Origin of the sequence: Pseudoduganella rivuli (genome assembly GCF_009674485.1) — a bacterium.
Classification (GTDB): Bacteria; Pseudomonadota; Gammaproteobacteria; order Burkholderiales; family Burkholderiaceae_D; genus Rugamonas; species Rugamonas rivuli_B.
The window spans coordinates 282264-364847 of sequence record NZ_WKJJ01000006.1 but is presented as its reverse complement, the minus strand read 5'-3'; the positions used below and the strand labels follow the sequence as shown (position 1 = coordinate 364847).

General features: G+C 63.3%; 64 protein-coding genes, 2 rRNA genes and 1 pseudogene (1 of these 67 cut by a window edge). 23 read left to right on the top strand and 44 right to left on the bottom strand.

Features of this window, described 5'->3' with window-relative positions; translation table 11 throughout:
* The 6 genes from GJ700_RS12225 to GJ700_RS12200 all read left to right on the top strand — a co-directional run.
* Positions 1-81: ribosomal RNA gene (locus GJ700_RS12225) — 23S ribosomal RNA — on the top strand; the annotation flags it as partial.
* 103 nt (positions 82-184) lie between these two features.
* Positions 185-297 (top strand): 5S ribosomal RNA (gene rrf, locus GJ700_RS12220).
* A 63-nt stretch (positions 298-360) separates the two neighbouring features.
* Entirely contained in the window at positions 361-921 is a 561-nt protein-coding gene (locus tag GJ700_RS12215) for a GNAT family N-acetyltransferase (RefSeq protein WP_154374043.1), read from the top strand.
* A gap of 91 nt (positions 922-1012) precedes the next feature.
* On the top strand, positions 1013-1723 hold the full coding sequence (locus GJ700_RS12210) for an autoinducer binding domain-containing protein (RefSeq protein ID WP_229506943.1): 711 nt from the start codon (positions 1013-1015) through the stop codon (positions 1721-1723).
* Between the two features lie 70 nt (positions 1724-1793).
* A complete protein-coding gene (locus GJ700_RS12205; protein WP_229506942.1) occupies positions 1794-2744 on the top strand; it encodes an ABC transporter ATP-binding protein in 951 nt (316 codons plus the stop codon).
* Positions 2741-4270 (top strand): ABC transporter permease, encoded by a 1530-nt coding sequence (locus tag GJ700_RS12200; protein WP_154374041.1) that lies wholly within the window; start codon positions 2741-2743, stop codon positions 4268-4270. The genes GJ700_RS12205 and GJ700_RS12200 overlap by 4 nt, the downstream gene beginning before the upstream one ends.
* Before the next feature lie 32 nt (positions 4271-4302).
* On the opposite strand, the gene GJ700_RS12195 is transcribed toward GJ700_RS12200, so the two are convergent.
* Positions 4303-6609, bottom strand: coding sequence for a glycogen debranching protein (locus GJ700_RS12195; RefSeq protein WP_154374038.1), 2307 nt, complete (start codon positions 6607-6609; stop codon positions 4303-4305).
* Positions 6610-6745: 136 nt separating this feature from the next.
* Here GJ700_RS12195 and GJ700_RS12190 point away from each other — a divergent pair, with 136 nt between their 5' ends.
* From GJ700_RS12190 to GJ700_RS12170, 5 genes are all read left to right on the top strand, one after another.
* Entirely contained in the window at positions 6746-7444 is a 699-nt protein-coding gene (locus tag GJ700_RS12190) for a response regulator transcription factor (RefSeq protein WP_154374036.1), read from the top strand.
* Between the two features lie 8 nt (positions 7445-7452).
* A complete protein-coding gene (locus GJ700_RS12185; RefSeq protein ID WP_229506941.1) occupies positions 7453-8682 on the top strand; it encodes a sensor histidine kinase in 1230 nt (409 codons plus the stop codon).
* A gap of 84 nt (positions 8683-8766) precedes the next feature.
* Entirely contained in the window at positions 8767-10401 is a 1635-nt protein-coding gene (locus GJ700_RS12180) for a phosphoethanolamine transferase (protein ID WP_371867926.1), read from the top strand.
* Positions 10382-11137, top strand: a complete 756-nt coding sequence (locus GJ700_RS12175) for a phosphatase PAP2 family protein (RefSeq protein WP_154374031.1) — start codon at positions 10382-10384, stop codon at positions 11135-11137. The genes GJ700_RS12180 and GJ700_RS12175 overlap by 20 nt, the downstream gene beginning before the upstream one ends.
* Before the next feature lie 107 nt (positions 11138-11244).
* A complete protein-coding gene (locus GJ700_RS12170) occupies positions 11245-12177 on the top strand; it encodes an exopolyphosphatase (protein ID WP_154374029.1) in 933 nt (310 codons plus the stop codon).
* Positions 12178-12271: 94 nt separating this feature from the next.
* On the opposite strand, the gene GJ700_RS12165 is transcribed toward GJ700_RS12170, so the two are convergent.
* Complete coding sequence (locus tag GJ700_RS12165) at positions 12272-13531, bottom strand: nitronate monooxygenase (RefSeq protein WP_154374027.1); 1260 nt, start codon at positions 13529-13531, stop codon at positions 12272-12274.
* A gap of 72 nt (positions 13532-13603) precedes the next feature.
* Positions 13604-14089, bottom strand: a complete 486-nt coding sequence (locus tag GJ700_RS12160; RefSeq protein WP_154374025.1) for a YajQ family cyclic di-GMP-binding protein — start codon at positions 14087-14089, stop codon at positions 13604-13606.
* A gap of 133 nt (positions 14090-14222) precedes the next feature.
* Between GJ700_RS12160 and murB the strand changes: the two genes are divergently transcribed.
* Positions 14223-15251 (top strand): UDP-N-acetylmuramate dehydrogenase, encoded by a 1029-nt coding sequence (gene murB, locus GJ700_RS12155; protein ID WP_154374022.1) that lies wholly within the window; start codon positions 14223-14225, stop codon positions 15249-15251.
* A gap of 91 nt (positions 15252-15342) precedes the next feature.
* Here murB and GJ700_RS12150 read toward each other — a convergent pair whose 3' ends face one another.
* The 18 genes from GJ700_RS12150 to GJ700_RS12065 form a co-directional block, all read right to left on the bottom strand.
* On the bottom strand, positions 15343-16404 hold the full coding sequence (locus tag GJ700_RS12150; RefSeq protein ID WP_154374020.1) for a diguanylate cyclase: 1062 nt from the start codon (positions 16402-16404) through the stop codon (positions 15343-15345).
* Between the two features lie 53 nt (positions 16405-16457).
* Positions 16458-17483 carry a chemotaxis-specific protein-glutamate methyltransferase CheB gene (gene cheB, locus GJ700_RS12145; protein ID WP_154374018.1) on the bottom strand — a complete coding sequence of 342 codons (1026 nt, stop codon included), beginning with the start codon at positions 17481-17483 and terminating at the stop codon, positions 16458-16460.
* Complete coding sequence (locus GJ700_RS12140) at positions 17480-19810, bottom strand: hybrid sensor histidine kinase/response regulator (RefSeq protein ID WP_154374102.1); 2331 nt, start codon at positions 19808-19810, stop codon at positions 17480-17482. Before GJ700_RS12140 ends, cheB begins: the two co-directional genes overlap by 4 nt.
* A gap of 20 nt (positions 19811-19830) precedes the next feature.
* Positions 19831-20499: a chemotaxis protein CheW gene (locus GJ700_RS12135; RefSeq protein ID WP_154374016.1), complete on the bottom strand. Its 669-nt coding sequence runs from the start codon at positions 20497-20499 to the stop codon at positions 19831-19833.
* Complete coding sequence (locus GJ700_RS12130; protein ID WP_154374014.1) at positions 20496-21797, bottom strand: CheR family methyltransferase; 1302 nt, start codon at positions 21795-21797, stop codon at positions 20496-20498. Before GJ700_RS12130 ends, GJ700_RS12135 begins: the two co-directional genes overlap by 4 nt.
* Positions 21794-22261 (bottom strand): chemotaxis protein CheW, encoded by a 468-nt coding sequence (locus tag GJ700_RS12125; RefSeq protein WP_154374012.1) that lies wholly within the window; start codon positions 22259-22261, stop codon positions 21794-21796. Before GJ700_RS12125 ends, GJ700_RS12130 begins: the two co-directional genes overlap by 4 nt.
* Positions 22258-24072 carry a methyl-accepting chemotaxis protein gene (locus tag GJ700_RS12120; RefSeq protein ID WP_154374010.1) on the bottom strand — a complete coding sequence of 605 codons (1815 nt, stop codon included), beginning with the start codon at positions 24070-24072 and terminating at the stop codon, positions 22258-22260. The genes GJ700_RS12125 and GJ700_RS12120 overlap by 4 nt, the downstream gene beginning before the upstream one ends.
* Positions 24073-24140: 68 nt before the next feature.
* Complete coding sequence (locus tag GJ700_RS12115; protein ID WP_154374008.1) at positions 24141-25952, bottom strand: methyl-accepting chemotaxis protein; 1812 nt, start codon at positions 25950-25952, stop codon at positions 24141-24143.
* 196 nt (positions 25953-26148) lie between these two features.
* Positions 26149-26619 (bottom strand): VOC family protein, encoded by a 471-nt coding sequence (locus GJ700_RS12110; RefSeq protein ID WP_154374006.1) that lies wholly within the window; start codon positions 26617-26619, stop codon positions 26149-26151.
* A 21-nt stretch (positions 26620-26640) separates the two neighbouring features.
* Positions 26641-26982, bottom strand: coding sequence for a hypothetical protein (locus tag GJ700_RS12105; protein ID WP_154374004.1), 342 nt, complete (start codon positions 26980-26982; stop codon positions 26641-26643).
* Between the two features lie 110 nt (positions 26983-27092).
* A complete protein-coding gene (locus GJ700_RS12100) occupies positions 27093-27434 on the bottom strand; it encodes a YciI family protein (RefSeq protein WP_154374002.1) in 342 nt (113 codons plus the stop codon).
* A gap of 60 nt (positions 27435-27494) precedes the next feature.
* Positions 27495-27890, bottom strand: a complete 396-nt coding sequence (locus GJ700_RS12095) for a hypothetical protein (RefSeq protein ID WP_154374000.1) — start codon at positions 27888-27890, stop codon at positions 27495-27497.
* Between the two features lie 347 nt (positions 27891-28237).
* Positions 28238-29470, bottom strand: coding sequence for an argininosuccinate synthase (locus GJ700_RS12090; protein WP_154373998.1), 1233 nt, complete (start codon positions 29468-29470; stop codon positions 28238-28240).
* Between the two features lie 19 nt (positions 29471-29489).
* The gene (gene argF, locus GJ700_RS12085) at positions 29490-30413 is read right to left on the bottom strand and encodes an ornithine carbamoyltransferase (protein ID WP_154373996.1); all 924 of its coding nucleotides are present in this window, start codon (positions 30411-30413) and stop codon (positions 29490-29492) included.
* Between the two features lie 120 nt (positions 30414-30533).
* Positions 30534-33362 carry an ATP-binding protein gene (locus GJ700_RS12080; protein WP_154373994.1) on the bottom strand — a complete coding sequence of 943 codons (2829 nt, stop codon included), beginning with the start codon at positions 33360-33362 and terminating at the stop codon, positions 30534-30536.
* Positions 33363-33500: 138 nt separating this feature from the next.
* Positions 33501-34424, bottom strand: a complete 924-nt coding sequence (gene rsgA / locus GJ700_RS12075) for a ribosome small subunit-dependent GTPase A (protein ID WP_154373993.1) — start codon at positions 34422-34424, stop codon at positions 33501-33503.
* Positions 34421-34774 (bottom strand): 4a-hydroxytetrahydrobiopterin dehydratase, encoded by a 354-nt coding sequence (locus tag GJ700_RS12070; RefSeq protein WP_154373990.1) that lies wholly within the window; start codon positions 34772-34774, stop codon positions 34421-34423. Before GJ700_RS12070 ends, rsgA begins: the two co-directional genes overlap by 4 nt.
* A gap of 2 nt (positions 34775-34776) precedes the next feature.
* A complete protein-coding gene (locus GJ700_RS12065; protein ID WP_154373988.1) occupies positions 34777-36042 on the bottom strand; it encodes a M48 family metallopeptidase in 1266 nt (421 codons plus the stop codon).
* 47 nt (positions 36043-36089) lie between these two features.
* On the opposite strand from GJ700_RS12065, the gene orn reads away from it, so the two are divergent.
* Together orn and GJ700_RS12055 are read left to right on the top strand one after the other, a co-directional pair.
* Positions 36090-36677, top strand: a complete 588-nt coding sequence (orn, locus tag GJ700_RS12060) for an oligoribonuclease (RefSeq protein WP_195763868.1) — start codon at positions 36090-36092, stop codon at positions 36675-36677.
* Between the two features lie 220 nt (positions 36678-36897).
* Entirely contained in the window at positions 36898-39225 is a 2328-nt protein-coding gene (locus GJ700_RS12055) for a BACON domain-containing protein (RefSeq protein WP_154373986.1), read from the top strand.
* Positions 39226-39258: 33 nt separating this feature from the next.
* Here the strand turns inward: GJ700_RS12055 and GJ700_RS12050 are convergent, their stop codons facing one another.
* The 3 genes from GJ700_RS12050 to GJ700_RS12040 form a co-directional block, all read right to left on the bottom strand.
* Positions 39259-40629, bottom strand: a complete 1371-nt coding sequence (locus GJ700_RS12050; RefSeq protein ID WP_154373984.1) for a DUF1501 domain-containing protein — start codon at positions 40627-40629, stop codon at positions 39259-39261.
* 11 nt (positions 40630-40640) lie between these two features.
* Positions 40641-42527 (bottom strand): DUF1800 domain-containing protein, encoded by a 1887-nt coding sequence (locus tag GJ700_RS12045; protein ID WP_154373982.1) that lies wholly within the window; start codon positions 42525-42527, stop codon positions 40641-40643.
* Between the two features lie 163 nt (positions 42528-42690).
* The gene (locus GJ700_RS12040; RefSeq protein WP_154373980.1) at positions 42691-43380 is read right to left on the bottom strand and encodes a UPF0149 family protein; all 690 of its coding nucleotides are present in this window, start codon (positions 43378-43380) and stop codon (positions 42691-42693) included.
* 56 nt (positions 43381-43436) lie between these two features.
* Between GJ700_RS12040 and GJ700_RS12035 the strand changes: the two genes are divergently transcribed.
* Together GJ700_RS12035 and GJ700_RS12030 are read left to right on the top strand one after the other, a co-directional pair.
* Positions 43437-44432: a serine/threonine protein kinase gene (locus GJ700_RS12035; RefSeq protein WP_154373978.1), complete on the top strand. Its 996-nt coding sequence runs from the start codon at positions 43437-43439 to the stop codon at positions 44430-44432.
* Between the two features lie 133 nt (positions 44433-44565).
* A complete protein-coding gene (locus GJ700_RS12030) occupies positions 44566-46899 on the top strand; it encodes a coiled-coil domain-containing protein (protein WP_154373976.1) in 2334 nt (777 codons plus the stop codon).
* Between the two features lie 80 nt (positions 46900-46979).
* On the opposite strand, the gene lysA is transcribed toward GJ700_RS12030, so the two are convergent.
* Positions 46980-48287, bottom strand: a complete 1308-nt coding sequence (lysA, locus tag GJ700_RS12025; protein ID WP_154373974.1) for a diaminopimelate decarboxylase — start codon at positions 48285-48287, stop codon at positions 46980-46982.
* A 120-nt stretch (positions 48288-48407) separates the two neighbouring features.
* Between lysA and GJ700_RS12020 the strand changes: the two genes are divergently transcribed.
* The gene (locus GJ700_RS12020) at positions 48408-49331 is read left to right on the top strand and encodes a LysR family transcriptional regulator (RefSeq protein ID WP_154373972.1); all 924 of its coding nucleotides are present in this window, start codon (positions 48408-48410) and stop codon (positions 49329-49331) included.
* Here the strand turns inward: GJ700_RS12020 and GJ700_RS12015 are convergent.
* Together GJ700_RS12015 and GJ700_RS12010 are read right to left on the bottom strand one after the other, a co-directional pair.
* Positions 49328-49690 carry a DUF8785 domain-containing protein gene (locus GJ700_RS12015; protein WP_154373969.1) on the bottom strand — a complete coding sequence of 121 codons (363 nt, stop codon included), beginning with the start codon at positions 49688-49690 and terminating at the stop codon, positions 49328-49330. The two genes, GJ700_RS12020 and GJ700_RS12015, sit on opposite strands and share 4 nt — an antisense overlap.
* A 47-nt stretch (positions 49691-49737) precedes the next feature.
* The gene (locus GJ700_RS12010) at positions 49738-50766 is read right to left on the bottom strand and encodes a DUF475 domain-containing protein (protein WP_154373967.1); all 1029 of its coding nucleotides are present in this window, start codon (positions 50764-50766) and stop codon (positions 49738-49740) included.
* A gap of 118 nt (positions 50767-50884) precedes the next feature.
* On the opposite strand from GJ700_RS12010, the gene GJ700_RS12005 reads away from it, so the two are divergent.
* From GJ700_RS12005 to GJ700_RS11995, 3 genes are all read left to right on the top strand, one after another.
* Positions 50885-51301, top strand: coding sequence for a divergent PAP2 family protein (locus GJ700_RS12005; RefSeq protein WP_154373964.1), 417 nt, complete (start codon positions 50885-50887; stop codon positions 51299-51301).
* Positions 51302-51494: 193 nt separating this feature from the next.
* Positions 51495-52688, top strand: a complete 1194-nt coding sequence (locus GJ700_RS12000; RefSeq protein ID WP_154373962.1) for an efflux RND transporter periplasmic adaptor subunit — start codon at positions 51495-51497, stop codon at positions 52686-52688.
* Positions 52689-52705: 17 nt separating this feature from the next.
* Positions 52706-55927, top strand: coding sequence for an efflux RND transporter permease subunit (locus GJ700_RS11995; RefSeq protein WP_154373960.1), 3222 nt, complete (start codon positions 52706-52708; stop codon positions 55925-55927).
* Between the two features lie 188 nt (positions 55928-56115).
* On the opposite strand, the gene GJ700_RS11990 is transcribed toward GJ700_RS11995, so the two are convergent.
* From GJ700_RS11990 to GJ700_RS11955, 8 genes are all read right to left on the bottom strand, one after another.
* Positions 56116-56496 (bottom strand): hypothetical protein, encoded by a 381-nt coding sequence (locus GJ700_RS11990; protein ID WP_154373958.1) that lies wholly within the window; start codon positions 56494-56496, stop codon positions 56116-56118.
* 30 nt (positions 56497-56526) lie between these two features.
* On the bottom strand, positions 56527-57444 hold the full coding sequence (locus GJ700_RS11985) for an NAD(P)H-hydrate dehydratase (protein ID WP_154373956.1): 918 nt from the start codon (positions 57442-57444) through the stop codon (positions 56527-56529).
* Positions 57445-57452: 8 nt separating this feature from the next.
* A complete protein-coding gene (locus GJ700_RS11980; protein ID WP_154373954.1) occupies positions 57453-58217 on the bottom strand; it encodes a histidine phosphatase family protein in 765 nt (254 codons plus the stop codon).
* A gap of 68 nt (positions 58218-58285) precedes the next feature.
* Entirely contained in the window at positions 58286-59686 is a 1401-nt protein-coding gene (locus GJ700_RS11975; protein WP_154373952.1) for an L-cystine transporter, read from the bottom strand.
* A gap of 114 nt (positions 59687-59800) precedes the next feature.
* Positions 59801-60724, bottom strand: a complete 924-nt coding sequence (locus tag GJ700_RS11970; RefSeq protein WP_154373950.1) for a hypothetical protein — start codon at positions 60722-60724, stop codon at positions 59801-59803.
* Positions 60725-60839: 115 nt separating this feature from the next.
* Positions 60840-62360 (bottom strand): ATP-binding response regulator, encoded by a 1521-nt coding sequence (locus GJ700_RS11965; protein ID WP_154373948.1) that lies wholly within the window; start codon positions 62358-62360, stop codon positions 60840-60842.
* 11 nt (positions 62361-62371) lie between these two features.
* Positions 62372-63508 carry a response regulator gene (locus tag GJ700_RS11960; RefSeq protein WP_154373946.1) on the bottom strand — a complete coding sequence of 379 codons (1137 nt, stop codon included), beginning with the start codon at positions 63506-63508 and terminating at the stop codon, positions 62372-62374.
* On the bottom strand, positions 63505-67242 hold the full coding sequence (locus GJ700_RS11955) for a response regulator (protein WP_154373944.1): 3738 nt from the start codon (positions 67240-67242) through the stop codon (positions 63505-63507). Before GJ700_RS11955 ends, GJ700_RS11960 begins: the two co-directional genes overlap by 4 nt.
* Before the next feature lie 141 nt (positions 67243-67383).
* Here GJ700_RS11955 and GJ700_RS11950 point away from each other — a divergent pair, with 141 nt between their 5' ends.
* Entirely contained in the window at positions 67384-70470 is a 3087-nt protein-coding gene (locus GJ700_RS11950; protein WP_154373942.1) for a ligand-binding sensor domain-containing diguanylate cyclase, read from the top strand.
* Positions 70471-70476: 6 nt separating this feature from the next.
* Here GJ700_RS11950 and GJ700_RS11945 read toward each other — a convergent pair whose 3' ends face one another.
* The 7 genes from GJ700_RS11945 to GJ700_RS11915 form a co-directional block, all read right to left on the bottom strand.
* A complete protein-coding gene (locus tag GJ700_RS11945; protein ID WP_154373940.1) occupies positions 70477-70668 on the bottom strand; it encodes a DUF2970 domain-containing protein in 192 nt (63 codons plus the stop codon).
* A gap of 93 nt (positions 70669-70761) precedes the next feature.
* The gene (locus GJ700_RS11940; protein ID WP_154373938.1) at positions 70762-71241 is read right to left on the bottom strand and encodes a cache domain-containing protein; all 480 of its coding nucleotides are present in this window, start codon (positions 71239-71241) and stop codon (positions 70762-70764) included.
* Between the two features lie 230 nt (positions 71242-71471).
* Complete coding sequence (locus GJ700_RS11935; protein WP_154373936.1) at positions 71472-72812, bottom strand: DUF4214 domain-containing protein; 1341 nt, start codon at positions 72810-72812, stop codon at positions 71472-71474.
* Between the two features lie 89 nt (positions 72813-72901).
* The gene (locus tag GJ700_RS11930) at positions 72902-74299 is read right to left on the bottom strand and encodes a glycoside hydrolase family 19 protein (RefSeq protein ID WP_154373934.1); all 1398 of its coding nucleotides are present in this window, start codon (positions 74297-74299) and stop codon (positions 72902-72904) included.
* Positions 74300-74363: 64 nt separating this feature from the next.
* On the bottom strand, positions 74364-76730 hold the full coding sequence (locus tag GJ700_RS11925; protein WP_154373931.1) for a chitinase C-terminal domain-containing protein: 2367 nt from the start codon (positions 76728-76730) through the stop codon (positions 74364-74366).
* A gap of 14 nt (positions 76731-76744) precedes the next feature.
* Positions 76745-77758, bottom strand: coding sequence for a cupin-like domain-containing protein (locus tag GJ700_RS11920; protein WP_154373929.1), 1014 nt, complete (start codon positions 77756-77758; stop codon positions 76745-76747).
* Positions 77759-77890: 132 nt separating this feature from the next.
* A complete protein-coding gene (locus GJ700_RS11915) occupies positions 77891-79582 on the bottom strand; it encodes a glycosyl hydrolase family 18 protein (protein WP_154373927.1) in 1692 nt (563 codons plus the stop codon).
* 498 nt (positions 79583-80080) lie between these two features.
* Between GJ700_RS11915 and GJ700_RS11910 the strand changes: the two genes are divergently transcribed.
* Both GJ700_RS11910 and GJ700_RS11905 read left to right on the top strand, forming a co-directional pair.
* The gene (locus tag GJ700_RS11910; protein WP_154373925.1) at positions 80081-81220 is read left to right on the top strand and encodes a helix-turn-helix transcriptional regulator; all 1140 of its coding nucleotides are present in this window, start codon (positions 80081-80083) and stop codon (positions 81218-81220) included.
* Positions 81221-81284: 64 nt separating this feature from the next.
* Positions 81285-81722 carry a hypothetical protein gene (locus GJ700_RS11905; RefSeq protein WP_154373923.1) on the top strand — a complete coding sequence of 146 codons (438 nt, stop codon included), beginning with the start codon at positions 81285-81287 and terminating at the stop codon, positions 81720-81722.
* A 17-nt stretch (positions 81723-81739) separates the two neighbouring features.
* On the opposite strand, the pseudogene GJ700_RS35395 reads toward GJ700_RS11905, so the two are convergent.
* Together GJ700_RS35395 and ypfJ are read right to left on the bottom strand one after the other, a co-directional pair.
* Positions 81740-81871 (bottom strand): annotated as a pseudogene (locus tag GJ700_RS35395) (RNA polymerase subunit sigma-24); the annotation flags it as partial.
* Between the two features lie 48 nt (positions 81872-81919).
* On the bottom strand, positions 81920-82584 hold the 3' portion of the coding sequence (ypfJ, locus tag GJ700_RS11900; RefSeq protein WP_154373921.1) for a KPN_02809 family neutral zinc metallopeptidase. It continues 208 nt past the right edge of the window; the window shows 665 of its 873 coding nt (coding positions 209-873); the start codon falls outside the window, past its right edge; its stop codon occupies positions 81920-81922.

Sequence of the window (82584 nt, the reverse complement as noted above, 5' to 3'; positions counted from 1 at the left end):
CCAGGACGTTGATAGGCTGGGTGTGGAAGTGCAGTAATGCATTAAGCTAACCAGTACTAATTGCCCGTACGGCTTGTCCCTATAACCTTGCCGGTTATACGCATTTACTCGATGATGAGTTACCCAAATTTACTTCTTCCGGATTGCAGTTGCTGGCCATAGCCAGTGACGCGACAAGTCAAAGCCTGATGACCATAGCAAGTCGGTCCCACCCCTTCCCATCCCGAACAGGACCGTGAAACGACTCTGCGCCGATGATAGTGCTGCAACCAGTGTGAAAGTAGGTTATCGTCAGGCTAGTTATATAGAAAAACCCCGCTGAGTTAGCTCTTGGCGGGGTTTTTTGCATTGGGACTCTTCATGGAACATCTGCAATTGCGCCAGGCCGTCGCCAGCGACCTGGCTGACATCATGCGTCTCGAGCGCGCCGGCTTTGCCCCCGCCATCCAGGAAACGGAAGCCACCTTTGCCGAACGGTTGGCCGCAGGCGGCGATGGCTGCTGGGTATTAGCCGATGGCGAGCGTGTATTCGGTTACCTGTGCGCTGAATTCTGGCGCTTTGAAGAGCCGGCGCCGCTGGCGCGTTTTGCACGCGACCATCGTGCGCAGGATACGCACCGCGCGGATGGCGAAGAAATCTACGTGTCGTCGATGGTGGTCGATCCCGTGCTGCGCGGCACGGGCTGGGGCCGGCGCCTGTTCAACGGCGCGCTGGCCGCGATGCGCGAACGCCATCACCAGTTGCGCAGCGCGATACTCATCGTGCACCCGGAATGGCACGGCGCCCGCCACATCTATCGCAGCGCCGGCTTCACGGAAATCGGCGAAGTGCCCGCGTATTTTGCCGCGCCGGACGGCATCCCCCGTGCCGCCATCATCATGCGCCGCGCATGCAGCGCCATTGCAACATCGCCTACTTGAATTTTTGACATTATTGATCCGGACTGCTACTGTCGCTCCACCTGTCAATGTTGACAGTTGACAGCTTCACCACCGCACGACAGATCCCGGATTGGACATACACGACATCACTGCGGCGCTCGATGCCGCCGACGGCGAGACCGCCATGCTGGCGGTGCTGGACCAAGCCGCCCGGGCATTGGGATTCGACTACTGCGCCTATGGCATGCGCTCGCCGCTGCCCCTGTCCAATCCCCGCGTCATCATGGGCAGCACCTATCCGTCCGCCTGGCAGCAACGCTATGCGGAACAGCATTACATGGCCGTCGACCCCACCGTAGCCCACGCCTTGCGTTCCACCATGCCGCTGATCTGGTCGGAACCCCTGTTCGAACAGGCGCGCCCCTTCTGGGAAGAGGCGCGCAGCCACGGCCTGCAAGTAGGCTGGGCGCAATCGTCCTACGATGCGCAAGGCAATGTCGGCATGATGACCCTGGCCCGCGGCGGCGAAGCGCTGACGGAACAGGAGTTGCGCGCCAAGACGCTGCAACTGTCATGGCTGACGCATGCCACGCATACCGCCATGGCGCGCATCGCTGCCAGCCGTCCCCGTCCCTACAGCGTCAATCCGGTTGAACTGACAGCGCGCGAAGCGGAAATGCTGCGCTGGACAGCCGACGGGAAAACATCCGGCGAAATCGCGCAAATCACGGCGATTTCCGAGCGCACCGTGAACTTTCACCTCAATAACGCGGTGGAAAAACTGGGCGCCGCCAACAAGACGGCGGCCGCTGTCAAAGCCGCCATGCTGCGCCTCCTGTAAAGGTTGACAGTTACTTGCAAAGCGCCGCTCGCGTTTAATGCCGTCATGGCATTAAACGAGGACAGACGCTATGAATCACGCAACGATGGAACGGTGGCAGGCCGCGCAGGAAACCGTTCTTCCCTATGAAGCGGTGTCGCCGCTGCTGCAATTGCAGGACGTCGGTTATACCTATGGCAATGGACAGCGCGCCGTCAGCGGCGTCACGCTGAACCTGGCGCCCGGCATCCTTGGCTTGCTGGGGCCGAACGGTGCCGGCAAGTCGACACTGATGCGCATGCTGGCGACCCTGGCAAAGCCAACGTCGGGCGCCATCCTGTGGAATGGTGAAGACATTGCCCGCCATCCCGATCCGCTGCGCCGCACGCTGGGCTACCTGCCGCAGGATTTCGGCGCCTATCCCTCGCTGACGGCGCGCGAATTCCTGCGTTACATGGGCGCCGTGAAAAGCTTGCCGCAAACGGGGCTGGGCCGCCGTGTCGATGATTGCCTGGAACTGGTGGGCTTGCAGGACGCGGCCAACCGCCAGATCGGTTCTTATTCGGGCGGCATGCGCCAGCGCGTCGGCATTGCCCAGGCGTTGCTGAACGACCCGGCCTTGCTGATCGTCGACGAACCGACGGTCGGCCTGGACCCGGAGGAGCGGTTGCGCTTCCGTAACCTGTTGACGGATTTGGCGGGCCGGCGGTTGGTGATCCTGTCGACCCACATCGTGCCGGACATCGAAGCCTCCGCCACCACGCTGGCAGTCATGGTGAAAGGCCGCCTGTGCTTTAACGGCATGCCGGAAGCCTTGCTGCATATGGCGCACGGCAAAGTGTGGGAGTGGACGGTGCCTGCCACCGAATTGCCTGCGTTGCGGGCCGCATTCCACGTCAGCGCATCGTTGCGCCAGCCGCACGGCGTGCGGGTGCGCATCGTAGCGGACCAGGCGCCATGCGGCGACGCGCACGCCGCCACGCCGGGTCTGGAAGACGCCTACCTGTACCTGCTGTCGCGCCATGAAGGAGGGCGGCCATGACCGAATCGCTGCACCGCTTCGGCGCGCTGCTGGTGGCGGACTTGCGCCAGCGGCTGCGCAGCCAGGTTTTCTGGGTCGTGCTGGCATTGTCGATCGGCCTGACGTGGCTGTGCTTCCCGCCCGCCACGGCGAAATACATCATCGTCGGCGTCAACGGCAATCACCGTGGCGCCTATTCCAGCGCGTGGATCGGCATGGTGCTGGCCATGCTGTCGATCTGGACGTCGCTGGCCGGCTTCCAGCTGTTGCGGGGGACCGTGCGGCGCGATTTCGACACGCGCGTGTGGGAATTGCTGGAAGCGACGCCGCTGAGCCGCGCCGCCTACCTGCTGTCCAAGTGGTGCAGCCACATGGTGGTGCTGGCCATGGTGCTGGCGCCGCAAGTGCTGGTGGGGCTGGCGGCGCAAATCTGGCGCGGCGAAGACAGCCATGTTGTCATGGGCCAGATGCTGGCGCCCGTGCTGCTGTTCGCCGTGCCGTCGCTGGGTATCACCGCCATGTTCGCGATCTGGTTCGACCTGATCCCGCGCCTGCGGGGCAATGCCGGCAACCTCCTGTATATCTTCATCTCGGCCGCGTCGATTGCGGCGGCAGCGGCATTCTCCGGCAGCCATCACTGGTTCAGCGACCCGCGCGGCATCACGCTGTTCCACGAAGCGCTGCGGGTCAACCTGGATGGCGTGCTGCCTGGGCCGCTGCAAGCGTGCATCGGCTGCGGCTTCCCCCGGCGCGACGCCATGCTGTTCGACTGGCCGGGTTGGAGCATGGCGCCGGCGCAGGTATGGGGCAGAGTATTGTGGCTGGCCATTTCGGTCGGGGTAGTGTTGCTGGCGGCGCCACTGCTGGACCGCATTGCCGCCGGCGGCCGGCGGATGGCGCAGCGCGGCCATGGCGTGCGGCGTGCGGACCGCTGGCTGGCAATCGTGCTGCAGCCGCTGCGCCGCACGCACGGCGGCGCCATGCTGGCGGCGGAATTGCAGCTGGCGTTGCAGGCCAGGCCGCCCATGTGGTGGCTGGGATCGGTGGCGGCGTGGGTGTTCCAATGTTCGCCCGCCGGCCCGTGGGCGCCCTATGGCGTGATCGGCGCGTGGCTGTTGCTGGCGCCGGTCTATGGCAAGGCGCCGCTGCGCGAAGTGCGGCATGGCGCGGACGCCATCATGTTTTCAGCATCGCAGGGCGCGCGCCGGATTTTCTTTGCCCGCTGGACCATGCTGCTGATACTGGGATGGCTGTGGACCTTGCCGGCCATGGTGCAGTATGGCGCGCATGCGCCGCTGGCCGCCCTGGCCGTGCTGGTGGCGGGTGGATCGCTGGCCAGCTGGAGCATGGCGCTGGCCGCGCTGGCGCGCAGTTCCCGTCCGATGGAAATCCTGTTGTGCGGGTTCGCGTATTTCGGCTTGCAGGGCATGGCGGTGCTCCATGTGACGGCGGATGCCGCATGGACGGTCATGTTGCACATGGCCCTGCTTCCCGGCGCGGGGATGGCCTATCTGCTGAGCTGGCCGCGCCTGACCTTCGCGGCCTGACCGCGGCCCGCCTCAGGCTTTGATAGCGCCGGTCACTTGGCGATCAGCACCAGCGTGCCCCTTCCGCACAGGCCGTACGACGTGTTTTCACCGCCGATCACGTCTTCACTGCCTGGCGCACGCACCTGGTTGCCGCCTTCCGCCCAGTTGCAGGTGTCGGTGACGCGGTACCAGATCTTGCCGTTGCCCGGCCATGGCAGCACGAAATTGACGGTGCCGCTCCACGCGTTATAGGCCGTGTAAATGGCCGATGCGGTATCGCCGAATTCCGAGCCATCGATGCGCCAGGCGATCGCATGGTTGGCGGCATCGTTGAAATACGAGGCATCGGCCACCTGTCCATTCGGCTTGAACCAGCGCAGCTGTTCCATGACGTTGCCGTTATTGTCGACCGACGAATAATGGTTGGCCGGACGCAGTGCCGGATGGGCCTTGCGGAAGGCGATCATGCCGCGTGCAAACGACTGGAAGTTGCTTTGATCCGTAGTCCAGCTCCAGCTTTGCCAGTTGGCGTTGGAATCGAGGTTATAGGGGTTGTTGTTGCAGTTAAGCGAGCGCAGCGACTCGTCGCCACCCACCATCATCGGCACGCCTGCCGACACCATCATCAGCGCCATGCCATTGCGGGCCGCCTTGCGCTGGTCGGCCGCGATACTGCCCTGGTCCCAGCTGTTGTTATTGTCTTCGCCGCCGTCGCTGGCGCCGTACGGCCAGGCCTGGCTATTGTTCTTGCCGTTGCAGCTGTACAGGTCTTTCAGCGTGAACCCATCATGCGCGGTCAGGAAATTCACCGAATGCCAGGGTTTGCGGCCGTCGTCGGCATACAGGTCGGATGAACCGGCGAAGCGGGTCGCCATGGCGCCGGTGCTGACGTCTTCCAGGCCCAGCTTGTTCTGGCTTTTGCGCACCGTGTCGCGGTAGGCGCCGTTCCATTCGGCCCAGCCGGCCGGGAAGCCGCCCACCTGGTAAGAGTTGCCGCCAATGGCCCAGGGTTCGGCAATCAGGTCGACCCCGGCGCCGCCGGTGGCGGGACGGGGCGGCAATTCCTGCACGATGCGGTTGAGCGCATTCGTGCTGTCCATCTTGTCGAAGTTGTAGCAGCCATGTTCGCAGGTATTGCCCAGCACCGAGGCCAGGTCGAAGCGGTAGCCATCCACCCCCAGCGTGTCGCGCCAGTACGCCAGCGAATCGACGATCAGGTTTTGTGCAACCGGGTTGTGCGTATTGTAGTTGCCGCCCACGCCGGTGTTGTCCCACGACGATTGCATGTCGCTGGTCAGCGAGTAATAGGCCGGGTTGTCCAGGCCGCGCATGCTCATCACGTTGTAGGTGGACGTATCCTGCGCCGACCATGCGCCGCCTTCGCCCGTATGGTTGTAGACCACATCGATCAGCACCTTGATGCCGGCGTCGTGGAATGCCTTCACCATGGCCTTGAATTCGCGGGTCGGACCGCCCGGCGACTTGTCGTAAGCGTAGCGGCGGTCGGGCGCAAAGTAATTGAGGGTCATGTAGCCCCAGTAGTTATCACCCGTGGTGGAGGTGGGATCGACATCGTTGGTGTCGTTCTGGGTTTCCTGCACCGGCAGGAATTCCACCGCCGTCACGCCCAGCGAAGCCAGCCACACCGCTTTCATGCCGGCGCCCTTGTAGGTGCCGCGATAGCCGGCAGGCAGCAACGGGTCGTTCATCGTCAGGCCGCGCACATGGGTTTCATAGACGACGTCATCCTTGAACGCCCGCGTCGGCCTGGTCCCGATCGATTGCGTGTCCGCCGCCAGCACCATGCCTTTGGGCGCCTGCGCGCCATTGTCGATGTTGCGGTACAGCGGGCCGCTGGCGTAAATGGTGCCGTCCTGCATGGCCGGCGTGACCGGGTCGTGACTGAGCTCGCGCGCATACGGGTCGCTCAGCAGCTTGTTCGGGTTGAAGCGGTTGCCGGCTGCGTCGACATCACTGATAAACCCGGTGGACGATCCCTTGGCCCAACTGGCCTGGTAGGGCCAGTTCGGCCCCCACGCGCGGTAGCCATAATAGACCGTACCGGTGATGCCATAGCCGGCCAGGGATGAGACCGGTACGCTGGCGCTCCAGACATCGTTGGCGCCCCTGGTGAGCACCACGCGGGCTTTTTCCTGGGTGCCGGAAGCGGAGCTGTACAGGTACAGCTCGATACGGGTGGCCCGGCTGGAATACAGGCGGAAGGTGATGTTCGATTGCGTGGCGTCGTAGGCGGCGCCCAACTGGCTGGCGTTGATGGCGGCGGTGGCCGGTGCGGGCGCGGCCGCGCCCAGCACGCAGGCGGCTGCCGCCGCCAGCGCGAATTGGCGTAATTTCATGATGTCCCCCGTATTTTGACTACTGTTTTATATTGGTGTGGCAAGAAAATGTAATGTTCTTATGAGGTTGATGTCAATGAATATTGTTAGTTGGTTGTAGTTTCATTACAAAGCTGCGACCCGCTAGAATACGCCCATGCGCCTCCTGATCATTGAAGACAACCCGGATATCGTTGCCAACCTGTACGAATTCTTTGAGCCCCGGGGGTATGTGCTCGACTCGGCCCCGAACGGTTATGCGGGACTGGGACTGGCCACCCAGCATCAATACGATGCGGTGGTGCTCGATGTCATGCTGCCCGGCCTGAACGGCGTGGAACTGTGCCAGAAGCTGCGCAATGAATTGCACGTGTCGACGCCCGTGATCATGCTGACGGCGCGCGATACGCTGTCCGACAAGGCAGCCGGTTTCGATGCCGGCGCCGACGATTACCTGGTCAAACCCTTTTCACTGCTGGAGCTGGAAATGCGCCTGAAGGCGCTGGTGCGCCGCGCCCGCGGCATGGGGCAGGGCGCAACCGTGCTGCGCGTGGGCGACCTGGTATTCGACACCAGCACCTATACCGCCACGCGGGCCGGCAAGCCGCTGGCGCTGACCCGTACCGGCTACGTGCTGCTGCGCTGCCTGATGCGGGAAGCACCCCGGCTGGTATCGCGCGATACGCTGGAACATGAAGTGTGGGGGGAAGACCGTCCCGACAGCGATGCGCTGCGCACCCATTTGCACGCGCTGCGGCAGACGCTGGACAAACCGTTCCCGTTCGCCATGCTGCGCACCGTCCCGGGGATTGGTTACAAGTTGCTGGCGCCGGGCGATGAGGCCGCCGCGCCATGAGGCGCGCGATGGAAAGCCTGAAGCGCCGCGTGGCCATCGGCTACACGCTGTACGCGCTGGGCTTTGTCCTGTTCTTTACCTTTATCGCGGCACTGGCCGTGGAAGGCATCGAGGAACACCTGGTCAACAACCGCTTGCGCGACGTGGAAGTGTGGGCCGCGCCGCGCAGCATTGCCGGCTTGCCGGTGGAAATGCCGGCGGGGCTGAGTTTTCACCGTGGCGCCGATATTCCCCGTTCCCTGCGCGGACTGCCCGGCGGCTTGCAGGAAAAGCACGTGGATGGCGTGGGGCTGCACATCCTTGCCGGCAGCGATACCCATGGCGATTACGTGGTGGTCGACCATACCAGCGATTATGAAAAAGTCGAGCTGGTGGTGTATTCGATGTTCGCCGCCAGTTTCATCGGTTTCCTGGCGTTCTCTTGGTTCCTCGGCGGTTATGTGGCGCGCCGGCTGGTGACGCCAGTGGAGGAACTGGCGGCAGCCGTGGCCGGCGGCGCCAGGGAATTGCCGCTGCAGCAGCGCGACGATGAACTGGGCTGCCTGGCCCGCGCGTTTGCGGCCCATACGGATGAATTGCGCGCAGTGCTGGAACGGGAACGATTTTTCACGGGGGATGTCAGCCATGAATTACGCAGCCCGCTGACGGTGATCATGGGCGCGGCGGAAGTGTTGATGGCGAACAGCAGCAACCCGGCAACCCAGACAGCGGCGGAACGCATCTACCGTGCGGCGCAGGACGCTGCGGGCTGCGTCCATGTGTTGCTGTTGCTGGCTCGTGCACCGGACCTGACGCACATGGATGAGGTCGACATGGCCAGTGTGGCGCAACGTGAAGTGGATGCTTACCGCCCACTGCTGGCGAACCGGCCGGTTCGGCTGTCCTATGAAGGCGGTGCGCCATTCGGTGTCCGTGCGCCGCGCGAACTCTGTGCAGCGGCGGTCGGCAACCTGGTGCGCAATGCCTGCCAATACACGGAGCAGGGCGAGATCATGGTACGGCTCGATGGCCGCCGCGTCATCGTCGAGGACAGCGGGCCCGGCTTGCCGCCAGCCGTGCGGGCGGCGCTGGCGGGACAGGCCGCCGCGCCGCCATCGGGCGCCTCGGCCGGCACCGGTCTCGGGCTGGCGTTGGTGCGACGGATTTGTTCCTATGTCGGCGCCACGCTGGAACTGAAAGACCGCCCCGGTGGCGGCAGTATTTTTACCCTCGATTTCCACAATTTAACGATTCCTTAACGCAACGCTGACGGGGATTTGCGCGCTCGTCCGCTATCTTGCACACTCGCGCCAATGGCGGCGCACGTCTGCATAGGATAGCTTGTGAGATTTTCACCCCGTATCAGCGCCCCCCTGTTTTCCGTTGTCGCATCGTCCTTCCTCGTGCTGGCATATAACCAGGCATTCTGGCAACGCTTCCTGATGGCGACGGGTGGTTTCAGTTTCGGTAACTTGCCATTGCTGGTTGCCACGTTCGCGCTGCTGGTACTGGTATTCAACGCCTGTCTCAGTCTCATCAATTTCAAGCCTGTCATCAAGCCGGTCGTGATGCTGTTGCTGGTGGTGACGTCTGCTGCCGCGTATTTCATGAACCAGTACGGCGTACAGATCGACAAGGCCATGGTGCAAAACGTGGTGGAAACGGATACGCGCGAGGCGGCCGAACTGCTGAGTGCAAAAATGATCGCTACCATCGTCCTGCTCGGCATCTTGCCGGCGCTGCTGGTGTCGCGCCTAGAGTTGACTTATCACAGCAGCAAGGGCCGCCGTCTGCTGATCAACGCGGGCATGGTCGCGGGTTCGCTGGCGCTGGCGGCCGGTATCCTCATGCTGTTCTTTAAAAGCTATGCGCCGACCTTGCGCGAACACCGCGAATTGCGATTCCTGCTGACGCCCACCAATTACATCCAGGCGGTCAACGGCTTCGTCAAACAAAAGCTGGCGCGCCCCACCGTGGTGGCGCCACTGGGCCGGGACGCGGCGCGGGGCGTGACGTGGGCAGGCCAGCAGCGCCGCACCGTCACGGTGCTGGTGGTGGGCGAAACCGCGCGCGCCATGAATTTTTCGCTGAACCAGTACCCGCGCACCACCAATCCGCAACTGGCGCAGCGCGCGGGCCTGATCAATTTCAGCAACGTGTCGTCGTGCGGTACCGCCACGGCGGTGTCCGTGCCCTGCGTGTTTTCCGCGCTGGGTCGGGAAAATTATTCGGACGGCAAGGCGCAAAGCCAGGAAGGCGTGCTGGACGTACTGAAGCATGCCGGTCTGGACGTGGTGTGGATCGACAATAATTCCGGCTGCAAGGGGGTGTGCGCGCGGGTCGGCTATGAAGATATTTCGCAGCCGGTGGCGGGCGACCCGCTGTGCAATACCGAGGAATGCTTCGATGAAAAGCTGCTGCAGACGTTGCCGGAACGGATACGCAACGCGAAAAACGACCTGGTGATCGTGCTGCATCAGAAGGGCAGCCATGGTCCCGCCTACTGGAAGCGCTACCCGGCCGCGTTCGCCAAATTCGGCCCGGTGTGCGAGACCAACGACCTGGAAAAATGCAGCCGCGAACAAATCACGGCAGCCTACGACAACACCATCCTGTACACGGACTATGTGCTGGATAAGGCCATCGGCTTGCTGGCGCATGCCAGCGCCGAGGCGGGTGTCGATACGGCACTGATGTATTTCTCCGACCACGGCGAATCGCTGGGCGAAAAGAATATGTACCTGCATGGCGCGCCTTACATCATTTCGCCGCCGGAACAGCGCCGCGTGCCATTCATGCTGTGGATGTCCGACCATTATGCTGACCGCTTCAAGATCAACCGCAGCTGCGTGACGGCGCGCGCGGGCCAGCCGTTCTCGCACGATAACGTGTTCCACTCGGTGCTGGGCATGCTGGATATCAGCACCGCCGTCTACAACCCCGCGCTGGATATCTTCAATGCCTGCACCCATGGCTGAACCGCTGCTGTCCGGCCGCTCGCTGCGCCTGTGGGCGGGCGCGCTGGTCGTGGCTGCATTGCTGATCCTGGTCGAAGGGAACAGCGGGCTGGATGTGTGGATGGCCGATGCCATGTTCGATTTCCACACGCATGAATTCCCCTGGCAGCACGCGTGGCTGACGGAGCATTTCGGCCACGGCACGTTGAAGGTGCTGTTGACGGGGCTGGGCGCACTGCCCATCGCTGCGGTGGTGTGGGATGCACTGCGGCGCGGCCGCGCGCTGACGCCGTGGTGGCGCCTGCGGGTCAGGCTGCTGGCGCTGTGCACGGCGCTGATTCCGCTGGTGGTTTCGCTGCTGAAGCGCGCCAGCCATTCGCACTGCCCGTGGGACCTGGAACGCTATGGCGGCTACCAGCCGTATTACCGTTTGCTGGAACATATTCCGCGCTGGGTCGAAGCGGGCCATTGCCTGCCGGGCGGCCACGCGTCCAGCGCCTTATGGCTGGTGGGCCTGGCTGTCTTCTGGCTGCCGCACGATGCGCGCAAGGCCGCCACGGTGGCGGGCTGGGCGCTGCTGTTTGGCGGCCTCGTAGGCTGGATGCAACAATTGCGGGGGGCGCATTTCCTCAGCCACACGCTGTGGTCGATGTGGATCGCCGCCGCCATGTTGCTGGCGCTGCTGGCCGCGCACCGTGCGTGGCTGCGGACAGCCCATGCACGCGAGGCGGCGGCACTGCAACGCATTGCAAATTGATGTTGCTGACACTGGGCAAGCCAGGGAGTTGAGTTGTATTATTCATTATTGCATCTTCATTATGAGATGCGGGATGTTAGCTACTTCTCAACTAAAAGGTGTTTTCCATGTCAGCAAATAAATATCGCCTGGTTACCCGCAGCGACTTCGATGGACTGGTCTGCGCGGTGCTCTTGAAGCACCTGGACATGATCGACGATATCCTGTTCGTGCACCCGAAGGATATGCAGGATGGCAAAATCGCCGTCAGCGACCGGGACATCACGACCAACCTGCCGTATGCCGCAGGCGTACACCTGGCATTCGACCACCACCTGTCGGAAACCATCCGCAATACGGGTGAGCGCAACAACCACATCATTCATCCGAGCGCCCCATCGGCGGCGCGCGTGGTGTACGACTATTACGGCGGCCGCGCCGCGTTCCCGGCATCGTGGGACGACATGATGGCGGCGGTCGACAAAGGCGACTCGGCCCGCTTCAACCGCGAAGAAGTGCTGAATCCGCAAGGCTGGGATTTGCTGAACTTCCTGATGGATGCCCGTACCGGCCTGGGCCGCTTCCGCGACTTCCGCATCTCGAACTACAACCTGATGATGGACTTGATCGATTACTGCCGTAATCACACCATCGCGGAAATCATGGACTTGCCGGACGTGAAAGAGCGCAAGGACCTGTATTTCGACCACAGCGAAAAATGCAAGGAACAGATCCTGCGCTGCGCCACCGTGCATAAAAACCTGGTGGTGCTGGATTTGCGCAACGAGGAAACGATTTTCGCCGGTAACCGTTTCATCATTTATGCGCTGTTCCCGGATACGAACATTTCCATCCACGTGCTGTGGGGCCTGAAAAACCAGAACACCGTGTTCGCCACCGGCAAATCCATCCTGAACCGCACGTCGAAAACCAACATCGGCGCGCTGATGCTGGAATATGGCGGCGGCGGCCATGAAAATGCGGGTACGTGCCAGGTCGATAATGAAATGGCGGAAGACGTGCTGGGCGCGCTGATCCAGCGCATTACCAGCGAAGGCTGATCCCTCCCGCATCCCAATAAAAAAGGCGCTTCAACCGAAGCGCCTTTTTTGTTGCGTGCCGCATTAATTCATTTCACGTTCAACCGCAAACGAATTAGAGTTCTTTCTCAGGCAAGGCAATAGTATTGTCCGTGCTGAACTGGTAGTCCTTGAACACGTGCTCCGCGCTCAGCAACTGGTAGTCGCCGTTTGGCAGCTTGTGCGACGTATCCTTGAGGCGGTAGGTGTAGTGGCCGCACGTCCAGCAATTGAAATTGCGCATGTGCGTGCACAGACAGGTCTTGTCCATCACGGAAATGCCCTTGTCGCTGCCGTTATTGGCCAGCACTTCGCGGTTGTACGAATTGATGTACGCGCAGTTGCCGGACGCATCGAGCAGGTAGCCATACGATTCGCAGCCCGGGCGGATGCCGGCGCCAATGGCGGGGGTGTTCTTCAGCATGCGCATCGGGTAACCGGTCGGCGACACGCCGTTGACGATGATGTCTTCTTCGCTGGCCTTGAAATATTCCTGCTTGACCTTGTCCGGCAAGCCGCATTCCTTGGTGACGGTGAAGCGGGTGGCCACCTGCACGCCGGCCGCGCCCATTTCCAGGAACGATACGGCGTCGCTGCCCGTGAAGACGCCGCCCGCGGCGATCACGGGAATGCTCAGCCCTTCTTTTTTCAGGTAGTCGAGGACTTCCTGCGTGATCACGTGCAAGTCGAATTCTTTCCAGTCATCCAGGCCGAAGCCCAGGTGGCCGCCGGCCAGCGGGCCTTCGACGATCACGTAGTCCGGCAGGCGGTCCAGTTTGGCATTTTTGCGCAGGAAGATTTGCAGCGCGCGCACGGACGACACGATGATGCCCAGTTTGGCTTCGCGGAAGCGCGGGTGGTCCGCCATCAGCGCGAACGAGCCGAAGTGCAGGCCGGCCGACAGCGTGATGCCGTCGATGCCCGCGTCCAGCGCCGCGTTCAGGCGCGTGCGCAGGGTTTCTTTCGGGCCGTTCATGGTCAGCTTTTCCATGCAGTTCACGAAGATCAGGCCGGGACCTTTTTTCGCTTCCATGGTGCGGCCGATGTGCAGGCGCTGCGCTTCAGCCAGGCGTTCCAGGTCGAACTGCACGCTGGACTTGTCCATGTTCAGGATGTTGTGCTTGTACAGCTTGGTCTTATCCTTGACGAAGGTGGTGTCGAAGCGGCGGTCCGACACGTCTTCCACCATGGCGTCCGAGATATGCCCGATGCCGCCCAGGCGGGCAGCTTCCAGCGCCAGTCCGGCCGTGGAGATATCCACGCCCATGCCGCCGATCATGATGGGCACATATTCCTTGTCGCCAAAACGCAGGCGGAAGTCGTCAACTCGTTTCATTACTGTCCTTAAACTACGTGAAGCAGCAGGGCCGCATTTGGCCCTGCTTAACGGTGCATGGAGGTGGAAAGGTTAGTCGCGGAAATTATTGAATTCCAGCGGGGTGTCCGGTACATCCTTGCGCAGCAATTGCATCGCCGCTTGCAGGTCGTCGCGCTTGGCGCCGGAAACGCGCACGGTTTCGCCCTGGATGCTGGCTTGCACCTTCATCTTGCTTTCCTTGATGACCTTGGTGATCTTTTTCGCCGTGTCGGTGTCCAGGCCGTTCTTGACCTTGATGACTTGCTTGACCTTGTCGCCGCCGATTTTCTCGACCTTGCCTTCATCCAGGAAGCGCACATCGACCTTGCGCTTGGCCAGCTTGTTGGTCAGGACGTCGCGTACCTGGCTCAGCTGGAAGTCGGAATCGGCAAACGCGGTCAAATCGTTTTCCTTTTGTTCGACGCGGGCATCGCTGCCTTTGAAGTCAAAACGGGTAGAGATTTCCTTGTTGGACTGATCGACGGCATTACGCACTTCGATCATGTCGGCTTCGGAGACAACATCAAACGACGGCATGATAAATCCTTTAATATTAATGCTGCGGCAAGAGGGCAGCCGCAAAGATGTGCCATTTTAACGGACAACGGCCCGAACGCTCGGTCGTTTTTGTTGGGATGGCACTATAATTGACCAAATTACTCGGTCAGCCATGCAAGAAAATCTCCCCATCGTTCACGCTTTTCCCCTTACGTCACTCAATACTTTCGGCATTGCCGCCCATGCTTCCGCGTATTTGCGGGTGGAGTCCGGCGCGCAATTGCAGGCGGCGCTGGCCGATCCGGAACTGGCCGCCATGCCGCGCCTGGTGCTGGGCGGCGGCAGCAATTTGCTGCTGACGGGGGATTTCAACGGCCTGGTGCTGCACATTGCGCTGCAAGGCAAGGATGTGCTGGCAGGGACGGACACCCATCACCACGTGCGCGCCGCCGCCGGCGAAAACTGGCATGGCTTCGTCCAGTGGACGATCGAACAGGGCATGCCTGGCCTGGAAAACCTGTCGCTGATCCCCGGCACCGTGGGCGCCGCGCCGATCCAGAATATCGGCGCCTATGGCGCGGAAACCAAGGATTATTTCCACAGCCTGACGGCATTCGACCCCGCCACAGGGCAATTCGTCACGATGGACCGCGAAGCGTGCCGTTTCGCCTATCGCGACAGCATTTTCAAGCAGCAAGCAGGTAAACAACTGATCATTGTCGATGTGACGTTTGCACTGCCCAAGGCCTGGACGCCGAATTTGCGCTATGCGGAACTGGCGCAGGCGGTTGCGGCGCAGGGGCTGACGGCGCCGACGGCGCGCGACGTGGCCGATACCGTGATTGCCGTGCGCCGCCGCAAGTTGCCGGATCCGGCCGACATCGGCAATGCGGGCAGTTTCTTCAAGAATCCGGTGGTGACAGCCGATGCCTGCGAGCGCCTGCTGACGCAATTCCCGGCGCTGGTGCATCACCGGCAGGCCGATGGCACGGAAAAGCTGGCGGCCGGATGGCTGATCGACCAGTGCGGGTGGAAAGGGCGCGCGCTGGGCAATGCCGGCGTGTATGAAAAGCAGGCGCTGGTGCTGGTCAACCGGGGCGGCGCCACGGGGGCGGAAGTGCAGGCGCTGGCGCGGGCGATCCAGGCGGATGTGCAGGCGCGTTATGGCGTGTTGCTGGAGCCTGAGCCGGTGTTTGTTTGACGTTGGCGGGGGCTTGGCGGCTTTGCTTGCGCAAAACCGCCCTACGGATTTTTGGGCGCGTTTTTCTGGACGGCGGTTGCCCGGCATGGGGTCAGGCTGTTGCTTCTCCTGCTGCCGCCACCTGATTACGGCCGCCGCGCTTGGCCGCGTACAGCGCGCTGTCTGCGCTGGCCACCAGGTCTTCCACACTCGATTCCGGCGTCGGCACCACGCTGGCCACGCCGACCGACATCGTCACCACGCCATGCGGCGAGCCGCTGTGCGCGATGCGCAGCTGTTCCAGGTGGCGCACGCATTCCTGCGCCACGATCCGGGCGCCCTCCAGCGGCGTATCCGGCAGCACGATCGCAAATTCTTCACCGCCATAGCGGGCTGCCAGGTCGGCGGGGCGTTTCAAGTGCTCGGTCAGCACGGCCGCGGCTTTTTTCAGGCACAGGTCGCCGCTGAGGTGGCCATACGCGTCGTTGTATTGCTTGAAGAAGTCGATGTCGCACATCAGGAGCGACAGCGGCTGGCGGTCGCGTTGCCCGCGTTGCCATTCCACCCGCATGGAATCGTCGAAACGGCGGCGGTTGGCGATCCCCGTCAAGCCGTCGAGCGCGGCAAGTTTTTGCAATTCAATATTGGCGTCCGCCAGCTGCTTCTGGCTTTCGCGCAGGAAGCGGAACGCCTGGTCGCGCTGCAGGCGGCTGATGTGCGCATTCGAGTGGTAGCGCACGCGCGCCAGCAATTCCAGCTTGTCGGGCAGCTTGACGATGTAATCGTTGGCGCCCACGGCAAAGCTGTGCGCCTTGAGTTTCGGATCTTCCTTGGCCGACAGCACGATCACTGGCACATGGCGCAACATTTCATCGTCACGGTATTGCTTGATCAGGCCAAAACCATCGATGTTCGGCATCACCAGGTCTTGCAGGATGACGGTCGGATGCAACTGGGCCGCCGCCTGGGCCGCCAGGCTGGAATCGGTCACGTAGTGGAATTCGATGTCCGCCTGTTCGCTCAGCATGCGGCGCACGGCTTCGACAATAATCAGCTGGTCGTCCACCAGCAGGACGCGGACTTTGAAAACAGTCAGGCCGGGATCCGGATCCGGCTGCAACTGTGGCGGAGGCAGCGGCTGCGGCGCGTTGCCGGGCAACGTAATGTCAGACATGTAATTCTCTTTGGTTATGCGCCGGACGCTCTTGAGCAGGTATCGGATACCCGTTAGCTGCGGCTGCCGGTCGTACTGCGTAACATCGGCCCAATCTTGTCCAGCGGCAGAACCATCTGCGCGGCATCCAGTTCGACGGCGGCGCGCGGCATCCCATATACCGCGCTGGTGGCCTGGTCTTGCGCGATGGTGGTATGACCTGCCTGGCGCATCGCCAGCAACCCTTCCGCACCATCGCGGCCCATGCCGGTAAGTAAAACCCCTACGGCATCCCCGCGAAAATGGCGCGCCACACACCGGAAAAACACGTCGACGGATGGACGATAGGCGTAATCCCTTGGTGCTGCATCGTAACCCAAGCGATAGTCTTTATCCAGTACCAGGTGGTCGTTGCTCTTGGCCACCAGCACCACGCCATGACACAGGCCGTCGCCGTCGTCGATCACGCGTACCGGGATGGTCAGCTGCTCGCCCAGCCAGCGGGCGAAATGGTCGGCAAAGTTTTCATCGATATGCTGCACGACCACGATGGCGCAGCCGGGCGGCGGCGCCCATCCCGCCAGGATTTTCGACACGGCCACCGGGCCGCCGGTCGAGGCGCCGATCGCCACCAGCCGCGTGATGCCCGGATCGCGCGGTTCCGGCGCGGCAGTGGGGCTGCGCGGCTGCATGGATTGATTGCCGCCGCTGTGGCGAATCAGCTTGTCCATGGTGCGGATCTTGGCCAGCAATTCCGTGGCGCCATCCGCCTTGCCCTGCAACATCGGCGTGGCGGTGACGTCCAGCGCCCCGGCGCCCAGTGCACGGAACACCTGGTTGACGCTGTCCTGCGGCCGTCCCGTGACCACCAGGATCGCGCACGGGCTCTGTTCCATGATGCGGCGCGTGGCTTCCACGCCGTCGAGCTCCGGCATGTTCAAATCCATCAACACCAGGTCGGGACGGTTTTCCGCGCACAGGCGCACCGCTTCCACGCCGGTGCGGGCGATCCACACCACCTGGTGTTCGGCCGTGCTGGCCACCACGCGACGCAGCGCTTCGGCGGCCATGGCGACATCGTTGGCGATTCCGATCTTCATTTGTGGGCCTCTCCGATCAAGTCCGCAACGGCGTCGAGCAGGGTCTCGTCATGGAAACTGCCCTTGGTCAGGTAATAGTCGGCGCCGGCCGTCATGCCGCGCGCGCGGTCTTCCGGCCGGTCCTTGTACGACACGATCATCACGGGCACCTTGTGCAAGTGGATGTCTTTCTTGATCAGCGATACCAGTTCGATGCCGTCCATGCGCGGCATGTCGACGTCCGTGATAACGAGGTCGTATTCGCCGCTGCGCACCACGTTCCAGCCATCGATGCCGTCGATGGCGATGTCGACTTCAAAGCCGCGCCCTGTCAGCAGCTTGCGCTCCATTTCACGCACCGTCAACGAGTCGTCCACCACCAGGATGCGTTTCATGCGGCGCCGCTCCGCGTGGCCCGCGCGCGCCAGCTGGTGCAGGGCGCCTTCGTGCAGCAGCTTGTCGATCGACAGCAGCAAATCCGGCACGTCGAGGATCAGCACCGGTTCGCCGTTGTCGAGCAGGGCGGCGGCGGAGATGTCGCGCATCTTGCCGAAAATCGGGTCGATCGCCTGCACCGCCAGGCTCTCTTCGCCCCGGATCGCGTCGACCACCATGGCAAAGCGGCGCGCACCCGTGCCGATCACCACCACCGGCAACTCCTCTTCGGCGGCGCTGCTGTCCCCCAGTTCCAGCACTTGCGACGCCGACACCAGCCCCAGGTGTTCGCCGCCGTGATCGAAGAACTGTTTATTTTCCAGCGTATGGATGGCGCCCTGCGGCACCTTGATGACGCGTTCGACCTTGACGATGGGGATGGCATAGGCTTCGCCCTTGATGTCGACCACCAGCGCGCGCACGATCGATTGCGTCAGCGGCAATGTGATGTGAGTGGTAAAGCCTTTGCCCAGCTCGGACTCGATGCGTACCGTGCCATTCTGGTCGCGGATCGTATCGTGCACGATGTCGAGACCGACGCCACGGCCGGAAATTTCTGTGGTGTTTTCCTTCAGGCTGAAGGCGGGCAGGAATAGGAACTCCATCAATTCCGCCGGCGACATCGCCTGGGCCATTGCCTGGCTGGCCAATTTGCGTTCCACCACGGTGCGGCGGATTTTTTCCAGGTCGACGCCCCGCCCATCGTCGCTGATTTCAATCGACAGCATGCCGGCACGGTGGCGCGCCTCCATCACCACGGTGCCGCACGGCGGTTTGCCGGCGGCGGCGCGGTCGATCGGCGCTTCCATGCCATGGTCGACGGCATTGCGCAGGATATGGTTCAGCGGACTTTCGATGCGGGCCAGGATGTCGCGGTCGACCAGCGTATCTTCCCCCACGATGCGCAACTGCACATCCTTGCTCAGGCTGCGCGCCAGGTCGCGCACCATGCGGGGAAAGTGCATGACGCCATCGCGGAACGGGCGCATGCGCATGGCCAGCACTTCGTCGACCATGTTTTGCGACACGTTGAGCAGCTTGCGTTCCCAGTTTTCAAATTCGGCAATGTGTTCCAACACGAATTGCTTCAGCGGCTGCGCTTTTTGCAGCGCCATCAGCGATTTTTCCTTCAGCGCCGGATCCTGGCTGACGGAGATCGCTTCATGCAATTGCTCGATCACGGAAAACAGGCTGGACTGGCTGCGCTTGAAGCGCTGCATGGCGTGCAGCAGCGGATGCATCTGGTGCGCATGGATACGCGCTTCGCTGGCCAGCGACAGCAGGCGGTCGAACGATTGCGCGGATTTCAGCGGGGCAGGGCGGCCGCCCGGCGCCTGCGTCGGTTCGTCGCTGTCGGCAGTGGGCGCCGGCGCTTCCGTGTTGCCGGACGCCGCTTCCGGCGCCACCTCGGCAGGCGCCGGCGCCGGTACAGGTGCAGGGGCAGCGACAGGCGGCGCAGCGATGCCGGACGGCGCGGCAAATACAGGCGGCAAGTCCAGCGGCTCCGGCAGGAACGCGATACCCTGGATCGCACCGAGCGTCTTCTGGAACAGCGCGCTGTTGGCGGCCAGCCAGGGCGCGACGCCGGCATCGTCGAGGCGCGACACTTGCAGCACCAGGTCGACCCCGGCCAGCAGCACGTCGACGCGGTTCGGCGTCAGCTTCAGTTTGCCATGCTGGGCGGAGACGAAGGCGTCTTCCATTGCATGCGCCAGCTGCACCACGGCATCGAGTCCCACGATGGCCGCCGCGCCCTTGATCGAGTGCGCCGCGCGCATCATCGGTTCGACCGCGGAGGCATCGGCGCCCGTGCGTTCGACCGCCAGCAAGCCGTCTGTGAGGATCATGGTTTGCGCGTCCGCTTCCATGCGGAACAGCTCCTGCATGGAAAACTGGCTCAGGTCGCCATTCATGTCCCCATGTCGTTCGTCGCTCAACGCAGGCTCCTCGCAAATTGGTGGCCCAGCAAGCCCGCATCCAGGCAGCCGATCATCATGCCATCGTGGCTGATCACGCCGGTGAGAAAACGCTGCAAACCTTTGTTGATGGTGGCGGCAGGCGCCTGCACCGTGGCCGATGCATAGCGCACGATCCCGTGCAGGTCGGACACCGGCAGCGCATACGACTGTTGTTCCCATTGCACCAGCAGCAGGCGGGCGAACGTATGGCGGCCCGTGCGCGGCGTGGTCTGTACGGCGGCAATGCCCAGCAGGTCGGCCAGTGCAATGCACGGATACAGCTTGCCGCCCACGTTGACGACGCCCGCCAGTCCCCGCGCATTCCGGTGCGGCAAGCGGTGCGGCAACGCCTGCGGCGCCACCAGTACGAACATCGAAGTGGGCAGGGCCAGCCATTCGTCGCCGATGCGAAATACCATGCCGGAACTGTCATGCAGGACGTCGCCGCCGGCCGGCTGGCTGAAATGCTCCGCCCAGGAACGCTGGTAATCATCGCCCACCGCGCGCTGCAAATTCAGTTGCGCAGCATGGGCATACACGCCGCAATTGCGGCAGTGGATATGCTGCTGCAGCAGTTCGCAACTGTGGTCGCCCCGAACACCGATGCGGTTCCAGCAATCGGTAATTGTTTCTTGCACCGTCATAGATCGGCTTTCGTTGCATTGTTGCGCTGGTAAATACGGCGCGCCCGCGCTTTCAGCGTGGCTGCGGCGTCAGGCTCGCCTTGCTGTTCGGCCAGCAGCGCCAGGTGGCATAACGCTTCATAGTGGTCCGGCTGCAAGTAGATGCAGCGGCGCCAGAATTGCTCCGCTTCCCTGGCATCCTGCGCCTGCTCGCGCAGCATGCCAAGGATGAAATACGCTTCGGCGGCGGCCGGCGATTGGGGATCGGCAGCCAGCACGGACTGGCACGCGGCGGCGGCCTGCTGGTGCTGGCCACGGTCGGCCAGCGCCCGCGCGTTCGAGATGGCCCCCGCCTGTGCCGGTGGCGGCACAGGCGGCACGGCTGCTTTTGCGCTCCGGGCCGGCGGCGGGGGCGGCACCACGGCAGGACGGCCCGGGAGCGGGATGGCCGGGGCGGCGTGTGCGGGCCGCGGCACGGCGCGCCGTTCCGGCAGCGTACGCGCCGGCAAGGCGTCGCCCGGCCGGGGCATCGTCGCATAGCGGGGCGCCGGCGCGGTGTCTTTTTTCAGTGCAAACGCAAAGCGGTGCGGCAACGGTGTAAAGCCATGCTGGGTGAAGGTAGGCACTTCCGCATAGCCGGCAAACAGCACGCCGTCATCGTCCAGCATGGCGGACAGGCGCGCGATGGCATTGGCTGTCGTGGGCTTGTCGAAATAAATCAGCAGGTTGCGGCAGAAAATCACGTCGTAATAGCCGGCGAAGGCGGCGGTGTCCATGGCCAGCAGGTTGCCCTGGTTGAAGCGCACCTGCGCCCGGACGGTATCGGCGACACGGTAGAGGTCATTGCCGAGGGCTTCGAAGTAGCGGTCGCGGAACGACAGGTCCTTGTTGCGGAACGCATTGCGGCCATAGACGCCGGCCCGCGCGCGCTCCACGCAGGCGGAACTGAGATCAAGCGCATCGATTGCGAAATTGGTGGGAGCCACGCCGGTATCGAACAGCGCCATCGCGATCGAATAGGGTTCTTCGCCGCCGGCGCATGGCACCGACAGGATGCGTACGGTACGCTGGCCATCGGCCAGCCGCGCCTGCACGTAATCGACTGCGGCTTCAAATGCTTGCGGATCGCGGAACATCCACGATTCCGGGACCACCAGCAATTCCACCAGTTCGGCCAGTTCACCGGGCGACAGCGCAGTCAGGTAATGTTCGCGGTTGACCTCGCCGGTGCGCTCCATGCGCTGGCGAATGGCGCGCTCGGCCTGTGCGCGCGAGACGTTCAATCCTGTCGCATGGCGGATCATGGCCTGTACGCTCATGCCGCCTCTCCGGGAAACAGCGCATTGCGCACGTCGGCCGGCAGCAGCCTGTCCAGCACCACCAGCTGAACCATGCCCGCGCCGCCGCCGGCCTGCGCATGCCCGTTGACCTGGCCCAGGAAAGGCGCGGCGCGCACGCCGGGATCGGTCCAATCCTTGTCACTGATTTCCTGCACGCCCTGGACCCGTTCCGCCAGCAAGCCCAGCGCGTGTATTGCCCCACCGGGCGCGCTGTAATCGGCCAGTACGATGCGGGTGTCGAAATTTTCCGCGCTCGATTCATAGCCCGCCAGGCGCGCCAGGTCGATCACGGGCACCGGCTGTCCATGTAAATTCATCAGGCCCGCCACCGCATGCGGCGCCAGCGGTACGCGCTTCAATTCCATCAGCGGCAGCACGCGCAGGATTTGCCGCAATGGTAATCCGTAGCGGTCGGGGCCGATATGGAACACAAGCAGCTTCATGCGCTCACCGCGAAGGTCGTGACGCTCGATTGCAAATCGCCGGCCGCAAATTGCAGCTGGCGTACCGCTTCGCTGGTGGATTTCAGCGAATCCACGGTTTGCTGTGTCGCGTCGTTCAACTGCATCATGGTTTCCGAGATTTGCTGGGCGCCCACGGCTTGCGACTGCATGCCTTGCAGCACGGCGTCGAATTGCGGCGCCAGCTTTTGCACCTGGCCCATCACGCCGGATAACTGTTCCACCACTTGCCGCACTTCCGTCACGCTGCGGCGGATTTCCTCGGAAAACTTGTCCATGCCCATGACACTGGCCGACACGGCCGATTGCATTTCCTTCAGCATTTGCTCGATGTCCCAGGTGGACACGGAAGTCTGGTCGGCCAGGCGGCGGATTTCCGTCGCCACCACGGAAAAGCCGCGGCCCGCTTCGCCGGCTTTTTCCGCCTCGATGGCGGCATTCAAGGACAGGATGTTGGTCTGGTCGGCCACCTTGGTGATGGTGGCCAGCACGCTGTTGATATTGCTGGCCTTCTCGGACAGGGCGGCCAGCTTGGCGTTGATGGAATCCGTGGCGGACACCATGTGCTGCATGGTCTGGTCCATGCGCTGCAGGTTGTCCTGTGCTTCGGCGGTGGCGCTGGTGGTGTAGTCGGCCACGGCGGTGGCATCTTCCATGGTCTTCAGCAATTGCTGGGTGTTCGACGAGATTTCCTTGGTGGTCGACAGCACTTCGACGCTGGTCTGTGCCTGTTCCACGCCGGTCGCTTCCTGCTGCTTGGCGGAGGCGGCGATTTCCGTGGCCGATGTGGTGACCTGGATGCCGGCTTTTTGCACGTTGTTGATCAGGGCGCGCAAGTTGTCGAACATGGTGGCCAGGCCGTTGCCCAGGCGCCCGATGGCGTCGTCGCCCGTGACGGCGACCTTACCCGTCAGGTCGCCCGAGGCCGCCTTCGATACCGTGCCGAGCAGCGCATCGACTTTGCTGCGCAAGTCATTGGCGGCAGTGATTTCGCGCTGCAAATTGTCCTGGATCGCTTGCGCCATGCGGTTGAATTCATGGCCGACCCGGCCCAGCTCATCGCTGGAAATCACATTGACGCGCACCGACTGGTCGCCGGACGCGATACGGCCGACAGCCTGGAGCAGGTTGCCCAGCGGTTCCGTCAGCGCCTTGACCAGCAGGTAAGCGATCGTGGCCGCCAGTACGACACACAGGGCGCCGCCGCCGGCCAGCACCATCAGCATGGTGTCGCGCAATTGCTCAGTATTTTTAGCACGGATATCCGCCAACCGTTCTTCTTCCTCCGATGCCTGCTGTATTGCCTTGTCCATGCCGCCGATGGCGGCCAGTGCATTTTTCATCAATTCTGAACGGCCCACCTGGTCGGACGCATCGGCCGCATTGCCCAGTGCGCGGCGCATGGCAATCTGGTTGCGTACAAAACTGTTGAACCAGCCATGCACCATGGTTTCAATCTGGCGGAAGCGGCCGTTTTGCAGTGGATTGTCGGCGGTCAGTTGGACGGCCAGGGAAGTATGGGTATGCAGTGCCTGTTCCATGCTTGGCATGGACGCCAGCAAGGCTTCGTTGCCGGTCAGGATATAGGCGCGAACAGCCCCCTGGATTTGCAAGGCGGTGGTTTCCACGCGGTCCGCGGTCTGGATCACTTCCATCGTGTGCTTGTCCAGCCGGTTGGCCTCGGACAGCCGAATGAAATTGACATAGGCAGAAGCCAGCAGCACCAGCAGGATCGCCAGGATGGCGCCGAACCCGGCATACAGTTTTTTCTTGATACTCAGGTCTCTCAGCATGATTTCTCCACCCACGTAACATGGCGATGATGTGAACCCATTGTGCCATGTGTGGCAAACGGGGCTGGTTACGTATTGATTGCAAACGTGGCCACGCTTGATTGCAAATCGCCAGCCGCAAATTGCAGCTGGCGTACCGCTTCGCTGGTGGATTTCAGCGAATCCACGGTTTGCTGTGTCGCGTCGTTCAACTGCATCATGGTCTCGGAGATCTGTTGCGCGCCGACCGACTGCGATTGCATGCCTTGCAGCACGGCGTCGAATTGCGGCGCCAGCTTTTGCACCTGGCCCATCACGCCGGATAACTGTTCCACCACTTGCCGCACTTCCGTCACGCTGCGGCGGATTTCCTCGGAAAACTTATCCATGCCCATGACACTGGCCGACACGGCCGATTGCATTTCCTTCAGCATTTGCTCGATGTCCCAGGTAGACACGGAAGTCTGGTCGGCCAGGCGGCGGATTTCCGTCGCCACCACGGAAAAGCCGCGGCCCGCTTCGCCGGCTTTTTCCGCCTCGATGGCGGCATTCAAGGACAGGATGTTGGTCTGGTCGGCCACCTTGGTGATGGTGGCCAGCACGCTGTTGATGTTGCTGGCTTTCTCGGACAGGGCTGCCAGCTTGGCGTTGATGGAATCGGTGGCGGACACCATGTGCTGCATGGTCTGGTCCATGCGCTGCAGGTTGTCCTGCGCTTCGGCCGTGGCGCTGGTGGTGTAGTCGGCCACGGCGGTGGCGTCTTCCATGGTCTTTAGCAATTGCTGGGTGTTCGCTGAAATTTCCTTGGTGGTCGACAGCACTTCGATACTGGTCTGTGCCTGTTCCACGCCGGTTGCTTCCTGCTGCTTGGCGGAGGCGGCGATTTCCGTGGCCGACGTGGTCACCTGGATGCCGGCTTTTTGCACATTGTTGATCAGGGCGCGCAGGTTGGTGAACATGGTGGCCAGGCCATTGCCCAGGCGCCCGATGGCGTCGTCGCCGGACACTGTGATTTTGCCGGTCAGGTCGCCGGCGGTGGCTTTCGATACCGTGCCGAGCAGGGCGTCGACCTTGGTGCGCAATTCGTTGGACGCCGCCACTTCGCGCTGCAAATTGTCCTGGATCGCTTGCGCCATGTGGTTAAAGGCGTTGCCGACCTGGCCCAGTTCATCGTTGGACGTGACCTGGACGCGGGCCGACTGCTCGCCGGCCGCAATGCGGCTGACTGCCTGCAGCAGCGTATTGAGCGGCTCCAGCAGCGCACGCCCCAATTGCCAGCCAATAATGGCGGCCAGTACCGCCACCAGTACGCCGCCACCGCCCAGCAGCCATTTTTGTGTCTGGTGCAATTCCTGCGTTGCCGCCGCGCGGAGCACCAGCAAGCGGTTTTCCTCCGCATTCATTTCAGTGATCAGCTTGCGCACTTCCGCAATGATTTGCGCGCCATTCAGCACATCGGCGGCCGTGGCCACCTGTTGCGACACGCCGACTTTTTTATTGAGTTCCCGCCGCTTTTCCAGCAGCGGCTTGATAATGTTTTGCACCCAATCCACCATCAGCGGCCCCATTTTTTGCAGGCGCTTTTGTTGCTCGGCATTGTCGGATGTCAGGCGCACCAGGTTGGCGTGGTGGGTGCGCATGGCCTCTTCCTCACGGGGAATATTTTCCACCAGCGATTCATTCCCGGTCAGCATGAAGCCGCGCGTGGAATTCTGGATTTGCAGCACCGCGACGGCAATCAGGTTGGTTTCCTGTAAGACTTCGCGCGTATGCCGGTCCCATTCGTTGGCTTCGGACAGGCGGTTGAAATTGTTGTATGCGATGGCAAGCAGGACCAGCAGCAAAGCAACAATTGCCCCCAGTCCAGCGGTAAGCTTGGTTTTGATTCGCAAGTCTTTCATCGTCTCTCCTTGATAGAAATCAAAGTGTAGCGCTGACGGCAACAAAATGGGGGAGAAACGATGTGGGCGGGCGCACCCGGTGAGGCGTTGCCAGTCCGGATTTTAGTAAGGGATAGTGCGAAACCGTGCGGTTTCGCGCGGTGTAGCGGTCGTTAGCGACATCGGCCCTGCGAGCCATATGACGGCAATTCAACGGTTACGTCTTGATGGGATCCTCGCGGGATCCCTGCTGGCCGAGCTGCTGGGCGAGGCCGATAAGAATGCCCTCCGGTCCCCGGATATAGCACAGCCGGTACACGTTTTCATACTGGACCACTTCGCCGACGAGCGTTGCCCCCCGCTTGATAAGCCGAGTGACCGTGTCATCGATGTCTTCCACGGTGAACATGACGCGCAGGTAGCCCAGCGCGTTCACCGGCGCGGCACGGTGGTCGGCAGCAATGGCCGGCGCCAGGAAGCGCGACAACTCGAGCCGGCTGTGACCGTCGGGCGTACGCATCATGGCAATCTCGACGCGCATGCCGCGCAATCCGGTGACGCCATCGGCCCAGTCGCCTTCAATCGGCGCACGGCCTTCGAGGTCGAGCCCGAGTTCGGTGAAGAATGCGATCGCGGCGTCGATGTCTTCCACGACGATGCCGACGTTGTCCATGCGTTTAACGGTCATGATGGTTCCTTGGGTGACAATTCATGAGCGCGCCGGCTGCGGCGCGCTCCCTGCGGTATGGGTGAGAGCTACCACCTGAAAGCATTGTTTCCTGATGTCATCGGCAGCATGGAGATATCGTTCTCGTAGAGCACCAGATAACTTCTCAGGAATGTACCCGATATCGGAAACTGCCATCAATGCAATCAACATCTCGTCGATCGCTGCCACTTTTGCAAGACCGGGACGCGGCATAACTGGCCAGAACAGTCCGAGAATCTTTGTTTTAGCAAAATACGTCGCATACACCATATCTTCGCGAGTCTGGTACAGAACCAGCGAATCAACCGCTCGCTTCCAGGCTGAAGGGAAGAAGGCAGTCATCGCCTCGACTTCTTGTCGAGTAAGTGCATGACGGACGCCATTTTGCCTCACCACTTTCATAATCGGGATGCCAAACCTGCTTGTGTTAACTTGTTCGAATTGTGTTGCACTCAGGATTGAGGATCGAACCCGAAGACGCGTAGTTCTTGCGCGCACAGGCAAGCCTTCGCTAGGCGCGCGGCCCACGCGACAGCCTCTTCGCGCGAGGGCAGGTCAAGCACGGTCAAGCCGCCGTCAAGCGGGCGCGCCCACGGGTAGCCACCTTCGGTGACCATGCGGTCGGCTGAGACGAGCACGGGCGGCACGTTTTCGTCGATGCCGCCGGCGAAGACGTAGACGCCGGCGGCCTTCGCCTGTTCGATCACGGCGTGCGCGTCGCGGCCCACCGCTTCCATCTCACCGTCGGGTACCGCCATCGCCGCGCTCGGAAAGGAGATCAGGTACTTGGCCATGGTGCGCTTTCCTTGGAGAGTGATGGCGGTTGCAAAGTGTGCGCAGTCCAACGTGCAGAATCAGCCGCGCCGCAAGGCGTCGGCTGGATTGATTTGTTGGGCTCTCTCTTCGGCTTCCCTGGCAAGCTCGCGCACTTTAGCTGCCTCGACCCCATGATTTTTCTCCGCCAAAGCATCAGCAAGGACGCAGAGATAAATATGTTCTGGTACGAGTAACTCATATCCGCCATCTAGCATTTGATCAGTGAAAACGAAGACGAGAACATAGCCAACGGGAATATGAATTCCCTCCACCTCAATCTGATATGGGTCGAGGTCTTCGGGATAGTTCACGCCGGTGCCGTTATTGCTATTGCAGTAGCCTTTCCGAAGCGTGGCAAAACCAGCTAATTGCCGAAGGCTCGACCATTCCGAAATAGCTTCACGGCACGCATTTTTTTGTTCGGATGAGGTCATCAAGTTCCGCTCGCAGCCCAACGTGAAATAGCCGCCCCAACAGGTGCGTCGTCTCCCGACAAAGCCCCGGGAATCCGCAACAGAGGCGCAGCATCTTTCTTTTATTATCAAATAGTTACTTCACTTTATCACAGCCTAATGCTAATTCCAAACGCACCACCCACCGAGCATCGCAGGAAAAAGCCGTCTTAAGGCAGCCCCCGCAGGTGGAAAGCGGTAGAGGCATCCCCGGCATGACTTCTGACCGTCAGGCCCAGTTGGGCAAACGCGGCACGCGCCAGTGCGACTTGAACCTGCCATGAAAAAAGGCCGCATCGCTGCGGCCTTTGCATGAGGCGGGGAAAGCCTTACTGGCCGCGCTTCTGGCGTGCGTTGGCGGCGATGCGCATACGCAGTGCGTTGAGCTTGATGAAGCCGCCTGCGTCAGCCTGGTTGTAGGCGCCGCCGTCTTCGTCGAAGGTGGCGATGGTCTGGTCGAACAGCGAATCGGTCTTCGAATCGCGCGACACGACGATGACGTTGCCCTTGTACAGCTTGATGCGGACCCAGCCGTTCACGGTTTGCTGCGTGTGGTCGATCAGCGTTTGCAGTGCAACGCGCTCCGGCGCCCACCAGTAGCCGTTGTAGATCAGCGAAGCGTAGCGTGGCATCAGGTCGTCTTTCAGGTGGGCCACTTCGCGGTCCAGCGTGATCGATTCGATGGCGCGGTGCGCGCGCAGCATGATGGTGCCGCCCGGCGTTTCATAGCAGCCGCGCGATTTCATGCCGACGTAGCGATTTTCCACCAGGTCCAGGCGGCCGATGCCGTGCTTGCCGCCCAGGCGGTTCAGCTCGGTCAGCACGGTGGCAGGCGACATGCGCACGCCGTTCAGGGCAACGATGTCGCCTTTTTCAAATTCGACGTCCAGGTATTCAGCCTGGTCCGGCGCCGCTTCCGGCGACACGGTCCAGCGCCACATCGATTCTTCGGCTTCCGCACTTGGGTTTTCCAGGTGGCGGCCTTCGAACGAGATGTGCAGCAGGTTGGCGTCCATCGAGTATGGCGCGCCGCCGTTCTTGTGCTTCATGTCGATGTCGATGCCGGCGTCTTCCGCGTACTTCAGCAGTTTTTCACGCGACAGCAAATCCCATTCGCGCCACGGTGCAATCACGCGCACGCCTGGTTTCAGCGCGTAGGCGCCCAGTTCGAAACGCACCTGGTCATTGCCTTTGCCGGTCGCGCCGTGCGAGATGGCGTCGGCGCCGGTCTCGTTGGCGATTTCGATCAGGCGCTTGGCGATCAGCGGACGGGCAATCGACGTGCCCAGCAGGTATTCGCCTTCGTACACGGTGTTGGCGCGGAACATCGGGAACACGAAGTCGCGCACGAATTCTTCGCGCACGTCGTCGATGTAGATGTTTTCAGGCTTGATGCCGAACTTCAGCGCCTTGGCGCGGGCCGGTTCCAGTTCTTCGCCCTGGCCCAGGTCAGCCGTGAAGGTGACGATTTCGCATTTGTAGTTATCCTGCAGCCATTTCAGGATCACGGAGGTGTCCAGGCCGCCCGAGTAGGCGAGGACGACTTTTTTTACATCGCTCATTGCTTTTCCTCTTAAAAGATTATTTGTCCAAACGGCCCAAGAGCAGGAACTCGATCAGTGCTTTCTGAATATGCAGGCGGTTCTCCGCCTCATCCCACACCACCGATTGCGGGCCGTCGATGACGTCGGCCGACACTTCTTCGCCGCGGTGGGCGGGCAGGCAGTGCATGAACAGCGCATCGGGCTTGGCGCGCGCCATTTTCGCGCTGTCGACGATCCAGCCGTCGAACGCTTTCAGGCGCGCCGCGTTTTCCGCTTCGTAGCCCATGCTGGTCCACACGTCCGTGTTGACCAGGTCGGCGCCCTGGCAGGCGTCGGACGGGTTTTCAAAGAACGTGTAGCGCTGCGTGTTGACCAGTTTCATGTCCAGGTCGTAGCCCTTCGGCGTCGACACGTTCACGTGGAAACCAAAGATTTCCGCCGCTTGCAGCCACGAATACAGCATGTTGTTGGCGTCGCCCACCCACGCCACCGTCTTGCCCTTGATCGAGCCGCGGTGTTCGTAATACGTGAAGATGTCGGCAAACACCTGGCATGGATGGTGTTCGTTGGTCAGGCCGTTAATCACTGGCACGCGGGAAAACGCCGCGAAGCGCTCGATGATTTCCTGGCCAAACGTCCGCACCATGATGATGTCGCACATGCGGGACATCACCTGGCCCGCGTCTTCCACGGGTTCGCCGCGGCCCAACTGGCTGTCGCGCGTGTTCAGGTAAATCGCCGCGCCGCCCAACTGGTGCATGCCGGCTTCGAACGACAGGCGGGTTCGGGTCGAGTTTTTATCGAACACCATCACCAGCGTGCGGTCCACCAGCGGGTGGTACGGCTCATAGTTCTTGAACTTGCGCTTGATGACGGTAGCGCGCTCGATTACGTATTCATATTCTTCCAACGACAGGTCGGAAAACTGGAGGTAATGCCGGATCGGTTTTGCGGTAGACATAATGACAACGTAGTAGGCGCCGACAGAGGCGGGGGTGCCTGTATCGCCAGCTTAGCAAAACATTATACGGCGAAATTGTAACGGTGGTGAAAATGGTGGCATATCGGTTATGTAGGGCGGTCAATGGTAAATCGCGGCCGGCCCCGCGTCTTCGTGCTGCGGTGCAGTCAACGGTAAATCCAGCGTAAACATGGTGCCATCCGTCCCGCTGACGACGCTGATCTGCCCACCCAGCAGCGACGTGACGATGTTGTAACTGATCGACAAGCCCAGCCCGCTGCCACCCTGGCCCAGCTTGGTGGTGAAGAATGGATCGAAAATGCGCGACAAGTGGTTCGGCGCGATGCCGCCGCCATTGTCGCTGAACTTGATCAGCACGCGGGCGTCGCCGTGCGCCGCGGCGCTCAGCACCATGCGCCCGTGTGGTTTGTTTTCAAACGCGTGCAGTAATGCATTATTGATAAAGTTGGCAATCACCTGGCCAAACGGGCCGGGATAGCTGTCCATCGCCAGGCCGTCCGGCACGTCGTATTCGATCGCATGGTTGGCATTGCGGATGCGGTTCATCATGGTGGCCACGATTTCATGCGTGACTTGCTGCAAATTGAACATGCGGCGCTGTTCCGTGGTGCGGTCCACCGCCACCTGTTTGAAGCTGTTGACCAGGTCGGCCGCGCTGGTCAGGCCCCGCATCACCAGTTCCGATGCTTTCCTGGCGTCGGCAATGTAATTGGACAGGTCCGAGCGGCGCAGGCCGGCGCCATTCATCCGGGTTTCGAGCTCGGCTGTCTTTTGCTGCAAGGTGCTGGCGATCAGCAAGCTGTTGCCGATCGGCGTATTCAATTCATGCGCGACACCGGCCATCAGCGAACCCAGCGCGGCCAGCTTTTCCTGCGATACCAGCTGGGTCTGCGCATTTTGCAGCTGGCGGTACGCTTCCGCATTGTCCAGCGCGATGGCGCCATAGGCGCACAAGGTGCGGAAGATCAGCCGTTCCCGTTCGCCATAGGCGCACGCCAGCAGCGATTGCACCGTCATCACGCCCAGCGTCCGCTCGCCCGCCAGCAGCGGCACGTACAGGCCGGACAGGTTGGGGCAGGTGCCGGGCGTGACCGCATAATGCTCGCCCCTGGACAAGTCTTCCACGTACACTTCGCGCCGTTCCAGCAGCGCCCGCACCGAGTACGACGTCCGGGAATCCAGCGGGATCGTGTTGGTCGGCAGCGGGATGCCGCCTTCCAGGCCGAAGGCGCGCACCAGGGCGGCCGCGGCGGGGTCGTGCAGGTAAATCGCAAACGTATGGGCTGGCAGCAGCGCCTGCACGTGGCTGTTCAGCACGTTGAACACGGCGGACGCGTCCAGGTGCGCGGTAATTTCCTGGCCGATGCCGGACAGGTGTTCCAGGGTGGCGCTGGTTTGCAGCAGCAATTCGGCGCGGCGCGCTTCGGCGGCGGCCAATTCCAGGTGGTGCTGGCCTTCGGCGCGCGCATGTTCGGTTTTGTGGTGTACCTGCATGGCGACCGCGCGGTTGGTGGCTTCTTCGCTGTGCGTCTTGTCCCACGCGGCGCGCGCCGCCAGCGACGTTGCATACGCTTGCTGGTAACTGCCGGCCTGCGCATATTCGTGCGCCACCGCGTCGAGCAAGTCGCCCGGCAACGTATAGCCTTCGATAGTGTTGCCCACCGCCATGGCCTGGTGCAGGTAGTGCAGGCTGGCGTTCAGTTCCGTCATACCTTCCGGGGCCGGCAGCGCGTGGCGGCGGTGGATGATGGCCAGCACGCGCAGCGCCAGGATCTGGTGGTACACATTGTTTTGTTCGGCCGCCAGCCGCACCGCTTCGTGGGCGGTGTCCAGCGCTTCCTGCGGCCGGTCCAGGCATGACAGCGCATGTGCCTGGCCGCGCTTGGCCACGGTGAAAAAGTCGGCCTGCTGCAGGGCGGCGGCGCGCGCGCCCAGCCGGGTAAATGCATCGAGCGCGCCGGCGTAATCGTCCTTGTCGAGCGACAGGTCGCCCAGGTATTGCAGCGCAATGGCATAGCTGCGCGCACCGGACACGGGCGCCAGGATCTCGAGCGCTTCGCGCAGCAATTCCTCGGCGGCGTCGATGCGGCCCAGACGGCGCATGGTATCGGCCGTGTGCATCAGGCTGGCGCCCACGCTGCGGGGCCAGCCAGTGGGCCGCGCCAGGTCCAATGCGCACTGCATCCATTCCAGCGATGCCTGGTGGTTGTTCAGGTTGGTATAGTCTTCGCCGATATTGGTGGCGGCGGTAATCGCGATGCGCAACTGGCCCGTTTCCAGCGCCATTTCGTAGCACTGGATATAGTGGCCGGCCGCCGTGCCGAAATTGCTGGACTGGCTGCAGGCAATGCCAAAGTAATCGTTGACCCAGGTGGCGATATCGGCCGGCAGCGTCCGGAAGTCGGCGCCGTTGCTGCGGATCAGGCGATCAGTCCAGTATGCCGCGCAAGTGGGGTTGCGCAGGATTTCCCAGCGCCCCGTGACGGCTTCGATGATGCGTTGGCGTTTCCGGTCGCCGGCCGCTTCGGCGGCAGCCAGCGCCAGCGCCAGTTCCGTGTCGCGCCGGCCATGGTCGCCCCGGTCGATGGCGATCCACGCTTGCAGCCAGTGCGCGTCGGCGCAGCCGGCCTGGTCGCCGTACTCGCACAGCGCGGAAAACGCTTGCTGGGCCTGCGCGTCGGCGGCATCGAGCGCGCCATTGAGCCATTGCACTTCGGCCCGCGCCAGTTGCATGCGGGCGCGGCCGCTGACGTCATTGGGACCGAGCAGGGATTGGGCTTCCGTCGCCAGTTTGTCGGCACGGGCGCTGTCGCGCTGGCGCATATGCCAGGCCAGCGGCAGCAGGATCGGCAGGCGCGCGGCGCCACGCAGGGGAAGCAAGGCAACTTCCCACTGTGCGACTTCGTCGTCGACCGCGAACATGTCCATTGCAAGCCCCTGTATGCGGATGCTCTTTGTTATTAAAAGCTTCTTGTCACAATAATGCTCTAGAGCATTGAAAGGTGCAATTGGCTTTTTAAATGGCTGACAAGATAGTTGCTAAATATTTAAGTCAACCGGAAATGCTTAATAGAGCGTCTGCGATGACTCGTGCAACAGTTGTCCATACAGTTCGTGTCGCATTTTCGCGATGTCGCCTTTGGCGACCGCATCCAGTACAGCGCACTGGGGCTCGCTCAGGTGGCGGCAATTGTAGAATTTGCAACCACCCAGATACGGGCTGAAATCGCGGAACGCCCGCTCCAGCATGCCTTCCGTCAGGTGGTACAGGCCGAATTCCTGGAAACCCGGCGAGTCGATGATCGCCGTGTCGTCTCCCAGACCGGGTATCGAATACAGGCGGGTAAACGTCGTCGTGTGCTTGCCCGTGTCCAGCGCTTCGGAAATTTCGCGGGTGGCGATGTCGGCATCCGGCACGATCAGGTTGATCAGCGACGACTTGCCCATGCCGGACTGGCCGATCAGGATCGAATGGTGGCCGGCCAGCAGCGGGCGCAGGGTCTCCACCGTTTGCTCCGGGTGCGCCTTGGCGGACACTTCATGCACCGGGTAGCCCAGCTTCGCATACACCTGCAAGCGTTCGCGCGCGCGGGGCAGGGCGGCTTCCACGTCGGTCTTGTTGAGGATCAGCCGCACTTCGATGCCGGCCGCTTCCGCCGCCACCAGTGAGCGCGACACCAGGTCGTCGGAAAAGCCGGGTTCCGTCGCCACCACGATGAACAGTTGCGTGACGTTGGCGGCCAGCAGCTTGGATTTGTACTGGTCCGAGCGGTACAGCAGGGTCTTGCGTTCTTCAATCGCATCGATGACGGCCTGGTCGGCCGACGTCAGCGTCAGCTTGACCAGGTCGCCCACGGCCACATTGGTTTTCTTGCCGCGCGTGACGCATTGCAGGCGGTGCAGTTCGCCATCGATGGTGGCGGTGGCCAGGTAATGGCGGCCATGCGCCGCGATCACGGTACCGATCAGTGCTTGCTTGGTCTTGCTCATTGAGGCTCCGCTACCAGTGCGTCAGCTTTGGCAGCGCAGATGAAATCGTTGATGGACAAGCCGCCTTTGCCGTTATTCACGGAATGCGTGTCGTACCGCACCACGCAGCGGTTGTAGGCGACGGTCAGTTCCGGGTGGTGGTCCTGTGCGTGCGTGACATAGGCCAGCGCATTCACGAAAGCCAGCGTTTTGTAATAGTCGGCAAAGGCGAAGGTGCGCGCCAGTTTGCCATTTTCCAGCGTCCAGGCCGGCAGCAGGGCGGCCAGGCGCGCCGCCTCCGTGTCGGACAGCGCATCCTTGGCGGGCGCGCAGTGCAGCGCCAGCAGGTTTTTTGCAGAATCGATTTTCATGATCAAACTCCCAGGTTCAAGTGCCGGATACGGATGCTGGCCGGCGGGTGTGAATCATAAAAGGCCGAATGCAGCGGGTCGGGCGTCAGGGTCGACGCATTGTCTTCATACATTTTCACCAGCGCCGAGACCAGGTCGCGCGCATCCGTATGTTGCGCGGCAAAGGCATCGGCTTCGAATTCGTGCTTGCGCGACGACAGCGACGTCAGCGGGCCGAACAGGAACGTAAACACGGGCAGCACCAGCATGAACAGCAGCAGCGCCATGGCATCGTTACTGGCGCCGGGCAGCGCCAGCGGGTTGACGCCCAAGCCCGCGTAAAACCACGGTTGCGTTTTCAGCCAGCCCAGCAGCGCGAGGAAGCCCAGCGACAGGGCGAACATCACGCCGATGCGCTTGATGATGTGCTTGAGCTTGAAGTGGCCCAGTTCATGCGCCAGCACCGCTTCGATTTCCTGCGGCGCCAGGCGCTCGATCAGCGTATCGAAAAACACGATGCGCTTGGCCGCGCCAAAGCCGGAAAAATACGCATTGCCGTGCGCGCTGCGCTTGGAGCCGTCCATCACGAACAAGCCCTTGGAGGCAAAACCCACGCGGTCCATCAAGCCCTCGATACGGGCTTTCAGCGATTCATCGGCCAGCGGCGTGAATTTATTGAACAGGGGGGCAATCACGGTCGGGTACAGCAGCATCAGCAAGACCTGGAAGCCGCTCCACACCGCCCACGCATACAGCCACCACAGGGCGCCGCTCTTGTCCATCAGCGTCAGCACCACCCACACCAGCGGCAGGCCGATCAGGGTACCCACGCCGATGCCTTTGACGATGTCCATGAAGAACAGGCCGGGCGTCATCTTGTTGAACCCGAAGCTTTCCTCCAGGCTGAACTGGCGGTAATAGTCGAACGGCAAATCGACGAGGCCGGAAATCGCGGCATAGGCCACCAGCAAGCCGATCTGGTACGCCATGCCGGGCCCGGTCAGTTGATACACTTCGACCGACAGCCATTGCAGGCCGCCCAGCAGGGTAAAGCCGACCAGCACGGCGGCATGGGCCAGCATGGACAGCATGCCGAACTTGGTGCGGGCAATGGTGTAGTCCGCCGCCTTTTGATGGGCATGTAACGCAATCTTTTCCGCGAATTCCGCGGGCACGGCGCTGCGGTGCGACAGCACGTGGCGGATATGGCGCGACGCCAGCCAGAAGCGGACGGCCAGTGTCAAGATGAGGAAAGATACGAACAAAATCGAAAACGCGTGGATATACATTCTGTGCCTGTGAGAAAATGGCGGATTGTTTTGGCCAAGAGAGAATTATGTCACAAGCGACCGGAATCCCAACCACCGCCCCTGCCCAACAGCGTCCCAATGAGATGAATCTGGTATGGGTCGACATGGAAATGACCGGACTGGAGCCGGAAACGGACCGTATTATCGAGGTGGCGATGATCGTCACCGATATGCACCTGAACATCCTGGCGGAAGGTCCCGTATTTGCAATTCATCAATCCGATGAAACCCTGGACAAGATGGATGCGTGGAACAAAGGCACGCACGGCCGTTCCGGCCTGACCGACCGCGTCAAGGCGTCCACCGTGACGGAAGCGCAGGCGGAAGCGGAATTGATCGCCTTCATGAAGCAATGGGTGCCAAAAGGCAAAGCCCCGATGTGCGGCAACACCATCGGCCAGGACCGCCGCTTCATGGTGAAGTACATGCCGAAGCTGGAAGAGTTCTTCCACTACCGGAATATCGACGTGTCGACCTTGAAAGAGCTGTGCAAGCGCTGGAAACCGGACATCGTCGCCGGCTTCAAGAAACACCAGAAGCATACGGCGCTGGCCGATATCACGGAGTCGATTGAAGAGCTGCGTTACTACCGCGAGCACTTCATCAAGTTGTAAGCTTTTGCACAAAAAACGGGCCAGCATGAACTGGCCCGTTTTTTTTCGTCCCTTCACCAGTGCGGCAGCCGCACCACAAACCATCGCCCCGTTTCGCATTTGCTGGCCTCAGGCGCCAGCCTGATGGCATAGTAAGAGGCCATCAGAGCATGTTCCTCAGGAAATGTTGCTCATGGTACACTTGTCTGATATTTAACGGCGCTGTACAGGCACATTACACATGAAGAAAATCATCACGGCTTGCATGCTGGCGGCTTTGGCCGCCTGCGGTGGCGGCGGCAGCGGCAGCTCCAGTACCGGCACCAATACCGGCACGCCCACGGAAACGTTCCGCATCTCCTTCAGCACAGCCACGCTGAACTTCGACCTGGTGGAAGGCAAAACCACCCCTGTCACCCGTACGGTGACGGCCACGGCCAATACCACCACGACGAAACCCGTGGTCTTCACGGCGGACGTGACCGGCCCCGGCATCCTGACGCCCGTCGCCGTGGAAAACGCGGGCGCGCTGGCCAGCAATATCGTGATTTCCGCCGATCCGACGCTGAAAGCGGGCACCTATACCGGCACCATCAAGCTGCAGGCGTGCACCACCTCGGCTTGCACGGAAGCGCATCCCGGTTCGCCGCAGAGCGTCAGCTACACGATCACCGTGCGCGCGGCCATCAAGCCGTCGCAGGCCGAGGTGGCGCTGTCCTCGTTTGAAGGCGGCACCAGCACCACGCTGGCGCTGGGCGTGACGCAGCCGGCCGGCTCGGGCGACGTCAGCTATAAAGTCACGTACCCGACGGGGCAGAGCGTGCAGTGGCTGAAAGTCACGCGCAACACCACCACCGGCGGGCTGGACCTGCAAGGCGTCGCCACGGGACTGGCCGCCGGCACGTACACGGCGGACCTGGAACTGGTGTCGCCACAGCCTGAACTGTCGAGCAAGGTGCCAGTGACGTTTACCGTCAGTTCCGGCGTTGCGGTTGCCGAGACCGTCAATATCGACCTGGCCAGCGCTACCGTGCCGGACGCCATGAAGGGTGAACTGACCGTGACGGCGACCACGGCCGGCACGTGGACGGCGGCCAGCAACCAGACGTGGCTGAAGGTCGATACGGCAACCGGTTCGGTCGGCGGCAAGATGGCATGGCACGTGGACCCGACGCTGGCGGCCGCGCTGGCCAACAATACGGTGCACACGGCCAATGTGACGCTGACCATCACGGGCATTCCCGCGAAAACCATTGCGTTCAAGCTCAACAAGCACCTGGCCCAGTTGCGCATGGCCGATACCTATGCGCTGCGTCCCGGCACCGCCGGCACCGTGCTGGTGTATGGCACCGGCTTGTCGGCTGTCGACGGCCAGAATGTCGCCATCCGTGTCGGCACGTTCGCGCCGACGGCGTTCTCGACCCGGGACAATGTGCTGACCATGTTCATGCCGGCGCTGGACGCGGGCACCTATGACGTCACGCTGAGCAATTCGTCCGGCATGCTGGTGTCGAAAACCACGCTGAAAGTGGCGGCCCCGCAAACCTACACGTACCATGCCGTGCCCACCACGGGCGACAAGGCATCGCTGCTGTGGGATGCCGACAACAAGGCGCTGTTTGTCATCAATGCGCAAAAAACCATTGAGCGCTATGCGGCGGGATCGACGGGCACCTTCACGCGCACGGCCACCAATGCCTTCCCCAATGGCGTGGAAGCGATCGGCCTGACGCGCGACCACAGCGCCTTGATCGCGTCGTCCGGCGCGAATACCTTCCTCAAGCTGGCCGTGGCGGACCTGGCGCTGCAGCAAACCTGGCCGGTGGGCACGTGGACCGCGCAACCGGACTACATGCGCAATCCGCTGCCGGTGCTGGGCGATAACCGTGCAATGATTTCCAACTATGGCATGCTGGATCTGGACACCGGTGCGGTGACCGCCTATAGCGGGCCGCTGCTGAGCGGCCTGGCGCCGTATGGCATTGTGGCGCCGAATGGCGCCAGCATGCTGGTGCCCGGTACCGGTGCGTCGCCGGGGCCGTTGACCTTGTATTCGGTGGAAACCGGCAAGTTTGCACCGCTTCCGCAGGCCACGGTGAGCAACGCGTTCAGCACCGCTTCGGCCAGCCGCGACGGTTCGTGGTGGTTGCAAGGCCGGTCGGTGGGCGGCGCGCTGACATTCAATGTGTATAACATCCTGGGACAGTTGCAGGGCGCGGTCAAACCACCGGCGGGCTGGACGCCGGTTGCCGGCGTCATCAGCAGCGACGGCAATACCGTGTACCTGTATGCGACCAACGGCACAGGCGCGCCCCGCGTGTACGTGTTCAATACGATCAGCGCGGTTGGCCCCGGCAACTATCCAATCCTGGGACAGATCCCGGTGACGGACCGCGCGGATTGCACCGGGACGTTCTCGCTGCCAAGCTGCATCAACAACGTCGCGCAAATGGTGATTGCGCATGACGACAAGACGCTGTTCATCATGGGCGACCGCAATTTGCTGGTGGTGCCGGTGCCGGGCACGCTGTCGCCGGCGCTGCGGATGGGCGGGCGCGGCGGCAAGTAAGCAGTAAAAAGGGGCCTGGCCCCTTTTTTACTGTCAATTCATGAAACCCAGGTCCTTGACGGTGAACTTCGCCAATTCGTTCTTGAACACTTGGGTCTCCAGCATGTCCGCGTCGGCGCCGAACCAGCGGCCCAGCGTGGCGCCGTATTGCTGGTTGGAGATTTGCGGAATCCACACGCCGCGCCCGGTGGCGTCATCCTTGCCGCCCAGCGTGAAATCGGGGAACTCGCCATACAGGCCGCCTTTGACGGCGCCGCCGATGATCAACTGGTGATTGCCCCACGCATGGTCGGTGCCACCCGTATTCGGTTGCAGCGTGCGGCCGAAGTCCGACATGGTGAAGGTCGTCACGTGCTGCTGCGCGCCGATTTCCGCCAGCGCCTGCTGGAATGCCGCCACCGATTGCGACACCTGGCGCAGCATATCGAACTGTTGATAGGCCTGGCCGCCGTGCGTATCGAAGCCGCCCTGCGACACGAAATACACTTGCCGTCCCGGTCCCTGCTGCGCGCGCAGCCGGATCAGTTGCGCCACGGTCTTCAATTGCTGCGCCAGGCCATAGCCGGGGAAGGGCGTCGACAACGCGGCGCCGCCGGCCGCGGCCTTTAAATCGTCGACCAGGTCGATGCCGTTCAACAGCGCGCGGTGGGCGGCGGACATCATCACGTTCGGCTGGTTTGCCTGCAATATCTGCACCAGCGCGGCGCGCCGCTTGTCCGCTTCGGCCTGCGGCCAGAAATTCATGCCGGCCAGGCTCAGTTGGCCGTTGCCGGGGATCAGGTTGCCGTGGGTTTTTGCGCCTTCGATGAACAGGCCGCCCGAACTGAGCGCCACCGCATCGAGGTCGCCGCCCGTGCCCAGCAAGTCGACCAGGCGGCCGCCCCAGCCGGTGCCGGCCACGGACGGCGTCCCGGCCTGCGCCTGCAATTGCTGGTCCGGATGGGAAAACAGTTGCGGCGGCAAGGCGGTGCCGGCCTGGTATTGCGCCTTGGTCAACGGCTGGCGCAGGCTGCCCACGTTCAGCAGCGCGGCGACCTGGCCCTGGCCGAACAGCGTATCGATTTCCGGCATGCCGTAGTGGAAGGCGAATGGCTGGTCGACCGGATTGGCCACGCCTTGCGGCAATGCGCTGCGCTGGCCCAGCAGCGTCTTCGCATTGACGGACAGCGCCAGGCCGTGGCTGCCGCGGATGGCCGTGTATTTGCCATAGCGGGCCGTGTCGAGCGGCACGATCATGTTGTTGCCGTCATTGCCGCCGAACATATACAGGCAGACCAGCGCTTTGTAATCGGACACGGCGGCTTGCGCGGGTTTGGCTGTCAGCAAGCCCAGCGACGACAGTGCGCCCAGCATGCCGGCGTGGACGCCCATGCCTAAGAAGCGGCGGCGGGTAGTTGGTGCCATGTTCAGTCTCCTTATTGTTGTACGGCGAATTCCGTGATGGCGGTCAGGTACAGCGCGGTGAGGGCGCGCTGCTTGCGGTCCGTGGTGGCACTGACGGACGCGGCGATCGCGCTGCGCGCGGCCGGCGTCATGCGGCCCTGCAGCAGGGTGGCGTCGACCATGTTCATCAGCGCCGTCACGTCCGTGGCCACGTTCACGTATGGCGTGATATCGATGCTGACCATGCCGCTGTAATTGCCGTTGATGAACTGGTACAGGAAGTTGGCGCGCGCCACGGCCAGGGCCGGCGCATAGACCTGGAATTCCGGGCCGAAGCGCACCGGGTCCGTGGCGCCGGGCAGTTTCGTCAGCGGTGAATAGAAATTGAAGACGCTGGGGGCGTTCAGCAAGCGCTGGCCCAGCAGGAAATAGTCCCAGAACAGGTTATTCGGATCGTTGACTTTCGCACCGAGCGCGCGGAACAGGGACAGCGAATGCAGCATCGGGTCTTTCAGCTTGCCCGGCGCCGCATCGGCCGTGGTGGCCGGCTGGCGCGCTTCCGGATCGAGCAGGACGGCCGCCAGTGTGGCTTGCAGGTCGCCGCGGCCGGCCGGGCCATGGGCAAACACGTCGGCCACGCGGGTGATGTAGGCGGGGCTGGGGTTGCTGGTGGTGAAGGCGCGGATCAGCCGGGTGGCGATGAACGGCGGCAGGTTCGGGTGGTTGAACAGGTTGTCCATCACCGCGTCGAAATCCTGCTGCGTGCTTTGGCCTGCAGGTACGCTGATCCCCATGAGCAGCGTCTTGGCGTTTTTATCGTGGTAGCGGTCGCGCGGCTGCAGCGGACCCGTGAAATTTTCCCAGTTGATGCCGGTGGCGCTGGCGCCGGTATAGGTCCAGCCGGACAGCGCGCGCGACATGTCCGTGATGCGGGCCTGGTCATAGCTGGGGATGGGATCGCCGTTGCGGTCGGTTTGCACGCTGCCATCCTGGTTCAGCATCACGGGACCGATGGTGAACAATTGCATGACTTCGCGCGCATAGTTTTCATTCGGCGCCGGGATGATGCTGTTGCCCAGGTCGAGGTATTTCGCCATCGAGGGATTGAGCGACATCTCACGCAACAGGTTCTTGAAATTGCCGAAGGCGTGCGTGTTCAGCGTGGCCAGCCACGGCTGCATTTCATTCGCGTACGGATTCTTGTCGGCGGAGACCACGAACAATTGCGACAGCGCGAAGATCATGCGCTGTCGCAACTGGTCCTGGCCGCCGGCCATGTTCTTGTACCAGGTCGAGCGCAGCGTGTTCATGTCCGTGGTGACGGGCAGCGGGCTGGGCGCCATGGCGAATTGCTGGTTCAGCCATGCCGCCGCGCCCAGGGACTTGACTTGCGCGATGTCGGCGGTGGTGGGACCGAACGTCGCTTGTTCCAGCAGGCGCGCGGCGGCCACGGTGGCGGGATCGATGGCCGGTTGCGGTCCCAGCGGGGGCGGCGTGGTCGGCGTCGTTGGCGTGGTGGTGCCGGTGGAGCTGGTCGTGCCAGTGGCGGGAGGCTGCGTGGTGGTGGCCATTTTCAAGGTCAGCGTGGTGCTGCCGCTGAGCTTGTCCACGGTGGCCGTGGTGCCGGTGACGGTGATGATGCGGTTGGCTGGCATGGTGGCGGGCGCCACGTATTCGCCGTTTTGCGAATTCAGTGTGCCGACCGTGGCATTGCCGCCGGGGATGCCGTTGACGGCAAAGTTCATGAACACGCCTTTGCCGTCGACCTTGCCGACAAACCAGACTTTACTGCCGAGGGCGACTTCGCCTTTGGCCGTGTGTTCGATGGTGACCGTGGCCGCGCCCGCGGCCGAGGCCAAGCTCAGCAGGCAAGCCGCGGCCCAGCCCTGTAGTGCCGTGCGTTGTAGGGTACGTTGCATGGAATTCTCCTTGTTATCAGCAAGCGAGTTTCCATGTGGCAAGTTCTATGCCATGGTAAAAGTGACAGGAATTTGCACTGTCGGTGGGGGAGGGGGGGCGGGAGGGTGACTGAAATTGTCAGCTGATGTGACAGTTTTTGTCACATCAGCCGTGTAGGGAGACTTACGCGTCGGCGCCGTGGCACTTCTTGTATTTCTTGCCGCTGCCGCATGGGCAATCGTCATTGCGGCCGACTTTCGGTTCTTCACGCACTTGCGTGGTGACGGGCGCTTTGCGGCGCGGCACCCAGAATTTCGCGATGGCGGGCAGGTTGGCTTCCAGTTCCTGCGCCAGCTTATGGGCTTTCAGCGGGTCTTCCACCAGCGGCAATTCATCTTCTTCGATTTCGTCGGCGCCCAGCAGGTAAATCGGACGCATCAGCGGGCCCGCTTCGGACTCCCAGATTTCATCCCACGAACCTTCGCGCAATTCCATGCCTTCCCAGAAGCCCCAGCACCAGGCTTCCGCGTCGATCAGCGTCTGGCCGTTCACTTCATGCTCGACGAACAGGGGTTCGAATTCTTTCGGCGCCACTTCGAACGTGACCAGCACTTCGTTCATGAAGCGCATGATCAGGTTGAGGATGCGTTCCTCTTCCTTGCTGTTCTTGAACTTGGGCGCATCCTTGCCGTCCGGGCCCCATACCTTCGGCAGCCATTCGGCCGGCATGATGGGTTCCGGGCCGATGGCGATCGCCGTCAGGTAGCCGTGCAAGTGGTCCATCGTCATCGAATCTTCCGGGCTGCGCTCGCCCAGCAGGAAGGTGTCGAGTTCGTCGAATTCTTTTTCAGTCAATGGCTGTTCGAGGTTCATGTTCTTGCCCTGCGTTGGAAATGTAATCCACCAGTATACTACGCTGCGCACGTACAATGGCGGCCATGACCACCGACAACCCACACCCTTACGCCACCCTCGGCCCCGATTGCGTGCTCGACGCGCTGGACAGCGTGGGCTTGCGCGGCGATGGCCGCCTGCTGGCGCTGAACAGCTATGAAAACCGCGTCTACCAGGTCGGCATGGAAGACGGCCCGCCGCTGGTGGCGAAGTTTTACCGGCCGGGGCGCTGGAGCGATGCCGCCATCCTGGAAGAGCATGCGTTCGTCGCGGAACTGGCGGAGCGCGAAATTCCCGTGGTGCCGGCGCTGGCGCTGGATGGGCAGACACTTCACACGTACCAGGATTACCGCTTTGCCGTGTTTCCCCGCAAGGGTGGACGGGCGCCGGAACTGGACGATCCGGCCGTGCTGGAATGGACGGGGCGTTTTATCGGCCGCATCCACGCGGCGGGACGGACGCGGGCTTACGCTGAACGCCCCGCGTTGACGATCGAGACCTTTGGCCGCGAACCGCGCGAATACCTGCTGGCGAACGGCTTTATTCCACAGGATGTGAAGGCGGCGTGGACCACCACGGTCGATTGCGCGCTCGATGGCGTGGCGCGCTGCTACGAACGGGCGGGCGACGTGGCGCTGCTGCGGCTGCACGGGGATTGCCATGGCGGCAACGTGCTGTGGACCGATACCGGCCCCCATTTCGTGGACTTCGACGACAGCCGCATGGGACCGGCGGTGCAGGACTTGTGGATGATGCTGTCCGGCGAGCGGGGCGACATGGTGCGGCAAATGGCTGACATCCTGGCCGGCTACGAGGATTTCTGCGACTTCGACAGCCGCGAAATGCACCTGGTGGAAGCGCTGCGCACGTTGCGCCTGTTGCATTACTCCGCGTGGCTGGCGCGGCGCTGGGACGACCCGGCTTTCCCCGTCGCCTTCCCCTGGTTCAACACCCAGCGCTACTGGCAAGACCGCATCCTCGAACTGCGCGAACAAATCGCGCTGATGGACGAAGCCCCGCTGCCCGTCTAACTCCCTGTCTTTTTGGAAACCCGCGAATTGGCGGGGTTTTCCGTGCCTGCTCGGGGATTGGCGCTGGCGGGCGGGCGTTGATAATGGTTGTACGGTAATTCCGCCGTGCTTTCACTTACAACGCGAGTCCTCCATGCCAGCGCAACCGTTTCACGATCTGACCTTGCCAGACGATGCAGTGGTATCCGCACCTGCCGACACGGCCGCGCCGGCGCCGCGCCAGCACATGGACATGAAGTCGATCTCGGAAGCGATTGCCCGCGTGGAAGCGGAAGCGCGCGCCGCCTGCTCGGCCGAGAGCCGCGCCCATGCGGAAGCCCGCGCCCGCTCGCTGGCCGAAGACCGCGCCGCCATGGATGCGGAAGCCGCCGCCGTGGCGCTGAAAAATGCCCAGGCTGCGGAAGCGGCGATCCACGCCGACCGCGAGCGCCTGGAAAGCTTGCGCGCCGCGGCCGAAGCCAGCGTGGCGCGCCTGGAAGCCGTCAAGCAGGAAACCGCCGAATTGCGCGCCCGCGCCCAGGCCGATAACGACGTGCGCCAGGCCGCCGAACAGCGCGCCCGCGCCGAGGAAGAAAGCCGCCGCCGCGCGGCCGAACAGATTGCCGCCGAAGCGGAACTGGCCGAACAGGCTTCCCGCGCCGCCGACGACCTGGCCGTGCAAACCGGACAAGCCCGCTTGCACGCCGCCGAACGCCTGGCCGCCGTGCAGGCGGCGCGCGAAGAAGTGGTGGGCATTGCGTCGGCGGACGCCCGCCTGGCCACGCTGGCGCGCGAACACGAGCGCCAGGCCGCCGCCGCCCGCCAGACCGCGCAAACGCTGGCCAGGACGGAAGCCGAGGCGCTGGAATTGACGGTGCAGCGCGAGCGCGCCGACCAGATCGCGCTGGAAGCGGCCTTCAACCGCGCCGCTGCCGAAGCCCGCGCGCTGGAAGAAGCCCGCGCCCGCGCCCACCTGGAACAGGAACACGAACAAATCGCGCTGGCCAAGGCCGAATCCGAGCGCAGCGCCGCCCAATCGCTGCGCCTGCGCCTGCAAACGGAAAAGGAAGTGCGCGACGCCGCCATCCACCGTGAGCGCCTGGAAGCCATGGCGGTCGCCACCGCCGAAGCGCGCCGCGAAGCGGATGCCCGCATCATCGCCGCCACCGAAGCCCGTATCGAAGCGGACCGCCAGCTGCGCACGGCCGCGCTGGCCCGCGTGGAAGCGGAACAGCAGGCCGAAATCGATACGCTGGCCAAGATCGAAGCGGAAGCGCTGGCCGTCGAACAAATCCAGCAGCGCCAGGCCGCCGAGCAGGCCGCCGCCGAAGCAGCCCGCGTGGAAATGATGGAGCAGCAGCGCGCCACGCAACTGGCCGGCGAACGTGCCGCCATGGCGCGCGCCGCCGCCAGCCTGGCCGCCGCCCACAACGATGCGGAGCAGGCCGAACTGGCCGCACTGGCGATGCAGGCCGAGGCGGAACAGCAAGCCGCCGCACTGGCCGAGGAAAAAGCGCAACTGACATCGCAACTGGCGCAAGCGGAATACGCTCGCGTGCAGGCGGAACAGCAAGCCATCGCCGCGCTGAAGGAACGCCTGGCCGCCGAACAACTGGCGCAGGAAGCCGCGGAGCAGCGCGCCGCCGTCGAGCAGGAACAAGCCGAAGCGCTGCGCCGCCAGCGCGCGGAAGAACAGCGCCTGGCCGATGCCGCCGCGCAGGAAGCGCAAGCACTGCGCCAGATGACGGAACAGGTCGCGCTGGAAGCGGACGCCAAGGCCGCCGCCGCGCAAGCCGCATCGGCCCAGGCCCGCCTGGCGGTCGAACTGGGTGACGTCACCCAGCAAAAAGCCCGCGTGGAAGAAGAAAAACTGGCGCGCACCGCCGCGCTGCTGGAAGCCGAGCAAGCGTTTGTCGCGGCCGAACGCGCGACCTTGGCCGCCATCGATGAAAAACTGGCTGAACAGCGCCAGGCCGAAGCGTCCGAAGTGCGCGCCGCCAAAGCCGTCGAAGCGCGCCTGGCGTCCGAGCAAGCCGCTGCCGCTGCCGCCCGCATGCGCGCCGAAGCGGAACAACAGCAACTGGAACTGGCGCGCCAGCGCGAACTGGCCGAACAGGCCGCGGCGCAAGCCGCGCTGGATAAAACCGCGGAACAGAAAAAACTGCTGGAAACCGCGCAAGCCCACGCTGCCATGCAGCGCAAGGTGGCCGACACCACGCAAGCGATGACGGTGGCCAAGCAGGAATTGCTGGACCTGGAAACCCGCCGCCAGCACGCCGCGCAAAACGCCTTGTCGGCGATTGAAGAAAAGCTGGCGCAGGCGCGCGAGCAAAACCGCCTGGCCGTGGAAGAGGGCAATTTCGCCGGCGCGCTGGCCGCGGCCCGTGCGCGCGCCGAGCAGGAGCAATCGGAATCGCTGGCGCGCGACGTGATCGTGCGGCTGAAGGAGACGGCGGAATCGGTGGGCGCCGTGTGGCGTGGCCGGTGATTGCCGCGCCTCCGGGCTTTAGTCCGTAGGGCGGTTTCCGCCGTGCGGAAGCCGCCATGCATGCGCAACGATAGCCCTTGCTATAAGCCCCTCAACCCCGCGATTTCGTGTGAAAGTAAATCCGCGACAGTCTCCCGCGCGCGGATTTCCCGCACCTGTAAGCCATCGACCATGACTTCCGCCGGCCGCCCCCGCGAGTTGTACTGGCTGGCCATGCTCATGCCATAAGCGCCGCACGAAAACACCGCCAGCACGTCGCCCTCGGTTAACGGCGGCAGCGGACGCGCCAGGGCAAACACATCGCCGGTTTCGCAAATCGGCCCGGCCACGTCGACCACCTGCAAAGCGGCATCGCGCCGTTCCGCCACGGTACGCCAGGCGCCCCTCGCCCCCGCATCGGCAACCGGCCAGATGACATGCCGCGCGCCATACATGGCGGGCCGCAGCAACGTGTTCATGCCCGCGTCCAGGATGGCAATGCCACGGTCCCATCCTTGCTTCACGTATTCCACGCTGGCCAGCAAAAGGCCCGCGTTCGCGCTGATGGCCCGCCCCGGTTCGATCACGATGCGCTTGCCGCGCGCATGCAGGCCCGCCAGCTGCGCGCAAATCACGCGTCCCGTGTCCGCCAGCGGCAGCGGCGCATCGTCCGTTGCATACGATGCGGGAAAGCCGCCGCCGATGTTCACGGTATCGATGCGCCCGCCTTCCGCCTCGACCTGGCCGACCAGCTGTTCGACGCGGCGGATGCCCGCCACGTACGTGGCAGCATCGGGAATCGGCGAGCCCAGGTGGATATGCACGCCGCACACATCGGCATGGGAATAGCGCCCCGGGCGGTACAGCGGCAGGGCGCGCGGCAGCGGGATGCCGAACTTGGTGTGGCGGCCGCCGGTGGCCGTCTTGTCCGGCGTGGCGGCGTCGGCCACGTCCGGGTTGATGCGCAGCGCCACCCGCGCCCGTTTGCCCAGCTGTCCCGCGATGGCGTCGATGCGCGCCAGTTCCGCTTCGGATTCCGCATTGAACATCAGGATGCCGTGTTCCAGCGCCATGCGGATGTCATGCGCCGACTTGCCGACACCGGCAAACACGATCGTATCCGGCGCCGCGCCGGCGGCCAGCGCCCGCTGCAATTCGCCGCCGCTGACGACATCCATGCCGCAGCCTTGCCGCACGAGTAGTTGCAGCACGCTGAGGTTGCCGCAGCTTTTCACCGAATAGCAGATGAGCGGCGCCACCGGAGCGAAAGCCTGGCGCAAGGCGGCCACGTGATCGCGCAAGGTTTGTGCCGAATACACGTACAGCGGCGTGCCGAAACGCTGCGCCAGGCTGTGTGCGCTGACGGCTTCCACGTGCAACGCCCCATCGATATAGCTGAAATGATCCATGACTTTTCCTGTTGATTAGACCGGAAAAATTATGGCGTGCACCCGAACATTGGAAAAATATCCATTTGTTCATGGCTCATGCATTGCTGATATGCTGATGAAAAATCCATACAACAGTGAATGATGAATTTCAGCTTCCGCCACGTGGAAATCTTCAGCGCCGTGATGTCGACCGGCAGCGCCACGGCCGCCGCCGCATTGCTGCACACGTCGCAACCGACCATCAGCCGCGAACTGAGCCGCTTTGAAAAATTGACGGGCCTGGTCTTGTTCGAGCGCAGCGGCGGCAAGCTGGCGCCGACCGAGCAGGCGCTGATGCTGTACGACGAAGTGCAGCGCAGCTACGTGGGCTTGCAGCGCATCGCCAGCACGGCCGATGCGATCCGCAACCACCGGCAGTGGCAATTGTCGGTCGCCTGCCTGCCGGCGTTTTCCCACAACCTGTTGCCGCAGGCGTGTCGCCAGCTGCAACTGCGCCATCCCGGCATGCAGGTCAGCATCACGCCGCTCGAAGCGCCGGGATTGCAGGAAGCGTTATCGGCGCAGCGCTATCACCTGGGGCTGACGGAAGACAGCGAGGCGCCGCCCGGCGCCAGCGGGGAAATCCTGCTGCAGGCCGACTTGGTGGCGGTCATGCCGGAAGGGCATGTGCTGTGCCGCCATACCGTGCTGGAACTGGCCGACTTCGACGGCGTGGATTTTGTCTGCCTGGCGCCGGAAGATCCGTACCGCCTGAAAACCGACAGCCTGTTGCGGGATGCCGGCGTCACGCGCCGCCTGGCGGTGGAAACGCACAGCGCCGGGGCCGTGTGCGCGACGGTGGCGCTGGGGGCGGGGATTGCCATCGTCAATCCGCTGACGGCGCTGGAGTATGCGGCGCGCGGCGTGCAAATCCGGCCGCTGGCGTTTTCAGTTCCGTACACGGTATGCCTGGTGACGCCGAGCCACCGTCCGGCGTCGGCCGGCGTGCTGCGCTGTGCGGAAATCTTGCGGGAAACGTGCCGGGCCATGCAGGCCCGGCTGTCGATGGGGGAGGGCGGTTAAGGCTGCACTTGCACTTTTTCAGCGTAGTACTCGGTCTCGCCAAAGCACGACGTCGGCACGCCCTTGTGCTGCGCATAGGTGATGCGGACCCGCTTGCCCGTGGCGGCCATCATTTGATCCGCCACTTGCGGGTCGCGCACGCTGAATTCGAATTTCTCGGGAATCGCACCCGGCATTGACGTCAGCAACAGTTCACCTTCCCACGTTTTACAGATCCAGCCCCGTTTCGAGAATTTTTGCAGGTAGCCGGCCCGTTCCCCTTCCGAATACGAAACAGACAAGGTCAGCCAGGCGTAGCCGGCAAAGACCAGGACGGCGGCCAGCAAGACGCCGGGAATAATGAACTTGAGTCGGGACATAGCGTAATTTCAGAGTGGCAAAGTTGTCATCGTATCATCCGGCGCCGTCATGCGGCCGATGCATTGCGGTGCCGCACCGACGACCACAGCGATACCAGGATGAACGCCACCCCCGACAGGCCGGTAAACCATTCGGGAATATGGTATTTCACGCTGGCCAGCATGATGACGGCCAAAATGCCGATCGCATAGTGCGCGCCGTGTTCCAGGAACACGAATTCATCCAGCGTGCCCTTGTGCACCAGGTACACCGTCAGCGACCGCACGAACATGGCGCCGATGGCCAGGCCCAGCATGATGATGACCACGTCGGTGGTGATGGCGAACGCGCCGATCACGCCGTCAAAGCTGAACGACGCGTCCAGCACTTCCAGGTACATGAAGCCGCCGATGCCGCCCTTGGCCAGCGCCACGCCGGTGGACGGGTCGTGTTCCTCGTCTTCCAGCAAGCCGCTGATCCAGTCCACCGCCACGTACACGGCCACGCCGATCACACCGGACATCAGCACGCTGAGCTTCTTGAATTCCGGCACCAGCCCCATGCACGCCAGCACCGCCAGCAAGGTCAGCAGGATCGACAAGCCTTCGCTGCCCAGTTCGCCCACTTTTTCTTCGAGCCAGCCCAGCCAGTGCAATTCCTTCTCGTCGTCGAACAGGAAGTTCAGGAACACCAGCATCAGGAACGCGCCGCCGAACGCCGCCACTTCCGCGTGCACGCCGGTCAAATAGCGCGAGTACTCGTCGGGTGTCGTCATTGCCATGGTCCATACGTCGGCCAGGCCCAGCCCGGTGGCGAACGACACGATCAGCAGGGGGAACAGCAGGCGCATGCCGAACACGGCCACGATGATACCGACAGTCAGGAACAGCTTTTGCCAATAGTCGTTCCAGTTCTTCAGCACGGCCGCATTCACCACGGCGTTATCGAAGGACAGCGACACTTCCATCACGCCCAGAACCGCCGTGATCCACAGCGCCGTCAGCATGCCGCCCATGCCGCCGCGGTCGAAGCCCCACCAGCCGGCCAGCGCCATCAGTACGGCGGTGACAATAAAAGAAATTCGGAAATGCTTCATCGACGTTGTCCTTTTTATGAGTATGGGGCGGATTTTAGCCCACTTGTTATCACTGCCCCCATTCAGGATGCGATAATGGCCGATTGCATAGAAGTAATCAATTCAGAAGGAAAACTCGATGGACCTTGCATATCTTGTTACGCCACTCATTACCTGGACCTCGGTCGGCCCGATCAAATTCCTGATCAACAGCGCCAAGGCGCGCCGCTGGGCGTTCAACCTGGTCGGCAATGGCGGCTTCCCCAGCAATCACAGCGCCGTGGTGTCCAGCATGGCGACCCTGATTGCGCTGCGCGAAGGCATCGGCCATCCCGCCTTCGGCGTGGCCGTGACGCTGTGCTTTATCGTCATCATTGACGCCAACAGCCTGCGCCAGCACGTCGGCCGCCAGGCCGCCGCCATCAACCGGCTGGCCGACGGCGACAAGGCGCATACGTGGCTGCGCGAACGCATGGGCCACACCCTGGTGGAAATCGCCGGCGGCCTGGCCACCGGCATCGGCATCGGGCACCTGGTGCACGCTGTCTTCGGCTGAAGTTTGGTGAATTCGGTGAAGAAATGGGGCGTTGGCCCCATTTTTTTGCAGTTCATCCCTCCAATCCGCATTTCGGTCGTGCATTTGAGCAGTCCGTCCTCACCGCATTGACACACCGCAAGCCGAAGCTGGATACTCGACCGCTTATAGTATTTGTAAAACCAGCACCATTCCCATATCTCGGAGATACCTTATGTTGCGCAAAACCCTTCTAGCCCTCGCCATCGCTTCCGCCCTGGTCGCCTGTGGCAAGCAGCCGGACAAGGAGACGGACAAAGCTGCCGACAAGGCGGCCAGCGCGTCGGCCAAGGTCGCGGACGACAAAAAGGCGCCGGCCCTGCTGACCGTGGCGCCGGAAGACCTGGTGACGGTGACCAGCAACGCGCTGGCATCGGGCCCTGTCGTGACCGGCTCGATCCAGCCGGAACGCAAGGCTGATTTGCGCGCCGAAGTGAGCGCTATCGTCATGCAAGTCTTGAAGGAAAACGGCGAAACCGTGAAGAAGGGCGACTTGCTGGTTCGCCTGGATGACACGTCGCTGCGCGATGCGGTGAATTCCGCCAACGAAGCCGTACGGGCGTCGACCCAGTCGCTGGAACAGTCGACCCGCATGCTGGAGCGCCAGAAAACCCTGCGCGCGTCCGGCATGACGTCGGCCCAGGCGCTGGAAGATGCGGAAATCCGCCGCAACAATGCCCAGAGCGACCTGGCCGCCGCCAAGGCGCGCGCCGTCAGCGCAGGCCAGCAATTGCACCGCACCGAAGTGCGCGCTCCGTTCGATGGCATCGTCTCCGAGCGCAAGGTATCGAATGGCGACACGGCGCAGATCGGCAAGGAGTTGATCAAGGTGATCGATCCGTCCAGCATGCGTTTCGAAGGCCTGGTTTCGGCCGACAAGATCGGCGTCGTGAAAGTCGGCCAGCCGGTTTCGTTCCGCATCAATGGCTATCCGGGCCAGAGTTTCGCCGGCAAGGTCAAGCGCGTGGACCCGGCCGCCAACGCGATTACCCGCCAGGTGGTGGTGCTGGTCGATTTCAACGACCGCACGCAATCGCGCGTGGCCGGCCTGTATGCGGAAGGCCGCATCGAAGCGGAATCCACGTCGTCGCTGATGGTGCCGGATTCGGCCGTCGTGCGTAACGGCGACGCCAGCTTCGCGTGGAAGATCAAGGACAAGACGCTGACCAAGGCGCCGGTGACCGTCGGCATGCGCGACGACCGCACTGGCAACTGGCAAGTGCTGACCGGCCTGTCCAGCGGCGACACGCTGATGCGCACGCCGGGTTCGAACTTCAAGGACGGACAGCGGGTGGAAATGAGCACGGCCGCCAAGGCCGTGGCGTCCGCGTCGGTGGAGCCGGCACAAGCCGTCAACAAGGGCAATTGAGCTAAGGAATTAAAACCATGTTCTTGTCAGATTTTAGTATCAAGCGGCCTATCGCGACGGTGGTGATCATCATCGCGCTGATGGCCCTGGGCTTGATGGCCCTGTCCAAGCTGCGCGTGAACCAGCGGCCGGACGTCGAAGTGCCGATGATTTTCGTGACCGTTCCCTATCCGGGCGCGTCGCCGGAAACCGTGGAGCGGGAAATCATCAACCGCCTGGAAAAATCGCTGCAGAGCATCACCGGCGTGACGGAAACGCAGAGCACCGCGTCCGAAGGTCAGGCGCGCATCCAGATGAAGTTCACGTTCAGCAAGAACCTGATCGAAGCCACGGATGAAATCCGCAATTCGATCGCGTCGGTGCGCTACAAGCTGCCGATTGAAATGCGTGAACCGATCGTCCAGCGCCTCGACATTTCCGCTGAACCGATCATGCAGATGTCGCTGTCGTCCAAGTCGCAAAGCCACGCGCAGATTTCGCGCCTGGCGGAAGACCAGCTGGCCGACCGCTTCCGCGGCATCGATGGCGTGGCCAGCGTGTCCGTCAACGGTTCGCTGCGCCGCGAATTGTCGGTGCTGCTGCGCGCGGAAAAACTGCGCGAATATAACGTGTCGATCAGCGACGTCACCAATGCGCTACGCAACCAGAACACCAATGCGCCGGTAGGCAAGGTGCGCGGTGCGCTCGATGAAAAGAGCATCCGCCTGGTGGGCCGCATCGAGCGTCCGGAAGACTTCCAGTCGGTGGTGGTGAAGCGCCGCGGCGATGAAATCATCCGCCTGGGCCAGCTGGCCACGATCGAAGACGGCTTTGCCGACATCAACAACGTGTCGATCCGCAGCGGCAAGCCGAACGTCGGTATCGCCGTGACCCGTTCGCGCGACGCGTCCACCGTGAAAGTGGCGAACGCGATCCGCGACATGGTGAAAACCATGAACAAGGAATTCCCGGATGGCACCACGATTGAAGTGGTGCAGGACGGCGGCGAGGAATCCGAGAACAATCTCGACAACGTGATTGAATCGCTGGCGTTCGGCGCCTGCCTGACCATCTTCGTGGTCTACGCGTTCCTGAACTCGTGGCGTTCGACCCTGATCACCGCGCTGTCGCTGCCGACCTCCGTGATTGCCGCGTTCATCGCCGTGTGGCTGTGCGGTTTCACCTTGAACTTCATGACCCTGCTGGGCTTGTCGCTGGCGATCGGCGTGCTGATCGACGACGCGATCGTGGTGCGGGAAAACATCGTGCGCCACATGCAGATGGGCTCGAACCGCCGCAAGGCGGCGCTGGAAGGCACGGCCGAGATCGGCCTGGCCGTGGCGGCGACGACGTTCTCCATCATGGCCGTGTTCATTCCGGTGGCCGTGATGCCGGGCGTGTCGGGCGAATGGTTCCGTCCATTCGCGCTGACCGTGACGTGCTCGGTGCTGGTGTCGCTGTTCATTTCGTTCACGCTGGACCCGATGCTGTCCGCCTACTGGGGCGACCCGCCGGATCACCATACGGCGCCGAAAAAAGGCCTGGGCAAGATCCTGCAGCGCTTCAATGACTGGTTCGACCATCAGGCCGACCGCTACGGCAACGTGATCGGCTGGGCGCTGCATCACCGCCGCTGGATGGTGGTGATCACCTTGGTGTCGCTGGCCGCTGCGCTGGGCCTGCACATCAAGTTCGGCGGTTCCAGCTTCCTGCCGCAGTCGGATTACGGCACCATCATGATCGACGTGCGCACGCCGTCGTCGTCCAGCCTGGAATACTCGCGCCTGAAACTGGAAAAAGCCGCGGAACTGGCACGCTCGATGCCGGAAACCAAGCAGACCAACAGCTACGTCAATCTGTCCGGCGGCCGTATCTATGTCGACCTGGGCAAGAAAAACGAACGCAAGCGCACCGCTGCGGAAGCCGCCACGGAATTGCGTGAAAAGCTCAGCCACCTGGTGGGCGCGGAATACGTGGTGCTGGATGACTTGTCGAACGGTAACCGCAAACCGATCCAGGTGGAATTCACCGGTCCGGATACTCGCAAGCTGATGGCCATCACCAGCGCGTACATGGACAAGCTGCGCCAGGTGCCGGGCGCGGTGGACGTCGGCCTGTCCGAACAGGATCCGAAAGACGAGTTGCAAATCGAACTGGACCGTGGCTTGGCCAACTCGATGGGTATTTCCGCCGGCGATGCGGCGCAGGCGCTGCGGGTGGCGTTTGCCGGTATCGAAGTGGGCGACTGGGTCGACCCGACCGGCGAAACCCGCGACGTGGCGGTGCGCCTGCATCCGGCCGACCGCACCAGCGCGGAAAACATCGAGCGCCTGCCGATCGCCGTCTCTGGCACCAGTCAGATGGTGCCGCTGGACCAGATTGCCCGCGTGACCATGGGTAAAGGCCCGGCCACCATTACGCACAAGGACGGCAAGCGGTTGATCGCCGTGTCGGCCAATGCACAGGGCCGCTCGACGGGTGAAGTCACTGCCGACGCGATGAAGCTGGCCAAGCAGATCGACTTCCCGCCAGGCTATGGCCTGTCGCTGGGTGGCGCGGGCAAGGACCAGAAAGAACTGTTTACCGCGATGACGATTGCGCTGGTGTCCGGTATCGGCCTGATGTACCTGATCCTCGTGATGCAGTTCGGTTCGTTCACGGCGCCGGTGGCGGTGATGCTGTCGCTGCCGCTGTCGCTGATCGGCGTGGTGCTGGCGCTGCTGCTGACCAAGGGCACGCTGAACCTGATGAGCTTTATCGGCATTATCATGCTGATGGGCCTGGTGGCGAAAAATGCGATCCTGCTGCTGGATGCGGCGCGCAAGCGTGAAGAAGAAGGTTATGGCCGTGAAGACGCGCTGATGCACGCGGGCCGCATGCGTCTGCGTCCGATCCTGATGACGACATTCGCGCTGATCGCCGGCATGCTGCCGGTGGCGCTGGGCGCGGGCGAAGGCGGCGAGTTCTACCGCCCGCTGGCAGTGGCGATTATCGGCGGCACCATCACGTCGACCATCCTGACGCTGCTGGTGGTGCCGACGTTCTACGACAGCATCGAGATTTCCCGCGACCGCATGGTGGCCAAGTTCGGCCGCCGCGCCGAGCGCTGGAATGCGCTGGTGGCGTTCTTGCTGACGTTCATCGAGGCGCTGCTGACCCTGACGTTCATCCGCCTGATTTACCGCAGCGTGATGTGGGCGGTGCGCCGCGCCACGGGCAAGGGCGGCAAGCTGGAGGCGGCTGCACCGAAGGTGGTGTAACAGCTTGAAGCAGTAACGACAAAGGGGCCGTCAAGGCCCCTTTGTTATTGGCGGATTGTGTTGTTGCCGGAGTGTGTCCATCGTAGGGCGGTTTTGCCGCAGGCAAAGCCGCCATGCTTGCGTGTCGGCCGTGTTCGCCGGAGCGGCGGAGCGAACATGGCGGCAATCCGATGGATTACCGCCCTACGTCACCGTTGCAGTGGTGTGGTGCGCCGCGGCATGTTGTCAGGGTTGTCGTTGCGCACGCCTGCGGGGACCGGGTTGCCATAGGCATCCGTGCCGCTGCCCGTCGTGCCTGAGGTGCCTGATGTACCGGACGTTCCGCTGGATGGCGGCGTGGTGGATGGCGGAGGCGACACGGGCGGCGCCGTCGTCGTGCCGTTATCCGGCGGCGTGGCGGACGGCGTGGCAGGCGCCGGAGCAGGAACGGGAGCCGGAGTGGGCGTCGGCGCCGGTACGTTCTCCGTGGTGGTCGTGGTGTGGGTATCGGTAGTACGGTCCTTGCAGCCGCCCAGCGTGCAGGCAGCCAGCAGGGCGCCCAGCAGCAGGGCGGACGATGATGGTTTCATGATGACTCCTTTCCGGGAATGGAAAACGGTTCAGGCTTGCGCCAGCGTACGCAGTAGCGCAGGAATTTCCGCAGGGATTTCACGGGCCAGGTAGCCCAGCGTGCCGAAGCGCAGCGCCAGTTGATCGCCGGCGGCGGCATGCAGGGCGACGCCCCATGCGGCCGCCTGTTCCAGCGACGCCCCGCGCGCCGCCAGTCCCGCGATGATGCCGGCCAGCGCATCGCCGGAGCCGGATATGGCCAGGCCGATATTGCCGCCTTGCTGTTGCCACAGCCCGCCACCCGGCGCGGCAATCACCGTCAATGCGCCTTTCAGCGCCACGATGGCGTTCCATTGTTGTGCCGCATGGCGCGCCGCCTCGTGCGGATCGGCGGTGATGTCGTCACGGGATCTACCGGTGGCATGCGCCATTTCCCCCGCGTGCGGCGTCAGCAATACGGCCTCGGCAAAGCGGATGTGCTGCCAGTCGACCGGCTCGGCCAGCAATGGCGCTTCTTCGGGCGGATGCAGCAGCGCCAGCGCGGCCGCGTCGAGAATGATCTTGCGGCCGGCGTAGCGGGGCAACAGCGCGCGCACCAGTTCCGCCGTGGCGTACTCGTCCTGCATGCCGGGGCCGATCAGCAGTGCATCGACCTTGGGCGCCAGTTCGGCCAGGCGGCGCACGCCTTCCGCCGCGAAACCGCCGCCCGGCGTTTCCGCCATGGCGATCACGCGGGCTTCCGGCAGCGCCGTCGCCACGTGGGCGGCCGAATGGGCCGCAGTGGCGATGGTGACCTTGCCCGCGCCGGCGCGCAACACGCCGGTGGCCGCCAGCAGCGCGGCGCCCGGCATTTCACGCGACCCCGCCACCACCAGCGCATGGCCCCGCGCTTCCTTGTCGCCATCGAAACGCGGCATCGGCAATGGCCAGTTGCGCAGCGTGGTCAGGTCGATCTCGGTGACATTCATCGCCGGCCTCATGATTTCGGCGCGGCCGGCACGTCCGCCTTGGCCGTGACCGGCGTACCGGTTTCCACCAGCGGAGCGACAAAGTTGGCCATTTGCAGCACCAATTTGCCATTCTTGCCGGCGGCGGCATCGAAGACATACGACGTGACGCCGCAGTTCGGCACGTCGGCGGTCCTGTCGATGGCGAGGATGGCGTCTTCGTCGAGCCGTTCGAACAGGTAGCGGAAACAATTGACGATGACCTGGTGAGCCACGATCAGCACCCGTTCGCCCCGGTATTCGCGGGTGATGGTGTCGATCACGTTGCGCAGCCGTAAGATCACGTCGCACCAGCTTTCGCCGCCCGGCGGGCGGAAATAAAACTTGCCGACATGTTTGCGCTGTTCGTACAGGTCCGGGTACCGGTCGGCAATGCCGAGCGGCGTCAGGCGGTCGAGGATGCCGAATTCCTTTTCCCGCAGCCGCTCGTCGGCCACGACCGCCAGCAGCGATTCGCGCCCCAGTTGTTCGATGACAACCATGGCCGTGCCCTTGGTGCGCAGGTAAGGGGAATGCAGGATGGCGGTGGGCCGCTGGTCCGGCGGCAAGGCGGCGAACCACATGGCCAGTGCACGCGCCTGGCGCACACCCAGTTCCGACAGGGGAACGTCGACATCGCGCTCGGCGATATCGATCAAGTGTTCAGAGGCCGCTTCGGCGGCATCGCGCGCGACATTGCCGGCGCTTTGCCCGTGCCGCACGATCCATAGTTGCGCTGGCCACTTCTGTTCCATCGGTGCCCTCCCGGCTGACGATGGAACCCATGGTAGTCGAATCGCCGCAGGGGCGGCGCACTGCGAAATCAGGCGGCCTTGCTCTCGGATTCCTCGGTGAGTTCCGCGTCGCTGTTGAACACGGCCATATCCGTTTCCCCCAGCACGCGGCTGGTGAGGGTGCCGGCGGTGATGGCGCCACTGACGTTGAGCGCCGTGCGGCCCATGTCGATCAGCGGCTCGATGGAAATCAGCAAGCCGGCCAGCGCCACCGGCAAGTTCAGCGACGACAGCACGATCAGCGCGGCAAACGTGGCGCCGCCGCCGACGCCGGCCACGCCGACGGAACCGATCGCCACGATGGCCAGCAGTGGCAGGATAAAGCCGGCGGTAAACGGATCGATGCCGACGGTCGGCGCGATCATGACGGCCAGCATGGCCGGATAAATGCCGGCGCAGCCATTCTGGCCGATGGTGGCGCCAAACGACGCGGCGAAGTTGGCGATGCCTTCAGGAATGCCGAGGCGCTGCGTCTGCGTCTGCACGTTCATCGGGATCGAACCGGCGCTGGTGCGCGACGTGAAGGCAAATGCCAGCACGGGGAAAATCTTGCGCGCATGGCGCAGCGGATTCAGGCCGGCCGCCGCCACCAGCGACAGGTGCACCACGAACATCAATGCCAGCGCGCTGTACGACGCCAGCACGAAATTGATCAGGTTGACGATGTCGGCCAGGCTGGACGTGGCCACCATTTGCGCCATCAGGGCAAACACGCCGTATGGCGTCAGGCGCAGCACCATCGTGACGATGCGCATCACGATGGCGTGCGCCACGTGCACCGCGTGTTCGAACGACGCAAACAGGTCCGGCTTCTTATCGTGGATGCCGGTGGCGGCCATGCCGATGAAGATGGAAAAGACCACCACCGCGATGGTCGATGTCTTGCGCGCGCCGGTCAGGTCCTGGAACGGGTTGGCGGGAATAAAGCTCAGCAGCATCGATGGCAGCGAGATTGCCTGCGCGTCGCCCAGTTTGCCCTGCAGGTAAGCGCCGCGCGCCACTTCGGCCGCGTTGGACGCCATGCCCACGGCGGTCAGGCCGAACAGCTTGGCCATCAGGATGCCGATCGCGGCCGCCACGATGGTGGTGGCCATCAGGGTGCCGATGGTCAGTGCGCTGATCTTGCCCAGCGACGTGGCGTTTTTCAATTTCAGGATGGCGCCGACGATGGACACCATGATCAGCGGCATGATGATCATTTGCAGCAGCTTGACGTAGCCGCTGCCGACAATGTCCAGGTATTCCGCCGTGGTTTTCAGTTCCGGCGCCGCGATGCCGTATGCCGCCTGCAACCCCGCACCCAGCGCCACGCCCAGGCCCAGGCCGGTGAATACGCGCACCGTAAAGGTAGCGTGCTTCGCCTGCTGGCGGTACATGAACGCCAGCAGCGCGGCGGCAATGGCCAGGTTGAGGAAGACAGTGATCGCCATTGCGCGGCCTTTCTATGAGTGAAACGGGAACCGCGCAATTGTATAGTCAATCCAGCCACGCCGCACGGCGGGCCGGAAGCGGCGTGGCGGAATATTTCCGCATAACGATGTGCGCTACTGTTTGCTGGTCTTGTGCTGGAGGAGCCGGCGCGAAGGGCGGGCTTCGTTGTAGCGCAGCCAGCGCTGCAGTGCTTCGTCATGCGGCGACAGGGCCACCGGCTGGGGCAGCGGCGGGACGTCCTGCTGCTCGTCGGCTTGCTCCTGTGATAACGGAACCGGCAATGGCAGCGGCACCGGCTCCGGCGCCGCATCGCAGACGTCCAGCTGGGTGCCCAGCAGCCAGCGGTACAGTCCTTCATTGACGTCGAACACGGCGGCCGGCGCGTGGACCGTCAGGCACACCAGCGAGCGGGCCGAGCGCAGGCACAGCACCAGGTAGTGGCTGTACACGCCGGTGCCGGGGAAGGTGCCCCGGTATTCCGCCGCCACGCCCTGGACGCGGTCATCCCAGCCCGCGCCTTCCATGCGGTAGGGCGCGCGCACCTGGCGCAGGTAAGGCATGTCTTCGGCCACCCAGCGCATGCGCTGGTCGGCCCATTCGCGGATCGACAGCGCGGCCGACGTCACGCCCACGGCGCGCAGGCAGGCGCCGCTGGCTTCGTCGAGCAGCTGGAACGTGTTGTCATCCATGCTGGCGTGCCATGCTTCCGGCGTGTTGATGGCAATGCCGGGACCGGGGCTGACGTGGTGGCACAGCACCAGCGTGGAAAAGTCGGTGTGGTCCGGCTCGATGACGGCCACGCAGCCGGCGCGTTCCAACGCTGCCTGGAAGCGCAGCGCGTGGCTGCAATCGAGCTGTTTCTTGACGATGGCGCGGGGCGCCGCCAGCAGCGTGTGCATCTGGTCGACCGTGCGCCGGAACAGTTCCGCCAGCCGGGCTGCCACGTGCTCCAATGTGTGGCCTTCCTGTACGCCATCGATAATGACGCGGTAGCTGAGGGTTGCGCCACGTAGGCGCAGTTCAGAGGTATTCGGCATTTCTTGTAAAGCGATTAACGATATTGCATTAAGGATACGTCAACCGCTTGGCTGGAAAATGCGCGGATTGTCACTAACCGTCGAAAAAGTGTAAAAAAATAGTGGCTATTGAATACTAAGTATTGTATGCGGGCAACGTTATCGTCAACGTGGTGCGGTTTTGCGCATCGTCGGTCGCCATTGTGACGCCGCCATGCATGGCTTCCGTCAGCAACTTCGCGGAATAGGTGCCGAGGCCGGTACCCTGGCGCTTGCCGGACGATGCGTAGCGGTCGAAAAAGCGTTCGCGCATGGCCGGCGGCACCGCGCCGGTGTTGGTGACGGTGACCAGCATGGGCTGGCTGTCCAGCAGCGAGATGGCGACATGGCCGCCCGGCGCGGCCGCTTCGCAGGCATTCTTGACGAGGTTGTACACGACCGCCTGCACCAGGGTCGGATCGCCGGCCGCCATCGATCCCGACAGCGGCGCATCGATGGTGATCTGCACATTGCCGGCGGCGGCATAGGCGGCGCGCGCGCTGCCGGCCACCTGGTGCAGGATCGCCGCCACGTCGACCGCCACCGGCTCCAGGCGGTAATTGCCGGTCTCGATCATGAACAGGTCGGACGACAGTTGCACGGTGTCGAGCGCCTGCTGCGCGGTGGCGGCAATCAGGCCCGCTTGCATGGCGTGGTCCGGCGCCAGCCCGCTGGCAGAAGCCAGTTGCTGCGCCATGCCCAGTACGCCCGCCAGCGGCCCCTTGATGTCGTGGCGCAGCATGCGTTCCACTTCTTCGCGCAGGCGCGCATTTTCCAGCAGCACGTCGTATTCCGCCTGGCGCTGCATGTGGATGGCGATATGGCGCATGAAGTTCTGGACCCGCAATTGCAGCAAGTCCGGATCCAGCGGTTTGCTGACGAAGTCCACGGCGCCCAGCGACAACCCCTTGCGGCGCGCCGCGTCGTCGGTCAGCGCCGTCACGAACACGATGGGGATGTGGGCGCTGGCCGGATGCTCGCGCATGCGCTGCGCCACTTCAAAACCATCCATACCGGGCATCATGACGTCCAGCAGTACCAGGTCGGGCGGGCTGTCGGACGTGCACATGGCCAGCGCCTTTGGACCGTTGTGCGCGACCTTGACGCGGTACTGGCCATCGAACAGGTCGGCGATCAGGCGCAGGTTGTCCGGCGTATCGTCCACCACCAGCAGGGTGGGGCGGGGCGTTGGCGCCGGCTGAGCCAGCGGCGCCAAGGGTTCGCCAACCGGACGGGCGCGCCGGCTCAGCGCATTGGCCACCTTGTCTTCCAGCCGCTGGCGCGTATACGGCTTGACCAGCAAATCCGACACGCCGCTGTTGATGGCCTGGGCAATGCGGTCGCGGTCCGCTTCGGCCGTCACCATCACCATCGGGATGTCGGCCAGCTCCGCACTGGCGCGGATATGGCGCAGCAATTCCAGGCCATCCATCAGCGGCATGTTCCAGTCCGACAGCACCAGGTCGACCTGGCGCGTTTGCAGCAGGCGCAGCGCATCGGCGCCATTGCCGGCCGTGATGATGTTTTCCGCGCCCAGTGCACGCAACTGGTTGGCGGTAATCTGGCACATGGCGGGCACGTCGTCCACCACGAGGAAAGTGAGCCTGGCAAGATTCATGATGTTGTCCTTCAGGCGAGGCGGTCCATCCTCGCCTGGTGTTCATTTAATTCATCGTCCGTGTCGGCAAAGCGCGCGGCAATGGCGCGGAAGGCGTCCTGCAGCGCGAGGAAGGCGTCCAGCACGTCCGGATCGAAATGGCTGCCGCGGCCTTCGCGCATCAGTTGCACCGCCTGTTCATGGGGCATGGCGGCCTTGTAGACGCGCTTGCAGATCAGCGCGTCGTAGACGTCCGCCACCGCCATCAGGCGCGCGGAAATGGGAATCGCGTCGCCCGCCAGCCCTTCGGGATAGCCGCTGCCATCCCATTTTTCCTGGTGCGAATAAGCGATTTCCTTGGCACATTGCAGGAACGGGACATCGACGCCCAGGCGCTGTTCCGCGTGCACGATGGCGTCGCGGCCCAAGGTGGTATGGGTCTTCATGATCTCCATTTCCTCCGGCGTGAAGCGGCCCGGCTTCAGCAGGATGCGGTCGGGGATGCCGACCTTGCCGATGTCGTGCAGCGGCGCGGATTTGAACAGCACTTCGATGTATTGCGGCGTCAGGCGGGCCGCGAAGCGGGGATGGCCGCGCAAGTGTTCGGCCAGTTCCTTCACGTACCACTGCGTGCGCAGGATATGGTTGCCCGTGTCGTTGTCGCGCGTTTCCGCCAGCGACGCCATGGTCAGGATCGTCACGTCCTGCACGGCGCGCACTTCGTCGGTGCGGCGCGCCACTTCCTGTTCGAGGAAGTCCGCCTTGTCCTTGAGGAATTCAGCCGATGCCTTCAACTGCAAATGCGTACGCACCCGCGCCATCAGGATGGGCGGGCTGACCGGCTTGGTGATGTAATCGACGGCGCCCAGGCTGAAGCCGTGCTGCTCGTCTTCCACCTGGGATTTCGCGGTCAGGAAAATCACGGGAATATCCACCGTGGACGGATCGGCTTTCAGGCGGCGGCACACTTCATAGCCATCCATGTCCGGCATCATGATGTCGAGCAAGACCAGGTCGGGACGGTTGTCGCCATGGGCGATCTTCAGCGCTTTTTCGCCGTTCGGCGCCACCTTCACCGTGTAGCGGCTCGACAGCAGTCCGCTCATCAGCGACAGGTTGTCCGGGGTGTCGTCCACCACCAGGACGATGGGTTTGCGGGCAAGGATCATTCGTTGGAGTTCCGTGTTTCATCGAGAACGGCCAGCGCCGCTTCGAAATCGAATTGGCCGATGGCTTGCTGCAGCCGCCGGATATGGTTGGGGTAAGCCGCCGCCAACAGCGGCTGGTTGTCGATCATGACTTTTTCCGCCTGTGCATCGTCGTCCGCCAGCAAGGCGCGCAATTCCGCCACCACCGCGTCGCGCTGGGCGGGATCGACCGTGACGGGGCCGTGCGGCGCTTCGTCGCCGGGCAGCGCCTGCGCAATGGCGGCTACCTGCGTGGCCAGCAGCGACGCCACCAGCACCTGCGCTTCGCCGGCCGCCGTGCCCTCCCTGAGCGCCTGTTCCAGCGTGGCGGCGGCCGCCTGCAAGGCGTCGGCGCCGATATTGCCGGCCAGGCCTTTCAGGGTATGGGCTGCCCGCTCCGCATCGGCGCGGCGCCCGTCGGCCAGTGCGGCGGCGATCTCGCTGCCGGCATGGGCCTGGCTGGTGACGAAGCCGCGCAGCATGGCGATATAGCGGTCAGGTTTATGCAGCACGCGGCGCAGGCCGGCGGCCATATCGAGGCCGGCGATGTGGGCCGGCAAGCCGTTGTCTGCCGCCTCGGCCGCCGCCTCGGCTTCCAGTTGCGGCGCAGGTGCCGCGCCGGTGTGCGGCGGCACCCATCGCAGCAGCGCGCGCCACAAATCGTCCGGTTCGATCGGCTTGCTGACGAAATCCACCATGCCCGCTTGCAGGCTCTGGTCGCGGTCGCCCTGCATGGCGTTGGCCGTCATGGCCACCACCGGCAGCGCGTCATGTTCCGGCAGGGCGCGCACGCGGCGCGTGGCTTCCAGTCCATCCATTTCCGGCATCTGCATATCCATCAGGATGATGGCGTAATGGCCCGCCGCATGGCGCTCCAGCAAGGCCAGCACGTCGAGGCCGTTGGCGGCCACGTCGACCTGCAAGCCCGCGTCGATCAGCAATTCCGTCGCCACCTGCTGGTTCAGCGCATTGTCTTCGGCCAGCAGCACGCGCGCGCCAGCAATCGCGGCCATGCCCGCCATCAGGTTGACGGGCGCCTGCGTCGCATAGCGCGGCATGGCGCTGTCGTCCAAGTCTCCGCCCAGCAGGCGTACCAGGGTATTGAGCAGCACCGATGGATTGACGGGCTTGATCAAGACATCGTCGATGCCGGCGGCGCGCGCCTGCGCCAGCACTTCCTCGCGGCCGAACGCCGTCACCATGGCCATGCGGGGGACATCCTGCAAGCCCAGTGCACGGATCGCCATGGCGGTTTCCGGACCATTCATGCCGGGCATTTGCCAGTCCAGCAGCACCACGTCAAAGGCTTCCGGCGTCCCGGCCCTGGCCCGCACCAGCTCGACGGCTTGCTGGCCGGATGTGGCGGCGGTGGCGTCGAAGCGCATCGTGCGCAGCAAGTCGAGCAGCACGGCGCGGGCGCTGTCGTTATCGTCGACCACCAGCAGCTTGCGGCCACGCAGGTCGGGCGACGGCAGCAACGCGCGCTTGCCCTCGCTGCCGATGCCGAGATTGGCCGTGAACCAGAACGTCGACCCTTCGCCATGCACGCTCTCCACGCCTACCGTGCCGCCCATCAGTTCCGCCAGCTTTTTCGAAATCACCAGGCCCAGGCCGGTACCGCCATATTTGCGCGTGGTGGAGGCGTCGGCCTGCTGGAAGCTCTGGAACAAGAGCCCGATCTGCTGTTCCGTCAGCCCGATGCCCGTGTCGCGCACGGCGAAGTACAGCAGCACGCGGCCTTCGCCGCTGCTCTTGACGCGCACGCGTACCGCGACTTCGCCGCGGTCGGTGAACTTGACGGCGTTATTGGCGTAATTGATGAGGATCTGGCCCAGCCGCAGCGGGTCGCCGATCAGGCTGTCCGGCACGTCGCCCGCCACGTCGAACACCAGTTCCAGCCCTTTTGCCTGCACCTTGTCGGCAATCACGGTGGCCACGTTGTCCAGCACCTGGCCCAGTTCGAACGCCGTGTCTTCCACCCGCAGCTTGTCGGCTTCGATCTTGGAAAAATCCAGGATGTCGTTGATGATGCCCAGTAAGTGCTGGCCCGCGCGCTGGATCTTCTGGATGTAGTCGTGCTGGCGCGGCGTCAGGCCGGTCTTCAGCGCCAGATGGCTCATGCCGATGATGGCGTTCATCGGCGTGCGGATTTCATGGCTCATATTGGCCAGGAACATCGACTTGCTGCGGGTGGCGTCTTCCGCCGCCTGCTTGGCGGCCGACAGCGCCTGCGCCGCCGTATGTTCGGCCGTCACGTCGGCGATGTAGCCGTTCCACGCTTGCGTGCCATCCTGCTGGCGCACCGCGGCGCAATGCAGTTCGACCCAGCGCGGTTCCGACGTGGCGCCCCGGCCGAATTCCATCCGTTCGTGGAATGGCCGGCCCTGGCGCGCGGCCAGCGCCAGGCGGCCCAGCAAGCCGGCGTCGCCGTCCGGGTCCAGCAGCGAGAACAGCACGCCGCCGCCGGCCAGCACGTCGGCCGACTGCAAGCCGGTAATGGCCGTGATGGCGGGGCTCATGAACTGGAACGATGGCTTGCCGTCGTCGTCGAGGCGGAACTGGTACACGGCCACGGGCAGGTTGTTGGTGATTTCCCGCATGCGCCGTTCATTGTTCAGGCGCAGGCGGCGCGTGGCTTCCGCCGTGCGCTGCCGGCCCGTGACCACCAGCGCCAGCAGCCATACGGCCAGGATGCAGCCGGCCGCCACCGCCAGTTCGCGCCATAGCGGCAGCCAGGCGCCGCGGTCCTGCATGCGCACCACGCGCCACTTGCGGTTGCTGTCGTCCGGCCAGTTCAGCGGCACGGACGAGACGGCATAAAAGCCGCCGTCATACCAGACATTGCCGCTTTCACTGCCGATGGTGAACGGCAGGTGTTCCGGGCCGTCATCGTCGAACATGGAACCGAATTGCTTGCTGCGCGCCAGCTCTTCGCGCCGCTCGACGCCGATCGGCGCGCCCAGTTTCAACAGCCAGTCGGCGCGGTTCGATGCAAACACGATGCCATCGGGCGACAGCAGCAACACCGGGTCCGCGACTTTTTGCAATTGGCGGTCGATATCGGCCACCGGCATCTTGATGGCATAGGCGCCGATGATCGGCGTATCGCGGCTGTTGCCGCCGTGAACCGGGGCGGCAAAATACAGGCCCCGTTCGCGCGACGTGCCGCCAATGGCGGGATACACATTGGCTTCCCCCGCCAGCGCGCGCCGGCAATACGGGCGGAACGCCAGGTTGCGCCCGATGCCGGTGGCCTTGCCTTCCTTGTTCAGGTACGCGACCGTGGTGCCGTCGCCGGACAGCACGAAGACATTGTCGGCGCCGTACTGGTCGATGATGGCGGCAAAGTCCGCATGCACGTCATTCGAGTCCGGTGCGACTTTTCCCGCGAGTAGCTGCTTGATACTGTCTTCCACCAGCCCCATCAGGATGGCGCCGCCAATCACCTTGTTGTCGCTGCTTTCCGCCTGCACGCGGTTGGCGAGGTCGACGGTGGACGCATTCAAGTCGCGCCGCTGTTGCTGGAACACCACCTGGCGTTGCGCCAGCACGGCCGCCACGGCCACGGCAATGGCGAGCGCGCCCCAGCGCACGATGGGGCCGCGCGCCCGCAGTGGTCCGCGCAGCAGGATGCGCAGGCGATCGCGCCAGCGGGGACGGGCAGACTGGCGGGGCGGCGCGGCAGTGGAGGTCTGGGGAGGAGCAATATCGTCCATGGCGCCTTGGGGATAGAGATTATGGAAATTATAACGACAATCTGTCATGGACGGACGACTTGCTGTTGCTGGCTTGCAAGGGACCTGCTTATACTGGCTTACTGTTTAGCATACTGATTGGTGTCCTCTCGGGAGATGTTGATGCGCTTGACGTTGTTGCCGCGCCACTTGTGCGCCGCGCCGGTGCTGGTGTTGGCGCTCGCTTGCGGGCTCCCCGTGCCGGCATGGTCGGGACAACAGGCGCTGTCGTTCAAGGCCATCGATACGCTGGGTTCGGACAGCCAGTCCATCATTTCCATGCTACAAGACCGCCAGGGCTTCGTGTGGATCGGCACCATCGAAGGGGGCTTGTTCCGTTACGACGGGCGGCGCGCCGTGCGCTACCAGAACGATCCCGGCAATCCGAAAAGCGTGCCGGGCGGACGCATCGCATCGCTGTTCAGCGACGAAGCGGGCCGCATCTGGGCCGGCACCGATGAAGGGCTGGCGCGCTACGAACCGGAGTCGAACAGCTTCTCCCGGTACTTACCGGAATCCGGCCCCCGCAATTTCCGCATCGTGCGCCGTATCGTCGCCGACGGCAGGGGCGGCATGTGGCTGGGCACGTGGGGCGGCTTGCAGCACTTCGATCCGAAAACCGGCAAATTCACCGTCTACCAGCATGACGCCGCCGATCCGGACAGCCTGAAACACAACGATATCGGCGCCGTGGCGCTCGATGCCGCCGGCGGCGTGTGGGCCGGCACGTGGCCGGGCGGGCTGGATTACCTGCCGCCGGGCCAAAAGACGTTCCGCCATTACCGGCTGGACGATGACAAACAGCCGAATCCCCGCCACAACGATGTGCGGGCGCTGCATGTGGATTCATCCGGCAAGCTGTGGATCGGGACCGATGACGGCATCTTCGTATGGAAGCCGGATACGCCGTGGGAACAGCGTACGCGCCTGGAAGGGCAGACGGGCAGGGTGCTGCACATCGACGAGGATTTGACGGGCGATTTGTGGATCAGCACGCGCACGGCGGGCGTGTGGCGCTGGGACCGGGAAACACAGACATTCCAGGTCTACCAGCGCCGCGCCGAAGATGCGCACAGCCTGCCCACCAACGCCATCAACCTCACCATGCATGACCGCACGGGCACCTTGTGGGTGGGGACGTTCACCAATGGCGTGATCCGCGCCAACCTGGGCTACCACGGCTTCGAGCGGCACATTCCCCGCGACGTGGCGCCGCAGGTATTCAAGTCCAGCAATTTCGTGCGCAGCCTGGGCGCCGCGCCGGACGGCAAGTTGTGGCTGGGCGCCGACGACGGGCTGGTGCTGTTCGACCCTGCCGCGCGCAAACTGTTGCGCCACTACGCGGCCAATCCCGGCGCCGAGACCAGGCAGTCCGGCGCGCTCAGCCACAATGTGATTTACAGCCTGTACCAGCAGCCGGGCGGGCCGTTGTGGGCCGGCACGTCGAAAGGCTTGAACCGGCTCGATGCGCTGGATGGCCCGTTCAAGGTCACACATTTCGGCAATGGCGGCAGCGACTTCATCAACCGCATCGCACCGGGCAAGGGCGGCATCCTGTGGCTGGGCACGGGCGCCGGACTGGTGCGCTACAACCCTGCCAATGGCGAATACCGGACCTATGCGCACGAACCGCAAAACCCGGACAGCCGCAGCGTCGATGGCGTCACCACCTTGCTGGAAGACAGCCAGGGGCGCGTGTGGACGGGCGAGTTTTACCGGGGGGGCCTCGATGTGCTGGACCCGGAGACGGGCAAATTCACGCACATGCGCTCGGACCCGGCGCGGCAAGACACGATTTCCAGCGAGCGCATCACGTGCCTGCACGAAGACGCGTCCGGCGTGCTGTGGGTGGGCACTGTCAAGGGCCTCAACCGCATCGTGACGCGCGATGGCAGGATCGAAGTGCGGCGCTATCCGGGCAAGGGCGCGCTGGGTAACCAACTGGTGGAAGCGATCCAGTCGGACCGCAGCGGCATGCTGTGGGTCAGTACCGTGGCCGGCCTGTCAAAGCTGGAACCGGTCAGCGAGACCGTCACCCACTATTCGACGGAAGACGGCTTGACGGAAGGCTTTTACCTGGATGCGTCGGCGCGCGCCACCGACGGCAAGCTGTATTACGGCAGCACCAGCGGCATCACGGCAGTCGATCCCGCCATCCACAGCAGCGTGTCGCGCCCGCCGCAACTGGCGGTCACCGATATCAGCCTGTATAACCGCTCGCTCAACGATGGCGGCACACTGCCCGGCGTGAAACTCGATGGCAGCGTGACGGCGCCCCGGGCGCTGACGTTGCCGTGGAACGCGTCCGTGCTGACGCTGGAATTCGCGTCGCTGCACTACGCGGAACCGAAGCGCAACACGTACCGCTACATGCTGGAAGGATTCGACCAGGACTGGGTGCAGACCGATGCCGGCCGCCCGGTTGCGACGTACACCAACCTGTACCCGGGGACGTACCGCTTCCGCCTGATGGGCACCAACAACAAGGGCGTGGAAAGCCGCGATGAAATCGTGCTGCCCGTGACGGTGCTGCCGCCCATGTGGCAGACCTGGTGGTTCCGCACCGCGATGGGCTTGCTGGCGCTGGCGCTGCTGGCGGCGTTGTACCGCTGGCGCGTGCGGCAATTGATGGCGCACACGCACCGGCTGGAAGGCATGGTGGCCGAGCGCACGCGCGAATTGCAGGAATCGAACCAGAAGCTGGCGGCGCTGTCGTCCACCGACAGCCTGACCGGCGCAGCCAACCGGCGCTGCTTCGACGACGTGCTGGCGCGCGAATGGCGGCGCGCCGCGCGCCGCGGCGAACCGCTGGCGGTGGCCATGTTCGACGTGGACTTTTTCAAGCAGTACAACGACCGCTATGGCCACCCGGCCGGCGATGATTGCCTGCGCCGCGTGGCGCAAGTGCTGGCCAGGGGCATGAACCGCGCGGGCGACCTGGTGGCGCGCTATGGCGGCGAAGAATTCGCTTTCATCGCGCCGGGCGCCTCGTTGCAGGACGCGCAGCGCGTGGCCGACCATATCCGGCGCGAACTGGCGGCGCTGGCGCTGCCGCACGAAAAATCCCCGTTCGGCTACGTGTCGGTGAGCTGTGGCGTGGCTTCCATGGTACCGGGCAAGGACAGCGCGCCGGCGCAACTGGTGGAGGCGGCGGACCAGGCCTTGTACCAGGCCAAGGCGGGCGGCCGCAACCGGGTACAGGGCGCATAAGGCACGTCACGCAGTGGCAAACCTCACCGCCGCCAGCAACACGCCGACAAACAGCGCACACCCCAGCACGCCGGCGGCCAACACATATAAGGGATTCAGCGCCCCGACATCGCGGTCAAAATCCCGCTTGCGGCGCAGGCCGGCAAACGACCAGGCCACAGCGACCAGGGTTTCAGCAAAACTGCGTTGGGTGGACATGACGGGCTCCTTGGTTGAGACCCCATTGTCCACCCGCGCCGCGCCGGGCGACAGGCGCAGAACCGCCCCGCCCGGACCGTATCAGTTGGCCGCCTACTTTGCCTTGTAAATCCCGCAATTGATGATCAAGTCTTCATACTTTTCAAAGTACATGGACTTCGGTTCGATCTGCTTCGACATGGGATTGACGAACTTGTAATCCTGCCAGCCCTTGCCCTTGGTTTTCGCCAGCTCGATGCGCTCGCGCACGAAATACTTGCCGTCCGCATCTTTCAGGTCGATCAAATCCTTGCCCTGCATCTTGGGATTCGCGCCATGGGCCAGGTTCTTGCCATTGAGGTCATTGATGGTGACGTACAGGTCGCGGTCGCGGAATTTGCCGGTGGTGGTGTTGTTCACTTCAGCCAGGGTCTTGTCGCGGCCGTTCGCCTTGATCGATGCAATCACTTGCTGCACCATGGCGACGGCTTCGTCGGCGGTGCCGTGTTCGGCCTTTTGCGCCCACGCGGAAGCAGCCAGGCACAGGGAAAACAGGGCGAACAGGAAGGGGCGGATGGGGATGAACTTGCGCATAATGGTCTCCTGGGGAAGCGTTGTGATTGTTGTCATCGCGGATGGAGCACGCCAGGTCAGTTTAGCCTGTGCAACATCGCAGCGATAGCTCAGCAAGGGCCATGCCAGCCAGTTCTTATGTGCAAGTCATTGTTTTTCAGGGGATGTGGTCCGCGCAGGCCTGTGGCGCGGATGGGAATCCGGAATCCGGCGGCGGAACGCCGCACGCCGGATGGGCCGGGAGCGGGCGATCAGCCGTAGGGAACGTAGTCGACGCCGTTGCCGATGATCTTCGCCACGGCGGCCTGGTTTTCCGCAGCTTCGCTGAACGACGCCAGCACGGCGGCGCGCGGTACGCCGGAAGCCAGCACACCGTTCCAGTAATCGACACCCGGCTGGTCGCCCGCGCGGTGCAGGATGTTCTGGTACAGGCTGTCGACAAAGGCCGCATTCGAGGGATTGGCGCCATACAGGGTGTGGAATTCCGCGCTGTTGATGAAGCTGTGCGCCACGTCGTAGACGCTGGCGCCTTTGTCCATTTGCGCGATCCAGTAACCGATGCCGGCCTTGTCCGGGGCGCGGTTGAAGGCGGCCTGGTACAGCCGGTAAGCCTGGCCGCCGGCGCCTGCCGTGTCGAGCGCCACGGCGCCGTCATCGAACAGCAGGCGTTCCACGCCGGTCAGGTTATCGGCGGTCGCTGCGCCAGTGTGGGTGACGTTGATCGCGGCGGCGGCCTGCGCGATAGCGTAATCCGCGCGGGCGCCCGCATACACGGCAGTATCCAAACCTGCGCCACCGGTGATGACGGTGCCGGTACCCAGTCCGGCCAGCGTATCGTTGTTGGCGGTGCCGGCGCCATTGGGGACCTGCGCCGCATGCAGCGTATAGGTGCCGGTGTGGTAGTCGGGAGACGGTGCGACGAAGAACTGGGCGTCGTCATACACGGAGACGTAGTACGCTCCACTGGCATGGGCAGTCAGCGAGTAATGCGTCCACGTGTCATCCGAGACCACCAAGGGAATGTTGGGGGCGGACGACGGCGATGCTTCAAGAAACACTTTTGCGCCAAACGGTCCGACCGGCATGGTGCCTTCACCATACCCTTTGCCTTCCAGCGTCAGTGTGTATTCGACGCCTTTTTGCAAATTCAGCTTGAACCAGTCACGGTCGCCGTTGACTTCGATTTGCGCGGAGATCTTGCCGCCCACGGGCAAGGCGCCTGCCGCGCTTTGGGTGGCAGGGTAATCGTCCGGGTAAGTCTCGACTGCCACCAGCGAATAGCCGGCAAGGCCAGGTTTAGTGAGGTTGCTGACTTCCAGGAAATAGTCGCCTGTGTAATCGGCCGTGTAGATCAGCGTCGACGTTTCCTTGGAATACATGACGGGCGCCTTCCCGTCAGCCCAGCCCTTTAGTACGGGATCGCCTTGTGCCATGAGCGGGGCAAAGGCAACAAGGTAAGTCCGGCCCTTGGTCACCGCGATTTTGAAGACATCCTTGTCTTGCGGGGTGTCGAGCAGGCCTGCCGTCAGTGTGTGGAACGCCAGTGCGGCTGCGCCGGCTTGGGTGTCTGCGTAATCGTCGATGGCGGCCATGTTGTCTCTAATGCAAGGAAAACACGCATTGTAGCAATTGGGCCACCACCGAAATCTATCGATTTCTCACATTGGGAATATTTCAGCTATCACTTCAGCACGATATTCCAGTTCTTTTCCACGCACTTCGCATAATTCCCCGCAATCAGCGCGGAATAGGGCGTCTGGTAGCTGACCAGCTGGCACTGGTAATCGCCGCCGCTGTTCCAGTTCTTTTCCCAGTAAATGTTGTAGGCGGCGGAACTGGACGGGCCGAAGCGCTGCATGGTGGCGCACGACAGCTGTTCGCCCGCCACGTTCCAGCCCAGGTCGGCCGCGAACTGCTTGTAGTAATCGATGCGGTTTTGCGCCGCCGGCTTTTCCGTGCCGGTACCGCATTCCGCGTTGATGATCATGATGGTGGTGGCGAAGTTGTTGCCGGCGCCGGCCGTAACGTCCGCCGCGTTTGGCACCCATGTGCCGTCGATCACGTGCAGCATCGACGGTTTCGGCGGTTGCGGATAGACGAAGAAGAACGTGGCCGAGGCCAGGTTCAGCCACGTGGACGCCACCAGGTCCGGGTCTTTCAGCAGCACCGACTGGTCGCCGTTATACATCACTTGCGAGAACGGGCCATAGTTATAGTTGTACGACAGTTGCTTGGCGCCGCGGCCGAAATATTTCTTGTAGCTGCCGTCCGCGTTTTTCCCGCAAGTCCAGACGCTGTTGAATACCGGGTCGGCGCATTCCGTGTTGTAGCCGCAGCTGGTGCCGTTGTCATCGCAGCCGATTTCGCGCAGATACTTCAAGCCCTGGCGCCATTGCGGCAGCGGGATGCTGGCATTGTGGTCGCCCGTTTCCTGCGCGAAGTGCGCGAACATCGTGGCCAGCGAATGGCGGCAGATATTGTCCGCGTTGCGGCCATCCGTATAGTCGTCGCAGACGGCGGGGAATTTCGCCACCGCTTGCAGGAAGCGGCGGTACGTATAGCTGGTGTCGCGGGCGCCGAAGTAGTACTCCCATTTGCTGGAGGTCAGCAGACGCTCGACCCGCTTCACGTTGGCGGGATTGGCGGCCGCGCCGGGCGCGACGGCTTCCACGGCGGCGTTGTCGAGCGTGCGCACGGACGCCTTGACCTTGCGGAAGAAATCATTGTTGGTGAGTTCCGCCTCGCGCGCCTCGGCCTGCGCTTTGGTGGGGACGCCACCCGGCTGCGGGTTCGGACCCGGGCCGGGATCGGGCGGCGTGGTGGCGTCGGCGATGTATTTCCATGGGCCCCAGTTATCGGCTGCGTTGGGCGCCGTGCCTTGCACCCACCATTTGGCTTCGAATTGCTTGTTCTGGTAAATCGCGCAGGCGCCGGCCGTGTAGATTTGCGTGCTGCTCCAGGCGGGGCAGGGGGCGGCGGCGCCCGCGCGCTGGCGCTGCTGGATGTCCGGCGTGGTGTTGGCGCCGCAGGCGGACAATAGCAGGGCGGCCAGCACGGCAAGGCTGGTGATTCTGTACATGGGTTCTCCTTGTGGGATCGGAAAAACCCCGGAGCGCGGATCGGCGCGCCGGGGCGGGGCAGGCTTACTTCAGCGCCACCGGCAAGTCGGGATAGTCATCCGACAGTGCATACTTCACGCCGTTGACCGTGATGGTGTAGGCGGACGGTCCGGAAATCGGCAGCGTGTAATTGAGCGTCAGTTGCACGGACGCGCCGGGGGCCAGCGATTGCCATGCGGGGATCGTGAATTTCGCGCGGTTGAAGTTGGCCTTGAAGCCGCCGATGTTGTTTGGACCCGCATAGCCCGCCTTGATGACGGACAGGCCATAGCCCGACTGGTCGCTCATGTTGGCGGGCGCCGACACGGGATAGTCGAATTCCACCACGGAGCCGCCGGGAATCGTGGTGGCCGTGTTGTTGGTGACCGTCATGACCGGGTTGATCGGATAATTGCTGTCGCCCAGTTTCCAGCCACCCAGCGTGATCGACACTTTCGCTGACGATGCCGGCATGGCGGTTTCCGAACGCTGGTTGCCATAGGGTGCTGCGGTCTTGAACGCGTTGGCGATATTGGTGGTGAGCGTGTAGCCCATGAAGTACTCGCCCTTGCCGCCATTTTTCGCCGCATCCCACGCATAGTCGCCGGCCAGTTCCCAGATCATGATGCCGCCGATGCCGTTGTCGATCACGTACTGGGTCTTGGCCGCCATCGATTGCGCGGTTTCCGTGGAAATGAACACCTTGCGGGTGGCGTTCCACAGCCATGGCGCGGCCAGGGTGGCGCTGTAGTTCGGGCTGTACACGCCGGTAATGGTTTTCTCCGTCACGCCATACGCATCGAGGTAGTCCGGCACGATATTGTTTTGCAGGTTCAGCGCGTGCCACAGCGGGTTGCCGCCGCCCGGGACGGCCTGGCCATTGCTGTCGAGGTCATACCAGACGTTGTCGATGCCGGTCGCACCCGTGCCGCAGGTTTTCACGCCGGCGCAGGTGACGGTGCTGTTGACCAGCGGTGTCGTGCCCCACAAGCCATTGGTGCCGCCCGTGACATCCTTCCAGCCGCGCGTGTAATACGGCACGCCGATATTGATGCGTCCAGCCTGCAAGGCGCCACGGTAGTAGCGGTAAGCCCAGTCCACGTTCAGGTAGCCGATGCCGCCATACTGGTACGCGTTGCCGGCCTTCAGTTCCGCATCGTTGCCATCGTCGAACAGCGCCGCGTTCGGACCCACGTACTGGTTCCAGCCGCCGTGCAAGTCATACGACATCAGGCTGGCGTAATCCAGGTACTGCAGGCCGGACAGGTTTTCCTCGCCGCGCAGGATCCACGCGGAAGCGGAACCGGCGATCGTCAGCATATAGTACTTGTTGTCCGCCACGGCGGCCGTGTCCAGTTTCTGGCGCACGGTTTTCAGCAACAGGTTATAGCCCTTCATCAAACCGGCCAGGCGCGGTTTCGACACGCCGAAGTCCAGCGGATTGCCCGCCTCATTGTTGGTGGTCGGGTGTTCGTAATCGATGTCGATACCGTCGAAGAACGTGTACTGGCGCAGGAACGACACCATCGAATCGGCCAGCGTATTGATGCCTGCCGTGTTGGTGGTGCCATCGGCATTGGTGGTGGCCGTATAGAAGCCGCCGCTCCCGGCCCAGCCGCCCACGGACAGCATGACTTTCACGCCCGGGTAGCGCTTCTTGTATTGCGCGAGCAAATTGAAGTGGCCCTTGTAGGGCAAGGACGGGTCCATCGCGGCGGCGGGAATGGCCGGCCACGTCATGCCCGTGTCCGGGTTGTTGGCGCCGCTGCCGATGGCGACTTTCGCATTGCCGTCCACCGATGCGAAGGCATAGTTGATGTGGGTGACCTTGTCCCACGGGATATTGTTGACGAGGTAGGACGGCGTATTGCCCGCACCCGTGCGCCAGCTGGTGAAGTAGCCGACGATGCGGCGGTTCATGCCGTTGGCGAGTTTCTCGCGGCCGTTGGTGTCGTACACGCTGCAATACGGCACGTTGGTGACGGGAGACGACAGGCCGTCGGGGCGGCATGCAACCGGCGTCGGTGTTGGAGTGGGCGTTGGCGTTGGCGTCGGAGTCGGCGTTGGTGTGGGCGTTGGTGTCGGTGTAGGCGTGGGCGTTGGTGTCGGAGTAGGCGTCGGCGTCGGCGTGGGAGTAGGCGTCGGCGTTCCCGACTGCAGTTCCCACGGACCCCATTGTTCCGTACCGGGGACATTGTTTTGCGTCCACCACTTGGCTTTATACGTTGCGCCGTTATACGTCACGCACATGCCGGCCGTGTAGATATCGGTGGAAGTCCAGGCAGGGCAGCTGGCCGTGGCGGCCGCGCCCATTTTCATGGATTTAGTGGTGGTGGCCGACGGGTCGCCGCCACCGCATGCAACGAGGGCGCCGCCCAGCAGCGCCAGCATCAAATGTGATTTATAGGTCATATGGTTGGGAAAATTCAAAAGTCGTGATTGGTCGGATAGTTCGAATAGAAATCGTTATCCCACTTGAAATGCGTGGCGGACACCGTGATGGAAATGTCCAGCGCTTCGACGAAATGCCACCAGCCCACCGGCAGGAACAACACTTCGCCCGGCTCCAGCACGCATTCCGGCACCGGTACGCCCGCCATGGCCGGGAAGCGCTGCGTGTCGATCGCACGCCCATCGACAGGCGTGAAGCAGTGGCGCTGGTTGTACAGCTTCGGCGTTTCACACGGCGCGATCAGGCGTACCCGCTTGCGGCCGGACAGCTGGATCATGAAGTTGTTGGTCAGGTCGTGGTGGAATGGCGTGACGGTGCCGGCCGGGCCGAGCCAGAAAAAGCCTGCCGGTTCATCCGCCAGGTAGTGCGGCAGCTTGGGCACGTCGTCCCACAATTCGCGCAGCGCGTGCCGGTTTTGCTGGCCATTGTTGGCGGTCATGTAGAAATCGTTGGTATGGCCGCTGGCCGCCACCAGGCCGGTGTATTCGCTGAAGCGCATCGTGCGTTTGTGCGCGATGCTGTTCATTTCATAGTCGGGGTCCGCGTTGCGGCCGAACTGCACTTCCACGGTCCGGTCGCCGAAACGCTGCGCCAGGCGTTCCAGCGACCAGTCGTCGCGGGACACGTCGTCCAGCCAGCCGGTCAGGATCACCGGGCGGTTGGCGATGTAGTGCTGGTGCAGGAAATCCTCGCCGGACAGCTGGTGGCGCCGGGGAATTTCCATCGGGGCGAGCCGGTTCAGCTGCGCCTGTATGCCCAGCAACCAGTCCCGTTTCGCGAGACGGTTGTGCAGCCGCTGCACGCCTTGCAGGTAGGGACTGGCCAATGCCGCGGCCAGTTCGGCCTGGGCGTCGCGCAGGCCGACGCCCGATTGCACGAGGATGCCGGCCAGCGTGTCGGGATGGCTGCCCAGCATCAGGTTTTCCGCGATCCAGCGGCGCCATTCGTCGCTGATGCCCAGCGGTTGGACGTTGGTTTGGCGTTTCATGTTGGCCTCCGTGGTGACGTGAATTTCCGTAGGGCGGTTTTTACAAAGCCGCCATAGCGTTTCGTTGACGCATGCAATGGCGGCTTGCTGCGCAAACCGCCCTACGGAGTCGAGTCGCGTGATCCTGGCGGATCAGCGGCCTTGCCAGACGGCCGTGGTCAGCGCGCCGCTGGCGTCACCGTCCAGTTCCCACGAGAAGGCGCCGCGCAGGTTTTCATCGCGCACGTACTTCATTTTGGTGGCGATCACGGTTGGATCGTCATAGCTCCACCATTCGCCGGTGCCGGTGTACAGGAACAGTTGTTTGGTCACCGGGTGGTACCAGCGGTTGCCGGTCTTGTTGACCAGCACCTTGTAGTCATCAATGCCGCTTTCATACGCGCCCGCCGCGCCGCCCGTCCCGGCCTGGTACAAGCCGTTGCCGTTCGGCCCCGCAGTCACGCCTTTCCAGCCGCGGCCATAGAACGGGATGCCCATCAGGATCTTGTTGCGCGGCATACCGGCCGCCACCAGCGCCGTGATGGCGTCATGCGCGTTGTACTTGGCCACGTTGCCGGTCGATGGATCGGCCGGATCGTGGTACAGCGGCGCGTGGAAGTTGGTGTTCGGTTCCCATGCGCCGTGGAAGTCGTACGTCATCACGTTGACCCAGTCCATGTATTGCGCGTACTTGCCCGGTTCCGTGTTGGCGATCTTGTCGGCGCCGGCGCCAATCGCGGCCGTCAACGCATAGCGCTTGTTGTCCGTGGCGCCCTGGGCATCGAGCTGCGCGCGGAATTCCTGCATCAGCAGCGTGAAGTTTTGCTTGTCCGCCGTGTCGTACGTGTTGTACGGCTGGCCGCCGCCGCCCGGGTATTCCCAGTCGATGTCGATACCGTCGAACACGCCTTTGGCGGAACCGGGGCCGCCACGGCCGTCCTGCACCGGCAAGTCGCCCGCGATGAACATCTTCACGCACGATTTCGCCAGTTGCTTGCGCAGCGCATCGGTTTTCGCGGCGGCCGAGAAGAACTTCGACCAGCTCCAGCCGCCCAGCGAGATGAACACCTTGAGGTTGGGGTGCTGCTGCTTCAGCAATTTCAGTTGCAGGAAGTTGCCCGACAGCTTGGCGTCCCACGCGACGGACTTGCCATCGACCGTGCGGGCCGGTTGGCGCTGGTAATCCGCGTAGGCATCGCCGCCCGTTCCCGCCTGTGGCGACGTCGGGTTGTCGTTCCCCACTTCGGCGCGCGACACCATGTCGCATTCATAGCCGCCGTTTTTCTGGTAGACGTTGCCGAACGCATAGTTGATGAACGTGAGCTGGTCTGCCACGCTGGTTTGCACGCCGTTGACCGGGGTTTTCGTGGTGTGAATGTCGGCCACTTCGTAGTTGCGGCCATACACGCCCCATTGGGCGAAGTACGAGCCGATTTCGCGGCCGGCCGGCGTCGGTGTCGGGGTGGGCGTCGGAGTAGGCGTAGGAGTGGGTGTCGGGGTTGGCGTCGGCGTCGGCGTCGGCGTAGGAGTGGGCGTCGGTGTTGGTGTCGGGGTAGGCGTTGGCGTGGTGGCCTGCAATTCCCACGGGCCCCATTGTTCGGTGCCCGGCACATTGTTTTGCGTCCACCACTTGGCCTTGTACGTATTGCCGTTGTACGTCACGCACATGCCTGCCGTGTAGATGTCGGTCGACGTCCACGCCGGGCAACTGGCCGTGGCGCCCATCTTGAGTTTTTGCGGTGTTTCAGTGGTGCTGGCGCCATCGCCGCCGCATGCGGCCAGCAGCGCGCCGGCCAGGCCGGCCAGGCATAGGTTGCGGGCGTTCGCCCTGATCGTAGCTACCATGTTCTCCTCCTTGGTTGGGTAAGGTGTTCTTGCTTTTGTTATCCGGCTCGAATGCGTGCAGCCGGGGGCCAGCATGGAATGGCAAAAATTGGTAGTCAAGTGGTTTTGTAAAGTTGCGTCCAATTCAAGACCAGTTGTTCCGGGAGAACCATGTGGGCTGACGGAAGCAAGGCCGCCACCGGGTGTCCGGCGACGGTTGGGCCATTCTGCCGAGAGAGAAAAAAGACGGGATGTCTCAAATGAGACATTCTGTTAAATGATGCGTACCAGTTTTTGGCGGTGTTGAAGTGGTATGGCTGGTGAAATGGGCCGGCAGCGTAACTTGCTGTGCGCTAGCCTTGTTCGTTCCACGCCTGTTCCATCCGGCGGCGAATCACGCTTTGGCGGGAAGTGCGATGCGGGCTTCCATCGCATATTTTCTTGGCGGCATTGCCCCGAGTAATGCTTGCTGTCCAAGACAAGCGGCGTATATTCAACGGCATAGGGAAAGGACGCCGCATGTACATCACACACGAGGTAACCGTCCCCAGTGCATTGGTCATCCATCTCTACGAAGCTGCGCTCGATGCCGGCCAATGGACTGGCCTGTGCGGCGAGATCGCCACTGCTTTCGATTCCAGCAGCGCCGCTCTGGTGGTGCAGCAAGCCGGCGCGGCCGGGCTGGTCCTGGACTGTACTGCCCACACTGGGGACGATCTGGTTGACGATTACGAGCAACTCTACCGGCGGCACGAGGCAAGAGCACAGAAGGTGCAGGAACCCGGCAGCGCGGCCGTGTATGCCAGCGGCGACCCCATCGCCGGCGCCGTGGCTTGCCGGCCGGTTGACAGTTTTTATGTCGTGGGCGCAGTGACATCCTATGTGCCTGCCGCATCGGGCTTGCTGGGCATGCATCGCAGCCTGGCCTGGGGCAATTACGATGGCCGGGAACGGAAACGGGTCCTGGCGTTCCTCCCGTTTGTCGAACGGGCGCTGCGCCTGCGCAGCCGGGTGCTGCAGGCGGAGATGGCTGAACATTGCACGCTGGCTTCGCTGGAAGCAGTGCTGGCGGCCGTCTTTCTGATCGATGTGGAATTGCGCGTGCTGTTTGCCAATGTGCGTGCGGCGGCGCTGTTTGGCGCGGACATGCCGCTGCGATTGCAGGGCGGCCGTCTGCAGACGGACTCAAGCGATGCGCAGGCGCTGGCGCGCGTGGTGCGCGATGTCGCCGGGACCGGGAAGGCGGGCGCGCATGCATTGGCGCTGCGCCGCGGCGGCCGCCTGCCGCTGACGTTGATGGTGATGCCGTTCCAGCCGGCGGGCCGCGCGCCGTCCGGGCTGCCCAGCGCGATTGTCCTGGCGCGCGACCCCGAGGAAATGATGGTATCGAGCCACGCGCTGAGCCAACTGTTCGATTTGACGCCGGCCGAGGCCGGGGTCGCTCAGGCGCTGTCGACAGGCGCGGCGCTGGAAGACATTGCTGTCCTGCACCGAACCAGTGTCAATACCGTCAAAACCCATCTGCATCATATTTACGCCAAGACCGCCACCCGCCGCCAGGGCGAGTTGATTGCGATGATCCATCAGTCCAGCGCCACGCTGACGGGGCAGCCGTGCGACCGCAGCCAGGTGTTTTGGCGCCGTCATCCGATCGGATGACGCGCATCACCCATTCCCCGCCTAGACTGGTTCAGCACCTGTTCAAAACAAAAGGGGAAATAACATGAAACATATCCTGCCTGGAATCCTGCTGGCTGCCGCCGCATCGCTGGCCACCACCGCTGCACCCGTACTTGCCGAAGAAACCGTCAAGATTCCCGCGCCAACGCAGACCATCGACTTGCCCGCACATCGCTATCCCATGGCCCGGCAAGACTTTGACGATTTCCGCGGCGCGTATGAGTTGTCGAACGGACAGACGCTGTACCTGACCCACAACGGCATTGCCATGTACGCGGAAATCGACCGCCAGGGCGCGCACCGCATCGTGGCGGCATCGCCGGACAGTTTTGTCGCGCTGGACCGGCAATTAAAAATGCGCATCGACTTGAAGCAGGACGGCACCGTGGGGGGCGAACTGACGATGGTGGTGCCGCGCAAACAGCTTGCCGGCACGGAGGCCGCGCCGCAACAGGACGTCATCGTCTACGCCTTCCGCTAGTGGCGCCTGGGCCGGCGCTACAGCGCCATCGGCACGCCGGCCAGCTTGTCGGGATTGCACACCGCATAGATCGCGGTGATGCGCTGGCCGTCGGTGACGAAGGCTTGCGCCGATTCCAGCTTGCCGCCGATGTAGCGCAGCAGGCGTGGTGACGGCTTCAGTCATGGTGCGGCTCCAAAATCGGAATGCCGCCCGGTTTACAGTGTGCGCGCCTTGAACGTATCGCACTGCATGGCGTCGCCGCTGTCGATGCCCCGCTTGAACCAGCGCACCCGCTGTTCCGACGTGCCGTGCGTAAACGAATCCGGCACCACTTCGCCCCGCGACTGGCGCTGCAACGCATCGTCGCCAATGGCGCTGGCGGCATTGAGCGCGGTTTCGATATCGCCCTGTTCCAGGATGCTGCGCGCACGGTTGGCATGGAATGCCCATACGCCCGCATAACAGTCGGCCTGCAGCTCCAGCCGCACCGACAGCGCGTTGCCTTCCCGTTCGGACGCGTTGCGGCGCGCCTGTTCCACCTTGCCGGAAACCCCCGTCAAGTGCTGTACGTGGTGGCCCACTTCATGGGCGATGACATAGGCTTGCGCGAATTCGCCGGCCACGTGGAAGCGCTGCTGCATCAGGCGGTAAAAACTCAGGTCAATATACACCTTGGAATCGGCGGGGCAGTAAAACGGCCCCATGGCGGCTTGTCCCGTGCCGCACGCGGTGGGCGTGCGATCCGAGAACAGCACCAGCTTGGGCCGCACGTACTGGCTGCCGCCGGCGCGGAATTGTTCGCCCCATACGTCTTCCGTATCGGCCAGCACCGTGGCCACGAAGCGCGCCTGTTTGTCCGATGGCGGTGGCGCATGTGCTG

What these genes read in the sequence shown, in the direction of transcription:
- GJ700_RS12165 (WP_154374027.1), bottom strand. Translation starts at nt 13,531, where the DNA reads ATGAAACGAGTTGACGACTTCCGCCTGCGTTTTGGCGACAAGGAATAT.
- GJ700_RS12185 (WP_229506941.1), top strand. Translation starts at nt 7,453, where the DNA reads ATGGAAAGCCTGAAGCGCCGCGTGGCCATCGGCTACACGCTGTACGCG.
- GJ700_RS12140 (WP_154374102.1), bottom strand. Translation starts at nt 19,810, where the DNA reads ATGAATGGCGACCTGAGCCAGTTTTCCATGCAGGAGCTGTTCCGCATG.
- GJ700_RS12065 (WP_154373988.1), bottom strand. Translation starts at nt 36,042, where the DNA reads ATGTATATCCACGCGTTTTCGATTTTGTTCGTATCTTTCCTCATCTTG.
- GJ700_RS12080 (WP_154373994.1), bottom strand. Translation starts at nt 33,362, where the DNA reads ATGGACATGTTCGCGGTCGACGACGAAGTCGCACAGTGGGAAGTTGCC.
- GJ700_RS12195 (WP_154374038.1), bottom strand. Translation starts at nt 6,609, where the DNA reads ATGAAATTACGCCAATTCGCGCTGGCGGCGGCAGCCGCCTGCGTGCTG.
- GJ700_RS12120 (WP_154374010.1), bottom strand. Translation starts at nt 24,072, where the DNA reads ATGCTGAGAGACCTGAGTATCAAGAAAAAACTGTATGCCGGGTTCGGC.
- GJ700_RS11960 (WP_154373946.1), bottom strand. Translation starts at nt 63,508, where the DNA reads ATGATCCTTGCCCGCAAACCCATCGTCCTGGTGGTGGACGACACCCCG.
- GJ700_RS12200 (WP_154374041.1), top strand. Translation starts at nt 2,741, where the DNA reads ATGACCGAATCGCTGCACCGCTTCGGCGCGCTGCTGGTGGCGGACTTG.
- GJ700_RS12005 (WP_154373964.1), top strand. Translation starts at nt 50,885, where the DNA reads ATGGACCTTGCATATCTTGTTACGCCACTCATTACCTGGACCTCGGTC.
- rsgA (WP_154373993.1), bottom strand. Translation starts at nt 34,424, where the DNA reads ATGAGCAAGACCAAGCAAGCACTGATCGGTACCGTGATCGCGGCGCAT.
- GJ700_RS12035 (WP_154373978.1), top strand. Translation starts at nt 43,437, where the DNA reads ATGGCGGCCATGACCACCGACAACCCACACCCTTACGCCACCCTCGGC.
- GJ700_RS12110 (WP_154374006.1), bottom strand. Translation starts at nt 26,619, where the DNA reads ATGACCGTTAAACGCATGGACAACGTCGGCATCGTCGTGGAAGACATC.
- GJ700_RS12090 (WP_154373998.1), bottom strand. Translation starts at nt 29,470, where the DNA reads ATGAGCGATGTAAAAAAAGTCGTCCTCGCCTACTCGGGCGGCCTGGAC.
- murB (WP_154374022.1), top strand. Translation starts at nt 14,223, where the DNA reads ATGCAAGAAAATCTCCCCATCGTTCACGCTTTTCCCCTTACGTCACTC.
- GJ700_RS11985 (WP_154373956.1), bottom strand. Translation starts at nt 57,444, where the DNA reads ATGAATGTCACCGAGATCGACCTGACCACGCTGCGCAACTGGCCATTG.
- cheB (WP_154374018.1), bottom strand. Translation starts at nt 17,483, where the DNA reads ATGAAGATCGGAATCGCCAACGATGTCGCCATGGCCGCCGAAGCGCTG.
- GJ700_RS12095 (WP_154374000.1), bottom strand. Translation starts at nt 27,890, where the DNA reads ATGACCTCATCCGAACAAAAAAATGCGTGCCGTGAAGCTATTTCGGAA.
- orn (WP_195763868.1), top strand. Translation starts at nt 36,090, where the DNA reads ATGTCACAAGCGACCGGAATCCCAACCACCGCCCCTGCCCAACAGCGT.
- GJ700_RS12135 (WP_154374016.1), bottom strand. Translation starts at nt 20,499, where the DNA reads ATGACGGTGCAAGAAACAATTACCGATTGCTGGAACCGCATCGGTGTT.
- GJ700_RS11995 (WP_154373960.1), top strand. Translation starts at nt 52,706, where the DNA reads ATGTTCTTGTCAGATTTTAGTATCAAGCGGCCTATCGCGACGGTGGTG.
- GJ700_RS12160 (WP_154374025.1), bottom strand. Translation starts at nt 14,089, where the DNA reads ATGCCGTCGTTTGATGTTGTCTCCGAAGCCGACATGATCGAAGTGCGT.
- GJ700_RS12050 (WP_154373984.1), bottom strand. Translation starts at nt 40,629, where the DNA reads ATGGCACCAACTACCCGCCGCCGCTTCTTAGGCATGGGCGTCCACGCC.
- GJ700_RS11990 (WP_154373958.1), bottom strand. Translation starts at nt 56,496, where the DNA reads ATGAAACCATCATCGTCCGCCCTGCTGCTGGGCGCCCTGCTGGCTGCC.
- GJ700_RS11910 (WP_154373925.1), top strand. Translation starts at nt 80,081, where the DNA reads ATGTACATCACACACGAGGTAACCGTCCCCAGTGCATTGGTCATCCAT.
- GJ700_RS11975 (WP_154373952.1), bottom strand. Translation starts at nt 59,686, where the DNA reads ATGGCGATCACTGTCTTCCTCAACCTGGCCATTGCCGCCGCGCTGCTG.
- GJ700_RS12045 (WP_154373982.1), bottom strand. Translation starts at nt 42,527, where the DNA reads ATGCAACGTACCCTACAACGCACGGCACTACAGGGCTGGGCCGCGGCT.
- GJ700_RS12020 (WP_154373972.1), top strand. Translation starts at nt 48,408, where the DNA reads ATGATGAATTTCAGCTTCCGCCACGTGGAAATCTTCAGCGCCGTGATG.
- GJ700_RS12100 (WP_154374002.1), bottom strand. Translation starts at nt 27,434, where the DNA reads ATGGCCAAGTACCTGATCTCCTTTCCGAGCGCGGCGATGGCGGTACCC.
- lysA (WP_154373974.1), bottom strand. Translation starts at nt 48,287, where the DNA reads ATGGATCATTTCAGCTATATCGATGGGGCGTTGCACGTGGAAGCCGTC.
- GJ700_RS11915 (WP_154373927.1), bottom strand. Translation starts at nt 79,582, where the DNA reads ATGGTAGCTACGATCAGGGCGAACGCCCGCAACCTATGCCTGGCCGGC.
- GJ700_RS12055 (WP_154373986.1), top strand. Translation starts at nt 36,898, where the DNA reads ATGAAGAAAATCATCACGGCTTGCATGCTGGCGGCTTTGGCCGCCTGC.
- GJ700_RS12205 (WP_229506942.1), top strand. Translation starts at nt 1,794, where the DNA reads ATGAATCACGCAACGATGGAACGGTGGCAGGCCGCGCAGGAAACCGTT.
- GJ700_RS12010 (WP_154373967.1), bottom strand. Translation starts at nt 50,766, where the DNA reads ATGAAGCATTTCCGAATTTCTTTTATTGTCACCGCCGTACTGATGGCG.
- argF (WP_154373996.1), bottom strand. Translation starts at nt 30,413, where the DNA reads ATGTCTACCGCAAAACCGATCCGGCATTACCTCCAGTTTTCCGACCTG.
- GJ700_RS11965 (WP_154373948.1), bottom strand. Translation starts at nt 62,360, where the DNA reads ATGAATCTTGCCAGGCTCACTTTCCTCGTGGTGGACGACGTGCCCGCC.
- GJ700_RS12125 (WP_154374012.1), bottom strand. Translation starts at nt 22,261, where the DNA reads ATGAAGCTGCTTGTGTTCCATATCGGCCCCGACCGCTACGGATTACCA.
- GJ700_RS12190 (WP_154374036.1), top strand. Translation starts at nt 6,746, where the DNA reads ATGCGCCTCCTGATCATTGAAGACAACCCGGATATCGTTGCCAACCTG.
- GJ700_RS11955 (WP_154373944.1), bottom strand. Translation starts at nt 67,242, where the DNA reads ATGGACGATATTGCTCCTCCCCAGACCTCCACTGCCGCGCCGCCCCGC.
- GJ700_RS12015 (WP_154373969.1), bottom strand. Translation starts at nt 49,690, where the DNA reads ATGTCCCGACTCAAGTTCATTATTCCCGGCGTCTTGCTGGCCGCCGTC.
- GJ700_RS12130 (WP_154374014.1), bottom strand. Translation starts at nt 21,797, where the DNA reads ATGAGCGTACAGGCCATGATCCGCCATGCGACAGGATTGAACGTCTCG.
- GJ700_RS11970 (WP_154373950.1), bottom strand. Translation starts at nt 60,724, where the DNA reads ATGCCGAATACCTCTGAACTGCGCCTACGTGGCGCAACCCTCAGCTAC.
- GJ700_RS12115 (WP_154374008.1), bottom strand. Translation starts at nt 25,952, where the DNA reads ATGAAAGACTTGCGAATCAAAACCAAGCTTACCGCTGGACTGGGGGCA.
- GJ700_RS12030 (WP_154373976.1), top strand. Translation starts at nt 44,566, where the DNA reads ATGCCAGCGCAACCGTTTCACGATCTGACCTTGCCAGACGATGCAGTG.
- GJ700_RS11980 (WP_154373954.1), bottom strand. Translation starts at nt 58,217, where the DNA reads ATGGAACAGAAGTGGCCAGCGCAACTATGGATCGTGCGGCACGGGCAA.
- GJ700_RS12215 (WP_154374043.1), top strand. Translation starts at nt 361, where the DNA reads ATGGAACATCTGCAATTGCGCCAGGCCGTCGCCAGCGACCTGGCTGAC.
- GJ700_RS12070 (WP_154373990.1), bottom strand. Translation starts at nt 34,774, where the DNA reads ATGAAAATCGATTCTGCAAAAAACCTGCTGGCGCTGCACTGCGCGCCC.
- GJ700_RS11920 (WP_154373929.1), bottom strand. Translation starts at nt 77,758, where the DNA reads ATGAAACGCCAAACCAACGTCCAACCGCTGGGCATCAGCGACGAATGG.
- GJ700_RS11940 (WP_154373938.1), bottom strand. Translation starts at nt 71,241, where the DNA reads ATGCGCAAGTTCATCCCCATCCGCCCCTTCCTGTTCGCCCTGTTTTCC.
- GJ700_RS11925 (WP_154373931.1), bottom strand. Translation starts at nt 76,730, where the DNA reads ATGACCTATAAATCACATTTGATGCTGGCGCTGCTGGGCGGCGCCCTC.
- GJ700_RS12105 (WP_154374004.1), bottom strand. Translation starts at nt 26,982, where the DNA reads ATGACTGCCTTCTTCCCTTCAGCCTGGAAGCGAGCGGTTGATTCGCTG.
- GJ700_RS12040 (WP_154373980.1), bottom strand. Translation starts at nt 43,380, where the DNA reads ATGAACCTCGAACAGCCATTGACTGAAAAAGAATTCGACGAACTCGAC.
- GJ700_RS11945 (WP_154373940.1), bottom strand. Translation starts at nt 70,668, where the DNA reads ATGTCCACCCAACGCAGTTTTGCTGAAACCCTGGTCGCTGTGGCCTGG.
- GJ700_RS11930 (WP_154373934.1), bottom strand. Translation starts at nt 74,299, where the DNA reads ATGTACAGAATCACCAGCCTTGCCGTGCTGGCCGCCCTGCTATTGTCC.
- GJ700_RS11905 (WP_154373923.1), top strand. Translation starts at nt 81,285, where the DNA reads ATGAAACATATCCTGCCTGGAATCCTGCTGGCTGCCGCCGCATCGCTG.
- GJ700_RS11935 (WP_154373936.1), bottom strand. Translation starts at nt 72,812, where the DNA reads ATGGCCGCCATCGACGATTACGCAGACACCCAAGCCGGCGCAGCCGCA.
- GJ700_RS12150 (WP_154374020.1), bottom strand. Translation starts at nt 16,404, where the DNA reads ATGTCTGACATTACGTTGCCCGGCAACGCGCCGCAGCCGCTGCCTCCG.
- GJ700_RS12175 (WP_154374031.1), top strand. Translation starts at nt 10,382, where the DNA reads ATGCCTGCACCCATGGCTGAACCGCTGCTGTCCGGCCGCTCGCTGCGC.
- GJ700_RS11950 (WP_154373942.1), top strand. Translation starts at nt 67,384, where the DNA reads ATGCGCTTGACGTTGTTGCCGCGCCACTTGTGCGCCGCGCCGGTGCTG.
- GJ700_RS12000 (WP_154373962.1), top strand. Translation starts at nt 51,495, where the DNA reads ATGTTGCGCAAAACCCTTCTAGCCCTCGCCATCGCTTCCGCCCTGGTC.
- GJ700_RS12170 (WP_154374029.1), top strand. Translation starts at nt 11,245, where the DNA reads ATGTCAGCAAATAAATATCGCCTGGTTACCCGCAGCGACTTCGATGGA.